Source organism: Roseovarius conchicola, from assembly GCF_041403425.1.
Classification (GTDB): Bacteria; Pseudomonadota; Alphaproteobacteria; order Rhodobacterales; family Rhodobacteraceae; genus Roseovarius; species Roseovarius conchicola.
In genome coordinates this window covers 447535-561882 of the sequence record NZ_JBGEHK010000001.1, presented here as the reverse complement: position 1 = coordinate 561882, position 114348 = coordinate 447535, and the positions used below count along the sequence as shown (strand labels likewise).

109 protein-coding genes and 2 tRNA genes (2 of these 111 cut by a window edge) are annotated in these 114348 nt (G+C 58.8%); 63 read left to right on the top strand and 48 right to left on the bottom strand.

What is annotated here, in order from left to right; genetic code table 11:
• The 4 genes from V6N02_RS02590 to V6N02_RS02575 all read left to right on the top strand — a co-directional run.
• A protein-coding gene (locus V6N02_RS02590; RefSeq protein ID WP_371223925.1) for a CmcJ/NvfI family oxidoreductase crosses the window boundary here: on the top strand, positions 1-86 show its 3' portion. Its footprint begins 697 nt before the window's first position; the window shows 86 of its 783 coding nt (coding positions 698-783); its start codon lies beyond the left edge, outside the window; its stop codon occupies positions 84-86.
• A gap of 1 nt (position 87) precedes the next feature.
• Positions 88-1089, top strand: a complete 1002-nt coding sequence (locus V6N02_RS02585; protein ID WP_371223924.1) for an LLM class oxidoreductase — start codon at positions 88-90, stop codon at positions 1087-1089.
• Positions 1086-1850 carry an SDR family NAD(P)-dependent oxidoreductase gene (locus V6N02_RS02580; RefSeq protein WP_371223923.1) on the top strand — a complete coding sequence of 255 codons (765 nt, stop codon included), beginning with the start codon at positions 1086-1088 and terminating at the stop codon, positions 1848-1850. Before V6N02_RS02585 ends, V6N02_RS02580 begins: the two co-directional genes overlap by 4 nt.
• Before the next feature lie 441 nt (positions 1851-2291).
• Positions 2292-3233: an aminoglycoside phosphotransferase family protein gene (locus V6N02_RS02575; protein ID WP_371223922.1), complete on the top strand. Its 942-nt coding sequence runs from the start codon at positions 2292-2294 to the stop codon at positions 3231-3233.
• A 48-nt stretch (positions 3234-3281) separates the two neighbouring features.
• Here the strand turns inward: V6N02_RS02575 and V6N02_RS02570 are convergent, their stop codons facing one another.
• The 7 genes from V6N02_RS02570 to V6N02_RS02540 all read right to left on the bottom strand — a co-directional run bounded on the left by V6N02_RS02570 (position 3282) and on the right by V6N02_RS02540 (position 14105).
• Complete coding sequence (locus V6N02_RS02570) at positions 3282-3848, bottom strand: DUF2478 domain-containing protein (RefSeq protein ID WP_371223921.1); 567 nt, start codon at positions 3846-3848, stop codon at positions 3282-3284.
• Between the two features lie 23 nt (positions 3849-3871).
• A complete protein-coding gene (locus tag V6N02_RS02565; protein ID WP_371223920.1) occupies positions 3872-6037 on the bottom strand; it encodes a HEAT repeat domain-containing protein in 2166 nt (721 codons plus the stop codon).
• A 95-nt stretch (positions 6038-6132) separates the two neighbouring features.
• Positions 6133-8808, bottom strand: coding sequence for an arsenate reductase (azurin) large subunit (locus V6N02_RS02560; RefSeq protein ID WP_371223919.1), 2676 nt, complete (start codon positions 8806-8808; stop codon positions 6133-6135).
• An 11-nt stretch (positions 8809-8819) separates the two neighbouring features.
• Positions 8820-9407, bottom strand: coding sequence for an arsenate reductase (azurin) small subunit (locus V6N02_RS02555; RefSeq protein ID WP_371223918.1), 588 nt, complete (start codon positions 9405-9407; stop codon positions 8820-8822).
• A gap of 16 nt (positions 9408-9423) precedes the next feature.
• On the bottom strand, positions 9424-10548 hold the full coding sequence (locus tag V6N02_RS02550; protein WP_371223917.1) for a cytochrome-c peroxidase: 1125 nt from the start codon (positions 10546-10548) through the stop codon (positions 9424-9426).
• 12 nt (positions 10549-10560) lie between these two features.
• The gene (locus V6N02_RS02545; RefSeq protein WP_371223916.1) at positions 10561-11634 is read right to left on the bottom strand and encodes a cytochrome-c peroxidase; all 1074 of its coding nucleotides are present in this window, start codon (positions 11632-11634) and stop codon (positions 10561-10563) included.
• Positions 11635-11873: 239 nt separating this feature from the next.
• Positions 11874-14105, bottom strand: coding sequence for a hybrid sensor histidine kinase/response regulator (locus V6N02_RS02540; protein WP_371223915.1), 2232 nt, complete (start codon positions 14103-14105; stop codon positions 11874-11876).
• Positions 14106-14190: 85 nt separating this feature from the next.
• Between V6N02_RS02540 and V6N02_RS02535 the strand changes: the two genes are divergently transcribed.
• Positions 14191-14901 carry a response regulator transcription factor gene (locus V6N02_RS02535; RefSeq protein WP_371223914.1) on the top strand — a complete coding sequence of 237 codons (711 nt, stop codon included), beginning with the start codon at positions 14191-14193 and terminating at the stop codon, positions 14899-14901.
• A 160-nt stretch (positions 14902-15061) separates the two neighbouring features.
• On the top strand, positions 15062-15514 hold the full coding sequence (locus V6N02_RS02530) for a hypothetical protein (RefSeq protein ID WP_371223913.1): 453 nt from the start codon (positions 15062-15064) through the stop codon (positions 15512-15514).
• Between the two features lie 74 nt (positions 15515-15588).
• Here the strand turns inward: V6N02_RS02530 and V6N02_RS02525 are convergent, their stop codons facing one another.
• The gene (locus V6N02_RS02525) at positions 15589-16959 is read right to left on the bottom strand and encodes a class II 3-deoxy-7-phosphoheptulonate synthase (protein WP_371223912.1); all 1371 of its coding nucleotides are present in this window, start codon (positions 16957-16959) and stop codon (positions 15589-15591) included.
• 169 nt (positions 16960-17128) lie between these two features.
• Here V6N02_RS02525 and V6N02_RS02520 point away from each other — a divergent pair, with 169 nt between their 5' ends.
• Complete coding sequence (locus tag V6N02_RS02520; RefSeq protein WP_371223911.1) at positions 17129-18130, top strand: GlxA family transcriptional regulator; 1002 nt, start codon at positions 17129-17131, stop codon at positions 18128-18130.
• A 4-nt stretch (positions 18131-18134) separates the two neighbouring features.
• Here the strand turns inward: V6N02_RS02520 and V6N02_RS02515 are convergent, their stop codons facing one another.
• Together V6N02_RS02515 and V6N02_RS02510 are read right to left on the bottom strand one after the other, a co-directional pair.
• Positions 18135-18554, bottom strand: a complete 420-nt coding sequence (locus V6N02_RS02515) for a hypothetical protein (protein ID WP_371223910.1) — start codon at positions 18552-18554, stop codon at positions 18135-18137.
• A gap of 71 nt (positions 18555-18625) precedes the next feature.
• A complete protein-coding gene (locus V6N02_RS02510; RefSeq protein WP_371223909.1) occupies positions 18626-19711 on the bottom strand; it encodes a PQQ-dependent sugar dehydrogenase in 1086 nt (361 codons plus the stop codon).
• A 130-nt stretch (positions 19712-19841) separates the two neighbouring features.
• On the opposite strand from V6N02_RS02510, the gene V6N02_RS02505 reads away from it, so the two are divergent.
• The 11 genes from V6N02_RS02505 (at position 19842) to eno (ending at position 29160) form a co-directional block, all read left to right on the top strand.
• The gene (locus V6N02_RS02505; protein WP_371223908.1) at positions 19842-21029 is read left to right on the top strand and encodes an ABC transporter substrate-binding protein; all 1188 of its coding nucleotides are present in this window, start codon (positions 19842-19844) and stop codon (positions 21027-21029) included.
• Positions 21030-21117: 88 nt separating this feature from the next.
• Entirely contained in the window at positions 21118-21900 is a 783-nt protein-coding gene (locus V6N02_RS02500) for an ABC transporter ATP-binding protein (RefSeq protein ID WP_371223907.1), read from the top strand.
• Positions 21897-22436 (top strand): hypothetical protein, encoded by a 540-nt coding sequence (locus V6N02_RS02495; protein ID WP_371223906.1) that lies wholly within the window; start codon positions 21897-21899, stop codon positions 22434-22436. The genes V6N02_RS02500 and V6N02_RS02495 overlap by 4 nt, the downstream gene beginning before the upstream one ends.
• A gap of 44 nt (positions 22437-22480) precedes the next feature.
• On the top strand, positions 22481-23194 hold the full coding sequence (locus tag V6N02_RS02490; protein ID WP_371223905.1) for an ABC transporter ATP-binding protein: 714 nt from the start codon (positions 22481-22483) through the stop codon (positions 23192-23194).
• Positions 23194-23622, top strand: coding sequence for a hypothetical protein (locus tag V6N02_RS02485; RefSeq protein ID WP_371223904.1), 429 nt, complete (start codon positions 23194-23196; stop codon positions 23620-23622). Before V6N02_RS02490 ends, V6N02_RS02485 begins: the two co-directional genes overlap by 1 nt.
• On the top strand, positions 23622-24632 hold the full coding sequence (locus V6N02_RS02480) for a branched-chain amino acid ABC transporter permease (protein WP_371223903.1): 1011 nt from the start codon (positions 23622-23624) through the stop codon (positions 24630-24632). The genes V6N02_RS02485 and V6N02_RS02480 overlap by 1 nt, the downstream gene beginning before the upstream one ends.
• Positions 24629-25933 carry a branched-chain amino acid ABC transporter permease gene (locus V6N02_RS02475; protein ID WP_371223902.1) on the top strand — a complete coding sequence of 435 codons (1305 nt, stop codon included), beginning with the start codon at positions 24629-24631 and terminating at the stop codon, positions 25931-25933. The genes V6N02_RS02480 and V6N02_RS02475 overlap by 4 nt, the downstream gene beginning before the upstream one ends.
• Before the next feature lie 55 nt (positions 25934-25988).
• The gene (locus tag V6N02_RS02470) at positions 25989-26453 is read left to right on the top strand and encodes a GNAT family N-acetyltransferase (RefSeq protein ID WP_371223901.1); all 465 of its coding nucleotides are present in this window, start codon (positions 25989-25991) and stop codon (positions 26451-26453) included.
• An 81-nt stretch (positions 26454-26534) separates the two neighbouring features.
• On the top strand, positions 26535-26948 hold the full coding sequence (locus V6N02_RS02465) for a Fur family transcriptional regulator (RefSeq protein WP_371223900.1): 414 nt from the start codon (positions 26535-26537) through the stop codon (positions 26946-26948).
• Positions 26949-27863: a DMT family transporter gene (locus tag V6N02_RS02460; RefSeq protein ID WP_371223899.1), complete on the top strand. Its 915-nt coding sequence runs from the start codon at positions 26949-26951 to the stop codon at positions 27861-27863.
• A 19-nt stretch (positions 27864-27882) separates the two neighbouring features.
• Positions 27883-29160, top strand: coding sequence for a phosphopyruvate hydratase (gene eno, locus V6N02_RS02455; RefSeq protein WP_371223898.1), 1278 nt, complete (start codon positions 27883-27885; stop codon positions 29158-29160).
• A gap of 336 nt (positions 29161-29496) precedes the next feature.
• Here eno and V6N02_RS02450 read toward each other — a convergent pair whose 3' ends face one another.
• Positions 29497-29772 (bottom strand): glycine zipper 2TM domain-containing protein, encoded by a 276-nt coding sequence (locus tag V6N02_RS02450; RefSeq protein ID WP_371223897.1) that lies wholly within the window; start codon positions 29770-29772, stop codon positions 29497-29499.
• A 203-nt stretch (positions 29773-29975) separates the two neighbouring features.
• Between V6N02_RS02450 and V6N02_RS02445 the strand changes: the two genes are divergently transcribed.
• Positions 29976-30404: a cupin domain-containing protein gene (locus V6N02_RS02445; protein ID WP_371223896.1), complete on the top strand. Its 429-nt coding sequence runs from the start codon at positions 29976-29978 to the stop codon at positions 30402-30404.
• Here V6N02_RS02445 and pgi read toward each other — a convergent pair.
• Genes pgi through zwf form a run of 3 tightly spaced genes read right to left on the bottom strand, consistent with a single transcriptional unit; the run spans position 30401 to position 34118 of the window.
• Positions 30401-31990, bottom strand: a complete 1590-nt coding sequence (pgi, locus tag V6N02_RS02440) for a glucose-6-phosphate isomerase (RefSeq protein ID WP_371223895.1) — start codon at positions 31988-31990, stop codon at positions 30401-30403. The genes V6N02_RS02445 and pgi overlap by 4 nt on opposite strands.
• 5 nt (positions 31991-31995) lie before the next feature.
• Positions 31996-32670, bottom strand: a complete 675-nt coding sequence (pgl, locus tag V6N02_RS02435; RefSeq protein ID WP_371223894.1) for a 6-phosphogluconolactonase — start codon at positions 32668-32670, stop codon at positions 31996-31998.
• Positions 32667-34118, bottom strand: a complete 1452-nt coding sequence (zwf, locus tag V6N02_RS02430) for a glucose-6-phosphate dehydrogenase (RefSeq protein ID WP_371223893.1) — start codon at positions 34116-34118, stop codon at positions 32667-32669. The genes pgl and zwf overlap by 4 nt, the downstream gene beginning before the upstream one ends.
• Before the next feature lie 144 nt (positions 34119-34262).
• Between zwf and V6N02_RS02425 the strand changes: the two genes are divergently transcribed.
• Positions 34263-35216: a radical SAM protein gene (locus V6N02_RS02425; RefSeq protein ID WP_371223892.1), complete on the top strand. Its 954-nt coding sequence runs from the start codon at positions 34263-34265 to the stop codon at positions 35214-35216.
• A 3-nt stretch (positions 35217-35219) separates the two neighbouring features.
• On the opposite strand, the gene rsgA is transcribed toward V6N02_RS02425, so the two are convergent.
• Positions 35220-36314 (bottom strand): ribosome small subunit-dependent GTPase A, encoded by a 1095-nt coding sequence (rsgA, locus tag V6N02_RS02420; RefSeq protein WP_371223891.1) that lies wholly within the window; start codon positions 36312-36314, stop codon positions 35220-35222.
• Between the two features lie 278 nt (positions 36315-36592).
• Here rsgA and V6N02_RS02415 point away from each other — a divergent pair, with 278 nt between their 5' ends.
• Both V6N02_RS02415 and V6N02_RS02410 read left to right on the top strand, forming a co-directional pair.
• On the top strand, positions 36593-37279 hold the full coding sequence (locus V6N02_RS02415; RefSeq protein WP_371223890.1) for a M48 family metallopeptidase: 687 nt from the start codon (positions 36593-36595) through the stop codon (positions 37277-37279).
• 176 nt (positions 37280-37455) lie between these two features.
• Entirely contained in the window at positions 37456-38505 is a 1050-nt protein-coding gene (locus V6N02_RS02410; RefSeq protein ID WP_371223889.1) for a cytochrome-c peroxidase, read from the top strand.
• A 48-nt stretch (positions 38506-38553) separates the two neighbouring features.
• Here V6N02_RS02410 and V6N02_RS02405 read toward each other — a convergent pair whose 3' ends face one another.
• The 6 genes from V6N02_RS02405 to V6N02_RS02380 all read right to left on the bottom strand — a co-directional run bounded on the left by V6N02_RS02405 (position 38554) and on the right by V6N02_RS02380 (position 44648).
• Positions 38554-39102 carry an RSP_2648 family PIN domain-containing protein gene (locus tag V6N02_RS02405; RefSeq protein WP_371223888.1) on the bottom strand — a complete coding sequence of 183 codons (549 nt, stop codon included), beginning with the start codon at positions 39100-39102 and terminating at the stop codon, positions 38554-38556.
• The gene (locus tag V6N02_RS02400) at positions 39099-40295 is read right to left on the bottom strand and encodes an RSP_2647 family RNA methyltransferase (protein WP_371223887.1); all 1197 of its coding nucleotides are present in this window, start codon (positions 40293-40295) and stop codon (positions 39099-39101) included. Before V6N02_RS02400 ends, V6N02_RS02405 begins: the two co-directional genes overlap by 4 nt.
• 60 nt (positions 40296-40355) lie before the next feature.
• Positions 40356-40991 carry a DUF6778 family protein gene (locus V6N02_RS02395; protein ID WP_371223886.1) on the bottom strand — a complete coding sequence of 212 codons (636 nt, stop codon included), beginning with the start codon at positions 40989-40991 and terminating at the stop codon, positions 40356-40358.
• 161 nt (positions 40992-41152) lie between these two features.
• On the bottom strand, positions 41153-41419 hold the full coding sequence (locus tag V6N02_RS02390) for a hypothetical protein (protein WP_371223885.1): 267 nt from the start codon (positions 41417-41419) through the stop codon (positions 41153-41155).
• A complete protein-coding gene (locus V6N02_RS02385; RefSeq protein WP_371223884.1) occupies positions 41409-44207 on the bottom strand; it encodes a [protein-PII] uridylyltransferase family protein in 2799 nt (932 codons plus the stop codon). The genes V6N02_RS02390 and V6N02_RS02385 overlap by 11 nt, the downstream gene beginning before the upstream one ends.
• 45 nt (positions 44208-44252) lie before the next feature.
• Positions 44253-44648: a DUF4440 domain-containing protein gene (locus V6N02_RS02380; protein WP_371223883.1), complete on the bottom strand. Its 396-nt coding sequence runs from the start codon at positions 44646-44648 to the stop codon at positions 44253-44255.
• A 141-nt stretch (positions 44649-44789) separates the two neighbouring features.
• Between V6N02_RS02380 and V6N02_RS02375 the strand changes: the two genes are divergently transcribed.
• The 4 genes from V6N02_RS02375 to V6N02_RS02360 all read left to right on the top strand — a co-directional run bounded on the left by V6N02_RS02375 (position 44790) and on the right by V6N02_RS02360 (position 47246).
• Positions 44790-45257 carry a YbaK/EbsC family protein gene (locus V6N02_RS02375; protein ID WP_371223882.1) on the top strand — a complete coding sequence of 156 codons (468 nt, stop codon included), beginning with the start codon at positions 44790-44792 and terminating at the stop codon, positions 45255-45257.
• Between the two features lie 118 nt (positions 45258-45375).
• Complete coding sequence (locus tag V6N02_RS02370; RefSeq protein ID WP_371223881.1) at positions 45376-45801, top strand: DUF2852 domain-containing protein; 426 nt, start codon at positions 45376-45378, stop codon at positions 45799-45801.
• 74 nt (positions 45802-45875) lie between these two features.
• Complete coding sequence (locus V6N02_RS02365; protein WP_371223880.1) at positions 45876-46325, top strand: RDD family protein; 450 nt, start codon at positions 45876-45878, stop codon at positions 46323-46325.
• A 90-nt stretch (positions 46326-46415) separates the two neighbouring features.
• The gene (locus V6N02_RS02360) at positions 46416-47246 is read left to right on the top strand and encodes an arginyltransferase (protein ID WP_371223879.1); all 831 of its coding nucleotides are present in this window, start codon (positions 46416-46418) and stop codon (positions 47244-47246) included.
• Positions 47247-47377: 131 nt separating this feature from the next.
• Here V6N02_RS02360 and V6N02_RS02355 read toward each other — a convergent pair whose 3' ends face one another.
• From V6N02_RS02355 to V6N02_RS02345, 3 genes are all read right to left on the bottom strand, one after another.
• Positions 47378-49732 (bottom strand): TRAP transporter large permease, encoded by a 2355-nt coding sequence (locus V6N02_RS02355; protein ID WP_371223878.1) that lies wholly within the window; start codon positions 49730-49732, stop codon positions 47378-47380.
• Positions 49732-50622: a TRAP transporter small permease subunit gene (locus tag V6N02_RS02350; RefSeq protein WP_371223877.1), complete on the bottom strand. Its 891-nt coding sequence runs from the start codon at positions 50620-50622 to the stop codon at positions 49732-49734. Before V6N02_RS02350 ends, V6N02_RS02355 begins: the two co-directional genes overlap by 1 nt.
• A 110-nt stretch (positions 50623-50732) precedes the next feature.
• A complete protein-coding gene (locus tag V6N02_RS02345) occupies positions 50733-51815 on the bottom strand; it encodes a TRAP transporter substrate-binding protein (RefSeq protein WP_371223876.1) in 1083 nt (360 codons plus the stop codon).
• 229 nt (positions 51816-52044) lie between these two features.
• Here V6N02_RS02345 and V6N02_RS02340 point away from each other — a divergent pair, with 229 nt between their 5' ends.
• On the top strand, positions 52045-53475 hold the full coding sequence (locus tag V6N02_RS02340) for a cache domain-containing protein (RefSeq protein WP_371223875.1): 1431 nt from the start codon (positions 52045-52047) through the stop codon (positions 53473-53475).
• Complete coding sequence (locus tag V6N02_RS02335; protein WP_371223874.1) at positions 53472-54116, top strand: response regulator transcription factor; 645 nt, start codon at positions 53472-53474, stop codon at positions 54114-54116. The genes V6N02_RS02340 and V6N02_RS02335 overlap by 4 nt, the downstream gene beginning before the upstream one ends.
• A 128-nt stretch (positions 54117-54244) precedes the next feature.
• On the opposite strand, the gene V6N02_RS02330 is transcribed toward V6N02_RS02335, so the two are convergent.
• The gene (locus tag V6N02_RS02330) at positions 54245-54589 is read right to left on the bottom strand and encodes a hypothetical protein (protein WP_371223873.1); all 345 of its coding nucleotides are present in this window, start codon (positions 54587-54589) and stop codon (positions 54245-54247) included.
• 150 nt (positions 54590-54739) lie between these two features.
• Between V6N02_RS02330 and V6N02_RS02325 the strand changes: the two genes are divergently transcribed.
• Positions 54740-55627: a Crp/Fnr family transcriptional regulator gene (locus V6N02_RS02325; protein WP_371223872.1), complete on the top strand. Its 888-nt coding sequence runs from the start codon at positions 54740-54742 to the stop codon at positions 55625-55627.
• Between the two features lie 29 nt (positions 55628-55656).
• Here V6N02_RS02325 and V6N02_RS02320 read toward each other — a convergent pair whose 3' ends face one another.
• Complete coding sequence (locus V6N02_RS02320; protein ID WP_371223871.1) at positions 55657-56055, bottom strand: bleomycin resistance protein; 399 nt, start codon at positions 56053-56055, stop codon at positions 55657-55659.
• Positions 56056-56096: 41 nt separating this feature from the next.
• On the bottom strand, positions 56097-57995 hold the full coding sequence (locus tag V6N02_RS02315; protein ID WP_371223870.1) for a PhoX family protein: 1899 nt from the start codon (positions 57993-57995) through the stop codon (positions 56097-56099).
• A gap of 345 nt (positions 57996-58340) precedes the next feature.
• Here V6N02_RS02315 and V6N02_RS02310 point away from each other — a divergent pair, with 345 nt between their 5' ends.
• Genes V6N02_RS02310 through ilvN form a run of 3 tightly spaced genes read left to right on the top strand, consistent with a single transcriptional unit; the run spans position 58341 to position 61170 of the window.
• Complete coding sequence (locus V6N02_RS02310) at positions 58341-60095, top strand: acetolactate synthase 3 large subunit (protein ID WP_371223869.1); 1755 nt, start codon at positions 58341-58343, stop codon at positions 60093-60095.
• A gap of 3 nt (positions 60096-60098) precedes the next feature.
• On the top strand, positions 60099-60572 hold the full coding sequence (locus V6N02_RS02305; protein WP_371223868.1) for a hypothetical protein: 474 nt from the start codon (positions 60099-60101) through the stop codon (positions 60570-60572).
• A gap of 40 nt (positions 60573-60612) precedes the next feature.
• A complete protein-coding gene (ilvN, locus tag V6N02_RS02300) occupies positions 60613-61170 on the top strand; it encodes an acetolactate synthase small subunit (RefSeq protein ID WP_371223867.1) in 558 nt (185 codons plus the stop codon).
• A 76-nt stretch (positions 61171-61246) separates the two neighbouring features.
• On the opposite strand, the gene V6N02_RS02295 is transcribed toward ilvN, so the two are convergent.
• Positions 61247-61663: a VOC family protein gene (locus tag V6N02_RS02295; RefSeq protein WP_371223866.1), complete on the bottom strand. Its 417-nt coding sequence runs from the start codon at positions 61661-61663 to the stop codon at positions 61247-61249.
• A 302-nt stretch (positions 61664-61965) separates the two neighbouring features.
• On the opposite strand from V6N02_RS02295, the gene V6N02_RS02290 reads away from it, so the two are divergent.
• From V6N02_RS02290 to V6N02_RS02280, 3 genes are all read left to right on the top strand, one after another.
• Positions 61966-63123 carry an aromatic ring-hydroxylating oxygenase subunit alpha gene (locus V6N02_RS02290; RefSeq protein WP_371223865.1) on the top strand — a complete coding sequence of 386 codons (1158 nt, stop codon included), beginning with the start codon at positions 61966-61968 and terminating at the stop codon, positions 63121-63123.
• Positions 63120-63335 carry a hypothetical protein gene (locus tag V6N02_RS02285; protein WP_371223864.1) on the top strand — a complete coding sequence of 72 codons (216 nt, stop codon included), beginning with the start codon at positions 63120-63122 and terminating at the stop codon, positions 63333-63335. The genes V6N02_RS02290 and V6N02_RS02285 overlap by 4 nt, the downstream gene beginning before the upstream one ends.
• A 117-nt stretch (positions 63336-63452) precedes the next feature.
• Positions 63453-64667 carry a hypothetical protein gene (locus V6N02_RS02280; RefSeq protein ID WP_371223863.1) on the top strand — a complete coding sequence of 405 codons (1215 nt, stop codon included), beginning with the start codon at positions 63453-63455 and terminating at the stop codon, positions 64665-64667.
• A gap of 6 nt (positions 64668-64673) precedes the next feature.
• Here the strand turns inward: V6N02_RS02280 and V6N02_RS02275 are convergent, their stop codons facing one another.
• Together V6N02_RS02275 and V6N02_RS02270 are read right to left on the bottom strand one after the other, a co-directional pair.
• The gene (locus tag V6N02_RS02275; protein ID WP_371223862.1) at positions 64674-65399 is read right to left on the bottom strand and encodes a maleate cis-trans isomerase family protein; all 726 of its coding nucleotides are present in this window, start codon (positions 65397-65399) and stop codon (positions 64674-64676) included.
• The gene (locus V6N02_RS02270) at positions 65399-66508 is read right to left on the bottom strand and encodes an anhydro-N-acetylmuramic acid kinase (RefSeq protein WP_371223861.1); all 1110 of its coding nucleotides are present in this window, start codon (positions 66506-66508) and stop codon (positions 65399-65401) included. The genes V6N02_RS02275 and V6N02_RS02270 overlap by 1 nt, the downstream gene beginning before the upstream one ends.
• A gap of 63 nt (positions 66509-66571) precedes the next feature.
• Between V6N02_RS02270 and tyrS the strand changes: the two genes are divergently transcribed.
• The 4 genes from tyrS (at position 66572) to V6N02_RS02250 (ending at position 69437) form a co-directional block, all read left to right on the top strand.
• Positions 66572-67825 carry a tyrosine--tRNA ligase gene (tyrS, locus tag V6N02_RS02265; RefSeq protein WP_371223860.1) on the top strand — a complete coding sequence of 418 codons (1254 nt, stop codon included), beginning with the start codon at positions 66572-66574 and terminating at the stop codon, positions 67823-67825.
• A 68-nt stretch (positions 67826-67893) separates the two neighbouring features.
• The gene (locus tag V6N02_RS02260; RefSeq protein ID WP_371223859.1) at positions 67894-68226 is read left to right on the top strand and encodes an ArsR/SmtB family transcription factor; all 333 of its coding nucleotides are present in this window, start codon (positions 67894-67896) and stop codon (positions 68224-68226) included.
• Positions 68227-68238: 12 nt separating this feature from the next.
• Positions 68239-68760, top strand: coding sequence for an arsenate reductase ArsC (locus V6N02_RS02255; protein ID WP_371223858.1), 522 nt, complete (start codon positions 68239-68241; stop codon positions 68758-68760).
• Positions 68757-69437, top strand: a complete 681-nt coding sequence (locus V6N02_RS02250) for an MIP/aquaporin family protein (RefSeq protein ID WP_371223857.1) — start codon at positions 68757-68759, stop codon at positions 69435-69437. The genes V6N02_RS02255 and V6N02_RS02250 overlap by 4 nt, the downstream gene beginning before the upstream one ends.
• Before the next feature lie 35 nt (positions 69438-69472).
• Here the strand turns inward: V6N02_RS02250 and aroB are convergent, their stop codons facing one another.
• Positions 69473-70588: a 3-dehydroquinate synthase gene (aroB, locus tag V6N02_RS02245; RefSeq protein WP_371223856.1), complete on the bottom strand. Its 1116-nt coding sequence runs from the start codon at positions 70586-70588 to the stop codon at positions 69473-69475.
• The gene (locus V6N02_RS02240) at positions 70588-71097 is read right to left on the bottom strand and encodes a shikimate kinase (protein ID WP_371224556.1); all 510 of its coding nucleotides are present in this window, start codon (positions 71095-71097) and stop codon (positions 70588-70590) included. Before V6N02_RS02240 ends, aroB begins: the two co-directional genes overlap by 1 nt.
• Positions 71098-71262: 165 nt before the next feature.
• Here V6N02_RS02240 and V6N02_RS02235 point away from each other — a divergent pair, with 165 nt between their 5' ends.
• The 3 genes from V6N02_RS02235 to V6N02_RS02225 are packed head-to-tail and all read left to right on the top strand — an operon-like array spanning position 71263 to position 73875.
• Positions 71263-71412 carry a hypothetical protein gene (locus tag V6N02_RS02235; RefSeq protein WP_371223855.1) on the top strand — a complete coding sequence of 50 codons (150 nt, stop codon included), beginning with the start codon at positions 71263-71265 and terminating at the stop codon, positions 71410-71412.
• On the top strand, positions 71399-72928 hold the full coding sequence (locus tag V6N02_RS02230; RefSeq protein ID WP_371223854.1) for a hypothetical protein: 1530 nt from the start codon (positions 71399-71401) through the stop codon (positions 72926-72928). The genes V6N02_RS02235 and V6N02_RS02230 overlap by 14 nt, the downstream gene beginning before the upstream one ends.
• Positions 72928-73875 carry a site-specific tyrosine recombinase XerD gene (locus V6N02_RS02225; RefSeq protein WP_371223853.1) on the top strand — a complete coding sequence of 316 codons (948 nt, stop codon included), beginning with the start codon at positions 72928-72930 and terminating at the stop codon, positions 73873-73875. The genes V6N02_RS02230 and V6N02_RS02225 overlap by 1 nt, the downstream gene beginning before the upstream one ends.
• On the opposite strand, the gene V6N02_RS02220 is transcribed toward V6N02_RS02225, so the two are convergent.
• On the bottom strand, positions 73824-74630 hold the full coding sequence (locus tag V6N02_RS02220) for a metallophosphoesterase family protein (RefSeq protein WP_371223852.1): 807 nt from the start codon (positions 74628-74630) through the stop codon (positions 73824-73826). The genes V6N02_RS02225 and V6N02_RS02220 overlap by 52 nt on opposite strands.
• A gap of 83 nt (positions 74631-74713) precedes the next feature.
• On the opposite strand from V6N02_RS02220, the gene V6N02_RS02215 reads away from it, so the two are divergent.
• Positions 74714-76021 carry an HlyC/CorC family transporter gene (locus V6N02_RS02215; RefSeq protein ID WP_371223851.1) on the top strand — a complete coding sequence of 436 codons (1308 nt, stop codon included), beginning with the start codon at positions 74714-74716 and terminating at the stop codon, positions 76019-76021.
• Positions 76022-76029: 8 nt separating this feature from the next.
• Here the strand turns inward: V6N02_RS02215 and V6N02_RS02210 are convergent, their stop codons facing one another.
• Together V6N02_RS02210 and V6N02_RS02205 are read right to left on the bottom strand one after the other, a co-directional pair.
• On the bottom strand, positions 76030-77415 hold the full coding sequence (locus tag V6N02_RS02210) for a DUF3179 domain-containing (seleno)protein (RefSeq protein ID WP_371223850.1): 1386 nt from the start codon (positions 77413-77415) through the stop codon (positions 76030-76032).
• Between the two features lie 224 nt (positions 77416-77639).
• Positions 77640-80069 carry a GcvT family protein gene (locus V6N02_RS02205; protein WP_371223849.1) on the bottom strand — a complete coding sequence of 810 codons (2430 nt, stop codon included), beginning with the start codon at positions 80067-80069 and terminating at the stop codon, positions 77640-77642.
• A 314-nt stretch (positions 80070-80383) separates the two neighbouring features.
• Between V6N02_RS02205 and V6N02_RS02200 the strand changes: the two genes are divergently transcribed.
• Both V6N02_RS02200 and V6N02_RS02195 read left to right on the top strand, forming a co-directional pair.
• On the top strand, positions 80384-82801 hold the full coding sequence (locus tag V6N02_RS02200; RefSeq protein WP_371223848.1) for a GcvT family protein: 2418 nt from the start codon (positions 80384-80386) through the stop codon (positions 82799-82801).
• A gap of 55 nt (positions 82802-82856) precedes the next feature.
• On the top strand, positions 82857-83456 hold the full coding sequence (locus V6N02_RS02195) for a nucleotidyltransferase family protein (protein ID WP_371223847.1): 600 nt from the start codon (positions 82857-82859) through the stop codon (positions 83454-83456).
• Here V6N02_RS02195 and V6N02_RS02190 read toward each other — a convergent pair.
• The 3 genes from V6N02_RS02190 to V6N02_RS02180 form a co-directional block, all read right to left on the bottom strand.
• Positions 83453-85234, bottom strand: coding sequence for a Hint domain-containing protein (locus V6N02_RS02190; RefSeq protein ID WP_371223846.1), 1782 nt, complete (start codon positions 85232-85234; stop codon positions 83453-83455). The two genes, V6N02_RS02195 and V6N02_RS02190, sit on opposite strands and share 4 nt — an antisense overlap.
• A 352-nt stretch (positions 85235-85586) precedes the next feature.
• Positions 85587-88559, bottom strand: a complete 2973-nt coding sequence (locus V6N02_RS02185; RefSeq protein ID WP_371223845.1) for a Hint domain-containing protein — start codon at positions 88557-88559, stop codon at positions 85587-85589.
• Positions 88560-89329: 770 nt separating this feature from the next.
• Positions 89330-89415: transfer RNA gene (locus V6N02_RS02180), tRNA-Leu, on the bottom strand.
• A 231-nt stretch (positions 89416-89646) separates the two neighbouring features.
• On the opposite strand from V6N02_RS02180, the gene V6N02_RS02175 reads away from it, so the two are divergent.
• From V6N02_RS02175 to V6N02_RS02160, 4 genes are all read left to right on the top strand, one after another.
• Positions 89647-90225: a YqaA family protein gene (locus V6N02_RS02175; RefSeq protein ID WP_371223844.1), complete on the top strand. Its 579-nt coding sequence runs from the start codon at positions 89647-89649 to the stop codon at positions 90223-90225.
• Positions 90222-90683 carry a disulfide bond formation protein B gene (locus V6N02_RS02170; protein ID WP_371223843.1) on the top strand — a complete coding sequence of 154 codons (462 nt, stop codon included), beginning with the start codon at positions 90222-90224 and terminating at the stop codon, positions 90681-90683. The genes V6N02_RS02175 and V6N02_RS02170 overlap by 4 nt, the downstream gene beginning before the upstream one ends.
• Positions 90684-90745: 62 nt before the next feature.
• A complete protein-coding gene (locus V6N02_RS02165; protein WP_371223842.1) occupies positions 90746-91774 on the top strand; it encodes an aromatic ring-hydroxylating oxygenase subunit alpha in 1029 nt (342 codons plus the stop codon).
• On the top strand, positions 91771-92295 hold the full coding sequence (locus tag V6N02_RS02160) for a DUF1569 domain-containing protein (RefSeq protein WP_371223841.1): 525 nt from the start codon (positions 91771-91773) through the stop codon (positions 92293-92295). Before V6N02_RS02165 ends, V6N02_RS02160 begins: the two co-directional genes overlap by 4 nt.
• A gap of 12 nt (positions 92296-92307) precedes the next feature.
• Here the strand turns inward: V6N02_RS02160 and V6N02_RS02155 are convergent, their stop codons facing one another.
• Positions 92308-92736, bottom strand: coding sequence for an Lrp/AsnC family transcriptional regulator (locus V6N02_RS02155; protein WP_371223840.1), 429 nt, complete (start codon positions 92734-92736; stop codon positions 92308-92310).
• A gap of 120 nt (positions 92737-92856) precedes the next feature.
• On the opposite strand from V6N02_RS02155, the gene rocF reads away from it, so the two are divergent.
• The 3 genes from rocF to V6N02_RS02140 are packed head-to-tail and all read left to right on the top strand — an operon-like array spanning position 92857 to position 95776.
• The gene (rocF, locus tag V6N02_RS02150) at positions 92857-93786 is read left to right on the top strand and encodes an arginase (RefSeq protein ID WP_371223839.1); all 930 of its coding nucleotides are present in this window, start codon (positions 92857-92859) and stop codon (positions 93784-93786) included.
• Positions 93783-94724: a citrulline utilization hydrolase CtlX gene (gene ctlX / locus V6N02_RS02145; protein ID WP_371223838.1), complete on the top strand. Its 942-nt coding sequence runs from the start codon at positions 93783-93785 to the stop codon at positions 94722-94724. The genes rocF and ctlX overlap by 4 nt, the downstream gene beginning before the upstream one ends.
• Complete coding sequence (locus V6N02_RS02140) at positions 94721-95776, top strand: ornithine cyclodeaminase (protein ID WP_371223837.1); 1056 nt, start codon at positions 94721-94723, stop codon at positions 95774-95776. The genes ctlX and V6N02_RS02140 overlap by 4 nt, the downstream gene beginning before the upstream one ends.
• Before the next feature lie 112 nt (positions 95777-95888).
• Here V6N02_RS02140 and V6N02_RS02135 read toward each other — a convergent pair whose 3' ends face one another.
• On the bottom strand, positions 95889-96143 hold the full coding sequence (locus V6N02_RS02135) for an EF-hand domain-containing protein (RefSeq protein WP_371223836.1): 255 nt from the start codon (positions 96141-96143) through the stop codon (positions 95889-95891).
• A 267-nt stretch (positions 96144-96410) separates the two neighbouring features.
• Between V6N02_RS02135 and V6N02_RS02130 the strand changes: the two genes are divergently transcribed.
• Genes V6N02_RS02130 through V6N02_RS02120 form a run of 3 tightly spaced genes read left to right on the top strand, consistent with a single transcriptional unit; the run spans position 96411 to position 98433 of the window.
• Positions 96411-96911, top strand: a complete 501-nt coding sequence (locus tag V6N02_RS02130; RefSeq protein WP_371223835.1) for an RNA polymerase sigma factor — start codon at positions 96411-96413, stop codon at positions 96909-96911.
• Between the two features lie 17 nt (positions 96912-96928).
• Positions 96929-97741: a cobalamin-binding protein gene (locus V6N02_RS02125; protein ID WP_371223834.1), complete on the top strand. Its 813-nt coding sequence runs from the start codon at positions 96929-96931 to the stop codon at positions 97739-97741.
• A gap of 35 nt (positions 97742-97776) precedes the next feature.
• Positions 97777-98433 carry an FkbM family methyltransferase gene (locus tag V6N02_RS02120; RefSeq protein ID WP_371223833.1) on the top strand — a complete coding sequence of 219 codons (657 nt, stop codon included), beginning with the start codon at positions 97777-97779 and terminating at the stop codon, positions 98431-98433.
• 290 nt (positions 98434-98723) lie between these two features.
• Here the strand turns inward: V6N02_RS02120 and V6N02_RS02115 are convergent, their stop codons facing one another.
• From V6N02_RS02115 to pdxH, 7 genes are all read right to left on the bottom strand, one after another.
• Positions 98724-99011, bottom strand: a complete 288-nt coding sequence (locus tag V6N02_RS02115; RefSeq protein WP_371223832.1) for a hypothetical protein — start codon at positions 99009-99011, stop codon at positions 98724-98726.
• Between the two features lie 3 nt (positions 99012-99014).
• A complete protein-coding gene (locus V6N02_RS02110; protein WP_371223831.1) occupies positions 99015-99443 on the bottom strand; it encodes a hypothetical protein in 429 nt (142 codons plus the stop codon).
• Positions 99444-99457: 14 nt separating this feature from the next.
• Positions 99458-103141 (bottom strand): vitamin B12-dependent ribonucleotide reductase, encoded by a 3684-nt coding sequence (locus tag V6N02_RS02105; protein ID WP_371223830.1) that lies wholly within the window; start codon positions 103139-103141, stop codon positions 99458-99460.
• Between the two features lie 584 nt (positions 103142-103725).
• Positions 103726-103802, bottom strand: a tRNA-Pro gene (locus V6N02_RS02100).
• Positions 103803-103852: 50 nt separating this feature from the next.
• Entirely contained in the window at positions 103853-104383 is a 531-nt protein-coding gene (locus V6N02_RS02095; RefSeq protein ID WP_371223829.1) for a DUF192 domain-containing protein, read from the bottom strand.
• Positions 104353-104886, bottom strand: coding sequence for a cold-shock protein (locus V6N02_RS02090; RefSeq protein WP_371223828.1), 534 nt, complete (start codon positions 104884-104886; stop codon positions 104353-104355). The genes V6N02_RS02095 and V6N02_RS02090 overlap by 31 nt, the downstream gene beginning before the upstream one ends.
• A gap of 122 nt (positions 104887-105008) precedes the next feature.
• Entirely contained in the window at positions 105009-105614 is a 606-nt protein-coding gene (gene pdxH, locus V6N02_RS02085) for a pyridoxamine 5'-phosphate oxidase (RefSeq protein ID WP_371223827.1), read from the bottom strand.
• A gap of 204 nt (positions 105615-105818) precedes the next feature.
• Between pdxH and fabI the strand changes: the two genes are divergently transcribed.
• The 8 genes from fabI (at position 105819) to V6N02_RS02045 (ending at position 113685) form a co-directional block, all read left to right on the top strand.
• Positions 105819-106625, top strand: a complete 807-nt coding sequence (gene fabI, locus V6N02_RS02080) for an enoyl-ACP reductase FabI (RefSeq protein ID WP_371223826.1) — start codon at positions 105819-105821, stop codon at positions 106623-106625.
• Between the two features lie 6 nt (positions 106626-106631).
• Entirely contained in the window at positions 106632-107237 is a 606-nt protein-coding gene (locus tag V6N02_RS02075) for a LysE family translocator (RefSeq protein WP_371223825.1), read from the top strand.
• Between the two features lie 11 nt (positions 107238-107248).
• Entirely contained in the window at positions 107249-107764 is a 516-nt protein-coding gene (gene gpt, locus V6N02_RS02070) for a xanthine phosphoribosyltransferase (RefSeq protein WP_371223824.1), read from the top strand.
• 22 nt (positions 107765-107786) lie between these two features.
• Positions 107787-108983, top strand: a complete 1197-nt coding sequence (locus V6N02_RS02065) for an aminotransferase (protein ID WP_371223823.1) — start codon at positions 107787-107789, stop codon at positions 108981-108983.
• A 44-nt stretch (positions 108984-109027) separates the two neighbouring features.
• Positions 109028-110872 carry a SurA N-terminal domain-containing protein gene (locus V6N02_RS02060; protein WP_371223822.1) on the top strand — a complete coding sequence of 615 codons (1845 nt, stop codon included), beginning with the start codon at positions 109028-109030 and terminating at the stop codon, positions 110870-110872.
• A gap of 12 nt (positions 110873-110884) precedes the next feature.
• Complete coding sequence (gene trpE, locus V6N02_RS02055; protein ID WP_371223821.1) at positions 110885-112396, top strand: anthranilate synthase component I; 1512 nt, start codon at positions 110885-110887, stop codon at positions 112394-112396.
• A gap of 101 nt (positions 112397-112497) precedes the next feature.
• The gene (locus tag V6N02_RS02050; protein WP_371223820.1) at positions 112498-113103 is read left to right on the top strand and encodes a rhodanese-like domain-containing protein; all 606 of its coding nucleotides are present in this window, start codon (positions 112498-112500) and stop codon (positions 113101-113103) included.
• A gap of 27 nt (positions 113104-113130) precedes the next feature.
• Positions 113131-113685 carry a pseudouridine synthase gene (locus V6N02_RS02045; protein WP_371223819.1) on the top strand — a complete coding sequence of 185 codons (555 nt, stop codon included), beginning with the start codon at positions 113131-113133 and terminating at the stop codon, positions 113683-113685.
• On the opposite strand, the gene V6N02_RS02040 is transcribed toward V6N02_RS02045, so the two are convergent.
• Positions 113682-114348 carry the 3' portion of a DUF1194 domain-containing protein gene (locus tag V6N02_RS02040; RefSeq protein WP_371223818.1) on the bottom strand. 92 nt of this gene lie beyond the right edge of the window, so 667 of the gene's 759 nt are visible here — the last part of the coding sequence; its start codon lies off the right edge, out of view; the stop codon is at positions 113682-113684. The genes V6N02_RS02045 and V6N02_RS02040 overlap by 4 nt on opposite strands.

The window sequence follows — 114348 nt, the reverse complement described above, 5'->3', positions numbered from 1 at the left end:
CGGCACTAGACATGATCGAAGACCCGGCGATCAACACAATACGCCAAAGCATCGAAAGCCGCACTTTGGTGCGTTATGGTGATTGAGATGGTAGACACGCAGGTTATGCCAGACGCAGCGACATCCATACCATTCCCCTCCCTGAACCGGGCCTACAACACCGTGTTCCGTCCGGGCGAACTGAGCGTTGGTCTGGTCGTCCCACTTGATGCTCATCACGGCAGCCCGGTGCCGGATATGGCCCGTCACATAGACCAGGCGTGTATGGCTGATGAGTTAGGTTTTGCCGCTTTGTGGCTTCGGGATGTGCCATTTAACGTGCCCACCTTCGGTGATGCGGGGCAGATGTTTGATCCGTTCGTATATCTAGGCCTTTTGTCAGGTGTGACACGTGATATCGCCCTTGGCGTGGCCAGCATAATCTTGCCCTTGCGCCATCCGGCCCATGTGGCCAAGGCAGCCGCCTCTGCTGATCAGTTGTCCGGTGGTCGTCTGTTGTTGGGCGTCGCATCCGGCGACCGGCCAGAGGAATACCCAGCTCTGGGAATGCGCTTTCCCGACAGAGGGGCAAGGTTCCGCGATAGTCTGGCCTATATTCGCGCCATGGCCGCCGAGTACCCGGCTCATTCCAGCCTTCATGGAACCCTTAGCGGGTCGATAGATATGTTGCCCAAGCCCGCAAGTGGGCGGCTGCCTATCCTTATCACGGGCGGCTCACAACAGAACCCGGAATGGGTCGCGACACATGGCGATGGCTGGATGACATATCCGCGGGACATCGCAACACAGACACAGGTGATCCAGGATTATCGTTCGCGTGCGGTAAAGGCTGGCGCAGATGTAAAGCCGGTCATGCAATCCCTCTATGTCGATCTCGTTGCAGAGAATGATGCGGGGCCGACACCAATCCATCTGGGGTTCCGCTCCGGCGTCGCGTTCCTGAAGACCTATCTAACGTCGTTACGTGACCATGGGATCAACCACGTCGCCCTGAACCTACGATTCAACCATGCCGATATCGAAGACACAATGAAGCACCTGGCCGACGAGGTGCTTTCAGAATTTCCAACAGAAAAGAGCATCCCATGACCAAAACCATTCTCATCACCGGATCAACTGATGGTATCGGACTCCTGACGGCTAAAACCCTCGCTGACATGGGGCATACTGTCATTCTTCATGGCCGGAGCGCGAACAAGCTTGCGTCGGCAGCGCAAGAACTCGAAGGCGATGTTGCCACCTGCCTGGCCGACCTGTCCTCACTAGAAGACACAGCGAAACTCGCTGAGGCGGTCACAGCCAACCACCACCGAATTGATGTGCTCATCAACAATGCCGGTGTCTACAAGGCGCCCAACCCGATCCTGCCAAACGGGCAGGATGTGCGGTTCGTGGTGAACACGCTGGCCCCGCACGTTGTTACCGAAGCGCTGCTGCCGATAATTCCAAGCGATGGTCGCATCATTAACCTGTCATCTGCTGCGCAAGCCCCCGTCGATCTTGCTGCCCTGGCCGGAGACAGGCACCTGGATGATATGGGCGCCTATGCGCAGAGCAAACGTGGCATTGCGCTTTGGTCGGCCCATATGGCGGCAACGCACCCAGACGGACCGATCTTCATTGCCGTCAATCCCGGTTCTCTGCTGGCGTCAAAAATGGTCAAAGAAGGCTTTGGGGTTGCTGGAAATGATCTGCAAATCGGGGCAGGCATCCTGCGCCGCCTCTCTTTGGATGACGATTTTGCCGACGCTTCTGGTCAGTACTGGGACAACGATGCAGGTGGCTTTGGTCATATTGATTTAGGACAAGCTAACGAAGTCTATAGCGCAATCGCATCGCTAACGAGGTGAGTGTCTGATTTTTTAGCTGAAGCAGATACTAAAAGTTCATTGTCGAATGTCTGGAAAGTCCGCATCTTACCAGTTCGTGCACGGCGCAGCTAACGGAAGGTTTGGGTCAGAAATGCTTGACGTTTGGGCCAATATTGCATGACGCGGCTCATTGATCAGATTCAGAAAAATCGCTACATCGAGTCAAAGGTTTGTGACGTTCCACACTTAAATTGGATGTCAGGCGGTTTTTGGGTCAGACTTCGTATCTGATACCACTCGGATGGCCAGCGTTGGCCCCAGGTTTCCAGAGCGCATGCAGCGCGCCTAAATTGACCGCCCTGGCGCTCGGCACTAATACTCGGCGCCATGCCTGTCCTGATCCCCAATAGCCCGCTTGAAATAACGCCGGCGTGGCTGACAAGGGCACTAGCGGCACAAGATGAATGCGCCGAACCAAGGGTGAGCAAAGTCGACGTTACGGCTGGCCCCAAATGGAACCTAGCGGATACCGCTTTTGTAAATGTCAGCTATGAAGATCCAACGACAGCTCTGCCCACGAAGCTCTTTGTGAAGATCAGGCAGGAACCCGACCCACTCTCCGCGATTTGCCCGGGCGAACAGAAATTCTACGAGACAGCGCAAGACAAAGACCTTCCGATTGCGCCTTGCCTGGCCTCTCTGAGTGACAAGGACAGCAGGGCAAGCTGCATCATACTTCAGGACCTGAGCAGAACGCATGAGGCGTCTCCGTGGCCATTGCCGCCCCCCGTCGCGCGTTGTGTTTTGGCTGTTCGGTCTCTGGCCAAGGTTCATGCCCATTGGGCACAGGCAGCGGATGATGAGCTGTATCAGCGCGAAACTCAGCTTGACGCTTTTGTCGCTGAAATGCTGCCGGGTTTTCTTACCGAAATGGGGGACCGGCTATCGGGGGATCGCGCCGCGCTTTTGGCGCGTGTCTGCAAGCGCATCCCGGAACTGAAGGCAACGCGTTACGAAAGCCCAAGGCCGGTTACGCGCATCCACGGTGATGCACATTTCTGGAACGTACTTTATCCGAAAGATGAAACGAAAGACGTGGCACGTCTGATCGACTGGGAAGACTGGCGCATCGATTTTGTGGGGCTGGATCTGGCATTGATGATCGCTATGCACTGGTATCCCCAACGTCGCGACCTGCACGAGGTGAGCCTGCTAAAGGAATACCTGCGCGCCTATAATGAATGCGACGTGGCGGAGATCTCATGGGAAGATTTCTGGCACGACTATCGACTCGGCCACATCTGCAACGCGCCAATCCCAGTTTTCCAGCACTCTGCCGGGAAAGATCATGCAAGCTGGTGGTCGCATCTGGAACGATGGTTCCTGGCATTTGAAGACCTGAATTGCAGTGAACTGCTTTGACAGATGGCCGTGCGATGCAAGCTTGGGTGTTCAATCTGCAAAAGCAAGTCAGCTGGCGCGCAGGGACACCTTTTGCGCCATGCCGGCATGGAAGGCCTCCCACACCTCGGCATAGTCGCTTCGCACACCGATGATGACCGGAATATCAAGGCTCAACGCGGTTTCAATCGCCCCGCGCATGCCTTTGCCTTCTGCCTCGGCGCGGCCAAAGCGATTGATGATCAACACATCCGGCCGCGACAACAAATCGATTTCCAACTGCCCGGCGACTTGCATCAGGGCGGACCAATCCAGGTGGCACCCCCGCGCTTGTGAACCTCGGTTTTCAGAAATCTGAACCCGCGCACCAGAGGCCAGATCAATCAAATGCATTTCACGGCAGTGACAATCACCCAAGGGCTCGCCCTTGATCTGCACATGACCGACCACTCGCCGTCCCTGCCCTCGCATTTGGGCAGCCAACGCAAGTAGCGCTTTATCATCCACGCCGTTCTGCCCCAAACGCACCTCGAACAAGCCCGCCTCTCCGGTGAAAAACGGTTCCGTGTCAAACCCTCCGGGCACCGTCAGAGAGGTGTGGTTGGGGGCTAGGGAATCTGGCAATCCATGGGTCATGGGACGGTCCTCCAACGCAGTCATCAGACCGCCGCAGCGTTATACGCCGGGGCTGCAGTACCCGCCAGAGCCTGCATCAAGATATAGGCAGTTCGTGGCGGCAAGTCGGGCGTCGCCAGTTCTTGTAGTGTCAGGGTCAGGATACTGTCCGAGCGGCAGCATGCGTCGGCCAGCGTGTCGATCTGCTCTTCCTGCGACAGGATACGGAACGCCTTGGCCTCAAGTGCCTCGTCTTCATGATCCATTATCTTATCCAGCGCCGCCTGACGCACCGGCATGGCTGCATCTCCCAACGCCACCAAGGCCTCGTCCGGGCTGGCGGCATGACGCACCGCTACGGCACGTACCAACGCATCGGTATCGTCAAGGCACGCTGATAAAGAGGCCGACGTCTCGGGATGCAGGGCCAGAGTATCTGCTGCTGTCGAACGGATGGATGGCATTTCATCCTGCAGACCCTGAACAGCGCGCAGGCACTGATCAGACGGCAGGTGACCTGCAGCGGCGCGATTGTAAAACGCACGCCATGCCGACAGGCGCAGAGGGTCGTTAGCCACGTTCAAGGCGGCGGTGACAGCCGTTTCAATCGCCTTGTCCGGAAGGTGACCGGCAATTCCAAAGGCAACGCGGCGCAGATCGTCGCCCACCTCGGAGGGGCCTTCCACCGCGCGACGATGGCGACGTTTCGCAGGGGTTTCTTCCGGGGTGTCCTCGGCAAGCTCCGTGTCGTCCGGCTCAAGCTTTTCTGCGGGTGGTGCGCCCAACATCTGGATCGAGGCAAGCGTGGATTGCGGAACGTCCTCGCCCGGTTCGGCCCCGGGGTCATCCTCGATGATCTCGCCATCGCGAGAAATCCGCAGATGCCCGCGCGGCGGCTGATCGACTTTGGACATGGCCAGATCGGGGCCGTCTTCTTCGGGATGCTCCACCAAGGCGCGGTCCGGTGACAGCAGCGTGCCGTCCATGGCCATGGCTAAAGCCTGAGTGGCGTCATCATCACCAGCCTCAGACAGAGCGGCGAGTTGGGTCAGCGCAACCGTGCGTAACTGCTGCGTTTCATTGCCCAACAGCCCAATCAGCGCCCCGGTTACCGGCAGGCCCGCCAGATCGCCGAGCGCAGTGACCGCCGCCAGACGCAGTTGCAAAGGGCGTTTATAATCCTGCGCCAGATCGGGCAGCATTGTCGCGGCCAGGTCGGGAGCCAGTCGCGGCAGCAGGCGCACGGCGGCGATGGCCAAAACTTCTTTGCCGTGGTGTGCCCAGGCGATGGCGTTGTCGACCAGAGAGGTCTGCTGTTCCCCTTCCAGCGGCAAGTCCTGATGAGCCAATGCCGTGGCCTGCACCGCCTCGTCGGGATCAGACAACGCCTTGAGCGCCAGATCGGGCTGCGCCGGGGCAAACCGGGTCAGCGCGTCACAACGGATAGTCGGATCCGGGTCACGCAAAGTAATTTCTTCGATGCGCGTGTCATCGGCAGCCAGCAGAGGCAGCGCCAGACGCCGAACATCTGACGAGTCATGCGTGATCATCACCTCGGCGTGGTCCATCAACAGGTCTGATTTCATATCCGCCAGCGCCTCGAGTGCACGCTTGCGGCCCAGGCCACTCTCGGTCTGCGCCACCGATAGCAACCAGATCGCCCCTTCACTGCCCATTTGCGCCAGCGCTGCAAAGGCTTCGGCATCAAGGGTTTGACCCTCTTCGTCATCGCGGGCGTCCAGAATGTCCTGAATGGCCTCTTCTGCGCGCATCTGGCCCAAGGCCTCGATCACGCCAAGCTGCACGTCCAGCCATTCATCCCACGGATCGCTGTCATCTTCCCACGCCACCTCATCTTCGGCGCGCGAGGCGACAAGTTTGCGGAAAATCGGGATCGAGGCGCGATCGTCAATCGCGGCAAGCGCCTTGATCGCAGCGTGTTTCACTTCGCGGACCGGATCGCCCAACAGCGACCGGCGGATTGTGTCGCCATCTTCAGGCTTTGCGCAATGCACCAGCGCGTCCATCGCATCGGTGCGGACATCGGGGTCCTCATCCAGCAGGCTGTCGAGCAAGGCAAGGCGAACGCGTTTATCACCGATCGCAACCGCCGCAGCGGCGCGCACGGCCCCGGTGCGCAGAACATCATTGCCGTTTTCAAGCTGGTTCAGCAGCAAGGGAACCGGATCGGGGCGATTGGCAAGGGGCATAGCGGAACTGTCATCCAACATCGGAGTAAGCCTGTGTTGTGAAAAATCTATAGGCTGCCCGGCCCTGTCGGGGGCCGGGCAAACAACCTGAAAGATCAGGCGATATCGCGGCGTGCGAAGGACATCGAGCGGAACTGGTGCTTGTAGGGGCTTTCACCCATCTTGCGCACCTTGCCGACACCCATCTTGTAGTTGTAGTTGCCGCTGATCCAGTCCACGACACGGCCCGCAAGAGCGTTCGCAGGCTGGGACGTATGCAGGAAGTCCATGTAACCAAGGTTTTCCTTCACCGCCGGCGTCACGATGGCCACAGCCGTGATCGACGCTTTGGTCAGCTCGATATGGCCGTTTTTCAGCAACGAAGCGAAGTCGAAATCGCTGCCTTCCACCCCGACAATCGTGTCGGTCTGAACCGGGATACGATCCGAATAGACCTGCACTAAATCGCCGGATTCGATGCCGTTGGCCTCGGCAAAGCTGGGATGGAGTTCGATCCAGTTTTCCGGCCAGCGCTGCACGATATAGGGCCGACGACGGTCGTCATAGCCCGATTGCCAGCGTTCGTTGATCCGGCCCGAGGTGATCCACAACTCGCCCTCGCGAGGCTTCATCCATTCCCAGTAGCTAGAGAACAGATCCCATGGCGCTTTCTGGATATTGCACTTGCCGGTCTGGCTGTTGAAGTGGGTCAACTTCTTGTTGAAGACGTTCTTGCCCACAGGCCCTTCTGCTGGCAATTCGCGGTTCACGTCATGCAGTCTTTTGGTGCCTTCCAACGTGCCATCGGCCTTCATCAGGACGGGACCCTGAATGCCGTTGGTGCCGAACTCGGCGAACTTCTCGTGCAGGGTCTTGCCTTCGCGCCTGGCGGCGACAAGCACCATGTTGAAGTCCTTGCGCGAGCCGCGCGAGTGCCGCGCGCCTTCTTCGATGACATCGTTGGAATTTTCCCAATCAAAGCCCTCAAAACCCATCTTCTTGGCCAGTTGCGCGATAATCCACCAATCCGGTTTCGCTTCACCCGGTGCATCGTAGAATTTGGGATAAAGCCGCAGACGGCGTTCACCATTGGCACGGGTGAAGGTGTCTTCACCCCAGCCCGAGGCCGGGAAGACGATATCTGCATACCGTGCCCCGATGGGATCGACCAGATAGATATCCTGGTTCCACACCACCATGCCGCCACTATCCGCCCGTTTTTTCAGCGTGTCGATAATGTCTTGTTTTTCAAAGCTCATCACCTGATGCGGGTTGCGGGTGGTCAGCTCGTCAAACTTAGCCTGCAGGGATTGACTGCCGCACATCGCCTGCACCCAGGTGGTGCCGATGACATGCGCCAGACGGGTGTGGCCGCTCATCAGATACCGGTCGGTATCCATTGCGCGACGGCGACGACCGGGCAGCTTTTCGGGCGATTTGTTGCGCGGATACCCTCCACCTCGCAAACCACCCCGCTGGTGCCCACCGGCCCGGCCAATCACCTGACCCGGACGTCCGCCCGCGCCAACCGTGATCCCCAGTGCCGAAATCGCCTGCGTGTTGCCGGTGTTGTTGGACCAGTAGAAACCCTTCTCGATCATGATCGAGGTTTTCGGGCGGCTGCCGTCGTCCTTGGGTTTGGCCATCCATTCGGCGGCCGTATAGATCTTCTGCACGTCGATCTGGGCGATCTCGGCGGCTTTTTCGGGCACCGCGTAATCCTGCGCCAGCAGCCATTCTTTCCAGTCGTCAAAGCCCTTGGTCTGGAACTTGCCCCAGGTCGTGCGCCACTGCCACGGGGTGTTCCGTGTGCCCTGACCAAAGCCGGACGAGCTTTCCCATTTGTTATTGACCCAGTTCTTGATCCACTCGTCATCCTGCCAGCCGTTTTCGACAATGACGCGCGCAATGGCCAGAACCACAGGCAGGTCGGTGCCGGGCTGGATGTCCAGCACGATGCCGCCATTCTTCTCCGCGAATGCTGTGCCCGCGGTGCGGCGGGGCAGAAGGAAGATCGTTTTCTGACCGTTCTGGATCGCCGGCATGATGTAGTCGGTGAACAGGATCGTCTTGGACTCATAGGGGTCGGTGCCGCACATCAGCAATGTATCAGCCGATCCCCAATCCTCGTAAGACGGGCCAAAGTTGTCAAAACCCGCATCCCGGAAACCGGGGGTCGAGGACACATCAGACGGCGTGTCGTGGAAGGTGAAGTTGGCCGTGCGCACATTACGCAACGCGTATTTGGTGATTGCGTAGGTGTTCTCCATATAGCCGTAAGAGAAGGTTTTGACGCCATAGGCATTGGTGCCGTGTTTCTTCAGCACGTGGTTGCCCACTTCGGCGGCGATGTCCATCGCAAAGTCCCAAGTCACCGGCATCAGTACGCCGAACATGCGCACCATCGGTGACTTCAGACGGTCCCGCGTCGGGGTCTGCGGGTTATAGACCTTCTGCGCCAGCGCCCCGCCACGAATGGACGAGTTGCCCGAGTAGTTCACGAAATCCGTGTCCTTGTCGGGGATGATAACCACATGGTGCGGTTCGCCATTATGCAGCACGATATTGTGCTGGTTGGGGGCGATCCAGGCGCCCAGCGGGCTAACCGGGAAATCTTCGCCAAAGGCATTCTGATCGGCCAGAGGGCCGCCATTGCGTCCACCGGCGACGGGCCAGCGATAGACTTTATACCCGCAGGCCACGATGCAGTAATCGCAGGCGGTCGAAATCACATCTGCATCTGGCGGAGGCAGCGGAACCGAGCTTTCGGGAACATAATATGGTGTAGACATGGGTGTGCTCCTTAGCCTTGCAGGTTGTCAAAACGGCCGTAGATCAGGCCAAACATGCCGACGGCGTAGATCTCGTCGCCATCCAGTTCCAACAGAACCTGCGGCAGCGATTGATAGGCCTGCCCCGAGATGAAAATCCCGTGCCGGGTCAGATCGAAGGTGGTCAGGTGCAGCGGGCATGGCCCTAGCGCCTTATCAGCGGCCTGATAGGTGCCTTGCAGCGGGCCTCCCTGGTGGGTGCAGGTGTAGTTGAACGCCACCACATCCTTGTCAGGACCAAGTCCGCCGCCGGCCTCCTTGCCCAATTTCACCAGAATGCTCTCGGCATAAGCGCCCTCATCCGGGTATTCGAAGTCGAAAGGCTCATCCACGGTCAGTTCGCTCAGTTTCGCGATCAGCTTGCGCGGATAGGTCGACACGACCGCCGGGGTCTGGGCCTCGGGCATGCCGGGGACACCGACCATCACCACCGTGGTGGCAATCCCGCTGGTCAGCAGGAACTGGCGCCGGTTGATCAGGCAATTGCGAGTGCCTGCTTGCTTGGCTTCGCCGTTTTCACCATTGATGGCTGCGGCGATTTTGGGATCAAGATCTTTCATATCTTGCGTCTCCTGTTCAATTGTTATCCGCAACGGGAAGAGGTTGCATTTCGGGCACGTCCGGCTCGTCTGGCAGGATCTCGTCACCGCTCAGGCTTTCCAGGAAGGCCACGATGTCGTCGATTTCCTCGTCGTTCAGACCCAAAGGCTGGATCAGCTCGGACTTGTTGGCCGAAAACTCGTTCTCGCCACCGCCTTCGTTGTAGAAAACCACCACGTCGCGCAGCGTCTCCAGCATGCCGTTGTGCATGTAAGGATAGGTGTACTTGGTGTAGCGCAGGCTGGGTGTGCGGAACTTGCCCTTGTCGGCCTTCTGCTTGGTGCGGAAGTAAAGCCCCGGATCGTCCTTGGTGGTGCGATACATCTCCTCGGTCGAGCCCTTGGCGAAGAGTTCAAACCGGAAGGTGATCTGGGCAATCGGATCGGTTTCCCACCCGTCGTAGGGCGGCACACCGGTGTTGTAATAGGCCTCGTCACTCAGCAGCGCACCGTTATGACACGCGGCGCAATTGGCCTTGCCAGTGAACAGCTCAAGCCCGCGCTTTTGCTGGTCGGTCAAAGCCGCGTCATCGCCATTCATGTAGTTGTCAAACGGCGTGTCGGTCTGCACCAGGGTGCGCTGATAGGCGGCGATGGCCATGTAGGCGTGACGCACCAGCGGCCAGTCATCGCCAAAGACTTCGCGGAAGGCTTCGCGATATTCCGGCACAAAGGCCAGGCGCGCTTCCATCATGTCGTCTTCACCGTTACCGGCGACCCCTCCGCGCGCGGCCGAGCGAGCCTGATGTTCAAGAGAGCCAGAGGCCCCTGCCCAGAACAGCTTGCCGTAGTAAGCCGAGTTGATGATGGTCTGGCTGTTGCGCCAGTGGGTCGTGCCGGGATATCCAAAGCTGATCTTGTCCTGCACGGCCCAACCGGCCGAGGGCGCATGACAGGCCGAACAGGGCATAGCGCCATTGCCCGACAAAAGCGGGTCAAAGAACAGTTTTTCACCCAGGGCGATCTTTTCCGGGGTCATCGGGTTGTCTGCCGGGATCGGCGGTTCGCCAAGTGCGGCAAGGTTGTCAGGCCGGTCCTCGGCCACTGCAGGCATGGCAACCAGGGTGGCCAGACTTACAGCGAATGCGGTCAAATGTTTCATAGTCCTGCCTCCTTAGTTTTGGACGTTTTTCCAGTCTTCGATCAGCTCATAGCCATAGTCGTCTTCACGCCAGACATACTGATCGACATCGAAACTCTCACCCGACATCGCCTCGAGATAGGCGACCAGGTCGGCCTTCTCGCTGGGCACAAGGCCAAGTGGTTCAAGACGGCTATCCTTCAGCGGATCATCCCCGCCCCCGGCGTCGTAGAAATCCACCACCTCTTCCAGTGTGGCAAAGGTGCCGTTGTGCATGTAAGGCGCGGTCCAGACCAACTCACGCAGAGTGGGTGTCAGGAATGTGCGCTTGGTTTCGGGCGTGTGGGTGCGGATGTAGGCGCCCAGATCTTCGCGCAGGTTCATGTAGTTTTCGACGCCCATGAACTTGGCATAGGTTACGAAGGCCGAATGGCGTGCCGGGTCTGCCCAGATATCAGGATTGCTGGGCACGCCGGTATTGTGCGGCTTGTCATCGGTATAGCGAGGACCGGAATGGCAGGCGGCGCAATTGGCCTTGCCTTCGAAGATGCCCTTGCCGCGCTCTGCTGCGGCCGACAACTCACCGGTATCCACCGGGGCACCGCGCGAGACGATGGTTTTCATGAAATCCATCAGCGCGTTGCGCGCGCCGCCATTGCCCGGCTCGGACATGCCGGCGGCGGCAAACATCTCGACATATTTCGGATCCTGCTTCAGCCGCTCCTGCATGATGCGCATATCCATGTTCATCAGGTAGGTTTCGGTGATCATCTCACGCGCGACATCATTGAGGTTGGTGCCCAAACGGCCATCATGCATCCAGGCATCGCGATACCCGACATTGGCCAGCGTGGGCACATTGCGGAAATGCGCGGCCCCCGAATAGGCCTGACTTAGTGCCTCACCATCGGTGAAGGCCATTTCGGGCGAATGGCAGGATGCACAGCTCAGCGAGGTATCCCCCGACAGGCGTCTGTCATAAAAAAGGCGTTTGCCCAGTTCGGCCCGCGCGGCATCAACATCCATCGGCGGAATCGGAACCGTGTCCTGCGCCATGGTTGCCGTGCCGGCGAGCAACGAACATATCAATGTTAGTTTTTTCAGCATATTGCGTCCCCTCAGGCCTTTCGGGCTGGCTGGGATCAGGTGTGCTATTTCACCTGATCGTTTGCATTGCAGAATGGAGGACCCAGACGGGCCCGCCATGAGAGAGATCAAGGCGCAACGCATAAATATCGGAGAAGCGACTCGCGCCTTGCGACAAGCTTACGACCTCATGCGCCCACATGTGTTGCGGGCAGACGTGCGTTTTGTGACTTATTGTGACGAAATGTGACGGACCCTGATCAAGGATGATCAGCCGGAACCTTTTGGTCAAACATAGTGCGAATTGTGCGTGCCAGCTTGGCCGGATCGACGGGTTTGTGCATCACTTTCGCGGGCAGCCCGTCGATTTTCAGGCCCGAGGGATTGTAGCCCGTGCAGACAATCACCGGCATATCCGGACGCAGTCGGCGCACCGCATTGACCAGTTCTTCCCCGCTCATTTCCGGCATCACCATATCCGAGATCAACAGATCGGGACGGTCGGGATGGTTACGGATATGCTCCAACGCCACCAGCGACGAGGTGAACGCCTCAACCCGATACCCCAGACGCAGCAACACGCGACGGAATGTTGTGGCGATCTCGGCCTCGTCATCGACCAGAACGATCCGCTCGCGACCGCGCGGCAAGGCGCTGTCCTCGGGCTGGGGCAATGGAACGGTGCTGTCCGCACCGGGAAGGCAAATGGTAAACCGCGCGCCCTGCCCCGGCGCGCTGTTTACATCAATCGTTCCACCCATTTCCTCGACCAGTCCGGCAACCACCGCAAGCCCCAACCCAGACCCTTTGCCAAGGGGCTTGGTGGTAAAGAAAGGGTCAAACAGATGCCGTTGAGTTTCGGCGCTCATCCCCGGGCCATTGTCCATCACTTCGAACAACACCCACCCCCCTGGTCGTGGCGACAGTGTCTCGGGCAGGCCCCCCGTCAAGCGATGAGCGCTGACAGTGATCACACCCCGGCCGCCGCCAATCGCCTCGATTGCATTGCGGCACAGGTTCATGACGATCTGATGCAGGTGGGTTTCATCGCCCAGCACCATCAGGTCTTGGGGCAATGGTTTATAGTTAAGCGTGATCGTCGGTGGCATAGCGGCGCGCAGCAGGCGCGACACCTCGGCAATGATCACACCAAGATCATTGGGTTGTGGCCGCCCCGGTTCGCGCCGCGCGAAAGTCAGCAGACCCCGGATCAGGCTTTGACCACGCCGTGCCGCGATATCGATCTGGTCAATCTCTGTGGCAATATCACTGTCCTCGGGCGCATCCATCGCTGCCAGATGGGCAGCGCCAACAATGGTCGTCAGGATATTGTTGAAATCATGCGCAATCCCGCCCGCCAACAAGCCGACCGCCTCAAGTTTCTGGGCGCGCGCCACATGTTCGCGGGCCTGACGTTTCTCGGTCACGTCCTCGCCGATGCCAATATAGTTCTGGATCGAGCCATCGGTGGCGATCAGCGGCAGGATCTTGGTCTCGGCCCAATAGCTGCTCCCATCCTTGCAGCGATTGCGGAACACCCCCTGCCAATCCTGCCCCTGATCCAGACGGGCACGGATCGCCTGATACTCTTCCTCCGGCGTATCGCCGGATTGCAGGAACCGCGGCGTGCGCCCGATCACCTCATCCCGGCTCCAGCCGGTGACTTTCTCGAACTGGCGGTTGGCATAGATAATTCGCGCATCGGTATTGGTCATGAAAATCGTGGCCGGGCTTTGCTCGACCGCCCGGGCCAGCTGTTCGTTGGATTGTTCAAGCTCTCGACGCTTGCGCAACTCGTTGGACAGTTGGAACAGCGCGCCACGCATGTCGCGTAGCAACAGGATCAGCATGAACCCAATCAGCAGCGAAGACATCACCAGCGCCGCAATCGACATGAACCCGATCCAAATTAACGCTTGCCCACGGCCAACGGCGGCCAACATGCGGTCGGTGCTGATTTGTCGGTTCACCGTCCAGATGCCTTCCAGATCGGCCAAGGCCTGAATGGCCAAATCATCCGATATGCGCACGGCTGCATCAGTACGCTCGATATCCCAGCCCTCCTCGGCAGCGCGAATGGCGACAGGCAGCATCAGGGCGTATTCTTCGATGGTGCGGCGCACGGCGATCAGCACGCGGCGTTCATCGGGCGCGATGTCAGCGGCCAGATATTCGTCGGTGGTGGCCCTGAACTGATCGATCTGATCGCGGGTGCGCTCAAGATATACCTCTTCACGGCGCAGCACATAGTTCTTGAAATTGTGGATAATGCCACCGTAGCCCAGATACCCTCGGATCGAGCTGATCCAGATCCCCCTGCGCCCCACGCTTTCGGAATAGTCCGCCCAGCTGGCTTCAATCTCGCGGAACTGGGCACGAGTCTGAACACCCAAAAACAACCCGAGCGACACCGTCAGAACCAGCAAAACAACTGATGCCAGGCCGATGCGTTGTGACCGTGAAACGGCATTTGCATTGACGGCCTCCGGCATAGGTTTAAACCTTTTTGTGGGTGCCCGTTGTGAAGGCGGGTAGAATTTGCAAGATAACAGCAAGTGGCAAGATGGGAAGACGGGGATGGAAAACCGCATTCTGGTTGTGGATGACGACGGGCAGTTAACGGCCTTTCTCCAGCGCTTCCTGAGCAAACACGGGTTCGACACCGATATCGCAGGAACAGCCGCCGAAGCGCGCGCGCTGCTGGCAAACAACACCTACAACCTCGTGGTGTTGGACCTGATTCTCCCTGACACGGACGGGCTTGAGATCGCTGGTGAGATCCGTCACGACTCGGGCACGCCCGTCATCATGCTGACCGCCCGCGACGAGCTTTATGATCGCATCGTGGGTCTTGAAGTGGGCGCCGACGACTACATCACCAAACCTTACGAGCCTCATGAGTTACTGGCCCGCATTCGATCGGTCCTGCGGCGCAGCAGCATCAACGAAACACAAGACAGCCCGGATGAACCACAAAGCATCCGTTTTGTCGGGCTTGAACTGAACCTTGCCCAAAGGCATCTGACCGACCTCGCCAGGAAGCAGATTGTGCCGTTGACCAGCACGGAATTCACCCTGCTGCACACGCTGGTCAAGAACGCTGGTTCGGTGCTTTCGCGTGAGATGATAATGGACGTGCTTTACGGCAATGCAGTCACGGTCACGGATCGCGCAATTGACGCTCACATCACGCGCCTGCGTCGCAAGATTGATCCCGAGGATCAAACCATTTCGCTGATCCGAGCAGTGCACGGCAAGGGCTATATCTTTGCTGCCGAACTGGACTGAGGCGAAGAAAGCAAGGCAGCGCGCTCCTGACAGACGTGACCTGCGCGCCACGGTTCACGATTGAATGACCTCTTTGGTCGCGTTTCGCCCCCCCTCGCCACAAAAAAACCAGAAATCATGCTCAGCACGGGGTAAAACAAGCCCGAGCAGGAGACCCGTCATGAAATTAACCAGCCTGATCTTGGCAGCCATGATCCCCGGCGCAGCAGTTGCTGGGCCAGACCGCCTGTCTATATTGCTGGGCAGCGAGCATTTTGGCGCAACCCGCGAATTTCAGGAGTTCAATCCCGGTGTGTTCCTGACATGGGAAGAACGGGTATTCGACTATTCCATTGGCGCTTTCTACAACAGCTACGAGGATGTCTCGGTCCTCGGCGCCGTCGGGTATGATTATGAAATCGCAAAAGAGTTCGAGGTCGGCGTTTTTGCAGGCGTGGCCTATTACCCCGGCGAGGGCGACCAGTTCAGTGCCTCGGTTGGCGATGTGATCCCGGTTGCGGGTGTGCAAACCCGCTATCGCAACGTGTTCGCCCAGTGGATCCCAGCGGATGGCGATTCAGTGGATTCCGTGCTGACCTTCGGGCTGACATTTGCGCTGAACCCGCAAAACTAAATCCCCAACAGACCCAACGAAAAACGCGGCGCCCGAAGGCACCGCGTTGATCAGTCTTTCCGGATGGATCGAACTTACCCGGCTTTCGCAGCCGAAGCCGCATTGCGCAAGTCAGATAGCTCTTCCGCCACCAGGAACGCCAGTTCCAGCGACTGGCTGGCATTGAGGCGTGGATCGCAGGCGGTGTGATAACGATCGCTGAGGTTCTCATCGCTGACTGCGCGCATCCCGCCGGTGCATTCGGTGACGTCCTGTCCCGTCATCTCGAAATGCACACCACCGGGAATGGTCCCCTCGGCGCGGTGGATCGCAAAGAACTCCTGTACTTCGCGCAGAACATTCTCAAAGGGCCGGGTTTTATACCCGCTGGCCGCCTTGATCGTGTTGCCATGCATCGGATCGCAGGACCAGACCACGTTAAAGCCCTCTTCCTCGACCGCGCGGATCAAACCGGGCAGATGGTCGCCCACTTTGCCTGCGCCAAAACGGTTTATCAGGGTGATGCGGCCCGCCTCATTCTCGGGGTTCAGTACCGAGACCAGCTTTTTCAGATCATCCGTGGTGATCGAAGGCCCACATTTGAAGCCAATCGGATTCTGCACGCCCTTCAGGAAATCCACATGCGCCCCGTCAGGCTGACGTGTCCGGTCGCCGATCCACAGGAAATGGCCCGAGCCCGCCAGCCATTTGCCGGACGTGCTGTCCAGACGCGTCAGCGCCTCTTCATATTCCAGCAACAGCGACTCGTGGCTGGTATAGAAATCCACCGATTGCAGCGAGGGCGCGCTGGCTCCATCGACACCGGCCGCTTTCATGAAATCCAGCGTGTCGGTGATCCGGTTGGCCATCTCACGATAGCGTTCGGCCTTTTCGGATTCGGTAAAGCCAAGCGTCCATTGGTGCACCTGATGCACATCCGCATAGCCCCCCGTTGAAAACGCGCGCAGCAAGTTCAGTGTTGCGGCTGCCTGCGTGTAGGCCTGCAACATCTTACCTGCATCCGGGATCCGCGCCTCGGCGGTGAAGGGCAGTTCATTGATGATATCGCCACGGTAGCTGGGCAGTTCCACACCATTGACCGTCTCGGTCGGCGCGCTGCGCGGCTTGGCAAATTGCCCGGCCATCCGGCCCACCTTGATCACCGGCACCTTGGCGCCATGCGTCAGCACCATCGCCATTTGCAGCATGACCTTGAACGTGTCGCGGATCGCATCCGCCGAAAACTGCTCAAAGCTTTCGGCGCAATCGCCACCTTGCAGCAAGAACGCCTCGCCGCGCGACGCCGCGCCCAACTGCGCCTTCAGGCGACGTGCTTCGCCCGCAAAGACCAGCGGCGGATAGTTCGACAGACGTGCCTCGACCTGGGCCAGAGCCTCCGGATCGGTATAATCCGGCATCTGAACCCGGGGCTTGCCGCGCCAGTCAGATTTTTGCCAATTGCTCATCGTCTTTCTCCGCTTTCAGAAAACTGAGGTTTGTCTATACTAAAGCCTTGTCCGGCTGACCATATATGATCTTGTGTATTTCACGCAATTGCAGGGCCCGCTCTTGCCAATTGCGATGTTTTCGTGAAACACCCGTTCAACCACCTCGCATGGCAGGGAGACGCGACCCATGCAGACCACCACAGATAAAGCACAGCCACAGGCGCAGGGCGCGCCGACCCGCTATGTTTTTGTGCTGCTGGATAACTTCACCCTGTTGTGTTTTTCGGCCGCGGTTGAAAGCCTGCGCATTGCCAACCGGATGGCGGGTGAACCCCTTTATGATTGGGTTCTGGCGGGTGAAGGCGGCACCACCGTAGCCTGTTCGGCTGGGGCCGAGTTTAACGTTGATATGGATCTCGAAGAGCTGCGCCGCGACGATGTTGTGATGATCTGCGGCGGCATCAATGTGCAAGCCGCCACCACCAAAAAGGTGCTCAATTGGCTGCGCCGAGAATCACGTCGGGGATTAAAAGTCGCCGGACTCTGTACGGCAGCGTACACAGTTGCCAAGGCCGGGCTGCTGGATGGCAAACGCGCCACGATCCACTGGGAAAATCACGACAGCTTCCTCGAAGAATTCGACGAGGTCGAACTGACCAAGTCAGTCTTCGTCGTGGATGGCAACCGGATGACCACCGCCGGCGGGACATCGTCGATTGACCTGATGCTCAAGCTGATTGCCGATGATCACGGCGAAAAGCTGGCCAATTCCGTGGCCGATCAGCTGATTTACTCCTCGATCCGCACCGACCAGGACACCCAGCGCCTGTCTGTCCCCACCCGCATTGGCGTGCGTCATCCCAAGCTGAGCCAGGTGATCCAGATGATGGAGGCCAATATCGAAGAGCCGATCAGCCCCTCGATCCTGGCCAAGGATGTGGGCATGTCGACGCGGCAGCTGGAACGGCTGTTCCGGCGCTATCTCAACCGTTCGCCCAAGCGGTACTATATGGAATTGCGTCTGCAAAAGGCGCGTAACCTTTTGATGCAGACGGATATGACCGTGATAAACGTGGCGCTGGCCTGTGGCTTTGCCTCGCCGTCGCATTTCTCGAAATGCTACCGCGCGCATTACAATACGACCCCGTATCGAGAACGCGGCGCGCAATCGACCCGCTTATCTGTCTGAAACGTCAGAAATTCTGGACGATATCGTCGAAATCCGTATTGAACTTGAAGTTGATAGACACGATTTCACTGCCGCGATCATGCATCAGGATGGCCACGTAGATATAGCTTAGGCCGCTCCAATAGGCGTAGAGTTCCCGCGCCCAGCCATTCCCCATGTCGTCGCGTTTCAACAAATCCACATGTCTGAAATCACCAGGAAATATCGTTCGAACCTTGACCTCAAGGCTCCGGAGCTGCTCATCGGTCATCTCATCCGACGCCCCGAACCTGCGCATGACCTGCTCCATTTCCCGCGCCATCATCAGGCTGTCCAATGTACTGCGCATCTCTTCATAGCTTTTGAAGACAGGCTGTTGATCAGACTGCGCTTGCAGCGGGACAAGAGTCAGCGTTGCAATGACTATCAGATATCTCAAATCCATCGCTGGCCCTCCTGCAAGACCTTAAATCAAAGGGTAGAACGGCCTATCATGTCACGGGTCGGATGTGAGCGCTAGGGAGCAAGCCGGTAAAGCGCGCCCTGCCCCACGGACAACACCCAGATCGATCCGTCAGGTGCTTCACGTACGTCCCGCACGCGTTCGGTGATCCGGCTGCTGAGCTGTTCGACCTCCTGCAACGGATCGCCCGACAATCGCGCGACATAGTCGAATTTCAGTGACCCGACAAAAATATCGCCGGCCCAGTCAGGCCACAGCTTGCCGGAATAAATCATCATGCCCGACGGGGCCATGGACGGATCCCAATAGAACTCCGGCTGCTCCATTCCGGGTTTGGACGTGCCTTCCCCGATTTTGAGGCCCGAGTAATGCCGTCCGTAGGATATCACCGGCCAGCCGTAATTGGCACCTTTACGAACCCGGTTGACCTCATCTCCGCCGCGGGCCCCATGTTCCGCCACCCAAAGAGTGCCATCGCCGTCCAGCGCCGCGCCTTGCGGGTTGCGATGCCCATAACTCCAGATTTCCGGCTGTGCGCCGTTCTGCCCGACAAAGGGGTTATCGGACGGCACGGATCCATCACGCGCAATCCTCAGAACTGAACCGTTTTCGCGGCTCAAATCCTGCGCCGAAGGACGATCACCCCGATCTCCGATGGTGAAATAGAGATAGCCATCGCGCCCCTCAACCAACCGTGACCCGAAATGCCGCCCACCGGATGATCCCGGTTCCATCTCGAAAATCACGATCCAGTTGGAAAGGCTACGTCCATCCGCACTGAGCTGCGCGCGCGCCACGGCGGTGCCCTCGCCATCTGGCTGTCGTTTGGCAAAGGTGAAATACACATCACGGCTGTCGCTGTGATCGCGTGGGACCAGAACATCCAGCAGACCACCCTGCCCACGGTCCGCCACGGGGGGCACACCACCCACTGTGAACCTTTGACCATCGCGCAGATACAAAAGCCGTCCGGCTTTTTCCGTGATCAACACCCCGCCCCCCGGCAGGAACCCAAAACCCCATGGCTGATCCAGACCATCGGCGACCACACTGACCTGCAGTTCTCCGGCACTGCTTTGAAGAGCATGCGCAAGGGGTGCGCTTAGAAATATCGGCAGGATCAGACAGATTAGTCGCATGATGGTCTCCTCTCTCCTGCATCAATATAGGGTTCGTGTCCAAAAATTCCGCTCGGAAAACCGGCTTTTCTTTTCCGGACCGGGCGCTTAATTTCGCCCGAGGACATTGATCCAAAAAGGGAGAATGACAATGAAACGACTTCTGATGGCAACCGCCACCGTCGCGCTGACTGCCGGGACCGCGATGGCCGATGGGCATGGCGTCAAGCTGGGCATCATCCTGGGCTTTACCGGCCCGATTGAATCGCTGACACCGCACATGGCCGATGGCGCCGAACTGGCGATGCGCGAAGTGACAGAAAGCGGCAAACTGCTGGACGGCAAGGCGGTCGAGCCGATCCGCGCCGACAGCACCTGTGTTGACGCCGGTGCCGCCAGTGCCGCCGCCGAACGTCTGATCACCTCCGACGGGGTCAAAGGCATCATGGGTGCGGACTGCTCGGGCGTGACCGGAGCGATCCTCAGCAACGTCGCCGTGGCCAATGGCATGGTGATGATTTCACCCTCGGCCACCTCGCCAGCGTTGTCGGATGCCGAAGATGACGGTCTGTTCTTCCGCACGGCCCCCTCGGATGCGCGCCAAGGCGTGGTGATGACCGATGTGCTGATGGAACAGGGAATCAAAGAAGTTGCAGTCACTTATACCAACAATGACTATGGCAAGGGTCTGGCCGATAGTTTTGCTGCAGCCTTCGAGGCCGCTGGTGGCACCATTACCATCAACGCCGCGCATGAGGACGGCAAGGCCGACTACACCGCTGAAGTGGCCGCACTGGCCTCGGCGGGTGGTGAACGTCTGGTTGTGGCAGGGTATGTCGATCAGGGCGGCAATGGCATTGTCCGCGCCGCCCTTGATTCTGGTGCGTTTGACAGCTTCCACTTCCCCGACGGGATGATAGGTGCCAAGCTGGAGGAAGATTTCGGCAGCGACATCGAAGGCTCAACCGGGCAGCTTCCGGGCACGGATAGTGCCGGTGCCGCCACCTTCACTGAAATGGTCGGCGATGCGTTTGATGTCACCTCGCCCTACACAGGTGAGAGCTATGACGCCGCTGCGCTGCTGATGCTGGCGATGCAGGCCGCAGGGTCGACCGAGCCGGGCGATTACAAGTCCAAGATCATGGATGTGGCCAACGCCCCGGGCGAAGAAATCTTCCCCGGTGAACTGGGCAAAGCCCTCGAGATCCTCGCCGAAGGTGGCGAGATCAATTACGAAGGCGCCACAGCCGTGGAACTGCTGGAAGGTGGCGACGCTGCCGGTGGGTACCGCGAGATCGTCTTTAAAGACGGCAAGATGGAAACCGTTGGCTATCGCTGATCCGTTTCTGATATGAACCTTGCACAGCCCGGACATTGCGCCGGGCTGTTGCACACTGACAGGGTCAAATGACCTCTGGGGGAACAGCATGATCGTCGTTGAGGACATGCACAAACATTTCGGTGGCTTTCACGCCGTGGATGGGGCCAGCCTGACCATCGAAGAAGGCTCAATCACCGGATTGATCGGACCTAATGGCGCCGGAAAAACAACTCTTTTCAATGTGATCGCTGGCGTTCTTAAACCAACCTCCGGCAAGGTTTTCATGCAAGGCGAGGATATCACCGGCTTGCCGCCGCACACGCTGTTTCATAAGGGCCTGCTGCGCACCTTCCAGATTGCCCATGAATTCGCCTCGATGAGCTGCCGCGAGAACCTGATGATGGTCCCCGGCGGCCAATCGGGTGAGACCCTGTGGAACACCTGGTTTGGGCGCAAGCGCATCGCCGATGAGGAGCGCGCGCTGGCGGCCAAGGCCGACGAGGTACTGGAATTCCTGACCATCGAACATCTGGCCGATCATAAGGCCGGACAGGTGTCAGGCGGGCAAAAGAAACTGCTGGAACTGGGCCGCACCATGATGGTGGATGCCCGCATTGTGTTTCTGGACGAGGTCGGAGCTGGGGTGAACCGCACTCTTCTGAACACGATCGGCGATGCGATCCTGCAACTGAACAAAGAGCGCGGGTACACCTTTGTGGTGATCGAACACGACATGGACTTCATCGGCCGCATCTGTGACCCGGTGATCTGTATGGCCGAGGGCCGTGTCTTGGCTGAAGGTACGCTGGCCGAAATAAAGGCCAACGAGCAGGTGATAGAGGCCTATCTGGGAACCGGGCTGAAGAACAAAGAGAAGGTGGGCGCGTGATCCCCGCGCGGCTGACATGGCTGTTTCTGATCGTCCTTGGTGTGACCGGGCCTGCAATTGCGCAGGACAGCGAGTATGACTCGTGTTTCCACCTCAATGATCACACCAGCTTCTGCGGAAAAGCCGTCGGTTGGAAACTACTGGAAACTCAAAGCGTGCCAAATGTGACCGGCTTTATCAATCAGACGTTTTTTCTGTCGATCACCCATCAGGAAGCACATGGACGCAGCCTATCGTCAGGGCTTTACAGCGAGGTGGCGGAAGGCTTGCTGCTCAATCTCGACAAACGCATGGATGTACCGGACGGCAGCCATGATGCACTGTTTGTCGATGTGATTGCCTATGAAAACATCGAAGGGCGCCGTATGGGCATTGTTTCTGAGTATGGCGGGGACCGCACCACGACGATGATCGACTTTCTTATATCTCCACGCCACCTCTGGGTTGTCCAGACCGGTCATGTCGGTCCGATTGAGATCGAGCGTCTGGCACGCGCTCACAGCCTTGCCATGAAGGAGGTTCGTCTTGCACCCTGACCTTTGCGATCCTCTCCCGATGGCCCTGGGCCAAGAGGTGCCCCATGGCTGAGCCTTTCCTGATCGGCGATACGATGACGGGTGGCTATGGCAAAGGCCCTGATATTCTGCACGAGTGTACGATTGCGGTGGATAAGGGCGAGATTGCCGTGATTGTTGGGCCTAACGGGGCCGGGAAATCCACCGCCATGCGCGCTGTGTTTGGTATGCTGGACGTCCGCCAGGGCGCTGTCCGGCTGGATGGGCAGGATATCATCGCTCTGTCGCCACAGGACCGCGTAACCAAGGGCATGGGGTTCGTGCCCCAGACCAACAACATCTTCACCTCGATGACGGTCGAGGAAAACCTTGAGATGGGCGCATTTATTCGCACCGACGACATCTCGCACACGATGGAGCAGGTTTATGCCCTGTTCCCGATCCTGCGGGACAAGCGATATCAGGCGGCGGGCGAACTGTCCGGCGGGCAACGCCAGCAGGTGGCCGTGGGTCGCGCTCTGATGACCCAACCCTCTGTTCTCATGCTGGATGAGCCCACCGCCGGGGTCAGCCCCATCGTCATGGACGAGCTGTTTGATCGCATCATCGAGGTGGCCCGCACTGGCATTTCCATCCTGATGGTCGAGCAGAACGCCCGACAAGCCCTTGAAATTGCAGACAAAGGATATGTTCTGGTACAGGGCCGCAACGCACATACCGGATCGGGCAAGGAGTTGCTGGCCGATCCCGACGTGCGCAAGAGTTTTCTGGGGGGATAATGGGCATTCTCAGAACCATTTTGGTGTTGAGTTTGACACTGTTGCCGGTCTGCGCTTGGGCCAGTTTTTACCAAGGCGGCTTTCCAGCTCGATGCACCGTTTATGCTGCATGTAATGATGAGGGCATATGTATTCCGATTCACCTGCCGCTTTTCGAGATGAAAATAGTGGAAGCCGGAGAAAACTACCTAATGATGTCCAAAAATGAAGACCTGCAAATCCGCACTGGTTACTTCGACGATATCGATAATGCCAAACAGTTTGTGTCTTCTGGGCAAGAAGTTAGTTTTCATCGGATAATCATCCCAAACCATGAAGTATCAGATGCCGTGGGCTTTGATTTACTGACTGTCCAACGCAGAGGCGGAACATTCGTGGTAGCCGACACCTTCATAAAAATCGTTTGCAGTGCAATCGGAGCGTATTAATGGATTTTCTTAACGCCATTGTCGCGCTTTCCAATTTCGTGCTGATTCCCGCCATGGCCTATGGCAGTCAACTGGCGCTGGGGGCGCTGGGGGTCACGCTGATCTACGGTATCTTAAGGTTCTCCAACTTTGCTCATGGCGACACGATGGCCTTTGGGGCGATGGCGACAATCCTGTTTACCTGGTGGTTCCAGTCCATGGGGATCAGCCTTGGCCCCCTTCCGACCGCCCTGCTGGCCCTGCCCTTTGGCATTGCCTGCACCGTGTTGCTGGTGTTGTTCACCGACCGCGCCGTCTATCGGTTTTATCGTGATCAAAAGGCCAAGCCGGTAATCCTTGTGATCGTCTCGATTGGGGTCATGTTCATCATGAACGGGCTTGTGCGGTTCATCATCGGCCCGGGCGATCAACGCTTTGCGGATGGAGAGCGCTTCATCGTTTCGGTCCGCACCTTCCGGGAAATGACCGGCCTGCGCGAGGGGCTGGCGATCAAGACCAGCCAAGGGATCACCGTGATAACGGCTGTGATTGTCGTCGCCTTGTTGTTCTGGTTCCTCAATCGGACCCGCACCGGAAAGTCCATGCGGGCCTATTCGGATAACGAGGATCTGGCGCTTCTTTCGGGCATCAACCCGGATCGTGTGGTAGTCGTGACCTGGCTGATCGTGGCCGCGCTCGCCACCGTGGCGGGCGTGCTTTATGGCCTCGACAAAAGCTTCAAACCTTTCACCTATTTCCAACTGCTGCTGCCGATCTTTGCCAGTGCCATTGTTGGCGGCCTTGGCAATCCGCTGGGAGCTATTGCAGGCGGGTTTGTCATCGCTTTTTCCGAGGTCACGATCACCTATGCATGGAAAAAGGTGCTGGTCTACCTGATGCCTGAGAGCCTTGAGCCCTCGGGCCTCGTTCAACTGCTCAGCACCGATTACAAATTCGCCGTCAGCTTTGTGATCCTGCTGATTGTATTGCTGTTCCGCCCGACGGGCCTGTTCCGGGGGAAAGCGGTATGAACCCTGTGCTGAAGAATACTGCGCTGTTTGCGCTGGTCGCTGCGCTGATCATCGCCACGGGCGTGATGCAAAGCTGGAATACGGCGTTGTTGATCCTGAACATGGGTCTGATTTCCGCGATCATGGCCCTTGGGGTGAACCTGCAATGGGGCTTTGCGGGTTTGTTCAATGTCGGCGTCATGGGCTTTGTCGCGCTCGGTGGGCTGGCCGCCGTGTTGGTTTCGATGCCTCCGACAACCGAGGCGTGGGCCGCAGGGGGCGCGCGTGTATTGGTCGGGCTGGCCTCGGGCGCGGCGGTGATCATCGCCGCAGGCTTTGCGCTGAAATCCCTGCCCAAGTCGCGGATGCGCACCCTCGTGGTGTTGGTCATCCTCGTGGGTGGTTTCTTTGCCTTCCGCTGGGTGTTTGATCCTGGCGTTCAGGCGGTTGAGGCCGTCAATCCCGCTGGCACCGGATATCTGGGCGGCATGGGCCTGCCGATCCTGTTGGCCTGGCCCGTAGGCGGATTGTTGGCCGCCGGGGCCGCGTGGATCATTGGTAAGGCCGCGCTTGGGCTGCGCAGCGATTATCTGGCTATCGCCACGCTGGGCATCGCCGAGATCATCCTGGCTGTGCTGAAAAACGAGGACTGGCTGGCGCGCGGTGTTAAGAACGTCAACGGCCTGCCGCGCCCGGTTCCTTATGAGGTTGATCTGCAAAATGATCCCGGGTTCGTCGAGCGGGTCGCAGGACTTGGTCTTGATCCCGTGACGGCCTCATCGCTGACGGTAAAGCTGGGGTACTCATTGCTGTTCGCCGCTGTATTGATCCTGATCCTCGCACTGGCGCAACTGGCGCTGAACAGCCCCTGGGGGCGGATGATGCGCGCCATTCGCGATAATGAAGTGGCAGCCGAGGCAATGGGCAAGGATGTAAAAACACGCCATCTGCAGATCTTCATCCTCGGCTCGGCGGTCTGCGGGATTGCAGGCGCGATGATGACCACGCTGGACGGTCAGTTGACGCCCACCTCCTACCAACCGCTGCGTTTTACCTTCCTGATCTGGGTGATGGTGATCGTCGGCGGATCGGGTAACAATCTGGGCGCCGTTCTGGGCGGCTTCCTGATCTGGTTTTTCTGGGTACAGGTTGAACCGATGGGTCTGTGGCTGATGCAGGTGATCACGACCCCTCTGGCCGATGGCAGCGCGCTTAAGCTGCATCTTCTGGACAGTGTGGCGCATATGCGGCTGCTGACCATGGGATTGATTCTGCTGCTGGTGCTGCGGTTCAGCCCGCGGGGATTGATCCCCGAGAGGTAGACACAAGCCAAAGCAGTCATTGCACGCCCTGTGTGGTTCGGGCCATGCTGGAAGAATGAGCCCTTCCGCGACAACCCAGATTGCGACCGAGAATGACCTTGAAAAGCTGCTAGAGCTTTACACCCATCTGTCGCCCGAAGAACCGCCCTGCGCATTAACTACCGCCCGCGCTTCCTTCGACACGTTCCTGCGATATCCCGGCAGCGCCATTGTGCTGGGCAAGATTGACGATATGCTTGTCTCTTCCTGTGCAGTCATCATTATTCCCAACCTCACCCGCGCAGGCACCCCCTATGCTCTGATTGAAAACGTCGTCACCCACGCCGGTTTTCGACGTCGGGGTCTCGCAAGAAAGGTACTCGAGGCCGCAACACAACGAGCGTGGGACCACGGCTGCTACAAGGTGATGCTTTTGGCCGGAGCACAGAGCAGTGGTGTACTGTCGTTTTACGAGAGTTGCGGCTTTGAACAGTCCAAGACCGGCTTTCAGAAACGACGCATCCCGGCACGCCCAGGCTGATTAAAGTATTGTCAAAAACGGTGGCATCCCTGCCCTATGTCCGCTATCCAATCGGCCCAGAGGAATACGAAAGTGGCCCCCATGCCCGACACCATCACAGATCGCTGCGAGGCCAAAGGCCTGCGCATGACCGGCCAGCGCCGCACGATTGCGAGCGTGCTGGAAGAGTCCGACGATCATCCGGATGTCGAACTGCTGCATACACGCGCCTCCGAGCGCGATCCCAACATCTCGATCGCAACTGTCTATCGCACCGTCAAACTGTTTGAAGAGGCTGGAATCCTCGATAAGCTGGAATTTGGTGATGGTCGCGCGCGATACGAGGATGCCGAGCGGGATCACCACGATCACCTGATCGACATGAATTCAGGCGAAGTGATCGAGTTTGTCGATGCCGAGATCGAAGCGCTGCAAGACAAGATCGCCGAAAAGCTGGGATATCGGCTGATCGGGCACCGGCTTGAGCTTTATGGCGTGCCCAAGAAGGGCGACTGATTGGACAATCTGCGCGGTATCCTGTTCATCCTTCTCGCGATGTTCGCCTTCACAGTCGAGGATGTGTTCATCAAGCAATTGTCGGGCACCATTGCGGTGGGGCAGATCCTACTGCTGATCGGGCTTGGCAGTACCGCGATCTTTGCAGTGGCCGCCCTGCTGCGGCGCAAGCGTCTGTTTGCACCCGAAGCCTGGCGCGGCCCGTTTATCTGGCGGATGCTGGCCGAGGCTTGCGCCGCCATGGCCTTTGCCACGTCCCTGTCGCTGGTCGATATCTCGGTCGTGGCGGCAGTGTTTCAGGCCACACCGTTGGCGATTACCTTAGGTGCAGCACTTTTTCTTGGCGAAGAGGTCGGCTGGCGCCGTTGGAGCGCCATTCTGGTTGGCTTCCTAGGTGTGTTGTTGATCATCCGGCCTGGTCTGGCCGGGTTTGAACCGGAGGCCCTATTGGTGGTCGTCGCCGTTCTGTTCGTCGCCGCACGCGATCTGATCACGCGGCGGATCGACGCGGCCGTAGACAGCACGGTGGTTTCGTTTCAGGCGTTTTCATCACTGGTTGTGGCCGGACCTCTGCTGCTGTTGGCCACCGGCGGGCAGATGCATCCGATGAGCAGCGGAGAGATCGCCATGATCATTGGCGCACTGACCTTTAGTGCCATTGGCTATTACGGCATTGTCGCTGGCATGCGCATCGGCGAGGCAGCGGTGGTTACGCCGTTCCGCTACACGCGCCTACTCTTTTCGATCATCGCTGGCGTGTTGGTGTTCAACGAACGCCCCGACGCGTTAACCTTGTTTGGGGCATGCCTGATCATCGCCACCGGGCTTTACACGGTCCTGCGCGAGCGCAAACTGGCCTGCGCACAGTTGCATTCAGCGCCCAAGCAGGTAAAGGAAAGCCCAACCAATCCCTAACGCCCGAAGGACGCCTCTCATGAGTACGATCATCGACATTCACGCCCGCGAAATCCTGGACAGCCGGGGGAACCCCACGGTCGAGGTCGATGTGATTCTGGAAGACGGCACAATAGGCCGTGCGGCGGTGCCGTCGGGGGCCTCTACCGGGGCTTACGAGGCAGTTGAGCGTCGCGATGGTGACAAGGCACGGTATATGGGCAAAGGCGTGCTGGAAGCTGTCGCAGCAGTGAATGGCGAGATTGCCGACACGCTGGTGGGTTTTGACGCAACCGAGCAGGTCGCCATTGACGCGACCATGATCGAGCTGGACGGCACCCCCAACAAGGCCCGCCTTGGGGCCAACGCAATCCTCGGTGTATCACTTGCCACAGCCAAGGCCGCTGCTGATTTCACCACACAACCCTTGTTTCGGTACGTCGGCGGCAGCTCAGCACGGGTGTTGCCCGTTCCTATGATGAACATCATCAATGGCGGCGAACACGCTGATAATCCTATTGATATTCAGGAATTCATGATCATGCCGGTCAGTGCGGGCAACATCCGGGATGCGGTGCGCATGGGAGCCGAGGTGTTCCACACGCTGAAAAAAGAACTGACCGCAGCGGGCCTGTCGACCGGCATCGGCGACGAAGGCGGCTTTGCCCCCAATATCGCTTCAACCCGCGAGGCGTTGGATTTTGTTCTTAAGTCGATTGAGAAGGCCGGGTACAAGCCGGGCGAAGAGATTTATCTGGCCCTCGACTGCGCGGCGACGGAGTACTTCAAGGACGGCAAGTATGTCTTCGCCGGAGAAGGGAAAACCCTGAGTTCAGACGAAAATGTCTCCTACCTGGAAGCGCTGGTGAACGACTACCCGATCATTTCGATCGAAGACGGCATGTCCGAGGATGACTGGGACGGCTGGATCGCCCTGACCGAGGCACTGGGCGACAAGGTACAGCTGGTGGGCGATGACCTGTTTGTCACCAACCCCGAGCGCCTAGCCGAGGGGATCAGCCGGAAAGCCGCCAACTCCATGTTGGTAAAAGTCAATCAAATCGGCAGCTTGACAGAAACTCTTACAGCAGTCGACATGGCGCATCGCGCACGGATGACCAACGTCATGTCACACCGTTCGGGCGAAACGGAAGACAGCACCATTGCCGATCTGGCGGTGGCCACCAATTGCGGACAGATCAAGACCGGCTCACTCGCGCGCTCGGACCGGTTGGCGAAATACAACCAATTGATCCGCATCGAAGAGGTGCTGGGTGACACGGCTATTTATGCGGGCAAATCGATCCTGCGGAAGTGACGCAAAGTCATTCCCCCGGATTTGACGCGCATCAATCGATGCAGACTTCTGTGACCTACTCTTCCCCCGGAAGCGATCCATTTCGGGTCGCGATATCCGGAGGATGGACATGTCAAGTTACTTCAGATTGTTGATGGTTGGTATCGCTGCGCTCTTTCTCGCGGCTTGCGCGCCGGACGGAACTTATCCCGTATCGGGCGAAGAGTGTACAGCCGAGGACCCAGTGAAGGATATCAGCGCTGCTGACTTTGACTGTGTACCAGCCGTCTGATCGCGCGCAGGCAGGCCGTCGAACCAGAAGTTCGGCGGCCTCTTCTTACTTAGTTTCATCGTACTTCACGGGCACGGTGCTTCATAATAGGTGCCGTCCCCGCGCGCATAGGCACAAACGGTTCGATTCTGATTTTGCGCCACAACCGTGCCTGCCGCAGCACCCGCAAGCGCCGAAATCAGGCGCCATTCACTATCGGCGCCAAGCGCCTCAGCCGTGAGCAAGCCAGCCGCCGCGCCTCCGGCCACACCCGCAACGGTGCGTTGTTCGCTGGTCAGGTTTTCGCAGCCCGCCATCGCCAGCGGCGCTGCACAAATCGTCGCCAATACCCAATGTCTCATGACACATCCTTTCCGATAAGGGTCAGATGGCAGAGTTAATCAGCCCCCCGCGCCAAGATGACCTGATTCTACAAAGAAGGCTCTGAAGCGGCGGGGACCTGCCCGTTCGAGGGGCTGTTGTCGGCCTCGTTCCGCCAAGATTTCAGCCTAGGCAAAGACTTGCCAAGATTGCACCTAGGCGCACCACATGGCACAACCCCGTCATGACGCAGACCGCCGATCAAATCATCTCCAAACTCGGGCTTCAGCCCCATCCCGAAGGCGGACACTACGTCGAAACATGGCGTGCCGAAGGACCGGGACGACCTGCCGGAACTGCGATTTGTTTTCTGCTCAAAGGCGCGGAAAACAATCATTGGCACAAGGTGGATGCCGCAGAGATCTGGCATTTCTATGCCGGTGACCCATTGGTGCTGTCACTTTCTGAAACCGATGAAGGTCCGGCGCAGGATCATCTCTTGGGTCCTGACCTGTCTGCCAATCAGTGTCCGCAAGTGATCGTGCCTGCTGGGCATTGGCAAAAGGCGCGTTGTACCGGGGATTGGACGCTTGTGGGCTGTACCGTGTCGCCCGGATTTCAGTTTGAAAGCTTTGTGTTGGCCGAACCGGGGTTCGACATCCCGCAGGCTTAATCACCGCGCGCGAAGGCCACCAATTGCCGGGTGGAGCCGTCTTTGTCTGCGCCGTCGATCTCACCGCTCAGAACTGGCTCCAACTCCACCGCCAGTTTCTTGCCAAGTTCCACGCCCCATTGATCGAACGAATTGATGCCCAGGATCACGCCTTCGACAAACACCCGATGCTCATAAAGCGCGATGATCTGGCCCAGCCGATAAGGCGTCAGTTGATCATAGATCAAGGTGGTCGAAGGTCGGTCGCCCGGGAACACTCGATGCGCAGCCTGACGTTCTAACTCCGGTCCTTCAAAGCCTTTTTCGGCCATCAATTCCCGCGCCTCGGCCAGCGAACGCCCGCGCATCAAGGCTTCGGATTGCGCCAGGCAATTGGCCACCAGAAGGCGGTGGTGATGCACCAGATCAGGTTCATGGCCCTTGGCTGCCACCATGAATTCGCAAGGAACCACCTGAGTGCCCTGATGGATCAACTGGTAAAATGCGTGTTGCCCGTTGGTGCCCGGCTCGCCCCAGACGACGGGGCCACTTGCCGTGACCGGTGCACCTTCCATCGTCACACCCTTGCCGTTGCTTTCCATTTCCAGCTGTTGAAAATATGCCGCCAGTCGCGAAAGACGCTGATCGTAAGGCAAGACCGCGCGGGTGCCGTGGCCGCAGACCTGATGATGCCACAGCCCCACCAACGCCAGCATCACCGGCATATTCCGGGCCAGATCAGCGGTGCGAAAATGCGTATCCATCGCCTCGCCTCCACTCAGGAAATCGCGGAACGCGCGCGGCCCGATGGCAATCATCAGGCTCAGGCCAATCGGCCCCCAGATCGAATAGCGCCCACCGACCCAATCCTCGAAGCCAAAAACCTGCTCGGGCGGAATACCGAACTTGCCCGTCTTATCTTCAGCGGTGGACAGGGCTACGAATTGCGCACCGGGATCACTGACCGATTTGGACATCCAGCCGCGTGCGGTTTCGGCATTGGTCGTGGTCTCGATCGTCGTAAAGCTTTTCGAGGCAACGATGATCAAGGTTGTCGCCGGATCAAGCCCCTGAAGCGTATCAGAAATATCTGCGCCATCGACATTTGAAACGAAATGACAGCGCGGTCCATCGTGATAGGGCGACAACGCCAGCGTCGCCATTTCGGGCCCAAGATGCGAGCCACCAATACCGATATTCAGCACATCAGTGATTGCCCCTCCCTGCCCTTTGATTTGACCGCTTCGAACACCCTCCGCAAACCTCTCCATCCTGCCGAGTGTGGCCAGCACATCAGGCATGACGTCTGCACCATCAACCATAACCGGGTCGCCCGACAGATTGCGCAGAGCCGTGTGCAAAACCGCGCGCCCCTCGGTTTCGTTGATGATCCCACCGGCAAACATGGCATCGCGCCGCTCGGCCACGCCCCGCGTTTTGGCCAAGGTCAGAAGCGCATCCCGTGCGGGTGCCGTCAGCCGGGTCTTGGAGTAATCGAATAGCATCCCGTCAAAGCGGATCGAAAAATTCTGCGCACGGGCACCATCGTCAAACATGGACAGGATATCCGGCTGCGCCTTGGCGAGGGCTTTCAGGTCCTCCCACATCGGAGTTATTCCGCCGCCCAATGCACGATTGCGTCATCCAATACCGCACGGACAGGTGCCTGATCTTCCGGAAGCCCGCGTGCGCGCTCCACGGCGGCGCGTTTGGCCGCCCCCGTGATCACGATATGCAGACTCATCGCTTCACGCAGCACCCGGGCGGAGAGGGTCACACGCGGCTCCGGCTCGCCGGGCGCGCGCATGGGTACCAGTACCGGCGCATGGCGATCCAGCGCCTCGCCCAGCTTGTCAGCCTTGGGAAAAAGCGATGCGGTATGCATGTCGCTACCCATCCCAAGCAAGCAGACCGAGACCGGCAGACTGGGAACAATGTTGGACTCCAACTCGGCCAGCACCTTCTCGGGTTCCTCGGCCTTGGCATAAAGCGGCAGATAGCGCGCCGCCGCGGCGCGGCCAACCAACAGGCGTTGCCGGATCAACTTGGTGTTCGAGCGCACATGCACCTCGGGCACCCAGCGTTCATCACTCAGCAACACATCGACCCGCGCCCAATCGAGATCGGCATCGCAAAGCGCATCGAAAACGGGGCCTGGCGTTGAGCCGCCCGGGACGACGAACAACACACGTTCTTCATGGTCGAGCGCCATCGTCAATTCGCCTGCCAACTTGTTGGCTACGTTGATTGCCAGCATCTCAGCGTCAGCATATTCGGTAAAGGTCATGCTTTGATCTCCCTCCAACTGCGGCCATCACGGTGGGTCAGCGCAAGCGCTTCATCCGGGCCGGAACTGCCCGTGGCATAGGCCAGGGGCGGATGGTTTTCGCCAAAACCCGCAATGATCGGATCGGTCCAGGCCCAGGCGGCTTCCACCTCGTCACCACGCATGAACAGGGTTTGATTGCCCCGGATCACATCCATGATCAGGCGCTCATAAGCATCGGGGAAATCGGCCTGATCCGGACCCAAAGCCTCGGCAAAGGTCATATCCAGTGGCACGTCGATCAGGCGCATACCGCCCGGTCCGGGTTCCTTGATGGTCACGCCCATCACGATCCCCTCATTGGGCTGCAGTTTGATGGTCAGGATGTTCGGATGCCGCCCGGCTTCTTCGCCAAAAATATTGTGGGGGGCCTCTTTGAATACCACGGCAATTTCGCTGGCACGTTCGCGCAACCGTTTGCCGGTCCGCAAGTAGAACGGCGTACCGGCCCACCGCCAATTGCTGATCTTAACCTTCAAAGCCACGAAGCTTTCGGTCGTGCTGTCACGGTTTTCCACCTGTTTGCGATAGCTGGCGCGCGTCTCCGTTGCCTCGTATTGGCCGCGTACGATCTGATCCGGCGTGATCGGATCAAGTGCGCGGATGACTTTCAGCTTTTCGTCGCGCACGGAATCGGGGTCGAATTTTGCCGGGGGTTCCATCGCGATCAGGCATAACAGCTGCATCAGGTGGTTCTGCACCATGTCGCGCATCGCGCCCGAGCGGTCGTAATACTCTCCACGCCCCTCTACCCCCACATCCTCGGCCACGGTAATCTGAATATGATCCACGTACTGGCTGTTCCAAAGCGGCTCGAATAACATGTTGCCAAACCGCACAGCCATCAGGTTCTGTACGGTTTCCTTGCCCAGGTAATGGTCGATCCGGTAAATCTGGCTTTCGTCGAAATGTTTCGCCAGCGCAGTGTTCAGGGCGCGCGCCGACTCCAGATCGCGGCCAAAGGGCTTTTCCACCACGATCCGACAACTGTCATCGGACATGCCATGTTTGTGCAGGCGTTTGGCCAGATCCCCAAACAAGCTGGGACCAACCGAGAAGTAAAACGCACAAACCCGGTCCGCATTGATCCGGCTTGCCAGTTTTTCCCACCCCGTGGTGCCCTTGGCATCTAACGTGATGTAGCTGATCATTTTCAGGAAAGACTTCAAATTGGCTGCATCGGCCTTTTCCGCGCCGCCGAATTCGGCAATCGCTTCGGTTACCATCTTCCGATACGCGGCCTCGTTCATCTCGTTGCGCGCGGCGCCAATCACCTGGCTGCCCTCACCCATCTGTCCCGCGCAGAACCGGCGAAACAGGGCTGGCAATATCTTGCGGCGGGCCAGATCGCCGGTACCGCCAATGATCACCAGATCAAAGGGTTCAACCGGAATGATACGCGAAACCATGGTCTTGCTCCTGCCCGTGAGGGACTAACAGACCGAGTCTATCACGCTGGTAGGCGTTCACAATGGCGTCAGCGTCCGGTGCGCGGGTTTTCTTATCGCGGGCAAGCCGTTAGGTCAGAGTTTAGGACCATAAAGGACGATCCGATGAAAGACGTTGCCGCAGAACAGGCCAATGCCGGCAAGTTTCAAAACCCTCATGTCACCGCCAAGGGTGAGACCCGCGCGACAGTGGCTCTCAGCCATCCGGAGACCTTGTGGTTCAACACCGGCACCCTGTGCAACATCACCTGCGCCAATTGCTATATCGAAAGTTCGCCCGAGAACGATCGGCTGGTCTATATCACCGCCGACGAAGTGCGCGACTACCTGGACCAGATTGATGAACGCCAGTGGCCGATCCATGAAATCGCCTTTACCGGCGGCGAGCCTTTCATGAATCCCCAAATGATCGAGATGGCCCGCGCAGCGCTGGAACGTGATTATGATGTCCTGATCCTGACCAACGCCATGCGTCCGATGATGCGCAAGCACGTGCAACAAGGGCTGTTGGAGCTGGTAGACACCTACGGCGACAAGCTGACCCTGCGCGTTTCCGTCGATCACTGGTCAGAAGTCCTGCATGACGAAGAGCGTGGCAAGGGCGCCTTTGCGCGAACCATGGAAGGTATGGAATGGCTGCGCGACGCCGGTATTCGCATGGCCGTCGCTGGCCGCACCGTCTGGGGCGAATCCGAGGCGGACGGGCGCGCAGGCTATGAGGCGCTTTACCAATCTTACAACTTTAAGATAGATGCGCATAATCCTGGAATGACGGTTCTTTTCCCGGAAATGGATGAGAGCGTCGAGGTGCCGGAAATCACCACCGCCTGTTGGGACATCCTGGGCAAATCGCCCGACGCGGTGATGTGTTCGTCCTCTCGCATGGTGGTCAAGCGCAAGGGCGCAGACAAGCCGGCCGTGCTGGCCTGTACGTTGCTGCCCTATGACCGTGAATTTGAACTTGGCACCACGCTGGAACAGGCCGAGCGGGACGTGCCGCTCAACCATCCGCATTGTGCCAAGTTTTGTGTGCTGGGCGGGGCATCCTGCTCGGCCTGACGTCTAGCCCTTCCCCCACTTGCGCTTGGCCTTCTGCTTGGTGACCTGTCGGACAATCTTGCCAAAGGCTTTGTCCTTACCTCTACGCTCAGCCAGCGTAGAGGAATTAAACGCATCCTCGGCCACCAGTTTGCGCCACCGGGCCAGCCGGACAGCGTCAATCTCTCCGTTCTCCAACGCCCCCAGAACAGCGCATCCCGGTTCGGTGTCGTGTTGGCAGTCGTTGAACTTGCAGTGCCCTGCGAGCGATTGAAGATCAGCGAACAGATCGCCGATGCCTGATGCCGCATCGGTCAATTGCAATTCGCGCATGCCCGGCGTGTCCAACACAAGACATCCCCCCGGCACAATATGCAACTGCCGCCGTGTCGTGGTGTGACGCCCCTTGGCATCATCCTCGCGAATGGATTGTGTTTCAATCTCCTGCGTTCCGGATAAAGCATTGGTCAGCGTCGATTTTCCGACCCCGGACGACCCCAGAAAAGCAACGGTCTTACCCGGTTTGCACCACTCGGCCAGCTTTGAACGCGGTTCTTCGCCCCGCGCATCCAGCGTCACGACGGGCACCAGCTCGGAAATGGCGCACGCCTGATCCACATAGTGTTGTGCATCGGCGCATAGATCGATCTTGGTCAACAGGATCACTGGCGCAATCTCGGCCTCGAACGCCAAGGCAATATAGCGCTCCAGACGCGCGACATTGAAATCGGCATTGCATGAGGTCACGATAAACGCCGTGTCGATATTGGCCGCGATCAGTTGGACCTGTCGGTCATGCCCCGGCGCACGGCGCTTGATCAGACTTTTGCGTTCCAGAACCTGGCTCGCGGACGGGGAATCGTTGTTCAAGAGAACCCAATCGCCTACGGTCACATCCGCCAATGGTGGCAGGGTTTCATCGATACCGTCACCCATCACGCGCAAGCCATTGCGATGCACCTCGACAACGCGCGCCGGAGGTGTGGTGGTTAAAGCCTCAACATCGGTTTGCTGGGCGAAATGGCTCTGCCATCCCAATATGTCGAGGGGCGAAAGGTGTCGTTCAGGGATACCATCCGTCATACTGGGTGGCATAAATTTGGAATAGTCGCGTGTCATCAGCGGATCGCTTTCATGTCATGACCGCAGGCAACGCCCGGGCCGAAAAGGGTCGGAAGTCGTTTGAAAGTGCAGATCAACAGACCCGCCAAACCGGGTTTGGCAGAGTTTCACCTGTTTTGAATATGCATCGGGAGGACGTGTGCCTCCCCACCTTACCGGGACATAAAAGCTCCATTTCAGAGGCTGACCATAGTAATCCTGCCGCGCCGCGTTTTCAACCCGCCCACCCTTGAATACGTCTTGCCGCCTTGCTGCCCCGGCCCCATATATTGCCTATGTTGAAAGTCGCCCCCATTCTGCTGGCCATCCTTTACGCGGTGGTCATGTATCGCTTCTCGGTCTGGCGCACCAAGCGCGAACTGGACGCCCAGTCGACCGAACTGGCCGATCCGATGCTGAAGGTGATGACCGACAAGCTGGCACGCGCCTTGGATATCCCGCGCGTGCGCGTGCATATCTACGAGATCGACCCGGTGAACGGCCTCGCCGCTCCGGATGGCCGCATCTTCATCACCCGCGGGTTTTATCGCAAGTTCCAGAATGGCGAAGTGACGGCGGATGAAATGGCCTCAGTCATCGCGCACGAGTTGGGCCATGTAGCCCTGGGGCATGCCCGTCGTCGGATGATTGATTTTTCGGGACAAAACGCCCTGCGCACGGCAATGATCATGCTGTTCAGCCGGTTTCTGCCCGGTGTGGGCGTGATGATCGCCAACGGTCTGGCCTCGCTTCTGGCCGCCCGCCTGTCGCGCGGGGACGAGTACGAGGCCGATGAATACGCCGCCGCCCTGCTGACCAGAGCGGGGATCGGCGTGGGGCCGCAGATATCCCTTTTTGAAAAGCTGGAGGCGTTGACGAAGTCCCGCGGAGGGGCCATGCCGGCCTGGCTGATGAGCCATCCCAAGACCGCCGAACGGATCGCCGCCATTCAAAAACTGGATGGCCGGTGGAGCAACACCTAGGCCCGCAGTCCTTGATCGAGGGCTGGCGAGTTCTGTTACCGCTACCTGCATAATAGTCTGAAATTAAATCTAAAAAAATTAGAACGATTCTACCTTAGAATTGATCTAAATCAGTGAGCCCGTGTTTTCATGCCATGTAGACTCCAGATGCGCGACGATCACATCTGGAGATCATAATGCCTCTCAAAACCTTCATCACACAAACTGCAATCCTTGCCCTCGCCGCAACCGGGGCCAACGCGGCAGAACTGCGCGAGCAGGCCAAGGAGCTCTTTCAGGCCCTGCCGTCTACCGTACCAGCGGTGGCCGATAACCCCATCACGCCGGAAAAAGTTGAACTGGGCAAAGGACTTTTCTTTGATCCGAGGATGTCAGCCTCGGGTGTCTTTTCCTGCAACTCCTGCCACAATCTGGCCACTGGCGGAGACGACAATCTTGAAACCTCGATTGGCCATGGTTGGCAACGCGGGCCGCGCAATGCGCCGACGGTTCTGAACTCAGTCTTCAACGAGGCACAGTTCTGGGACGGGCGGGCTGCCGATCTGGCAGAACAAGCCAAAGGCCCCGTACAAGCCGGCGTTGAAATGGCCAACACGCCGGACAACGTGCTGGCGACACTGAACTCGATGCCGCAATATGTGGATTGGTTTAAAGCCGCCTTTCCCGACGAAGAGGCCCCTGTCACCTTCGACAATTTCGCCAAGGCGATCGAGGCGTTCGAAGCCACGTTGATCACCCCTGCCCCCTTTGATGCATGGTTGAACGGGGATGACAATGCGATGTCCGACGACCAGCTGGCCGGGCTTGAAACCTTCATCGACATAGGCTGCGCCAGTTGCCACTCCGGGGTCAATATCGGCGGGCATGGGTATTATCCCTTTGGCCTGATCGAAAAACCGGGGGCCGATGTTCTGCCGGTTGGCGACAAGGGGCGCTTCGCCGTGACCGAGACGATCAGTGACGAGTACGTGTTCCGCGCCTCACCGCTGCGCAATATCGCGGTGACCGCCCCCTATTTCCATTCGGGCAAGGTTTGGGATCTCAAGGTGGCTGTGCAGATCATGGCCGAGTCGCAGCTGGGTGAGGAAATCAGCGATGCGCAAGCAGACCAGGTGGTTGCCTTTCTGGACAGTCTGACCGGCACCGTCCCCGAGGTGACCTATCCGATCCTGCCCGCTGAAACCGCGACCACACCGCGACCCACACAGGAGGTTTTGCCACAATAAACCCAAGTTCCGCGGGCCGCCAGGATACGCGGTCCGCGGATACCATCCCTAAAGGGATTGCGAAAGCGCCTTGCCCAATCGCGGCAGGCGCGCTTTTTTCATCAGGCTACGCATCTCCCACGCCTGACCAGACAAGCGATTGGCGTCTGCCAGAACATCCTCGGCAACCTTGGTCACCAGATCGGGTTGCGCCTCCCAAACCCCACGCAAGAACCCATCAGGATCAGTCCGGCTAAGACCCTCTTCTGCCAGGATATTGCGCGGAAAATCCTTGGCATTCAGCGTCAGGATCAGGTCGGCCGAGCCTGCAATCGCGGCGGCCAGAACATGCACATCTGCCGGATCCGGCAGCCAAAGCCGTGCCTCGAGCGACGGGGGCCAAGCGATTTCAGCCTCAGGCCAGCGGACAGACAAAAGCGCGGCCTCGGCCCCTGCCTCCGCCACGCCCTCGGGTCCCAGTTTTTGCGCCGCGCGTTGCCATTCTTCGATGATCCGCGCTGACCACAGCGGGGTAAACACCCCCTGCCCTGCCACGCCCAGAACCATCTGACGCATCACCGTTGGGTAAATCACGCAAGTGTCGATCAACACCTTCATAGGCGGAAAAACAGCGCCTTGAGGTAACCGCTTTCGGCCAGGTTGGGGTGCAAGGGATGATCGGGACCCGCCTGCCCTGTATGGATCAACTGGCTTGTACGCCCTGCCCGCCCGATGCCACGAATGCTCGCGCTGCGAAACTTGGCCAGATCGGCAGCGTGCGAGCAGGAACACAAGCCCAGATACCCACCATCTGCCACCAAAGGCGCGGCCAGACGCGCGACACGTTCATAGGCACGCAGACCAGCATCCAAAGCCTTTTTCGATGGGGCAAAGGCCGGGGGGTCGCAGATCACCAAATCGAACTGCGCCCCTTCTTCACCCAAGGCGGTCAGCACATCAAAAGCATCGCCTTTACGGGTGGAAAAACGGTCCTGCAAACCGCCCTGGCGTGCGCCCTCGCTTGCAAGGGTTAGTGCCGCGTCCGAGCCGTCCACCGCCAAAGCCTCGCGCGCGCCCCCGGCCAACGCGGCCAGCGCAAATCCCCCGACATGGCTGAACACGTCCAGCACGCGCGCGTCTTTTGCCAGCCCGGCGGCAAAGGCATGGTTGGGACGCTGGTCATAGAACAAGCCCGTTTTCTGACCGCCCGTCAGATCAGCCATATAGGTCGCACCGTTCATCGGCACAGGCAGCGGTGCCTCGGGCGCCTGCCCTGCCAAAACAGCGTTCTCGTCATCCAGACCTTCCAGGCCACGTGCGCGTCCACCTGCATTTTTCAACACGTGAGACACGCCCGTCACAGCCTGCAGGGCCGCGACCAATTCAGGCAATAACACATCGGCCCAAGCGGCGTTGGGTTGGATTACTGCTGTATCCCCGAACCGATCAATCACCACGCCGGGCAGCCCGTCGGCCTCGGCATGGACAAGGCGATAAAACGGGGTGTCGTAAAGCCGTGCACGCAAGGCGAGTGCACGTTCAAACCGCGCCTCAAACCATGCCTGATCAATCGTCGCGCCGATGTCCCGCTCCAGCACGCGGCCAAAGATGCGCGAAGCCGGATTGACACCAATCAGGGCCAGTGGCGTTCGGTAGGCATCCTCAAGCAATGCAATCGTACCGGGGTTCAGCGCCTTGGTGCGCCGGTCGGTGACGACCTCATTGTCATAGACCCAAGGCGCACCGTGGCGGATGGCGCGTACATTGGCTTTGGGTTTGAGGCGAACAATTGGAAAAGGGGACAGCGTCATGCCGTCCCCTTTAGAATGTTTGGCCTTGCCTTGAAAGTTCAAAGCGTATGGCGGGTCATCTCAGAGTTGATTGATCGCTCCGATCAATCCGTTGTTGGCCGCTTTGAACGACCCGGGTGCCAGCAGTTCTTGCTGGATCACCTCGGCGATACGGTCGGTGATGCGCACTTTCTGAGTGATGCCTGCACGCTCGGCCTCGATCGCCTTGGCCCCACCATAGGCCTTGAAGTCTGCCTTGATCAGGCGCGGCTCGGTATAGGCGATGCCGGTTTCAGGGTTCACCAGCCGCATCATGAACTGCACCGAGTGCACTCCGCCGACGGTGTAACGAGCTTTTTCGGTCAGCGCATGGAACCGTGTGACCTGAACTTCAACGCGCACCGGGACGGCCCCTTCGGTCATCCCGCTCAGCCCTTTGCGCAGACCGGCCTCAAAAATGGCCTCGACCTGGGCATGGCGGTCTCCGGCGGGGTCTTCGCGCCAGACGATGTCACCACTGGGATAATAGAGGTTTGCCTCGGACACTTTCAGCGATTGAGGCACCGCAACGCTGATGCCCTGCACGTTCAGCGACACTGGCGTGGGTTGGGCAGCCTGCGCTTCCAACGGCGCAGCACGGGTTGCGGTTTCGACCGTTGCGCAGGCCGACACAGAGGCGGTCAAAGCCACAGCGGCAAGAATACGGATCAGTTTCATATTATCCTCCTGGGGCTTTTTACCCCTCACATTTGAAGACAATTTGATCCTGAATTGAGGCGTATTTTGGACAATTCCGGTGCATTACCGTGATTGTTTCCAGTCAAGAAAAAGGCGTTTCCAAATCGGAAACACGGGGTAAACACCTGAAAAATTGGAATTTATCGCGGCCGAGACTTCCAGCCGCCCCGTCTTCGAGCGGGTTTTGAGGCCTCTAAACCCTGGGCTAACACACTGGTCATCGGATGATCGGGATTAGCAGGCCGATATTGCTCTAACAACGCGGCAATCCAGGCGCGGCTATCCTGCCCATCGGGCACCGACAAAGCCCAATCCAGAAAGATCGAGCGGCATTCGCCCTCGGTTATCCCGTCGATCCGATAGCTTTCACGGATAAGTCCCTTATGATCCATCGGGTCACGTTTCATCGCTCTTGTCCTTTGCGTACCCGGCCAGAGCCCGGTCGATCACCTCTGTGGCTGCTGCCGTCTTGCCTTCAAGGGCCATCAGCAAGCCGTCCATACTGTCCAGTCCGGTTTCGCGTTTGATCAAAGCCATACCAGCCTCGCCCAGCGTGTCGGGTTGAAGCGGCTTGTCACTCAGCAAGCGGGCCGATTGCGTCACTTGCCAGCAAAGCTCATAAGCGGCCTCAAGCACCTGCCTGTCTGCGTCATTCAATACCCCAATATCGACACAGGCGCGCAATCCCTGCCGCACATCGCCCTCCGCCGTGCCCGCAAGAAGATTGCCCGCCTGCGCGATCAACTCAAGGTCTTGCATGCGGCCTGATCCCAGCTTGGCATCCAGTGGTCCATCGGGGGATTTGGCAGCCGCAATTCGGGCCCGCATGGTTGCGACCTCGCCCAGAACCTCAGCCTTTTCGCGCGGGCCAGACAGAACATCGCGCCGGAAAGCTTCGACATCGGCACCCAACCCGGCATCACCCGCAATCACCCGCGCTCGGGTCAGTGCCAGATGTTCCCACACCCAGGCCTCGTTGCGTTGGTAATCGCGGAAACTGTCCCAGCTGGTGGCCACCGGCCCCTGATTGCCCGACGGGCGCAGGCGCATATCCACCTCGTAAAGACGTCCTTCGGCCATGGGGGCCGTCAGCGCGGTGATCATCGCCTGGGTCAGCCGCGCAAAATAAGGCCGCGCCGCCAAAGGCCGTTTCCCGTCGGAGCTTTCGATCCCTTCAGCGTCATAAACCACGATCAGGTCCAGATCAGATCCAGCATTCAATCGTTCAACCCCGAGAGAACCCATGCCCAGCACCACGGCCCCACGCCCCAGCGGGGGGCCGTGTTTCATCGCAAATTGGGCCACGACCACGGGCCAGACTGCGCCAATCACGGCCCCTGCCAGATCGGCATAGTGACGCCCAGCATCATCGGCACTGATCAGCCCGCGCAGATGGTGAACACCAACCCGGAAATGCCACTCTTTCTGCCAACGCCGGGCCATGTCCAGCTTGCGCTCATAATCCTCTTCGCCTGCCAGCTGTGCACCCAACTGTGCCTCAAGGGCGTCACGCCCGGGCCAGGGAGCAAAGAAATCCCCCGCAATCACGGCATCGAACACACCCGGGTTACGCGACAGATGCGCGGCCAGCGCAGGCGAGGTGCCCACGATATCAACCAGCAGGTCGATCAGTTGCGGATTGGCCTCGAACATCGAAAAAACCTGCACGCCCGCAGGCAGACCGGCCAGGAAGCCATCAAAGGCCAGCAACGCCTCGTGCGGATGCGCAGTGCCAGCCAGCCGTTGCAGCAGGTCCGGGCGCACGCGACGAAAAATCTCGCCCGCGCGCTGGGAGCGCAGGGCCGGATACCCGGGCCAGCGGGCGATCACCTCGGGATCAAGCCCCTCCTGTTGCTCATGTATCTTATCCGTGTCCTCGGGTGCAAAGAACCCTTCGATCAGATCATGGACTTCGCCAAGGCGGTCCCGCAAATCGCGCTCTAAAGCGGCGCGTTCCGTTCCCATGAAGGCCGCCAACCTATCAAACTCGGCATCGCTGGTCGGCAAAGTGTGCGTCTGGGCGTCGCGCAGCATTTGCAACCGGTGTTCGACCTCGCGGTGGAAACGGTAATGCGCCGTCAGGGTTTCTGCAGCCTCTTCGGGCACCCAGCCCTTCTCGGCTAGTGCCGCCAGCCCCTCGACCGTGCCGCGCAGGCGCAGGTCGGGATCGCGCCCGCCCGCGATGATCTGCCGGGTTTGGGTGAAAAACTCAATCTCGCGGATACCACCCTGCCCCAGCTTCATATTGTGACCTGGCAGCGTCAGTTGCCCACCAAGTCCCTTATGCTCACGAATGCGCAGCCGCATGTTATGAGCGTCTTCAATGGCCGCGAAATCCAGATGCTTGCGCCATACAAAAGGTCGGAGCACGTCCAGAAACCGCTGCCCGGCCACCAGATCGCCCGCCGCCGCGCGCGCTTTGATATAGGCCGCACGCTCCCAAGTACGCCCCAGGCTTTCGTAATAGGTTTCGGCCGCGGCCATGCCCATGCAGACCGGTGTCACCGATGGGTCGGGTCGCAAACGCAAATCGGTGCGGAATACATACCCCTCGGCGGTGCGATCACTCAGCAAGTTGCACATCCGGCGCGTCGCGCGCACGAAACAACTGCGCGCCTCGTGATAGTCATCCGGATCAAACTGCGTTTCGTCAAACAGGCAGATCAGGTCGATATCCGAGCTGTAATTCAACTCACCCGCGCCCATCTTACCCATGGCCAACGCCACCATGCCCCCCGCATTGACCAGATCGTCCTCAGTCTTGCCCGGCAGCTTGCCGCGTCTGATGTCATTGCTAAGGCCCGCCTTGATCGCCACATCGCAGGACAAATCTGCCAGCCGGGTCAAGGCACCTGTGACCTGCTCCAGCGTCCATACCCCGGCCAGATCGGCCAATCCGGTTAACAACGCAACGCGCCGTTTGGCCTGCCGCAAATCCGTGGCCAACTGATCCGGGGCACTCTCGGGCAGATCGGCAAAGACGCGCTCAACGGCCGCCTCCGGATACTCCAGCGCGCCGCCAAGCCACTCATGTTCCTTCTCGATCAGGGATTTCAGATAAGGGCTGCACCCAGCAGCCCCCTCGATCAGCTCGCCCATTTCCGTAGCCAGGTCAGGCATCAGCGCACGCGTCTCGCCTCCTTGCTCAGGATCATAGGCGAAAGGGACACGGGTGAGGCGCGCGGAGAAGCTCATGGTCGCGAAGATGCGGTGCATCGTCGGCGGCGTCAATGCGATGCGTCAGGGGACCGGATGATCGCTGACCGGTGTGTCCTGACTGAACAGATTGCGCCACTCCTGCCCCTCACGTCGCCAGAGTGAGCTGACATACATCGCCTCGGGCCCGGACTGGCCGGGACGCGTGTAGGTCGCCAGATAACTTAGCATCGCATGATCCGCGCCAACAGGCAGCACCCGCGCCTCGCTCAGCGTATAGGCAACCACGCTGGGGCCATCGCCAAGCTGGTCGGCATGATCATCGCGCCCGGCAAACCCCGAGGGGTAAACGCCAAGGAACTCGGGACACAGCAAGGCGCGATCCTGCGCGCGGTCGCCAGCTTTGAGGGCGTCCCAGACCGAGATTTCAAGGGCGAGAAGCTCGGGCAGCAGAGGATGGGAATCAGGATTGTGTATCATGAGGCATCTTTGTCCCCCAACGCCCTGCTGTCACGCGGCATTTGTATACAGGCCCGCACTCAAGGCCCGGTTTCCGGTGTTGCGCGCCTTTGTCGTCCTCCCTTATGAGGGTCCGGCAAATTCCAATCCAAGGGCCCGCCTATGTCGAAAAGCCTCAAACGTGTGATCGCCGCCCTGCACTCTGCCGGATCTGACAGCACCCCACAGGAGGTCGGACAGGCCACCACTGCGCAGATGGCCGCTGATCTGGTGGGCTGCGAGGTGGATCAGATCGCCAAGTCGATCATCTTTCGCGGGGAAGACAGCGGCGAGGCGCTTCTGTTTATCACCGCCGGGGGAAACCAAGTGGACGCGGATAAGGCCAGCGCCTTGGCGGGTCAGGCATTGGGCAAGGCCGATGCGGCACTGATCCGCGCGCAGACGGGGTTTGCCATTGGCGGCGTCTCGCCTATCGGGCACCTGACGGCACCGCGGGCGTTTTTCGACCCCCGATTGCTGGATTTTGACAAAATCTGGGCCGCTGCCGGCACGCCCCGGCATGTTTTCGCCATTTCTCCGCGTGACCTTCTGCATATTTCAGGTGCGCAACAGGCTGATTTCACGTCCTGATTTCGAATAATGTAAAAAACTTTCACATACCCTCTTGCAAGGGGCAACCCGATATACAATCTATGTAATGTGAAAGACATTCACATCACAGCAACCCCAGTATGAAAGGACACCCCTTATGACAAGTTTCGCCCAACCCGCTCCGGTCCAGCATTCGATGGGCTGGTTTGCCCGGGCCGAAGCCTGGCTGGATGAAAAAGGCAAAGGCGCATGGATCGTGGCCCTCGTGCTCAGCTTCATCATCTTCTGGCCCATTGGCCTTGCCCTTCTCGCCTATATGATCTGGAGCAAAAAAATGATCTGTACACGTCGCTCGTCGCATCGCAGCAAAGTGCACCTGTCCCGCAGCACCGGCAACACCGCCTTTGATGGCTACCGTGCCGAAACCCTGCGCCGCCTTGAAGAAGAACAGGAAAACTTTGAAGCCTTCCTGCAACGTCTGCGCGACGCCCGTGACAAGGCCGAGTTTGACCAGTTCATGGACGAACGTGCCAAAGCCAGCGCCAAATCTGACGCGGACGAAGACGCCCCTCAAACCGCGTAAGTCAAAGCGGCTTAAAACCATGATGCTCGGGGGTTTCGCCCCGGGCTTCACTTTCCTATATGAAGACCGGACCCATGAGCGACACCACCTGGCATATTCCCGACCCTGACACCCAGCCCGAGTTTTATGCGGATATCCCGCTAAAACGTTTGTTGGCATGGGTTGTCGATACCGTGCTGGTCATCATGATCTGCCTGATCATCGTGCCGTTCACCGCCTTTACCGGGCTTTTCTTTTTCCCGTTGCTGATGCTGATGGTGGGCTTTGCCTACCGTGTTCTGACGATCAGCCAGGGGTCGGCCACACCGGGCATGCGCCTGTTCGCGATTGAATTCCGCACTCTCAATGGCGAACGGTTCAGCGGAGCGATGGCCTTCATGCACACGTTGGTCTTTTCACTGTGCTGCGCCGCCCTGCCCGTACAACTGCTGTCAGCCTTCCTGATTGCCAGCACCGAAAGGTCACAGGGCCTACATGACTTCTTCCTTGGCACCGTCGCGCTGAACCGGCGCGCCCGCGCGTAAACCTGTTTTAACCGCCCCGGACAATCCCCCTTGGCGCACGCCGGGATCATTGTTATCGTTCCAGTCAGGGACAACTAAAATTTTCGGTATATGCGCCACACCCTACCAATCGCGCCCCAGTTTTACGTGACGGCTCCACAGCCCTGCCCTTACCTTGAGGGTCGGATGGAAAGAAAGCTGTTCACCGCCCTGCAGGGCGAAGGCGCGCAACGGTTGAATGACGGGCTGAGCAAGCAGGGCTTCCGTCGCTCGCAGAATGTGCTCTACCGCCCCTCCTGTGCTGATTGCGCCGCCTGTCTTTCGGCGCGGATCAACGTGGCCGAGTTTACGGCCTCCAAGGGCCAACGCCGCACCATGCGCCGCAACGAGGGGCTGGAACGTCGTGCCACCTCGCCTTGGGCAACCGAGGAACAGTACGAGCTGTTTCGCACCTATCTGGAAAGCCGTCACGCCAATGGTGGAATGGCCGATATGGATGCGTTTGAATTTGCCGCCATGGTCGAGGAAACGCCGATCCGCACCCGCGTGGTGGAATATAGCGACCGGGAAACCCGCGATCTGATCGCGGTATGCCTGACCGATATCCTCGATGACGGGATTTCGATGGTTTATTCCTTCTACAAGCCCGACCGCCCGCGCAATAGCTTGGGAACTTACATCATCCTTGATCACGTCGCCATCGCACGCGAGGCAGGGTTGCCTTACGTCTACCTTGGCTACTGGGTGCCGGGCAGCGACAAGATGGGCTATAAGGCGGCGTTTTCGGGGCTTGAGGTCTATTCCAACGGCAACTGGGAAAAGATGACCGATCCGTCTGACTATTCGTCACGCCTGCACCCGCTCAGCAATGATCCGATTGCAGAACAGGTCGCCGATATCGCCCTGCCCGATGGGGTACCATTGCGGCCCAAGGGCGGCTGACAACAGATCACCGGGCATTTCACTATCAAGGGTAACGCCTAAGCGCGGTCAGCAACGGAATGACGACCATCACCCCAATAAAAAGGGCCACCCAAGCTGGCGGCCCTTCTTTTTTTCTGTTGTCTTGATGATCAGTTCGGGATCAGGTTCGGCACAATCGTCACAATCGCCGGGAAGAACCACAGGATGGCCAGCCCTACCACCTGGATCAGTACGAAGGGTGCAACCCCGCGATAGATATGGCCCGTGGTCACCTCTTTTGGCGCGACCCCTCGCAAGTAGAACAACGCAAATCCGAACGGCGGTGTCAGAAACGAGGTTTGCAGGTTCACCGCGATCATGATCGTCACCCATTTGGGATCGAACGTACCGCCGTAGATCACTGGCCCAACGATCGGGATCACGATGTAGATGATCTCGAGGAAGTCCAGCACGAAGCCCAGCACGAACAGCACCAGCATCACGATCAGGAAGACTTTGAACTCATTATCAAAGCTTTTCAGGAACTGCTGGATGTAGTGCTCGCCCCCGAAACTGATCACCACCAGGTTCAACAATTGCGAGCCGATCAGGATGGTGAAGACCATCGAGGTCACCTTAGCCGTCTCGCGCACAACAGGCGTCAGGACGCCCCCGGTGAACAAAGTCCAACAGGCGAACAGCAGACCAAACAATGCGAACAGATAGGCCGATTTGGCGACGAAGAAGGCGACCCAGGTTTCAAAGGACACACCTTCGATATTCACACGCAGGTCGAAATTAACGCCCATCAGGATGGCGATGATGATCGCGAAGGTGGAAAGGATGATGATCCGGGGCGAACGCCCTTCGTCCCGCAGGCGACGATACGCGGCCAGCATGATGGCCCCGCCAGCCCCAAGGGCCGCGGCAGGCGTCGGGTTGGTGATCCCACCCAGGATCGAACCCAGCACCGCGACGATCAGAACCAGAGGCGGGAAGACAACGCGGATCAGTTCGTTCTGGGCCAGGCGCCCGGCAGCATGCGAACATCCATACAGCGCCATCGCCAGTGGAATGGCCAGAACAAGGATAGAGAGACCCGGACTCATCGCCGGACCAATCAGCAGGATATCCGCCAACAGCCCAAGCACAATGCCCAGCGCCCCGATCAACAGGGGTTTGGGCGTTGCCGAGGGCATAACTCCGCGCGCCACGGCCAGAATAAGGCCCAGCATCACGAAGATGATCGCCACACCGGTTCCGATCGGGGCCGCCCCTGCGATCCGGTCGGCCAGAGCCAGCTCAAGCTCTTCCTCGCTCAGCTCATAGCTTTGAACCACGCCTCCGGCATCATCAATCGCCTTTTGCTCGGCGACTGCAGCATCCCATTTCTCCTGTCCATGCAGGTCGATCATGGCGGCCTGGCAATCCTCGGACACCGTGGTGCGCAAGGATGCAGTGGCGCCCTGTTCCGAGAAGCTGTCGATCACAAGGTTCTGCGAGCCGATCACATTGACCTGCCCCAGCAGGATCGCCCCGGCAATCAGCGCAATTGGAACACCAAGGAACCATGTGAACGCCTCAGAGCGGGTCAGCGCCTCGGCATTTGTGCTGCCCATTTCCACGGCAGGTGCCTTGGACGGATTGAACAGCGCATAGCCAAAGGCATAAAGCGCATAAAGCAACGCGAGCAGAATCCCCGGCAGCAGTGCGGCCTGGAACAAGGTGCCCACCGACACAACCGCCGGTTCGCCTAGATAGGTCAGAGCATCCGAACAGCCCAGTTCCTGCGCGCGGTTTTCCTGCGCGACCGAATAGAGATCTCCGGCCAGCGTGCCCAACAGAACGATCACGATAGAGGGCGGAATGATCTGCCCCAACGTGCCCGACGCCGCGATCACACCAGTGGCGATCTCGGGGCTGTAATTGTTGCGCAACATGGTGGGCAGGCTGAGCAGGCCCATGGTCACCACGGTGGCCCCCACGATCCCGGTCGAAGCGGCAAGGAACGCGCCCACGACCACGACCGACACAGCCAGACCGCCGGGCAGCGGGCCGAAGACACGCGCCATGGTGGTCAGAAGGTCGTTGGCAATCTTGGAGCGTTCCAGCGTGATGCCCATCAGGACGAACATCAGAACCGCCAGAAGCGTTTCGATCGACTGGCCCGCCAGCACGCGTTCGTTGATCCTGTTGACTACGAAGCTGACGTTGCGGTCCAGCGCGGTTTCCCAACCTTGCGGGAAGACAGGTTCGCCTATTCGCGGCAGGTCAGGGTATCGGAAGATCGACACGACATCCGATCTGACCCCACTGGCCAGCAGCGCATTATAGGCCTCGGACGAGGTATCAATCGCCTGGTGGATCAACAGGCCCGCGCTGTCCAGCGCGGCGATGATCGCGAAAGAAATGACACCCGCTCCACCAATGGCAAAGGCCACCGGAAAGCCAGACAGAATCCCACCAAACAGGCAGAGGAAGACGATGATCAGGCCGATCTCGACGCCATCAAGTCCAAACAGCATCAGTGTGTCCCCTCATATGCTTCTTCACCTTCGCCAAGCGTATCCTTGTCGAGGTGTTTTTGTTCACTTCCCGGCCCTTCCTTCCACTCGAGATACGAGCGGTAGAAGAAGGCGATGGAGTGCAGGAACACCATGCCTGCAAAGGCCACCAGAAGGATTTTGAACAGGAAATATCCGTTGAACCCGTTCGGGCTGAACCCGATTGTCTCGACGTTCCAGCGCACGGCACGCGCCTTGAGCAGCAGACGATCAAGCGTGTCGCTGGCCGAGGGGTTCGGCGTGATCAGATGCCGCCACAGGAAGAACCAGCCATACATCCAGATCAGAACGGCTACCGGCATCATGAAGATCATGCTACCCACCATATCGATCACCTTCTTGGTGCGGAATTTCACGGCTGAGTAGATCAGGTCAACGCGTACATGCCCGCCCTGCACGAATGTGTAGGTGCAACACAGCGCAACGACGAGAGCATTATAAAACTTGAGTTCTTCGGCCCACCAACTGATGTCTTTTTGCAATGGAATCCCAAAGCCCAGAACGATGTCGGGGCGTGCGAAGATACGCTGGATGAACACAATGACAATCTGCTGGAGCACCATCAACAGCCCGGCCCATGCGAAGAACCGTCCGGTGGTGTTGGCAAACCCTTCCAGCACGCGCACACAGCCCCACATGAAGGCGTTGCGCCACAACCCGATGGCCGTGCAGATCAGGAAGATCGTGAAAACGACAAAGAAAAACTCGACCGAGCCGCCGTAGTAGACAAAGCGCATGATCGCTTCTTTGTCCGACCAGTCCAGCCACATCTGCGGATGGCTGATCGCGTAAAAGAAGTTGTAAATGGCCAGTCCGATATTCTGGAAGAACCAGAGAATTGCGTCCAGCATGTGTGTGTCCCCCACACCATGGTTAGCAGATACTTGAGTGCATCCATCACGTCGTATGGCAGGCCCCGATGGATGCCGGAGCCCGCCTTAGTTCTCGCTTATTCAGGGGCTTAGCCCAGAACGCGGTCGCGTTGGTTGCGGTAAGCGCTGATCGACTGGGTCAGCCAGCCCGAGGAGGCTTTCATCGACTCTACATAATCGTCGTAGATCTCCTTGAAGAGCTCATCGCCCATGAACTCGTCATAGACCTGCTGGCTGGCACCGCCCATCGCATCCCAGACCGAGTCAGGGAATTCGAGAACCTGAACACCACCGGCTTTCAGACGCTCAAGGGCCGCACCGTTGTTCATCAGGAACTGGCTGAGGTTCCACACGTTGGCGTGGCCCGCGGCGATCTCGATGATCGACTGGTGGGTCGGCGACAACTCGTTGAACACGTCCAGGTTGGTCACAAGGCTCAGGCCCGCGGCCGGCTCGTGGAAGCCCGCAGTGTAGTAGAACTTGGTGATTTCCTGGAAACCGGCCTTTTCATCCGCCCAGGGGCCAATCCACTCGGTGCCGTCAATCGCACCCGAGGCCAGCGCCTGATAAACTTCCGCACCCGGAAGGTTCTGGATCGATGCACCCATGTAGCCAAGGGCTTTGCCGCCCAGACCAGGCATCCGGAATTTCAGGCCGTTGAAATCTTCGGGGCCCTTGATCTCTTTGGAGAACCAACCACCCGCCTGGGTGCCTGTGTTACCAGCAAGGAAAGACTTCAGACCAAAGATCTCACCCAGCTTGTGGTGCATCGCCATGCCATTGCCATGGTAGTACCAGTTGTTCAGCTCGGTCGCGGTCATCCCGAAAGGCACACCCGTGAAGAACGCAAATCCAGGATGTTGGTTGACGAAATAGTAGTCAGCCGCGTGATACATGTCGGCCTGACCGGCGGTCACAGCGTCAAACACTTCAAACGCGCCCACCAGTTCGCCAGCCGCTTTGACATCGATGGTCAGCGAGCCGTCAGACATGGCGTTGATGTTGTCAGCACATTTCTGTGCAGCGTCAAACACGCCGGCAAGACCACGGCCCCACGATGTTACCATCGTCAGCGTGCGCTTGCCTTGGGCATATGCCGGAGCAGCCAGAGCTGTTGCAGCGGCGGCCGAGCCGCCCAAAGCGGAATTCTTCAGAAAAGAACGACGATCCATATGGTATTTCCTCCCATGACAGTGAAGCGCCTGAGACAGCAGAGGTCTCCGGGCGCGGATCGTTGCAAGTGCTGTCACCCTAGCGCGGCCCTATCGGCAATGGAATACCGAGTACTGCGTAGAAAACCCGCGACAGGTAAAGTTTTCTGACCACTTTTTAGGCGGAGCCACCACCGTTAGCGCCCAAAGCTCTGGGATTCGCCTCTGATTCGCCGTAACGATTCGGGCTATGACCCGCCTGATAGACAAGATTGACCTAAATTACGGTCAAAAACTCTTCCTGCTGGCCACCCTGCCCTTTCTGGTTGCAGCGGTGGTGATCTCGGTATTGGTCACCCTGCAATCCCGGCAATTGGCAGAACGCGAAATTCGCACACTCGAAGACCAGCTGATCGCGGCCAAACGGGACGAACTGAAAAACTACCTGTCGATCGCACGCACCGCCTTTATCGCCACCTATGGCCGTGCCGCCCCCGATGACGAGGCCGCGATGCTGCATGTCACCCAGACGCTTTCGGGGATGCTTTATGGTCAGGACGGGTATTTCTTTGTTTACGATTACGACGGCAACAATCTGGTCAGCCCGCGTCACACCAATCTGATCGGGCGCAACTGGACCGGGGCGGTTGACCCCTCGGGCACGCCGATCACCGACGAGTTGATCCGTCTGGCCCGCTCGGGTGGCGGGTATCATTCTTATGACTGGATCAAACCCAGCACCGGAGAAACGGCGCGTATGGTGGCTTATGTGATCGGATTGCAGGATTGGCGGTGGGCCGTAGGCACCGGCGTTTTCATTGATGATGTGGTGGCCACGGTCGCCGCCTCGCGCGCCGAGGTCGAGGCCCGCGCGCAGCGTACCTTTCTGTATATCGGGGCGATCACGCTGGCCGCCCTCCTTTTGGTGTTCACCTCGGGCCTGTTCATCAACATTCGCGAACGCCGTCTGGCCGATGCTAAGCTCAAAAAGCTGACCCAACGCGTGTTTGATGCCCAGGAAGAAGAACGCGGGCGCGTGGCGCGCGAATTACATGATGGGATCAGTCAGATTCTCGTTGGCGTGCGATATGCGCTGGACACCGCCCGCCGCCGCCTCTCGGCCGGGGATGATCGCGCCAGTGCTAATCTTGATACGGGCATTGAACATCTGTCGGGTGCTATTCAGGAGGTGCGCCGCATCTCCCGTGATCTGCGCCCTGGCGTGCTGGATGATCTGGGCCTTGGTCCCGCGATCAAGGCATTGGCAGATGATTTCGGACAGCGCACCGGCATCAAGACCGAATTCAACACCGTGGTCTTTCGCAACCGGCTGGATGACGAGGCCAAGATTGCGCTTTACCGCGTCGCGCAAGAGGCTCTGACCAATATCGAACGCCATTCCGGTGCCGACAGTGTGCAGATCGACGTACGTGGCCATAAACGCGGCGCCACCCTGCGGATCAGCGATAACGGCGCCGGGATCGAGGCCACGAATACGCCCAGCACCCCGTCTTCCGGTCTGGGCCTGCGCAACATGCAGGAACGGATCGAACAGCTTGAAGGCACGCTGCGCATCTTGTCGTCCAAGACCGGCACGGTGATCGAGGCCAGCGTCCCCCTGACCCATATGTTGCCACCGCAAAACACCTCCAAGCCACCGGAAACCAAGGCCAGCGCATGACCCAAACTATTCGCATCGCCATCGTGGATGACCACCCAATGGTCGCCGAGGGCATTCAGTCGATCCTGGAAAGCTATGACGATGTCGAGGTGATCTCGACCCTCTCGGATGGGCGTGAGATCATTGATCAGGTCGAGACACTCAACCCGGACGTGATCCTGCTGGATCTCAACATGCCCGGCATCGGCGGACTCAGCACCACCGAGATACTTCTGGAACAGCGCCCCGAGACACGCATCCTGATCCTCTCCATGCATGACAGTCCCGAATATATTTCCTCCGCGCTCAGCCACGGCGCATTGGGGTATGTTTTGAAGGACGTACCGACCGATGAGATCAAAAAAGCCATCGACGCGATCATGGCGGGTGAGCGGTACCTGTGCACCGGTGCCAAAGGGGCATTGGTGCCGTCGGATACGGGGGAACGGCAGCAACTGACCAATCGTGAACAAACGATCCTGCTGCAACTGGCGCAGGGCAAATCCAATCGCGATGTGGCCGAGGCGCTGGAGATTTCGGTGCGCACGGTCGAAACCCATCGCAAGAACATCAAGCGCAAGCTGGGGATTTCATCAACAGCTGGGCTGACCCGCTACGCCATGGAACATGGTGTGTTGCAGGGGACGGGTGCAAAACTCTGACCCCGGCATCCAAACTTCCGCCTATCTGGCGAAAGGCCCGCATTGAGCGCGAAATACATGATGCTGCGCATTGTGCGTATGGCCGGATCTGACATCGCTGATTTGGGAGACTTCAGGATACGCGCCCTTCAGCATTGAAGATCAAAGGCGATGCGAATGGGTTGCGCTCCGCCAACATATGCGTCCAGTTCCTTACGCGGACCCGGTGCAACGTAACAGCCGGTTAACACTTCAGCGGCTTGGCCCGCGCGGGATACCATCGCTTGCTGTCCGTCAAAATCAGAGGGATTCTTTGCGTTCAAAGTGACGATCGCAACGTCGTCCGTTCTTGCAACTGTCGCGGTGATGCCATCGACAACCGTCGTCGGAGCCAGATTTTCAGCGTCCGCCATACAGCCTGCGACGAACATTCCGGCGCATGTCAATAATGCTGCACCTTTCAGGTATCTCGACCTCTGTTGTGAAAGTCCCATAAAAGCCACCCTCTGTGCGCATAACATTCCGTCAATAAGCCAGACCAACCAAAACGATAACACCCGGTTGGAAAGTTCTCTGGAAGAAATCAGGCCATCCGTCAAATCGCAAGGCCGAATTCTTTTCAGCACTCCAGCCCGAATATCAGAATGCGCGCAAACGAAAGCTTTCCTCCCATACAAAAACACACCGCCTCAACCAAAACTGATGCGCATCCAGCCAGCTTTCCAAACTGCATGATTTTTCAGCATCGAGATTCTTTTTTGCACTTTGATCTATCTCAAACTCACCATTTGAATTGCGTCCTAATGTCGCTGCTAGGGAATAGGAAAGATCATAATATGCGCAAAGCGACATCTGCCGACACGGCCGGGAACATCTTGTTCGAAAAACTATCTGAGGAGGTCCGGCAATGCTTGTTGTCAAAGGCATATGTGCGCGACTTCCGGCGTGGATCGGTTATCAGCTTTCAGGGAGATGAGACAGACGCACTTAAGCTGGTGGTGCACGGATGGGTCAAACTGTTCCGTCTCGCTCCAAACGGCGATGAGGCGATTTTACAAACACTGAGCCAGGGAAAAAGCTTTGACGAGATGGCCGCTTTGGAAACCGGCAAATGCGCATCTTCGGCGGAAACCCTCAGCCATTGCAGGATCATGTTCATTGACTTGTCTGCGATTTGCTCCTGCCGAAATGCCCGCGCCGAACTCAGCAGTGCCGTTTTGATCGCGACATCCGAACACCTCAAAGAGATGTCCGATCAGGTCGAGCAGCTAAAGGTAAAAACCGCCCCGCAACGGCTGTCGAGTTTTCTGATGGAGCATCTGGGCATCGCAAGTACCGACGGCGAAATTGAACTGCCATATGAAAAGGCGGTCTTGGCGGGAAAGCTGGGCATGAAGCCGGAAAGCCTTTCACGCGCATTTAACCGCTTGAAAAAGATCGGTGTGCACTGTGAGCGGAACGTGGTGCGGATCAGTGACATCTCAAGGCTTGAAGCCTATTCAGGGAACAACCCGGCCGAGGTCTGGGCCTGACCCCGACACCCCTCCCGACCAGACAGCCCTCAGATCGCCTGCCCGAAAAACACCAGCGTGCAGTCCTCGTCGATTACATGGAACTCACGCTGCCCATAAGGCTGATCAAACGGCGCCCGCACCCGGCCGTCCGGCAATGTATCCAACGCGGGCTTCAGGCTTTCATAGAGCGCATCAATCCCCGTCACGTCGATATAGAAGGATCCCTCCCGTTCAGGGTGGGACAGATCGACATGGTCTGAGACCTCTACCAGCCGCACCGCCACGTCGTCGCGGCGCAGGAACGCGTAATTCTCGGCCTGAAAGCTGAGCGAAAATCCTAATACATCACGATAAAAACCGATCTGGCGGAATAAATCCGTGCAGGGCACGAAGGGCGTAATCTGGGTCAGGCGCATAACCGGGGTCTCCAAATTCAACGCGCGCACCGTAACATAGGTGCGCGCATCTTTTCCATCTCGCGGACCGGTCAGCCGATTGGCGCGCCGTCTTTCCGCGTGACTACAATGATGGATGATCGCGGCAACATCCCTTCCCCATCAGGGAACGGCGCATCGGGGTGCTGAATACCGACAAACATCGCGCGCCCGTCGGGCGACCAGCACAGGCCGGTTACCTCGGATCCTTTCGGTCCGGTCAGGAAACGTGCAATCTCGCCCGTCACAGGGTCACCGACCAGCATCTGGTTGTTGCCCATACCGGCGAACTCTTCTTCGTTGCTGTCATTGCCGTCGGTCTGGATCCAGACCAGCCCGTTACTGTCGAACGCCATCCCGTCGGGCGAGTTGAACATGTTACCCGCCGTGACGTTCTCAGACCCGCCATAGATGTTGTCATAAACCTCGGGGTTGCCGGCCATCACGTAGAGATCCCAGTCAAAGGTATCGGCGGCGTGATCGTCATTATGCGGCCGCCAGCGCACGATCTGACCGTATTTGTTGGTCTCGCGCGGATTGGGGCCGTTCACCGGCGTCTCGTCGCCCCCGGCATTGGGCTTTACACCTCGGTTCTTATTGTTGGTCAGGCAGCAATACGCCTCAACCGCGTGGGGGTTGGAGGCGATCCATTCGGGCCGGTCCATCGTGGTCGCCCCAACGGCGGAGCCCGCCTTACGTGCGAAAATCAGAATCTCTGCAATGCTGGCCATGCCGGTGGTTTCAGGTGTCAGGGCAAGCCACTCGCCCGTGCCATCATCACTGAACTTGGCCACATAAAGCGTGCCATCATCCAACAGCCCCTCGGTCGACCCACCGGGTGTATAGGTGCCATTCGAGACGAAGCGATACAAGAACTCGCCCCGCTCATCATCGCCCATATAGACCACCACACGGCCATCGGGCGCCAAAACCAACTCGGCATTCTCGTGTTTGAAACGCCCCAGTCCGGTGTGCTTCACCGGCGTGCTGCCGGGATCGGCCGGGTCAATTTCAACCACCCAGCCGGCGCGATGCGGCTCATTGGGGTTTTGCAAGGTGTCGAAACGCGCATCCCACTTATGATAGTCATAGCCCCAACCATCGGCCCCGATACCATAGCGCGCATAGCCCTCATCCAGCTGGACGGGCTTTTGATCTTCCGAGGCCTCGGTCGAGCCAAAATAGCCATTAAAGTTCTCTTCGCAGGTTAAGTAGGTTCCCCAAGGGGTTTTGCCCGACCCGCAATTGTTGAACGTGCCCAGGCTTTGGGTGCCCGTGGGGTCCGCATCCGTTTTCAACAGATCATGGCCTGCGGCGGGCCCAACAATCCGCATCGGCGACAGATGGGTGATCCGACGATTAAAGGGACTGTCGACCACAACTTCCCAACCAGACTCGCCTTGGGTGACTTCCATCACCGCAACCCCTTGCAGGTTCTGCAACTTAACCACGTCTTCTGCGCTGGTGGGCACACCGTCCTCGGACGCATGGGGCAGGTTTACCTTGCGGTTGGTGTATTCATGGTTCACCGCGATCACATGAGCGTCGCCGACCATGAACATTTCCATCCCATCCGTGTTTTCGCCAAAAACGCGGTCCGCATCCTTTAGTGCACCGCCAACAGCATTGTCGAACTCGGCTGCATCCGAAAACAGCGGATCCCCCCAGCGTATCAGCGTTCGCCATGCGTAGTCTTCAGGCACATGCACGGTGCCGTCGGTCTGAATGCCAATCGGGGTGAAGGCGAAGCGCGAGGGCGCCATCGCCTTGGCCGCTCCGGGCATCACCCCCATCGCGGCCGCGCCCGAGCCAAAAGCAACCAGCCTACTTAGGAAGCCACGGCGCGACAACGCGGCCTCGACCACGCGGTCAAACTCACACTCTTCGGGACGGGGATTGTTGATCTCATCCCAGTCGTCGGCAGAAATCTCATTCAGATCATAGTCGCGCATATCGCATTTCCTGGCTGGCAGCTAAGGTGATTCCTTGCGCGGATCGTGCCGGTGCAATGTAACAGCCATACGTCAAAGCACACCCAATTCAGCGCAACAAATGCAAAGATTCACCCCCACCGACGACATTTTTCTCACGAACCCTGTTGACGGCCTTTCCTACCTCTCCTAATGTCTCGCGCACGCAGCATGAAGGAGCGCCAAGGTGGCCACCCTAGTCGTAATTGTAGGAAAATGGCGCATGGGCCGGTAACGGCAACCATAATGGTCCCCCATGCGCCCCCGAAACATCGGGGGCTTTTTTATGCGCGTGAGATGGAATGATGTCATGAACGGAGCAAAGATATGACACGTCAAATGACCGGAGCGAAAATGGTGGTTCAGGCCTTGAAGGATCAGGGTGTGGACGTCGTATTCGGATATCCCGGGGGCGCTGTGCTACCGATTTATGACGAGATATTTCAGCAAAACGATATTCGCCACATCCTTGTGCGTCACGAACAGGGTGCCGTGCATGCAGCCGAAGGCTATGCCCGCTCGACCGGCAAGCCGGGTGTGGTTCTGGTAACATCCGGCCCCGGGGCCACCAATGCGGTGACAGGGCTGACCGATGCGTTGATGGACAGCATCCCGATTGTTGTTCTCACCGGCCAGGTGCCGACCTTCATGATCGGCTCGGACGCCTTTCAGGAGGCCGACACTGTTGGCATCACCCGCCCCTGCACCAAACATAACTGGCTGGTGTCGGACACAAGCAAGCTGGCCGATACGATCCATCAGGCCTTTCATGTCGCCACGTCTGGCCGCCCCGGCCCGGTGCTTGTCGATATCCCGAAGGATGTGCAATTTGCATCTGCGGGATACACACCGCCCGCCAAGGCGTCGGTCAGCCATTACCAACCTCAGTTGAAGGGTGACAAAGAGGCAATCACCGAATTGGTCGAGGCGTTGGAAACCGCCGCCCGTCCGCTGTTTTACACCGGCGGCGGCGTGATCAATTCCGGCCCCGCCGCCAGCCAACTGTTGCGCGAATGGGTTGAGGCCACCGGCGTGCCCATCACCTCGACGTTGATGGGCCTTGGCGCCTATCCGGCCAATGGCGAGAAATGGATCGGCATGCTCGGCATGCACGGGCTGTATGAGGCCAATATGGCGATGCATGACTGCGACCTGATGATCAATATCGGCGCGCGGTTTGACGACCGGATCACCGGGCGGCTGGATGCGTTTTCGCCCGGATCGAAGAAAACACATATCGACATCGACCCCTCGTCCATCAACAAGGTGATCAAGACCGACATTCCGATTGTCGGCGACATCGCCCATGTGTTGGAAGACGCGTTGAAAATCTGGAAGGCGCGGGGCCGCAAGGTCAACCGCGACGGTATCGCGAAATGGTGGAAACAAATCGAGGAATGGCGCGCGGTTGAATGTCTGAGCTTCGAGCAGAAGGGCAAGATCATCAAGCCACAGCACGCGCTGGCCCGGCTTGAGGCGCTGACCAAGGATCATGACCGTTACATCTGCACCGAAGTGGGCCAGCATCAGATGTGGGCGGCGCAATATCTGGGCTTTAACGATCCCAACCGCTGGATGACCTCTGGTGGCCTTGGCACCATGGGCTATGGCTTCCCGGCTTCCATCGGCGTTCAGATGGCGCACCCCGATGCATTGGTCATTAACGTTGCAGGCGAAGCGTCATGGCTCATGAACATGCAGGAAATGGGTACCGCGGTGCAATTCCGCCTGCCGGTGAAGCAGTTCATCCTGAACAACGAACGCCTTGGCATGGTCCGCCAGTGGCAGGAACTTCTGCATGGCGAACGCTACTCGCAAAGCTGGTCCGAGGCGCTGCCGGATTTCGTCAAACTGGCCGAAGCATTTGGCGCCAAGGGCATTATCTGTTCTGACCCCGATGATCTGGACGATGCGATCATGGAGATGATCAACCACGACGGACCGGTGATCTTTGATTGCCTCGTGGAGAAGCACGAAAACTGCTTCCCCATGATCCCATCGGGCGAACCGCACAACAAAATGCTGCTGGGCGAAGCGTCAACCAAAGACGCCATCGGTTCCAAAGGTGCGGTGATGGTTTAGATTATGGAACTCGACTTGGAAGAGAAACATAGTCGCCTGCGAGAGGAATATCTGCGCATAATGGAAAAGCGCAGATATTACTTTCTAGGTGCCTGCGGCGCTGTTCTTTTGTTCTCCCTAACAAGCATAAGCGCCGATGGTGACAACCTTGCATTTCCCATTTTACTTGGATCTATCTTCCTTCTCGGTCTGAGCGCCGTTCTTGGCATCTTCGCAATCGAGAGCAACCGCAAGGAAACCGAATGGGCTCTATGGGGCGCGCTCCTTGCACAAGCCGATCCTGAAAACTACACGAATGCCGGTAGTGACATTGGGTTTAACAAGGCGATCACGCCCCACTATCGTAGAACTCTAAGACTAGATTTTTGCCAAAGATGGTCTTTAATGGCGGGTCTTGTTGTATTGGCGGCGTGGAAGATCGCCTCTTGCAAGACCTGTATCGCGCAAACCTTCTCTCTCGTGAACGGCCTAAGCTAACGTACCCGCGTGCTCGATCCGTCGAATAAAGGAACCTGACATGTCCGCTCTAAAAATCAAAAAAGGTGCCAACAAGCATTCCGCCTACAACCTGCGCCCGACCTTTTCGGACGTGGTCGAAAGCCACACGCTGGCCGTCATCGTTGACAACGAGCCGGGCGTTCTGGCGCGCGTGATCGGGCTATTTGCCGGACGCGGATATAACATCGACAGCCTGACCGTGGCCGAGGTAGACCATCAGGGGCATTTCAGCCGCATCACCATCGTCACCACGGGCACGCCGCAGGTGATCGAACAGATCAAGGCGCAGCTGGGCCGGATCGTGGTGGTGCACGAGGTGCATGACCTGACCGTCGAGGGTCGCGCGGTGGAACGCGAACTGGCGTTGCTGAAAGTCGAGGGCGAAGACGAGAAACGGGTCGAGGCGCTGCGTCTGGCTGATATTTTCCGCGCCAATGTGGTCGACAGCACGCTGGACAGTTTCGTGTTCGAGATCACTGGCACGCCCGAGAAAGTCGATGCCTTTGCAGATCTGATGCGGCCACTGGGCCTGATCGACATGGCCCGCACAGGTGTGGCTGCCCTGCCCCGGGGTTGAGTTCGGACAGGAAAGACCATTTAGAGCCCATTATTCCGATCTTCCGCGATGCGGCGAAAGGCTTTTGCCACCCGTGTTACCCGTCTCGTCCCGGTTCGTCCGGATCGCTGGAGAAAAGCGCGATCTTGTTGCCTTGCGGGTCGCGCAGATAGCCAACATAAAAATGAGGGCCATACGAGGCACGAAAACCCGGCTTGCCCTCGTCGGAACCTCCTGCAGACAGCGCGGCGGCGTGTAGGTCACGAACCTGTTTTTGATTGCGCGCTTCGAATGCAACCATGGAACCGTTGCCAGCCGAGGCCGGAAGTCCATCGAAGGTTGGTTTGACGTAAAACTCAGGCAGAACAGGAGATTGCCCCGGTTCTATAGGCAATGCGAAACTCAGGCCCGCAGGACCCTCCTCCAGTTCGTAACCAAGCGCTGGCAGGAACGCGGAATAGAACTGTTTCGCACGCGCGATGTCATCGGCACCGACTGTGAGATAGGCAATCATGCTTCGTGTTTCTTTCCGAAAGTTCAATTGCTCAAACGAGATTGCTGCATCTTTTTAAGCCGACACACAACTCGGCACAACAGATCGGCGCCTTGTTAATCCCGAAATCCGAGATTGGTGCAATTGCGGCGAAAGCGCGCTTTGTTCCTCAGAGAGGGCATGCAGATCACGCCCCCCCCCGCGCAGCACACCATTACAGCCCACAAAATCGTCGCTAACAGAAAAACTCCGTCGCGATCTGGCGCGTCGACTTGTCGGAATCTCCGCTAGACTCGGGGGAAATCTGCCAGGAGACCCTCGCCATGACCACCGTCACCGATCTCAGCAACGTGCGCGCCAGCGTTGACAAGGCCAATGGCCTGCCCAATGCCCATTACATCGACAAGGATGTTTTCGAAGAAGAGAAACACGCGCTGCTGTTCTCGCAATGGGCTGGTTTGGCCGTGGCTGCTGACGTGCCGGAACCGGGCGATGCCAAGCCTATCGAATTTCTTGGCATGCCCCTGTTGCTGCTGCGCGACAAGGATGGCGATGTGCGGGTGTTTCAGAACATCTGTCGCCACCGCGGCATGATCCTTGTGGAAGAACCTAAAAAGATCGAAGGCGCCATTCGTTGCCCCTATCACTCGTGGTGTTACTCCACCAAGGGCAAGCTGGTCTCGACACCGCATGTGGGCGGGCCGGGGCATAACACCCATGCCAGCATTGTGCGCAGCGAGTTGGGCCTGAACGAGATCCGTTCGCATATCTGGCGGGATGTGGTCTGGATCAATGTCTCGGGCGACGCGCCTGCATTTGAGGATGTGCATGCCGAACTGCTCACCCGTTGGGCCGATTTCGAAAAGCCGCTCTATCACGGCGGCGAAGACAGCAAGTTCACGCTGGAGGTGGATACCAACTGGAAGCTGGCGGTCGAAAACTACTGCGAAAGTTATCACCTGCCCTGGGTGCATCCGGGTCTGAACAGCTATTCGCGGCTGGAAGATCATTACCACATCGAACGCCCCCAGCACTACTCGGGCCAGGGCACCATGGTCTATCGCCAGCTTCAGGATGAAGCCGGTAACACCTTCCCGGATTTCGACGGCGTGGGCGAGAAATGGGGTGAGCAAGCGGAATACATCGCCGTCTATCCCAATGTTCTGCTGGGCGCACAGCGCGACCATGCCTTCACCATCGTACTGGAACCCAAAAGCACCGAAAAAACCACCGAGCATGTACATCTCTATTATGCCGCGCCTGAAACCGATGACGGGTTGCGCGCAAAGAATGCGGCAATGTGGAAAGAGGTGTTTGAGGAAGACATCTTTGTGGTGGAAGGCATGCAAAAGGGCCGCCATGCGGTGCATTTCGATGGCGGGCGGTTCTCGCCTGTGATGGATAGCCCGACCCATTGCTTTCACGACTGGGTTGCCGGCAAGGTCGATACTCACCGGGCTCAGGCCAAAGCCGCTGAATGAGCAATGATCTGGACGCACGGATGATCGCCGCCCATGAGGCAGGCGATCCTGATGCATTGATCCGACTGTACACGCAGGCAGCCGATGAGGCCAACGCACTGGACGCCGCCTGCTTTTACCTGACCCATGCCTATATCTTTGCGCTTGAGGCCGGTGCCCCCGAGGCACCTGCCTTACATGCCCGCCTCAAGGCTCACGGGCGCGAGGCGTAAAACGCTCCGAAAGCCGTGAGGGCAAGATTTCGCCACTCCCGCGCGACTTTCCGCCAAAACTGGGTATAGCGCGATCTCCATGCTACCTCTTAGGGTGTTTAACCCGAGGTATTCTAAATGAGATTTTACACGACCAAGATCACGGCCCCCGACGCTAATGCCTACATGATAGCCCACCACGCCGCATTACTGGCAAAGTACCCGGCCACGGATACGAACAGTTTCGCGGCCCTGCCCGGCCCCGTGGACGTGCCGCTTGTGCCTCAAGACGCCCTCCCTGCCGCCAATGCCGCACAGGATGATCAATTGAATGAACTGCGTCAATGCGCGGAGTCCGAGATCACCGAGGCCGCTCCCCTTGTCCCCGGCGAGGTGGTGGAAGAGACATCTTTCACCCTCTTGGCCGAGGCGTTTGGCGATCACCCCAAAGGCACCGGTGTTCTGGTCCGGCGCACCAACATGTCCGAAACCTGTTTTCTCTTTCCCGATGTTCAGGTCCTGCCCTCTGGTCTGCGTGTGATGCCACGCCCCATTAACGTGACCGGCGAAGTGCCCGAAGCCCCTTTGATGGTGGCCGAGGCGATCGCCTCAAAGGCCGCGACGATGTTGTTGCAAAAGCTGGGCGCGGCGATCCTGGCCGAGCTGTTTCCCGACAACGCCGTGCCGCCCTATTTCGATCAGGTCTATGCCGAGCTGCGCAAAATCGTGAAAGACGAACTGACCAAGGTCGAGATCGAAAAAAAACACGGCGAATTCAAAGCCGCAATCCTGTGGATGAACACGCATTACGCGAAATACAAAGGCGATAAACCCAGCCCCCAATTGCTGTCCGAACTGGCCGGATGGTCATCGGACATGTATAAATCCGTCGGCATCATGCGTGAACCGCGCTTTGCCAAGACCGGCTTTTCAACCTTCCTGCTGGGGGCCACGACCCATCTGTGCATGCTGCAGGAACTGGCCAATGAAGGATATGGGCAGGACAGCCTTGGCGACGCTCCGCTCAACGTGGCACAGACCTATGCCGCGCATATCGACACGATTTATCCCAAACTGAAAAAGGCCCGTGGAAAGAAGGTGGTCAAAGGTGAAAAAGAAAAATGCGAGACCGGCGGCCGCCCCATTCAAACGGTTTGCTGGTATTACTACATCTGGACCGACAAGGTGACCGGCGGCAGCAAATATTTTGAGATCGGCAAGCCGAAAGAGGACGCCGAGAAAGAACGGAATAAATCCCGCACGCAACACGTGAAGAAGGTTCAGAAAGCCCTCAGGGACAGGCTGGACAATCCCCCCGCTATTTCAAAAAGCTGGAAGAAACTGGATGTCTAGCTTTCCTTACAGCTGAAACAGACGCCCCGGTCCCCAGCCTTTGGCGTCGGCCCCGGCCTGGCGCAGCAGATCCCAGATCAGCGCCAGGTTTGAACTGATCACCGGCACGCCCAACTCGGCCTCGGCGGCCTCAATAATGCCAAAGCTGCGCAGGTTGGTACAGCTGGCAAACACCGCCTCGACACCCGGGGGCTGGGCGGCCTGTTTGATCGCCGCCAGGGTGGACGGTTGCGAGATACGGGCCACGTTGCGATCATCCTGTTCCCCAAAGCTAACCTCATGCAGGGTCTCGATCCCTTCGTTCGCCAGATAGTCACGCATCGGCCCGGCCACTTGCGCGGTATAGGGCGTGACAAGGCCGATCTTGCTGGCCCCCAAGGCGTTCAACGCGGCTACAACCGCGCTGATCGGGTTGGTCACCGGCACACCGGGCTGCACCGTGCCAATCTGACGGGCCACCGCATCAGGCCCCATCATCACCGAGGCCGAGGTACAGCCATAGGCAATGGCATCCAGCCCCTCGGGCAACAGTTCGGCCGAGGCCGGCATCAACGCCTCCATCGCCTTCAGGCTGTCCGGCGTCACCTGTGGGTGAGAGTAAATCCGACTGTGCAGCAAGCGGGCCTGTTGCCCCTCCAGAACCGAACGCGCTTCGTCCTCAAGTGTCTCATCCGTGCTCAACACGACCATCCCAAGCCGCGGGGCTGTGATTTTGTCCAATATATACTCCATCATGCCGCTCCTCGTGTTTCCGGTGTGCTGAGAATGCCGCCTGACACCCCTGCCCGCACCCCTGTGGTGCCCGGGGCCGAAGTGGGCAAGCCACGCATCACGCGCACGGCCAGATGGGCAAAGGCCTGCGCCTCAAGCATGTCGCCATCCAGACCCACAGCCTCGACGGGTTCGACCGCGCAATCAAGGGCGGCACGCAACATCTCCATTAGAACCGGGTTATTGCGACCGCCTCCGGTGATCAGAAGTTGCGAAGGGGGCACGGGGCAATACTCCATCGCCTGCAAGACAGCTGCGGCTGACATGCCAGTCAGGGTCGCAGCGGCGTCAGCATCGCTCAATTCCCGCACCAGCCCGATCATGTCTTTGAAAGCGTCCCGATCCAGCGATTTGGGCGGCATACGGCGAAAATAGGGTTCGTCCAGAAACAGCTCCAAAGCGCCTTGCGTCACTTCGCCCTGCCGCGCCAAAGCGCCGTCACGATCATAAGGCATACCGCGCCGCGCCATCATCAGATCATTGATCGGCGCATTGGCAGGCCCGGTGTCGAAGGCCAGCAATGCGCCCTGCTCATCTGGCCGTTCCTTCGACGGATCGACCCAAGTCAGGTTGCCCACCCCGCCGAGGTTGAGAAAGCCAAGCGGTGCCTCCGCCCCGATCCACTTGGCACAAGCAAAATGGAAAAACGGGGCCAGCGGCGCGCCCTGCCCGCCCAGTTCCATATCGGCGCTGCGGAAATCCCAGACCACGGGCACGCCCAACGCCTCGGCCAGTGCGGCCCCATCACCAATCTGATAAGTGCCCCGCCCGCCGGGTTCATGTGCCAGGGTCTGACCATGGAAGCCGATTAGATCGGCGCCCCCAAACCGTTCAAGCGCATCAATATGGGCACCCTGCACCACGTCGAACGCAGCTCTGACATCCTCGCCCGGCCATTTGCCAAGGGCGGCGCGCAGCACGGATTGCTCGGCCTCGCCATAGGCCTGATAAGCGCTGTCTCCAAACTCGAATATCCGCTCGCCATCGGTGCGCAGCATGGCCACATCGACCCCGTCCAGCGACGTTCCGGACATCGCGCCAAGCGCCCAGATCGGGTCAGCCCGCAACATGGCCTTTTCCTTCTGCAATTCCCTGCATATACATGCCGCGCAAACGCCATCGGGACAAGCATTATGACCTACCACCCCAAATCGGACTTCATGAACGTGATGATGACGCGCGGCTTTCTGGCCGATTGCACCGATTACCAGGGGCTGGACGAGGCGCTGACCAAAGGCGTGGTGCCTGCCTATATCGGCTTTGATGCCACGGCCAAATCGCTGCATGTGGGCAGCCTGATCCAGATCATGATGCTGCGCTGGCTGCAAAAGACCGGCCACAAGCCGATCACCCTGATGGGCGGCGGCACGACCAAGGTGGGCGACCCCAGCTTTCGCGCAGATGAGCGCCCCTTGCTGGACGATGCCGCCATTCAGGCCAATATCGACGGCATTCAGCAGGTCTTTGCCGCCTATATCGACTATTCCGACAGCCCGACCGGCGCGATGATGATCAACAATGCCGAATGGCTGGATCAGTTGAATTACATCGAATTTCTGCGCGACATCGGTCGGCATTTCTCGGTCAACCGGATGTTGTCGTTTGAGTCGGTGAAATCACGACTGGACCGCGAACAATCGCTGTCCTTCCTCGAATTCAACTACATGATCCTGCAGGCCTACGATTTCCTCGAACTGAACCGCCGGTATGGCTGCCTGTTGCAGCTGGGTGGGTCGGATCAATGGGGCAATATCGTCAACGGGATCGACCTGACCCGCCGGGTGCTGGATCACGAGATTTACGGGCTGACCTCGCCCTTGCTCACCACGTCGGACGGCAAGAAGATGGGCAAATCGGCCGATGGCGCGATCTGGCTGAACGCCGATATGTGCGCGCCCTACACGTTCTGGCAATTCTGGCGCAACACGACGGATGCGGATGTGGGTCGTTTCCTCAAGCTTTACACCGAGTTGCAACTGGGCGAGTGCGAACGGCTTGGAGCATTGGCAGGGTCCGAGATCAATGACGCCAAGATCATTCTCGCCAACGAGGTCACCACCCTGTTGCACGGCGCTGATGCCGCCGCCGCCGCCGAGGCCACGGCGCGGGAAGTGTTTGAAAAAGGCGGTGTGGGAGATGACCTGCCCACCGTAGAGCTAAGTGCGGATGATCTGGGCGATGGCATTTCGGTTGTACAGCTAATCGTAAAATCCGGGCTGGCCAAGTCGGGCAAAGAGGCCAAACGCCTGATCGCAGAGAATGGTGCTCGTCTGGATGATGCGCCACTGACCGATGCAGGTTTGATGATTGATGCTGGCGCGCTGGCCTCACCCATCAAACTGTCGGCGGGCAAGAAGCGTCATGCGCTGGTCAAACTGACAGCCTGAGAAACTGTCACGGAAGTTTCATAAAACTTCCGTTGCAGCTCGATCCAGATATCAATACTTCTCGATATATGGATAAACCAAACGCCCTCACCGCCTTCGCGGCCCTGTCTCAAGATACAAGGCTGGATGCCTTTCGCCTTCTTATCCGGGCAGGCGAAAATGGTATGGCCGCGGGTGATATCGCAACGGCCCTGAAAGCGCGTCAAAACACAATGTCCACCAATCTGTCGGTGCTTCACTCTGCCGGGTTGATCCGCAGCAAGCGGCAAGGGCGTTCGATCCGCTACTACGCTGATTTAAAAGGCATTCGTGGATTGCTGAGCTTTCTCATGGAAGATTGCTGTGGCGGGCAACCCGACAAGTGCCAACCCCTTATCCGCGACCTTGCCAACACCTGCTGAAGGAGCCACCTCATGGCCGACGACTTCAAAAACGTTCTGTTCCTCTGTACCGGGAATTCGGCCCGCTCCCTTTTGGCCGAGGCAATCATCCAGCGCGAATCCATGGGCCGGTTCCGCGGCTTTTCTGCCGGGTCGCAACCCGCCGGCAAACCACATCCCGAGGCGATTGCCCTGCTCCAGCGGCTAAATCACGACACCAGCAATCTGCGCTCGAAAAGCTGGGACGAATTCGCTGGTCCCGACGCGCCCAAGATGGACTTTGTCTTTACCGTCTGTGACAGCGCCGCGAACGAACCCTGCCCGATCTGGCCCGGGCAGCCGATCAGCGCCCATTGGGGCTTGCCCGACCCGGCCGCTGTCACCAGCAGCCCCACCGACACCGCACTGGCTTTTGCCGATACCTACCGGATTCTGCGCAATCGCATTTCGATTTTCGTCAGCCTACCCCACGCAACGCTGGACCGCCTGAGCCTGCAAAAATCTCTGGACGATATAAGCCTGGCAACTGACCAAGAGGACACGATAGACGCATGAGTTTCGACCTTCCCCGCCGCCTGACCGCCGAGGCGCTTGGCACCGCATTGCTGGTTTGCACTGTCGTCGGCTCAGGCATCATGGCCGATCAGCTGTCCGATGATGTTGCCGTTTCCCTGCTGGGCAACACCATTCCAACGGGCGCAATCCTCGTGGTGCTGATCACCATGTTCGGGCCAATTTCCGGCGCGCATTTCAACCCTGCGGTCACTTTTGCCTTCTTGTTGCGCCGCGAGATTTCGGGCGGCGACGCAGGCGCTTACGTGATCGCGCAAATCATTGGCGGGATCGCCGGGTCGATCGTCGCTCATGGCATGTTTGCCCTTGATCTGGTGCAGATATCCACCACCATCCGCACCGGTGGCGCGCAATGGTTTGCCGAAGTGGTTGCCACTTTCGGCCTTGTCGGCACCATCCTCGCTGGTATCCGTTTCCGCGCCGAGGCGGTGCCGTGGCTGGTCGGGCTTTACATCACCGCCGCTTATTGGTTCACCGCCTCAACCTCGTTCGCCAACCCTGCCGTCGCCATTGGCCGCGCGTTTTCCGACACTTTCGCGGGGATTCGGCCCATAGACCTGCCCGGTTTCATCACCGCCGAACTGATTGGGGCGGCGACCGCCGTGGCGCTGTTTGGATGGCTTCTGGCTCCACAGTGCGACCGGCAACCGGCCCGGTGACCTGGTGAAGCAGCCCGGTGCCAGTGCCCCGTTCGTTATCCCGTGCGACCGGCCAAGGCCTCGTTCAAAACCGAAAGAACCGCCTCTCGCGGCACGTCGGCAGTCACAAAGGCCTTGCCAATGCCACGCGCAAGGATGAACCGCAGCTGACCGTCGACCACTTTCTTGTCCTGCCCCATCAGGTCCAACAAGCCTTGCGCATCCGGTAAATCCCCTTCGATATCAGCGATATCAACCTTCATCTTCATGTCGCGAAGATGCGCACGCACCCGGCTTGGATCTTCCTGTGAACACAAGCCAATGCGCGCCGACAGCTCAAACGCCAGGGCGCAGCCGATGGCCACACCCTCACCATGCAGCAAGCGGTCGGAGTAACCCGTGGCCGCCTCGAGCGCATGACAGAAGGTGTGCCCAAGGTTCAGCAATGCACGGTCGCCCTGTTCGGTCTCATCCCGCACCACGATATCGGCTTTCATCTGAACCGAACGTTTGACGGCGGCGATCCGGGCATCCATATCACCGCTGGCAGCGCGTGGGGCATTCCCTTCAAGCCATTGAAAGAATTCATGATCACCCAGAAGCCCGTATTTCACGACCTCACCATACCCGGCCAGATAATTGCGTTCGCTAAGCGTACCAAGTACGTCGGTATCAGCCAGCACCAAAGTCGGTTGGTGAAACGCCCCGATCAGGTTCTTGCCTTGCGGGGCGTTGATCCCTGTTTTGCCTCCCACGGAACTGTCAACCTGCGCCAAAAGACTGGTCGGGATCTGGACAAAACGCACCCCGCGCCGCAACACCGCGGCGGCAAAACCCACGAGGTCACCAATCACGCCGCCACCAAAGGCGATGACCACGTCATTGCGTTCGACCTTCTGCTCCAGAAGCCATTCGACCGTGCGTTCAAAATGCGGCCAGGATTTTGTGGACTCTCCGGCAGGAAGCGTCAGGCTTTCACTTGAAATTCCGTTCTCTTTCAAACCATTGCACAGCGTTTCTAAATGCAGATTCCCTACATTTTCATCGGTGATGATCGCCACTTTGGGCCGTTTCAGAAACGGTGCGATCAGCGCACCGGATTTCGCCAGCAAGCCTGGCCCGATCAGCACATCATAGGCGCGCGCACCCAGATCGACATGTACCTTTTCCATTAGACAGTTTTCTCCAACACATCCGGACGTTTCGACAGCGCTGCCAACACTTTATCCGCCATAGTCTCGATCGAGTAGGACGGCCGCGAGGGAACATTTAAATCGGCCAAAGCATAGATCGGCACCCGCGCCTCATAGATTTCTTTCAGTGTCTCGTAAGGGTTGGCTGTCTTCAGCAAGGGCCTGGTATCTTTGTGTTTTACGCGATTCCAAAGCAGGTTCAGGTCGGCATTCAACCAAACCGACACCCCCTTTTGCGACATCAGCTTGCGATTGCGCTCGGCCAGGAACGCCCCGCCGCCGGTCGACAGAACACCGCTCGCGCCCTCCAGCAAGCGGTCAATCACCTCGGTTTCCCGATCACGAAAAAACGCCTCGCCATCGCGTTCAAAAATTTCGGCAATGCTCATCGCGGCGGCTTTTTCAATCTCGGCATCGGAGTCCAGAAACGGCACGCCCAACCGCGCCGCCAGTGCCTTGCCGACCGCCGTCTTACCAGCCCCCATCATGCCCACCAGCACGATGGTTTTCTTGACTGTCCAGCCTTCTGATTTCGCCACGCTTCGGCGCTCCACTGCCAAATACTCTGAATTTTCCCTGAATGACGTGATCTTGCTGAAAAGGCCAGTTATAAGTTCGGAAGAAAAACTAAAACAAGACCGAGCAGGCCAAATATGCTACGACTGATCAAGTGGTTGTTTTACCTAGCGGTTCTGGGGTTCCTGGCGCTTGTGTGTTATGCCTATATTGGTCCGTTTCTGGGGGCTGATTTTTCTCCGGAAACGCGTGAGATTCGTCAGGAAATCATTCTTGAGACGAATTAGTGCCCTTTTGTTGACCGCGTTTTGGGTGTCCGCCGCTGACGCACAGCAACCGTTGTCGGCGATTGACTGGCTGGACAAACAGAATTCGGTTCCCCTGGCCCAGCCCCGTCTGGCGCCGTCTGAGGAACCCCCGGTCACCACGACCGCTGATATCCCCGGCGTCAAGGTGACGCCCTTGGGCGAAGCACAACCCGATTCCGTGGGGCTGTTGCCCACCACGACCACAGGCCTGCCCCGCAGCATGTGGCGCGCCAGTGCGGCCCGTGATGTGATTGCCCATCTGGCGCGCGCCGACCCCGACTCCCTACCCGCCGTTCAGGCGTTGATCTACACGCTGCTCCTGGCCGAGGCGGATGCGCCTACAGCCCTTAATGGCAACGCTGAATTCCTCAAGGCGCGGGTTCATACACTGGTGCGATTTGGCGCGGTTGATCCGGCACGCGCCCTGCTTGAGCGGGCCGGGCCCACCCGCAAGGGGTTGTTTGATCTGTGGCTGAACCTGTCCTTGCTGACGGGGGACGAAGACAAGGCCTGCAACCTGCTAAGGGACGAACCAGGCCTTAGTCCGGACTATGCCGCGCGTATCTTCTGTACCGCGCGCGCTGGCGATTGGAGCACCGCCGCACTGACCTACGACACCGCCGTCGCGATAGGCACGCTTGACGGTCAGGTCGCCACTTTGCTGGCAGAGTTTCTGGACCCCGAGATGATTGACAACGGCCCGCAATTGGCCCCGCCATCCGAGCCGACGCCACTGGTGTTCCGTCTGTACGAGGCCAACGGCGCGCCCCTGCCGACCATTCGTCTGCCACGCGCCTTCGCCATGGCCGATCTGCGCGGCACCTCGGGCTGGCGCTCGGAACTGGAGGCGGCCGAGCGTTTGGCGCGCACTGGTGCGTTGCCCGCAACCCGCCTGCTGGGCCTTTACACCGATCGTAGCCCCGCCGCCTCGGGTGGAATCTGGGATCGGGTGCGTGCCTTTCAAAGCTTTGACAAGGCGCTATTCTCCCGTGATCCGCAAAAGGTCGCCGACGCTCTCCCTGAGGCCTGGACCACCGCGAAGGAACGCGGGTTGGCCGTCCCCTTTGCCCAGCTTTTCGCCGATGGCTTGATGGAGCTGGACATGCCAGAGGACACCAAGCCACTGGTCTACCGGATTGCTCTTCTGTCTCCCGATTACGAGATCGCACCAACCCGTTATCCCCCCAAGTCCGGCTTTGAAACCCTGCTGGCCGGGCTAGCCCGGGGTGAGCCGGACGGCACATTGGCCACAACTCCGTTGGAGACAGCAATTGTCGACGGATTTAGCTCCACAGCCGCCTCCGACCCGCACGCCCCCCTGCTTGAAGAAGGCAAGCTGGGCGAGGCAATCCTGCTGGCCGCGATCCAATTGGGCGAAGGCCGCGTGGGGCGCGAACGCGATGTGCGCGAAGGCATCGCCACTCTGCGCGCAGTGGGTTTAGAAGACACAGCCCGACGCGCAGCCTTGCAACTGCTTATTCTGGTGCAGCGCTGATGAGCTGGCTAGGGGCCTTTCTTGAAGCGCAGGCGGCCGAGCTTGGGGCCGCTGAGAACACATTGTCCGCCTATCGGCGTGATCTGGAAGACTTTCTCGGCTGGCTTGCTGATCAGGGCGGTGCCGCCGACATAGCCGATCAGCCCCAGATCGAGGCCTACCTCGTAAACTGTGACCTTCAAGGTTTGGCCAAATCCACCCGGGCGCGCCGCCTGTCGGCGATCAAGCAGTTCTATCGCTTCGGGTTCGAGGAAAAGCTGCGCGAGGACAACCCGGCTATCCGCATCCGAGGCCCCGGGCGCGATCAGCGCCTGCCCAAAACGTTGAGCGAGGCCGAAGTGGATGCCCTGTTGAATGCCGCCCGCCATTCGGCGCGCAGCGAGCAGGATCGCTGCCGCAACACCTGTCTGATGGAACTGCTCTATGCCACCGGCATGCGGGTCAGCGAACTGGTGTCACTTCCGGCCTCAGCGGCGCGTGGTGACCCGCGCATGTTGTTGATCAAGGGTAAGGGCGGGAAGGAACGCATGGTGCCACTGTCACCCCCTGCCCGCGAGGCGCTTGGTATCTGGTTGAATCTACGCGATGCGGCAGAAGAACAAGCCAAGGCCAAGGGCAAGCCTGCCTCACCCTTTCTGTTTCCCTCCCGCGGCAAGACCGGGCATCTGACCCGGCACCGTTTCTATATGCTGATCAAGGAGTTGGCCGTGTTCGGCGGGATAAGCCCGGATAAGGTGACCCCGCACCGGCTGCGTCATGCCTTTGCTACCCATCTGTTGGCCAACGGGGCCGATCTGCGGGCGATCCAGACCTTGCTGGGCCATGCAGATGTGGCCACGACCGAGATTTACACCCATGTGCTGGAAGAACGCCTGCGCGACTTGGTGATGGATCATCACCCCCTGGCGCGCAACGCTTCGGGCAAGACATCCTCTGACGGCCAGTAGCCAGTTACAAGCGCACGGTCATACCCCTGTCTCAGCCCCACGGCCTGCATTGCCGCCTGTGCTGCGTCTTTATCATAAGACAGCGTATGGATCGTTACCTCGTCATCATGCAGCACCACATAGCGTGTGTCTGGAGTACCATCGTGGGATGGCATGCCAACAACACCGGCATTAACCCACCGGATGTTTTCAATATCCCGCTGAAATGGCGACCCGGAATGCCCGGCGAAAACGCATGAGGTTTGCGGGACAACCTTTTGTATTTCTGATATTTCCTCATTGAACACGGTATGAGCATCGCTGGGCCAGACAAACCGGCTGACATCGCGCACGCCCCCGTGGATCACCGCCATCTGTTGCCCCTGATGGCTGAACCGGATCAGATCGGGCAGTTCTGCCATCCACTGCCTGTCTTCGTCCCCAACAGTGGCGCTGGCATGGGCATACCACCCGGCCGACAGCAGATCGCAGGTGGTGCCGACCTCAAACCCGCAACCGCAATTGTCCTCGTAGGCTGCCAACTGTTTTTCACAATTGCCCGCCACGACGGCACAGCCAAAGCTGCGGATGGCGTCAATCGTTTCAACAGGTTGACCGCAATAGGCCACGACATCTCCGGTACAGATCACGTTAGAAGGCGCAATGCCCTGCTTTGCGGCCTTATCCAACACCGCCTGAGTGGCCTGAAGGTTCGAGTAAGGGCCACCGAAGATCAGGACAGGGCCATCCAATACCCCAAGATCACACTGCTTCATTCCGCCTCATCCTTTGCGCACAGGCCTTGATTGCAGGGCCGCCGCACCCCATAACCCTGTTGATTAGAAGGATCAAAGCACCGATGGAAGCCACCTCACTGACACTTGATACCGCGTTCTGGATCACCTCCGGCGCCATTCTGGGGCTGCTGGTGTTGTCCGGGTATTTCTCGGGCAGTGAAACAGCGCTGACCGCCGCATCGCGCGGCAAGCTGCGTGCGCGCGCCGACAAGGGATCGCGCGGCGCGCAAAAGGCATTGGAAATCACTGAAGATAATGAACGGCTTATTGGCTCGGTCCTGTTAGGCAACAACCTGGTCAACATCCTCGCCACCTCGCTGGCGACGGCGATGTTCACGCGTCTCTTCGGGGAAAGCGGCGTGGCACTGGCGACGTTTGTGATGACCATGCTGGTGCTGATTTTTGCCGAGGTGCTGCCCAAGACCTATGCAATCACCAATGCCGAGAAGGCCGCCTCGATGACGGCGCCGATCATCACCTATGTGATCAAGGCCTTCTCGCCCATCGTCTCGGCCGTGCGCCTTCTGGTGCGGGGCGTGTTGCGGGTGTTTGGTGTCAAAACCGATCCCGACAGCCACATCCTGGCGGTGCGCGAGGAAATCGCCGGGGCGCTTTATCTGGGGCATTCCGAGGGTGTCGTGGAAAAAGAAGATCGCGACCGCATCCTGGGTGCGCTGGACCTGGGCGACCGGGCGGTGGAAGAGATCATGTTGCATCGCAGTCAGATCGAGATGATTGATGCGGCGGATGATCCCGAAAACATTCTGGATCAGTGTCTGCAAAGCAATCACACCCGCCTGCCCGTATTTCGCGATGATCCCGAAAACATCATCGGCGTGGTCCATGCCAAAGACCTGCTGCGGGCCATGCACAAGCTGATCACCAAGGAAGGTGTGTCCGTTGAGGCGCTGCAATCCTTCGACATCTGCGATGTGGCGATGAAGCCTTATTTCGTGCCTGAAACCACAACGCTGGACGATCAGATGCGCCAATTTCTACGGATGCGCAGCCACTTTGCACTGGTCATCGACGAGTATGGCAGCCTGCAGGGGCTGATCACTCTGGAAGACATCCTTGAAGAGATCGTTGGTGAGATCACAGATGAATTTGATATCGACGAAGACATTGAAATCCGCAAAAGCGAGGACAATCAATTCCTTGTCGAAGGCTCGATGACGATCCGCGATCTCAATCGCGCCACCGATTGGAGCCTGCCCGACGAAGAGGCAAATACCGTCGCAGGGCTGGTGATTCACGAGGCCCAGATCATTCCAAAAGTCGGACAGGTTTTCAGCTTCCACGGTTTCCGGTTTGAGGTGATGGCGCGGGCGGATAACCGCATCACGCAGCTAAAAATCCGCAAGCTCTGAGGCAGGGATTATGGCCTCCAAAGTGCGGTTTCCGGATGGAATTGCGACCATGCAAACCAGAATGCCTGATGGCTGCCAAGATCGGACCCATCCGCGCCAACCGCTTTGATCCCTCCCGCCTCCAGCTCAAGGCGCACGTTCTCATAAGCAATCTCTTTGCCGTCTTTCAACGCCAACAAGGCCGTGCTGCGTTGAAAGGCAACCGGCGTGCCTGTCTCGGTGATAACGCCAATAATGTCCTCCTGCACCGGCAGACGCGGATCAACATCACCAATCGGGAAAATCGGCCCGTTTGCATCCCGGCCATTGCGGAAATCAAAGTCGCGCCCAAGGGCCAGCGCCTCGATTAGAACGGTCGTCTCGGGGTGCTGGGTTTTCCATGTGCCCCAATCGGTGGTGATGACGGTGGCCTGTTCCAGTTTCAAACCTTTTTCGGCCAGGGGACCGGTAACGGCATGGCCTAGGAATGTGTCGAACACAGAATTGGTTGTCAGGTCATACATCACCTTGTTCGAGCGGATCAACAGCCCGGATGTGCGCAGGATCGGGCGTTCAACATCCTCGGGCAGCCTGTCTGTGAAATAGGCCTGCGCGGCCCCGCATAAAGTGCAATAGGGAATACCCAGATCACGCCCGCCCAACGTGTCATTGACCATCTCGCGCACTTCCATGATCTGGCGTGGATAGGCGCGGGTTTCGCCATTCACCTCGACCCCGAAAACTATATCGTCGTCGTCCAGCCAGGTGGCTTCTTCTGCGCTGCTGACCTCGGGGTTATCGGCCGCAGGAATGCAATTACAGGGCACATCCGTCGTGTCATAGGCACGATTGTCAATCGGCACCCCACCCCAGGACACCAGGCGCCAGTCGATGTCACCCTCGATAAACAGCGGCTCCCAATCCGGCCCGAAATGCGTAAATATGGCCCGTTTCGCATTCAGATATCCGGGGTAAGGCGGAATATCCCAGGCGATCAGGTGATCAGTGATCTCGCCCCAGCGATGGGGCGTTTGCAGCTCTTTCTGCATCAGCGTGGCAGCCGCATTGGCCAACGCGTCATCGAATTCGCTACGCCAGGTAAAGCGCATCATGTCACTGATAATCCAGGCCAGGCGAACATCTTTCGACTGGGCGATTTCGTTCAGAGCAATTTCCTGATCTCGCCCCCAGATGGACTGTTCCAGACTGTCGACAAAGACAACATCCACGGCGGCCAGCAGCGCATCGGACAACGGGCCTTCCGGTATCGCGGGCGGTTGGCCGAATTGCTCGGTCACGTAATCGGGCAGCGCATCTACCCCCTGAGCACGGACAGCCTGTGCGCCAAAAGGAGAAGCCCAAAACAATACGGCAACAAGGAAAAGCCGGAAGGAGTGGCCAATTGCTGGTGTCATGGTGGGGCCTTTCGCGTCGCAGTGTCGGTCTTGGGTACGCCAATCGACACTTTCGCATGCGTTGGGACGTCAGGGCGAAAGTGCCGATTGGCCCCGGCGGACGAGGTCGCGCCGGGGGAACGCCTTCAGGCTGAGACAAAAATGGCGGCTTCACCAATCACGATTGATCATCAACGGGTGATCAACGCGCTCTGTGAGCTTTGCGGATGGCCAAGGCCCTCTGGTCAGGCCCGCAGCCGTTCTCCCTTAGGATCAAACGGCGGTTCATGCAGAATCGTGGCTTTGTGCGGTTGACCCAACACCATCACCTCGACCTCATCCCCCGGTTCCGCTGTGCCGTATTTCACATAGCCCAGCGCCAGACTCATCCCAACGGAATAGCCATAAGTGCCCGAGGTGACGCGGCCGATCCCCTCACCATTGCGGAAGATTGGCTCTCCGCCGGTGGCATCGGCATTCGAGGCGGTAACGGCGGCTTCATCAATATGCATCAACACGAGAATCTCGCGCGGATCTTCGGCCATGGCCTTGGCGGTGGCGTCTTTGTGCAGGAAGTCTTTCTGCATCTTGCACAGCGGCTGAAAACCCACCTCGTGCGGGAAGTATTCGGGGCTGTATTCGCGGGACCACGAGCCGTAGCCCTTTTCTACCCGCATCGACATCAGCGCGCGCGCGCCGACTGGGCCCGCATCGAACTCCTTGCCGACCTCAAGAAGTGCTGAGTAGAGCTTCTCCTGATCCTCGGTCTTGCAATGCAACTCCCAGCCCAGATCGCCGGTAAAGCTGACCCTCAGGGCGAGGCAATGAACACCCGCCAGATCAATCATCGCCGAGCGCATGAAGGGCATATCCTCGGTGGCCAATGAATGGTTCGTCAGGCGTTGCAGCATTTCGCGGCTTTTCGGCCCCGCCACGTTAAAGCCGCACATCGCTTCCGTATGAGTTTCGAAGGTGGTGCCTTCGGGCAATGGTACCATGTCGAAGAAGCGTTTGTGATAGCGTTCTGCCATCCCCGAGCTTACGATCCAGAACTCACCCTCACCCACACGCGTGACGGTGGCATCGCCGGCGATCCCGCCGCGCACCCCGATCAGCGGTGTCAGGCAGGACCGGCCCACGGATTTGGGCATGTTGTTGGCGAAGACTGAATTCAGCCAGTCTTCGGCCCCCGGCCCTTTGACGTGGTACTTCGCGAAGTTCGAGATATCGATGATCCCTGCCCGCTCGCGCAGCATCTTGCATTCTTCGCCGACCGGCTCCCACCAATTCTGACGGGTAAAGCCGTTGGTGTCCTTCGTGCCCGGTTCTTTGGCAAACCATTGCGGGTGTTCCCAGCCATAGTTCAGGCCAAATACCGCGCCCATGTCCTTCTGCATCTGATAGATGGGCCGCGTGCGCAGGGGCCGTCCGGCCTCACGCTCCTCATTGGGATAATGGATCGCAAAGCGGTGCGCATAGACATCCGCCACCTTGGCTTTGACGAACTCTTTGTCGTTTGCCCACAGGCCAAAGCGGGCGATGTCCCAAGGGAACATATCGTATTCCATTTCGCCCTCAATGATCCACTGTGCCACCATCAGACCCATGCCCGCGGATTGCGAGAAACCGGGGATGATGCCACCGCACATAAAGTAATTCTTCAATTCGGGCACAGGTCCAAGGATCACGTTGCTGTCCGGCGACCATATCATCGGGCCGTTGATCACCCGCTTGATCCCCGCCTCGGCGGCGGCGGGCACACGGTCCATCGCACGCATGACGTTGTCCATGATCCGGTCAAGATCATCGGCAAACAGGTCATGGGCGAAATCCAGAGGCGTGCCGTTCTCGGCCCAGAATTTCATGTCCTTCTCATAGGCCCCGATCAGCAGGCCCTTGCCTTCCTGACGCAGGTAATACTCGCCATCGCGGTCCGCGACGGAAGGCAGACGACGGTCCATCCCTTCGATATCGGCCATGGTTTCGGTCACGAAATACTGGTGCTCGGTCGGTTGCAGCGGCACCTCGATCCCGGCAAGGGCCGCCACTTCGCGCCCCCAGAGGCCAGCGGCATTGATTACCCAATCGGTCTGGATGTTGCCATTGGGTGTCTCGACTGTCCACGAGCCATCCGGGTTTTGCGTGGTACCCGTGACAGGGGTAAAGCGATGAATTTCCGCGCCACGCTGGCGTGCCCCCACGGCATAGGCATTGGTCACGCCCGACGGGTCCACGTTACCACCGTTGCTTTCCCACATGATGCAGCGGATGCCATCGTAGTTGACCAGAGGGTGCTTTTCCTCGGCTTCCTCGCGGCTGATCTCGACAAAATCCATGCCGTAAAGCTTGGCTTTGGCGGCCTGCAATTTCAGCTGATGTTCCCGCGCCTCGGTTTGCGCCAAGTAGAGCGAGCCGGGCTGGAACACACCACAAGATTGGCCGGTTTCGGCCTCAAGCTCGTTATAAAGGTTCATCGTATAGTGCTGAATGCGGCTGATATTGGCGCTGTCATGAAGCCCGTGGATGTTGGCCGCGGCGTGCCAGGTGCTGCCCGATGTCAGCTCGTTTCGCTCCAGTAGGACGACATCTCTCCATCCCAATTTGGTGAGGTGGTACAAGATCGAGCAGCCGATAACGCCGCCGCCGATCACAACGGCCTGTGCATGGGTTTTCATATGTGGTCTTCCCGGTTGGTTATCCTGCCCAAGCTAGCCGGTTGCCCGGCATCTGAGCGATGTCTTTGCGACAGGATATGTCGGGGAATGCTAAATCAGAACGCAGATTTGCGACATCAAAGCGCGGTTTCGCGCAAGGTGCAGGGTGACGATGGCCGTTGGATCAATGATTGGCCAAACTCCGCGGCCCGTGAATCCGACTGTCGCGCACCACGTTCACACAATCATCGTTTGCGACACAGCTTGTCGCTTACATGATAGAGCCTCTGACAATCCCGCCAGACAACCGAGATATCATCAAAGGAGACACCCCCATGAAAACCACCACCCGTGTGGCCGTGATTGGCGGCGGCGTTGTCGGCGCATCGGTTCTGTATCACCTGACCAAGCTAGGCTGGTCCGATGTCATGCTGATTGAACGCTCCGAATTGACATCGGGGTCCACCTGGCACGCGGCGGGGGGCTTTCATACGCTGAATGGTGATACCAATATGGCCGCCCTTCAGGGCTATACGATTAAACTCTATAAAGAACTGGAAGAGATCACCGGTATGTCCTGCGGCCTTCACCATGTGGGTGGGGTCACGCTGGCCGACAATCAGGACCGGATGGATATGCTGTTGGCCGAACGTGCAAAGCATCGCTACATGGGGCTGGAAACCCAGATTGTCGGCCCGGAAGAAATCAAAAAGATTGCGCCTGTCACCAATACCGATGGCATTATCGGCGCGCTTTATGATCCCCTTGATGGCCACCTTGATCCGTCGGGCACCACCCATGCCTACGCCAAGGCCGCGCGACTGGGTGGTGCAACAATCGAAACCCATTGCAAAGTGATCGAGACCACCCCCCGCCCCGATGGTACTTGGGATGTCGTCACCGACAAGGGGACAGTTCATGCCGAGCACGTCGTCAACGCTGCCGGCCTCTGGGCACGCGAGGTGGGCGCGATGGCCGGCGTCTACGTGCCGATCTACCCGATGGAGCATCAATACCTCGTCACCGAGGAAATCCCCGAGATTGCCGAGATCGTGGCCAGCGGCGGCGAACATCCCCACGTGATGGACCCCGCCGGGGAAAGCTATCTCCGTCAGGAAGGCAAAGGCCTGTGCATCGGGTTCTATGAACAACCCTGCCGCGCCTGGGCGGTGGATGGCACCCCTTGGGAATTTGGGCATGAACTCCTTCCCGACGATTTCGACAAGATCGAAGACAGCATCGATTTCGCCTATCGCCGCTTCCCGGCTTTGGAAAAAGCTGGCGTCAAATCTGTCATCCACGGTCCCTTCACTTTTGCACCTGACGGCAACCCGCTGGTCGGCCCGGTGCCGGGCCTACGCAACTATTGGTCGGCCTGCGGTGTGATGGCGGGGTTCAGCCAGGGCGGCGGCGTCGGCCTGATGCTGGCGCAATGGATGGTTGAGGGCGAGTGCGAGCGCGATGTGACGGCGATGGACGTCGCCCGCTATGGCGACTGGATCACGCCGGGCTATACGCTGCCCAAGGTGATAGAGAACTACCAGAAACGCTTCAGCGTCGCCTATCCCAACGAAGAACTGCCTGCTGCCCGCCCTTTTCGCCAGACGCCGATGTACGACATCTTTGACGAGATGGGCGCGGTCTGGGGACATCAGTTTGGCCTTGAGGTGGTCAACTATTTCGCGACCGGCGACGAACCACGATATGAAACCCCGTCCTTCCGCCGCTCGAACGCATGGGAGGCCACCAAGCGCGAGGTTGAGGCCGTGCGTGGCGGGGTTGGCATCAACGAGGTGCACAACTTTGGCAAATACCTGGTCACGGGTGCAAAAGCGCGCGATTGGCTGGACCGGATCATGGCCGGGCGCATCCCTCAGCCGGGACGGATTTCCCTTACCCCGATGCTGAGCGAAAAAGGCCGTCTGATTGGGGACTTCACCGTCTCCTGCCTCAATGACGAGACGTTCCAATTGACCGCCTCTTACGGCGCACAGGCCTATCATATGCGCTGGTTCCAGAGGAACGAGGCCAAGGATGTGCGGGTTGAGAACATCAGCGACCGCCTGAACGGGTTCCAGATTGCCGGGCCAAAGGCGCGTGACGTGCTTATCGCCTGCACCCGCGACAACGTTGCCGACATGAAATTCATGGATATCCGCCCCGCCACGATCGGCATGGTCGACTGTCTGGTGCAGCGGGTCAGCTATACCGGCGACCTGGGATACGAGATTTACTGCGATCCGATGGCGCAACGCGCGCTGTGGTCTTCCCTGTGGCAGGCCGGGCAAGAGCACGGCATGCACCCCTTCGGCATGCGCGCGATGATGTCGCTCAGGCTGGACCGCTTCTTTGGTTCGTGGCTAAACGAGTTTTCACCCGATTACACCCCGGGCGAAACCGGCATGGATCGCTTTATCAGCTTCAAGAAAAACACCGATTTCATTGGGCGTGCAGCGGCCGAAAAAGAGCGCGCCGAGGGCTCGGCCCGGCAATTGGTCAGCTTCGAGGTTGCGGCCAAGGATGCCGATCCGCATGGATATGAGCCGGTCTGGATCGACGGCAGCGTGCAGGGTTTTGTGACCTCCGGGGGCTATTCGCACCACACGGGCAAGTCGATTGCACTGGCCCTGATCCCGCGTGAACGGGCTAAAGAGGGTTTGCAGGCCGAGATCGAGATTCTGGGTGAGATGTGCTCGGCCACGTTGATCACTGCACCGCTGTTTGATCCCGACGGCACCCGGATGCGCGGCTGAGAAAATTCGTACGAATTTTCTTGGGCACCGCGCCGAGTGGGGTCATGATTGAGCGATGAAAGACGTTATGATCCTGATCCCGGCGGCGGGTAGGTCTTCGCGGATGCGCGGCGGTGACAAACTGCTGGAGAAGGTCGACGGCACCGCGCAATTGGCGCGTGTGGTTGAGGCCGCACTCGACACCGGTCAGCGAGTGGTGGTGTGCCTTCCCCCCACAGGCGGTGAGCGTGATATGGTGCTGGCACCGCTGCTATGTGAGCGTTTGTACATCCTGCGAGTCCCCGACCCAACCGAGGGGATGGGGGCCACGCTTCGGCACGCGGCCGAGCATGCGCTGGCCGGGACTGTTCCCAGCGGAGTGATGATCCTTCCTGCAGACATGCCCGACCTTAAAACGGATGACTTACAGACAGTTACAGGCCACTTCTCAGGTGATCCGGTGCGTGCTTGCGCCGAGGATGGAAGACCCGGACATCCGGTGATCCTGCCCGCGCGGACGCTGAAAGCAATGGCGCAGTTGCGCGGTGATCATGGCGCGCGCATGTTGCTGGAGGGGGAAGAGGTGACGCGCGTGCCCTTGAAAGGACAGCGCGCGCTCACCGATTTAGACACGCCGGAAGACTGGGGAAAGTGGCGTGCCCGATCAGTCCGCTAGGCGGCCAGTTCCTCGATCAGAAGGCGTGCCTCATACGCCCGCAAAGCCAAACGGGCTGTCTCAAACGGCGCACTTGGTGCGTCCGCCACCTCCCGCAGCTCCGGGAACAGCGCCAGGATTTCATCCCGTGCCGCCTGATCCAATGCGCTGAGCGCGATATCACCGGGCTGGAAGCTTTCTGACCACGCCCCGTTTGCCAGCACGACCTCGTGCCGCTCGCAGAGGAAATGCACGTAGGACACCCCCGTGCCAAAGGCGCGTTTCACACCGTCAAGACCGATCAGATGCTTGGCCGGCACCAGCACTTCACGTTCACCGAACATCAGTTCGGCGCGGTCCGAGGTCAGAAGCATGCGGTGATTAGGGCTGACCTTCATATCCTGCTGCGGCAGACCATTGCCCAACGCGCCCTCCCGGATCAGCACCGGTGCCAAATCCGGCGTGGCACCAAGCACCTTGGCGCTGAGGTCCTTGCGTCCGGCCCAGGCAACCTGCTGAATTCCGTTGTCGCGTGTGAAAACGCTATCCCCTTCGCGCAAGCTCTCCACTGGCTTGGACCCGCTCGGTGTGGCAATTTGGGTCCCCGGCGTGAAACAGATCACCCGCTCAATCTCCGAGAATGTCGCGGTGTGCGTCACATTCCCGGACGCATCAAGATATTCGATGAAACCCGATTCCGGCCCGGTAAACGTCTTGCGGGCGTCGATGCCTGACAGGTCGATCACATCGATGTCTGACCCATCCGGGTCTTCCCCGCCGACAATCTCGTGATTGCCAGCCTCGGTTACGACAAACAGGTCCGACTGCAACCCACCTGACAGCTCGTCATCGCCATCATCAGCGGTGATAGTATCCTCGCCTGTGCCGCCATCGATCGTGTCAGTGCCCGCACCGCCAATCAGTACGTCATTGCCGCCCTGCCCAAGGATTTCATCACGGCCAGCGCCCCCCTCAATCGTGTCATCACCTTCCTCAAACGGGGTCACAACAGGGTCGTCAATCAGGTCGCCGCTAAAGCTGAACCCGGATTGAGTGCTGCGGGTTTCCAGCGTGAACTCAATGAATTCGCGGTTTTCAAATTCAGCCGAGAACCATGCATCCTGATCGGACGGGCTGTTTTGTTCGGTGCCTGCCGCGGTAACGGTGCCACCTGATTGCGTGATATTGACCGACGTGTCGGCGGCCGTTGAAAACGATGTAAACGAGCCTGAATCGATGGTCACCGATTCCTGATCACCTGGGCTGTTGCGATCAAGGTCATTCACCGTCGCGGTCGAGTTGATGGCCACGGGATCACCGGTGGCTGTCTCGAAAAATTCCAGCCGGAACGTCGCGGTTTCGCCACCATCAGCCCTGCTGCTACCACTGCCACTGTTGAGTAGGATTTCAAATCCCGGACCGCCCGAGATATCAACGTTCAGGCCCGGATCACTGACATCGACCACAACAAGGCGCGCTGACACCGCCGTGCCGTCGTCCAACGTGGCGACATTGTCATAGATCACACTATCGCCAACACCGGCATTATTGTTGCCGCTGGATGTCTCGGTGCCCGGTCGGATGTTTCCAAAGGCCAAAACGATGGGGGTCGCATCCTGCCCCAATTCCGTGCCCTCGCCCGCATCGCCGAACAGGACATCGTTACCGTCTCCACCCAGAATGCTGTCATCAGCCCCTTCACCAGAGATGCGGTCGTCGCCATCCATCCCTTCGATGAAATCGTCTTCATTGGTTCCCTGAATCGTATCAGGGTCGTTCGTTCCCGGGATGTCCGCCATGGCAGTGGCCTCCTATCACACTGGGGCCTTTGACGGGTGATATCTCTCCGGATCACACGCGCGCCCCCACACACGAAAAATGGGATACACAATCTTCGCGGGAAACTCAGGGGGAATAAATCGTATGCCTCACCAGAAATGATGTGACAGGGCTGCAGTTGGCAGCTTTGCGCCGCTCAATCTGGAAGAGTTGGCAAATTGAGGCCGATCAAAGCGGTTTTTATCTGCACCGGAACGCAAAACACCCCCGGCCCAAAGGCCGGGGGTGAGATCATCGAAACCGGTACAGCCCCCGTAACCAGCTTCGGTTTGCCGGACCGCTAGGCGATCCGACAGGCTGCATTCGAACAGACTACTTAACCAGCAATTTGGCTTCGTGCTTTTTCAGTGACCGGCGCGCGGCCTGGTAGGAGTTCAGCCCACCTTCTTCGCGCAACTCGGGGAAGAGCGTGTAAATCTCATCCCGTTGTTCAAGGCCCATGCCGTCCATGACCTGCTCACCAGGCTGGAAGCTTTCGGTCCAGCTGCCGTTGGACAGGACAACCTCGTGCTGATCGAACATGAAGTGGACATAGGTGGTCGACGAGCTGTCGACGACATCCACACCCTCAAGACCGGTCAGGTGCTTGGCCGCGGCCAGAACCTCACGCTCTTCAAAGTAGAGGGCTGCACGATCCGAGTTCATCAGGATACGGTGTTGCGGGCTGACCAAGAGGTCACGCTCTGGCAGACCTTGGCCCAAGCTACCGGCCCGGATCAGAACAGGCTGCATATGCGGTGCATTCAGCAGTTCTTGGCCGGTCATGGTGCGTTTGCCGACCCAGCGGATCTCCTGCAGACCATTGTCGCGGGTGATGATGCGGTCGCCGACCTGCAGGTCTTCGACACGGCGCTCACCACGCGGCGTTGCGATCACAGTCCCCGGCGTGAAGCAGGGGATCAGGTTCTCGATCTCGAGGAATTCCAGCGTGCCGGTGACATTGCCGTCGGTATCCAGGAAATTCACCGTCCCCGAGGTTGAATCACCGTCCGCATCCACGGTTTCACCAACAATCTCGAATGGCCCCAGACCGCGCAGGTCCAGCGTGTCAAAGTCGCCACCGCCGGTATCGCCAGTACCGCCATCAACGGTATCGCCTGCGCCCACATCCAGGAACACGTCGGCATCGGCACGACCTTGCAGGTCATCCGCGCCTTCGCCACCGGAAATGGTGTCGTTGCCGTTACCACCCTGAACGGTGTCGTTGCCCTGACCACCAATCAGCACGTCATCGCCATCCTGGCCGCGGATCGAGTCATCATCCACGCCACCGTCAATCGTATCGTTGCCGATACCTCCCAGCAGCGTGTCATCATCGTCTTCGCCAAAGATCACGTCGTTGCCGGCACCACCGATAATGCTGTCCTGACCGTTTTCAGGCACAGGATCGGTTGCATCCGGCTCTTCCCCAAGAGTGCCGGGGATCGGATCGGTGCCAAAGCCGCCATAGATCGTGTCATCGCCCTGGCCACCGCGCAGAGTGTCAGATCCGTGGCTGCCGATGATGAGGTCATCACCGTCTTGTCCGACGACACTGTCATCGTCGATACCGGCGTTGATGGTGTCATTGCCAGCACCCCCCATAACGAAGTCGGCATCGTCGCCTGTCATGATGATATCGTTGCCGTCCCCGCCATCGACCGTGTCGCGGTTGTCTTCGGTGTTCGGATCGCTCAGCGCGGGAAGCCCCGTGGCCGGGTCAATCAGAAGCGGGTTGGGCAGGTTGGGATCGTCGCCAACGTAATCCGAGAACAGGTCGTCGCCCGCGATGATCGTGTCATCGCCTGCACCGCCATCGATACTATCCGAACCCTGACCACCAATGATGCTGTCATTGCCAGCGCCACCATCAATCACGTCATCATCGATACCGGTGTCGATCACGTCATTGCCTGTGCCACCCAGCACGGTGTCAGAATCATCGCCGGTGTTGGTGATGGTGTCATCACCCGCGCCACCGTCGACGAAGTCGCGGTCGTTGTCGGGATCAGGATCGACGGGCACGCCAACAAAGGTTTCTGCATCAATTGCATCATCTTCGCCGCTGTCGGTTTGGATCACATCGTTGCCATCGCCGCCAAAGACCGTGTCGTTGCCTTCGCCGCCATCGATGGTGTCATCACCATCTTCGCCGCGGATGATGTCGTTGCCCTCTTCGCCATCGATGCTGTCATCGCCATCGCCGCCAAAAATGTCGTCGTCGCCGTCGCCGGAGATCACGGTGTCATTGCCACCGCCCGCCAGGACGATATCGTCATTCTCACCCTCACCCGGCAGAATCTGATCGTTTGCGTCAATCATGTCACCTTCGGGATCACCGGTGTACATATCATCGATCAGGTTAGGATCGTCGTCACCTTCGACCAGACCATCAGGTTCACCAACAGTAATAGTAACCGTGGCGGTATCTGTGCCGCCATTGCCGTCCGATACGTCATAGGTGAAGGTATCGGTGCCAAGGAAGGTCGGATCATTGGGCGTATAGGTGATGGTCCCGTCCGGGTTCACCACGGTTGTGCCATTAGCGCCATCAGACGCCCCGGTCACTTCCAGCGTATCGCCATCGGGGTCTGTGTCGTTGTCCAGAACAGCGACGGTAACTTCACCACCCACCAGCGGATTTGAGCCTGCATCATCAACCGCATCAGGGTCTTCATTGTCCACAACCGCCGGGGTGGTCGAGAACTCAACATCGGTCAGCCAGATATTCTGCTCGGCGTCACCGCAATTGTCATAGTCAATCTCGATCCGGGTGATCGGGCCTGCGATCTCAACCAGAAGCGACGTATCCGGATTGGTCGGTTCGGTGACGGCAGGGTTGGAATCATTGCCCGTGGCCGTCCCGCCTGACACCAGAATATCAGCGCCCGGGGTCAGCGTGACCGGCACCAGGTTTCCATCGGCATCATAGGCGCGGATCGTCACGATATCCTGATAGTTCTCACCGCCTTGCCCCAGGTCCAGATCATTGATGCGGAAGGAGACATCGGTGACCGCATCACCGAACTCGTCAGTGCCGGTTGCTGCAAAGCTGATCGTCGATGTCGAGGTATCGTCGATACCGCCTTCACCGCCCGCACCGAACAGCTTGAGTCCTTCGGTGTTGTCAAAGCTTTCGCCCGGCGCCACGAACTGTGGGAATTCGAAGTTACGTGCGGCGGCACCTTCGTCCTCGACGTTGAAATCAAATGTAACCGCAACTCCACCCGTATCGACGGTGGTTCCCGATACAACATCCACACCATTGGAGCCGAATGTCGACCAATCCAGAGTTCTTACAGGCATTCCGTGACCCTTTCGTCTTCCCCAAGCCGGCCCCTAGCCGACAACAGCACCACGCAACGCGCAGCACGAGCAACAATTCACAACTTTTGCCAAAGAGGATGCTCGAAACGGGACGCTCCCGACAAACGGGAACGCCATCCGGGACAGGACAGCAGATCAAAGGACACCCCTAGCACCCCCTGATCCGAACCGCCTTGCACTCTCTTTTAGAAAGGCAAAATCAGCCGTTCGGCCGCCCCCGGCCATTTCGATACCCCCCAGTGGGCACATCTAGTTCTACAAGCCGGTTTGCAATCTAAGGAAGTGAAAACTGTCGAGAGTCCCGGGCGAACCGGGCGTCAGCGCCTCTGACGTTGCGTCAATTCCGCCTGCTAGAACGTGTTCTGTGGATAACTGTTTCCATTTTTAAGACGGTTCTGAATCAAGGTTTGGCTAACAAAACAAACAAGAGAATCGGTCTTCTCGAATTCTTGCAAACAACCGATGCGGGAAAGTCGTTTCCAAACTGGAAACAGTTGAACTGCGGCGAAACTGTGGCAACTAGAAGGCAAACATAGTTAACAAGTCCTGAAAAAAGCGTAATCAATTCGATGAAAACACCCTCAAAATCCGTCAGATGGAAACAAAGCCCCTATTTGTGACCGAATCGTGGCGATTCGATGCCGATGAAGATTCTTGGCAGGCCTTGTCATGCCCCAGTCAAAATAGCGGAAACGTCCCGACCATGGAGAACCGGCCGTCAGGACGGTCTTACAGGGTGCGAAAGGTATTGGTACCCAAGGCCGGACTCGAACCGGCACGTCCGTTAGGACGGGGGATTTTGAATCCCCTGCGTCTACCATTCCGCCACTTGGGCACAAAACATGCTCTAGCGAAGGGTCGCGGCGGCGTCCAGACCCACCCGTCGGTTTTTTGACCTTTACCGGATCACCAGACTGCCGGGGTCGGGCTTTCTTGCAACGCCCCCGATGATCCCTGACCGGCTGCTGCCTGCGACAGCCACCAGCGCCTGCCTCCCTTGGCAACCCTTGACCCCATCGACACCGCGTGGTCTGACGACCCAAACCGCACGTAAGGCCCCTGCCCCATGCTTCGACGCCTCTATGATTGGACCATCAGAATGGCCGACCACCCCAAAGCCCTTTGGGTGTTGGCGGTTGTGTCTTTTGTCGAAAGCTCGGTCTTTCCCATCCCACCAGATGTGCTCATGATTCCGATGATCCTGGCCCGTCCCAGCCGTGCTTGGCTGATTGCGCTTGTGGCTCTCGTTTCATCCGTCCTGGGCGGCCTTCTGGGCTATGCAATCGGCGCATTGGCCTATGAGCAGCTTGGCCAGCCCATCCTCGAGGCCCTGGGCAAAGGCAGCGCAATGGAGGCTTTCAACGATCGCTTCAACGATTTCGGCTTCTGGGCGGTGCTGACAGCGGGCATCACACCCTTTCCTTATAAGGTGATCACCATCATGTCGGGCTGGACCGGGATGCCGCTGGCCACCTTCATTGCCACCTCGATCCTTGCGCGCGGGTTGCGGTTTTTCATCGTCGCCGGGCTGCTGTGGAAATACGGCACGCCGATCCGCGACTTCATTGAACGGCGTCTGGGTCTGGTCACGATCCTGTTTGTGGTGTTGCTGTTTGGCGGGTTCTATCTGATAAAATTCCTATGACTCTGAACCGGCATTTCTTAATCGTTCTGGCAGCAGGCGGCTCGGCGGCGATGCTGCTGGCGGCATTTGCCTTCCAGCATCTCGGCGACATGGCCCCGTGCAAGCTGTGCCTGTGGCAACGGTGGCCGCATGGCGCCGCGATTGTTCTGGGGGTCTTTGCGTTGGCCGTGCCGGGGCGGTTGTTCCCACTGCTCGGCATGCTTGCCGCTCTGACCACGGCCGCGATCGCCGCGTATCACACCGGTGTCGAACGCGGCTGGTGGGAGGGTCCTGCCTCCTGCTCGTCTGGGGATATCAGCAACCTCACCCCGCAGGAGTTGATGGATCAGATCATGGCCGCCCCTCTGGTGCGCTGTGATGAAGTCCCGTGGGAGATGTTCGGCCTCTCCATGGCCAGCTGGAACGGCATCGCAGCCCTTGGCTTTGCACTGATCTGGCTCATGGCCTCACGCGCCTGAACGGGTTGACGGGACAAAGCCCCGCGCCCTAGCGTTTGGGTAGCCAAAGCGAAAGCCATCCCATGCGCAATCTTGATCCGCTGCACTATACCTGCCCTGATATTCACAAATCGGATGTCACGAATATCTTTGCCAGCACATGGCAGATGATTGGAGCCGCCGCGCGACTGGCCAAGCGCGGGGATTACATTGCCACCGAAATCGCCGGTCAAAAGATCTTTGTCGTCCGCGCCAAGGACGGCTTGCGCGCCTTTCGCAATGTCTGTCGCCATCGTGGTGCGCGTCTGTTGCCCGAGGGCACAGGGCGTTGCAGCACCATCCGCTGCCCCTATCATCAATGGGTCTGGGGCGAGGACGGATCACTGCTCAATGTGCCGTGGTGGGGCGAGGATGCCGATTTCGATCTGTCCGAATGGTCCCTTGATACAGTTGAATTCGAAATCTGGCGCGGATTGTTGTTCGTCACAATTGCGCCAAAGCAAACGTTGATTGAGCAACTGGGCGACGCCATCGCCGAGTTGACCGATGAGCCGCTCGAAGATTTTCACTGGGTGCATGAAGAACGGCTGGTCTTTGATGCCAACTGGAAGATTTATACCGACAACTTTGTCGAGGGCTATCACATCCCCGGAATCCACCCCCAGTTTCATGCCGCCATCGAGTTTGAGCAATTCGAAACTTTGGCACTGCAGAACATGGTACGCATGTCGGCACCACCTAAGGAGGGGCTGTTCTATCGCGGCAAGTGGCTGTGGATGTGGCCCAACTGGACATTGTCCCTGTTTGACGGTGGCATGAACACCTCGCGCATAAACCCGATTGATCACCGCCACACCGAACTGATCTACAACTTCTACTTTGCCGATACGTCTGAGGAAACGCGCGCGGCACGGGAAAAGACGATTTCCGACAATCTGGCCGTCGTCCGCGAGGATTTCGAAATCTGTCTGGAAACTCAGAAGAATTATGAAAGCGGCGGATACCGCCCCGGACCCCTGTCGCCGCGCCACGAGCAAGGCGTGGCCTATTTTCAGAAGAGACTGGTCGAGTATCAGACCCAGGAAACGCCCAGCAGTCAGGAAACCGCATGAAACGTCGTTCAGTTATCAAAGGTCTGGCTGCCGGAACCGCCCTGACGCTTGGCGGTGGGCTGGTTTACATCTCGCGCCCGGCCGATCACCCCGAGCTGGCCCTGGACCGCGCGCTGGACCGGTTGCATGGGTTACGTGCGGATGCCATCGAAACAGACAGTGCGTGGGACGTGGCGCGCACGTTCAACCACCTTGCCCAAAGCATCGAGTTTTCCATGACCGGCTATCCCGAACTGAAGTCTGGGTTGTTTCGCCACACGGTGGGGCGCGTCGCCTACAACGTGTTCCAGACCCGCGGTGAGATGAGCCACAACCGGGCAGAAGTGATACCCGGCGAGGTGATAGAGACTTCGGACCCCGAGACCGCCCGCCAACGCCTGATCACCAGCTTGATGGCTTTTCAAGCCTTTGATGCTGATCTGCGGCCCCATTTCGCTTATGGAAGCCTACCCAAAGACGCTTATGCCAAGGCCCATGTCATGCATATCAATGATCATCTGGCCGAGTTCAGAGTGATCTGACGCCTCTGCAGGTTAGCGTCCGGATTTTCGGGTGCTCAAAAGCAGGCTGGTCTCGGACGATGCCACGCCATCAAACTTGCGGATCTGCGCAAGGGTCGCATCCAGATGCTCCAGCGTATCCGTGCCCAGCTCGACGATCACATCCCAGCGGCCATTGGTCGTATGCACTTTGCGCACCGAGCTCAGACCGCTCAGCTGACGCAGGATCCGGTCCATCCCCCGCCCTTCGATCCCCAGCATCATCAGGCCACGCACCGGATCATGCGCCGTATCGCCTTTTAACACGACGGTAAAACCGACGATCTCGCCCGCGCGACGCAACCGTTCGATCCGGCCCCGCACGGTGGTACGCGACACGCCCATTTCCAGCGCCAGATCGGATAGTGACGCACGCGCATCATGGCGCAATGCAGAGATCAGTTTGCGATCCGTTTCGTCCATTTTGACTAACCTTACATGCCATTTCGGCTAAACTACCCTCGATTAGTGCAAATTGATCGCTGTAATTCAACCCGATTCGGAGAAATCTTGCCGTCAAACGCTATTCCTGATGAGGCATGTATGACCCCGAAACCTGTAATCCTGATTGGTGCGCCCGTTGATAGTGGTAAGGCACGACGCGGCTGCGTGATGGGCCCTGATGCATATCGCGTCGCAGGCATTGCCGAGGCGCTGAAGGATCTCGGCCACGAGGTGCGCGACATGGGCAATCTGGCCCCTGCCCCGGCCACAGCACCCGAAAGTCTGCCGGATCATCTGGTGCGCCCGTCCGAAACGATTGGATGGACTCGATCATTAAGCGAGGCTGCTGAGACCGCGCTGGACCAGGGCCTTCCGATCTTCCTGGGGGGCGATCACAGCCTCTCGCTCGGCTCGGTCATGGGCGCGGCTTGCCATGCGGCCCGCACAAATCGCCCTCAATTCGTGCTGTGGCTAGACGCCCATAGCGATTATCACACCCCCCAAACCACCACATCCGGCAACCTGCACGGCACGCCGCTGGCCTATGCCGCCGGACGCGATGGGTTTGACGGCTTTCCAAAGGTCACAGCGCCCATCCCCGAAGAGCAGATCTGCATCATCGGGTTGCGCTCGGTCGATCATCCTGAACGCGAAACCCTGCAAAACTCGTCCATACGCTATCACGATATGCGTCAGATTGATGAGACCGGCATTGCCAAACCGCTGGCTGATTTCCTCGCCATGGTTGAGCAGGCCAATGGTGCGCTGCATGTCTCGCTGGACGTCGATTTCCTCGACCCCTCCTTTGCCCCGGCAGTCGGCACCACCGTGCCCGGCGGAACCAGCTTCCGCGAGGCGCATCTGGTGATGGAGATGATCAGCGACAGCGGATTGATGACTTCGCTTGATCTGGTCGAATTGAACCCGTTTCTGGATGAGCGCGGACGCACGGCCCAGGTGATGGTCGATCTGGCGGCTTCCGCCCTCGGGCGGCGCGTCTTCTCCCGCCCCACACGGGCCTTCTCATGAATGTTCAGGCCCCATCGGATGTGGTGATGATCCGGCCAAACCGGTTTCGCCCCAATCCCGAAACAGCGGGCGATAACAGCTTTCAATCCCTGCCCATGGCCAGCGCCAAGGACATCGCCATCCGCGCACAGGATGAGCTTGACACCGCCGTTGCGAAAATGCGCGGTGCGGGCATCACGGTGCACGTGTTTCAGGACGAAAGCGACGACACCCCCGATTCTGTTTTTCCGAACAATTGGTTCTCCACCCATCACGGTGGCCATGTGGCGATCTATCCGATGTTTGCCGAAAACCGCCGCCGCGAGCGGCGCATGGATGTGATCGACATGCTCAAACGCGACTACCGCGTACAGGAAGTCACCGATTACTCCGGGTTGGAACCCGATGGTCTGGCGCTTGAGGGCACAGGGGCCATGGTTCTGGATCACATTGGTCGTCTCGCCTTTGTCGCACGCTCAAACCGGGCCGACCCCATCCTTCTGGAGCGCTTCTGCACCCGGTTCGGGTATGAACCGATTGTCTTTGATGCAGCGGATCAGGCGGGCGTGCCGGTATATCACACCAATGTCTTGATGGCCGTCGGAACGCAGTTTGCCATGGTCGGCCTGGACATGGTGCAGGACCGTGAGCGGCGACAAACCATTCAGGATCGACTGGCCGAGCCGGGGCGTGCGGTGATCGCACTGACCCATGACCAGATAACCGACTTCGCTGGCAACGCTATTGAACTGGCCGGAACGGACGGCATGGTGCTGGTGCTATCATCCCGCGCACTAGCAGCTTTGACCCATGATCAGATTTCGCAATTGGAACAGTGGGCACAGCTGCTGCCACTGGACCTTCCCATGATCGAAAGCGCCGGTGGTTCGGCCCGCTGCATGATTGCCGGGCTGCACCTTGCCCGCCGCGCATCTTTTACGAACGAGGTATCCGCATGACCAAACTGCTTCCTTCTGACAAGGCCCTCGTGCCTTTCGTGTCGGTCGACAACATGATGCGGCTGATCCACCATGTTGGTGTCGAGTCCATGCTAATGGGCCTTGCCGAATATATCGAGGCCGATTTCAAACGTTGGGAACTGTTTGACAAGACGCCACGCGTAGCCAGCCATTCGGCCGAGGGCGTGATCGAACTTATGCCGACATCCGATGGCGAAGTGTACGGGTTTAAATACGTTAACGGCCACCCCAAGAACACCAAGGAAGGGCTTCAGACCGTGACCGCGTTTGGTCTGCTGGCGGATGTGGGCACGGGCTATCCTGTCCTGCTGAGCGAGATGACCATGCTGACAGCCATGCGCACCGCGGCGACCTCGGGCCTTGTGGCCAGATATCTCGCCCCCAAGGGCGCAGATACGATGGCGATGATCGGCAACGGCGCGCAATCCGAGTTTCAAAGCCTCGCGATGAAGGCGATCTGTGGCATCAAGACGGTGCGCCTTTACGATACCGACCCCGCCGCCACCGCCAAGGCCGCGCATAATCTGGAAGGGCTAGGGTTGAACGTGGTGTCTTGCCCGACGCCTGAAGACTCTATGGAAGGGGCGCAGATCATCACCACCTGCACCGCTGACAAACAACTGGCCACGATCCTGACCGACAACATGATCGGCAGCGGCGTCCATATCAACGCTATCGGCGGGGATTGCCCCGGCAAAACCGAACTGGCCGCCGGTGTGCTTGAGCGCAGTGATATCTTCGTTGAATACCCGCCTCAGACCCGCATTGAAGGCGAAATTCAGCAGATGCCCGAGGATCATCCAGTGACCGAGATGTGGCAAGTCATGAATGGCACGGCCCCGGGGCGCACCAGCGCCAATCAGATTACGCTGTTTGACTCCGTCGGCTTTGCGATCGAGGATTTCAGTGCCCTACGCTTTGTGCGTGACCGGATTGAGGGCACGGATTTTCACTTCGATCTTGATCTGCTGGCCGATCCCGATGATCCGCGCGACCTGTTTGGGATGCTGAACCGGGCCAAACCGGCCTGATATATGTTTGCAACCGGGCAAAGCCTTCCAACAGAGTAACCGTGAAAAAACAAAGCCCCCGGGCCTCTTGGGTACTGGGGAACGAGAAGTAAGCCCGGGGGAACCGACGGTTTTATCCGTCAGTCGCGACCGGGATCAGCCCCTGCTCTTGCCCGGCCACCATCTCGTCATCGTCCAATGCGCCATCGTCGTTCGTATCCACGGCGGCAAAGGCCTGTGTGGTGACATCCGGGAATACCGCGCGCACCTCGTCAATTGTCATCAAGCCGTCGCCATTGGCATCAACCTCGACGACCGAGTCGCCCATCGCGATGGCCGCTGAGGCCACAACACCTGCCCCAAGCATGAGTGCGATGAATTTGGTCATATGTCGTCTCCTTGGACATGAAATTTCGTAGCTCCGGCACTTGGCTGCCTCATCAATCCAGACGCGAAAACCGGCGGTTCCGTCCACTCTTTCGTGCTGCGCACACATGACACGCAACACCTTGCTGAGCGCGGGCCAATCAACAGGCAGAAGCCCGCCCAAAAAGGCCCTCCACGTGCAATCGGCGGAATTCGCCCATTTGAAAACGAGCGCGCCCCGCGCCAGAGTAAGGTCATCAGCCCCATCCCACTTGATGGAGTGACCCCGATGACGACCCCCTGCCTGCCCGAGGCGCTCGATGCGCTGAGGCCCGATCTGCTGCGCATTGCGCGCCACCTGACCGGCAGTGCCGATCAGGCTCAGGATCTTTGCCAGGATGTGCTGCTCAGCCTCTGGATTCGAATTTGCGACGATGAAGACATCGACAACCTGCGGGCCTATGCCATGACCAGCCTGCGTAACCGGTATCGCCAGATCCTGCGCCGCCGTGTGACCAAAACCGAGCTGGCCGAGGATATGTTGATCGAACAACCTCAGGCTTTTGCCCAACTTGCCTTGCATGAACTGGACGACGCCATCACCAGATTGCCTCGCGAACAAGCCCGCCTGATCCGCATGGTGGCCGCCGGCGAAACCAGCCCTGTCGATCTGGCCCGGCTGACCGGCTGGCCCAAGAACACCGTGATGTCACGCCTGGCCCGCGCCCGTGCCCAGTTGCGCGGCGAGATGGGGCTGAAAGCCCACACCCCGGTTTCAGCCTTGATCTGACCCCCGTGCCAGGTAGGGTGCGCCCATCACCCGTCTGCCGGAGGTTCCGCACGCATGGCTTTCCGCCCTGGCGCATCGCGTTTCTCACCAAAGAAACGGCCGAGACGCTTTATCTGCTGGGTCAACAGGATCGCATCGTCGGCGTCACCGGCTATGCCGTGCGCCCCAAAGGCGTGCGTCAGGAAAAACCCCGGGTTGGTGCTTTCACCTCGGCGGATGTTCCCAAGATCATGGCGCTCGATCCTGATCTGGTGCTGACTTTCTCGGACTTGCAGGCCGACATCGCCGCCGAGTTGATCCGACATGGCATTGCTGTGGTGGCCTATAACCAGCGCAGCGTGGCCGGTATTCTGGCCATGATCCGGTCTTTGGGTGCCTTGACCGGCGCGCCCGAGGCCGGTGAGGCGCTGGCCGCCGGGTATGAAGCGCGCCTGACCGAGGTCGAAACAAACGCTATGGGCCGTGCCAAGCCCTTGGTTTACTTTGAAGAATGGGACGACCCTATCATTTCCGGGATCGCTTGGGTTTCGGAGCTGATCGAGATCGCCGGTGGCAAAGAAGCCTTTCCCGAACTTCCCCCGCATCAGGCCGCCAAGGACCGGATTCTGCGACCAGATCAGGTGATCGCGCGCAAACCCGAAGTGATCATCGCCAGTTGGTGCGGCAAGAAGGTGCGCCCCGAAAAGATCGCGGCCCGCACCGGTTGGGAAGTGATCCCGGCGGTACGCGACGGGCGTATCCATGAAATCAAATCACCTCTAATCCTGCAACCGGGTCCCGCAGCGCTGACGGATGGTCTGGATGCGATTGTCGCGGCTCTGCACGGCTGATACGGTGCGCCTCAACAGATGAGGCGGAGGGCGCAATGGCATCCCTGAAGAAATGGCTGGACCGGCGGCGCAACCCGTGGCGCGGCGCGCATTACGACGCAATGAAAGCATGGAAGCGCGAAAACGCTGCTGCCCGACTTTATGATTATACGGCCCTGCCCTCTGGCGGGGTGGTGTTCGACATGGGCGGTTTCAAGGGAGAATGGGCCGATATGGTACTGGACCAACAGCCCGACGCTGTGATCCACCTCTTTGAACCCCATCCTCGCTTCGCCGATGAGTTGCGCGCCAAGTTCGACGCCGATGAACGTGTCACCGTCTATCCCGTTGCCCTGGGCAGTGCGGATGGTGAGATGCTGATCTCGGATGCGGGGGATGCCTCGTCGTCGGTTGCCGACAATGGCGAAGGCGCGCCCGCCGAGGTGATCGCCGTCAGCCGTTTTTTTGCCGACCGCGACATCCCCCGGATCGACCTGATGAAGGTGAATATCGAAGGCGGCGAGTATGATCTGCTGCCCGCACTGGTCAGTGCCGGGGTGATCGGGCGCATAGACCGGCTGCAGGTGCAATTCCATCTGTTTGAAGAGGCCCTAATGGCCGAGCGTGACAGCATCCGCGCCATGCTGGAAAAAACGCATGAGTGCGTCTGGTGCTACCCGTTCGTTTGGGAAGAATGGCGGTTGAAGACGTAAAACGGCGAAAAATAAAAGCGGGGGGCACCATGGCCCCCCGATCAAGTTTCGCCGTTCAGGCTCACTTATTTAGTACCGCCCGGTTTTTGCCTGCGGCCTGAACGTCGTCAGGGGCGAGCGCACCCGCCCCGTGTAAGGATGGACAAGGACTAATCGTCCGCCCCCATCCTGTCTTCCGGCCCCGTGCCTTCGCACGTTGAACCTTATTCTCGGCGGGGGCGGGCCATCGCCTGGGGGCCGTGGCCCCATCCCCCTACTCGCCCCCACCCGGGGACAAGATTTCTGTTACGTCAGGCCACGCGCCGACCTTCCGGCACCGGCCCATCGGTGACAAATTCGGCCACGCATTCCGGGAACCGCACCTTCGAGAAGAGGATTTTGAACACATCTCCTTCCTCGGTGGTCACCGTGGCGTAATCGGCCGCGTTCATCACCACACCGGCCAGCGTCGAGGGCACCTCGACATAGCCTGCGCCATGTTTCATCCCATTGGTTTCAACAACATCCACCGTCAGCGTTAAAGGCTCGCTGACCACCCCGTCACATTCGATCACTGCGGTATATGTCATCGTTGGCATGGCTTAACTCACCGCAAGAGATAGGATAGCTACAGCAAGCGAAGCCCATTCTACGAACCCTTGCTCGGCCAAGAACCTACCAAGCCAAGTTTCCTTTAGAACTTCAACCGCTTCATTCTGAGACTTAGCTAGTTGCACTTCGCGCGCCGCGACTTCGAAACCAGCCCTCAGCCTTTCGTCTCTTCTTAGCAAGTCGACCAGCTCTGCATTCCCCACACGAATGTCGCTCAGCTCTAGCTTTTCGATGTTCTGTCCGACAAACGCCTGGCCGTCTCCAATGTAATTTAATCCTCTGACGTTCGCCTTGCCCATATTTCTAAAATCTAAGCCTACGTCAGCACCCGCTATACTCACATTCGTAACTTTGGCGCGACCAATCCCATCTAATCGAATAGCAGCTTCGGCGAATGGCGTTTTGCGTTTGTCAGACATTCTACTCGCCCTCATCAGCTGCACCCACTCGTTGCGCCGCAGGTGTTGCACTTCATGCAGGTGCCGTTGCGCACCAGCGTGTAGTTGCCACAATCCCCGCAGGCCTCGCCTTCGTAGCCTTGCATCTTGGCCTTGGTGCGCGCGTCCATTGAGATGTTGCCCGAGGCCACCGCCGTTGTGGTTGTCGTGGTGGCCGCAACGGTGGCCGTTGCGGTTTCCGGCACCAGCGTTTCCAGCGCACTGACCGGATCGACCGCCCCGTTCAGGGCCGTGCCCCCTGCCGACTGACCGCCATTCAGAACCATCAGTTCCTGGGGCATCCGCTTGCGCAGATAACCTGTCGAGCTGATCTGTTTCAGCACGGCCAGAGAATTGTTGGCCGCCGCATCCGACATTTCCGAGATGTTGGAGACACCTTCCTCTTCGCCGCGGCCCAGATCATCAAAGCTGGCGCCTTCGGGTTTCACATGCGCAAGGTCCGTGCGATCCAGATAGCTGACCGCCAATTCGCGGAAGATGTAGTCGAGGATCGAGGTGGCGTTCTTGATCGAGTCATTGCCTTGCACCATGCCCGCAGGCTCAAACTTGGTGAAGGTGAAGGCGTCGACGAATTCTTCCAGCGGCACACCATATTGCAGGCCGACCGATACGGCGATGGCGAAGTTGTTCATCATCGCCCGGAAGCCGGCCCCTTCCTTGTGCATATCAATGAAGATTTCACCAAGGCTGCCATCGGTATATTCACCGGTGCGCAGGTACACTTTGTGCCCGCCCACGACCGCCTTCTGGGTATAACCCTTGCGGCGCTCCGGCATTTTCTCGCGATGCGATTTCACCACTTCCTTGACGATGACCTTCTCGACGATCTTCTCGGCCAGCACGGCGGCTTTTTCCTGCGGTGTGCCGGTTTCCAGCACCTCTGCGGCATCGTCATCATCCTCGACAAGGGCGGCGGCCAGAGGTTGCGACAGTTTCGAGCCGTCGCGGTACAGCGCGTTGGCCTTCACACCCATTTGCCAGCTGCGCTCATACGCTTCTTGGCAATCGGTGATCGTCGCATCGTTGGGCATGTTGATCGTCTTGGAAATCGCGCCCGAGATGAACGATTGAGCGGCGGCCATCATGTCGATATGGCTGTTGACCGACAGGAAGCGTTTGCCTTTCTTCCCACACGGGTTGGCGCAATCGAAGATGTGGTAGTGCTCTTCCTTCAGATGCGGCGCCCCTTCCAGGGTCATGGTGCCGCAAACATGGTCATTGGCGGCATCAATGTCGGCCTTGGAATAGCCCAGGCTTGCCAGCAGATCGAAAGTCGGGTCGTTCAGCTTCTCGGCCGGGATACCCAGCACGTTGTTGCAGAACTCCTCGCCCAGCGTCCACTGGTTAAAGACAAAGCGGATATCAAAGGCACTGCCCAGAGCGGCGTCAATCTTGGCCAGCTCGTTGGGGCCAAAGCCGTGGCCGGTCAGCGAGGTATGGTTGACGCCCGGCGCATTGCCGATGGTGCCGTGGCCGACAGCGTAAGACACGATCTCTTCGATCTGTGCAGACCCGTAGCCCAGCATCTCAAGCGCGGCAGGCACGGATTGGTTGATGATCTTGAAGTATCCGCCCCCGGCCAGTTTCTTGAACTTGACCAGTGCAAAGTCCGGTTCGATCCCGGTCGTGTCGCAATCCATGACCAGACCGATGGTGCCGGTGGGCGCGATCACGGTGGATTGGGCGTTGCGGTACCCGTGGGCCTCGCCCAGCTTCAGCGCCTCGTCCCAGCTTGCCATGGCCAGATCGACCAAACGGCTGTCGGGGCAATTGGCCAAATCCAGCGGCACTGGCTTGATCTCAAGACCTTCATAGCCCTCGGTCGCACCGTAAGCTGCATTGCGGTGATTGCGAATGACGCGCAGCATATGCTCTTTGTTGCGCTTGTAGCCTGCGAACGGCCCCAGCTCACCCGCCATTTCGGCGGAGGTTGCATAGGACACACCAGTCATGATCGCAGTCAGGGCACCACACAGGGCGCGCCCTTCGTCACTGTCATAGCCATAACCCATGTTCATCAGCAGCCCGCCGATATTGGCATAGCCCAGACCCAGAGTGCGGAACTCGTAAGACAGCTGCGCAATCTCTTTGCTGGGGAACTGCGCCATCATCACGCTGATCTCCAGCGTGACGGTCCAAAGGCGCGTCGCGTGCATATAGCTTTCCGCGTCAAACTGCCCGTCGCTGTAGAATTGCAGCAGGTTCATCGAGGCCAGGTTGCAGGCCGTATCATCGAGGAACATGTATTCAGAACAAGGGTTTGAACCGCGAATCTCACCGTCTTGCGGGCAGGTGTGCCAGGCGTTGACCGTGTCGTGATACTGGATGCCGGGATCGGCGCAAGCCCAGGCCGCGTGGCCCACATCTTCCCACAGATCGCGGGCTTTGATGGTCTTGGAAACCGAGCCATCGGTCCGGTTGATCAGCGCCCAGTCCTCATCGTTCTTCACAGCTTTAAGGAATGCGTCGGTGACCCGAATCGAGTTGTTCGAGTTTTGGCCCGACACAGACGCATAGGCTTCGCTGTCCCAATCGGTGTCATAGGTCGGAAACTCGATGCTGTCATAGCCCTGCTTGGCGTAATCCAGCACGCGCTTGACGTAGGTTTCCGGGATCTGCACTTGTTTAGCCGACCGGATCGCTGATTTCAGCTGTTCGTTCTTCTTGGGATCAACGCTGTCCTCGCTGCTCCCATCCCATGCGCGGATTGCAGCGAAGATTTCATTCAGCTTGGCTTCGTGCATTTTGGAGCCGGCGACGATGCTGGCCACCTTCTGCTCTTCCTTGACCTTCCAGTTGATGAACTCCTGGATATCGGGGTGATCAGCATCGCAGATCACCATCTTGGCCGCGCGGCGTGTGGTGCCGCCCGACTTGATCGCACCCGCTGCCCGATCGCCGATCTTCAGGAAGCCCATCAGGCCGGAGGACTTGCCCCCGCCTGACAGCGGCTCGTCCGCGGCACGCAGGGAGGAAAAATTCGTGCCTGTGCCCGAACCGTATTTGAACAAGCGCGCCTCGCGCACCCACAGATCCATAATGCCGCCATCGCCCACCAGATCATCCGCCACGGACTGGATAAAGCAGGCATGAGGCTGCGGATGCTCGTAGGCAGACGTGGATTTGGTCAGCTTCTTGGTGGCGTGATCGACATAGAAATGGCCTTGTCCAGGTCCATCGATGCCATAGGCCCAATGCAGGCCGGTGTTAAACCATTGCGGGCTGTTGGGCGCAGCCATCTGCTTGGCCAGCATAAATCGCATTTCGTCGAAATAGGACTGCGCGTCTTCTTCGGTGGTGAAGTAGCCGCCTTTCCAGCCCCAATAGGTCCAGGCCCCAGCCAAACGGTCGAACACTTGCTTCGATGAGGTCTCGCCGCCCTTCTCGACATCATCGCCATCCGGGGCCGAGCGCCACAGGAATTCGGGCACGCCTTCTTCTTTGATCTTTTTCAGCTTTTGGGGAACACCGGCTTTGCGGAAATACTTCTGGGCAATTACATCGCTGGCGACTTGGCTCCAGGCGGCGGGCACTTCCACATTGTCCAGACGGAACACCACGGTGCCATCGGGATTACGAATCTCCGAACTGGTGGTGATGAAATCCAGCTCTGCGTATGCGTCTTGCCCTGCCTTGGTAAATTTTCTCTCGATTTGCATCTTATCGCTGCCCCTAAATTTCCAGCATGTAACATTTCGGTCCGGAAATACCGGACACAGGTTCCCTCGTTGCGGCAGACAACATCTCTCCGAAACGCGCCAGACAGTCCGACGCGGACAAAAGCAAACCGACCAGCGGTTTCACTGCCGGTCGCCCGGCCAAATTTGTACTTTAGGGTTTCAGCCCCTGCCATTCCGACCTGCCACTATATGTTGTGGCTTAGCGACCGGTTCACACAACCTGACGTATCGCCCCCTATTTGGTCAACGACTTTTTTAAACTTTTTTTTGGAAAAATCTGTTGACCCGGAAGCCGTTTCCGGCTCGGTCACATTCGCGTGATTCACAACAGGCCACCAACCTCAGTCAGCGACATGAACAACGAGTGGGGGAAACACTTTGTATTCGGCAGGCTTAGCAACAAAAGCTGGCGCAATCTCTTAAATGGGCCATACTGCGACGGCCCGTTATCTTAACCATCGTTAACGATTCAGAGTAGGGTGAGGTTATCTTTCCCGCGTGTCCTGAACCGCACACCCGGAAGGGGGGTAATGCATCACAGGATTGGGCAAACAGGAAAGAAATGGTCGGGGCGGCAGGATTCGAACCTACGACCCCCTGTACCCAAAACAGGTGCGCTACCAGACTGCGCCACGCCCCGGACCGTGCACCCCTCCTACTTGTGATTCTCAGGATTGAAAAGCCCCGGTCTCAGGAATCGTCACCCGATGCGTTTTCAGTGCTGTCACAGGGCCACACTGCGACGGCCGCATCAAAGGCGGGATGGCGCAACTGGGTGCCCGCCGCAATGCCCATCTGGCGCGCCAGCCCGCCGTTGATCTCAAGCACCGCGAGAATGTTATCACCGCCAAAGATCGGGCGTTCATCCAACGGGACCGCCTCGTGGTGAACGTGGGTGACGGTGCCCGTCTTGTCCATAAAGATCATGTCCAGCGGGATCAGCGTGTTCTTCATCCAGAACCCGGCCAGGCGCGGTCGTGGGTAGACAAACAGCATGCCGGCCGATCGGGCCATGCTTTCGCGCCCCATCAGGCCTTGTGCGCGTTCTTCATCGTCATCGGCCAGTTCAACCGTGAACCGCGCCTGCCCCCAGTCGCCGCGCAGATGCACCTGATCCTCGCGACACTCAGAGGCCAGCGCCGAACCAGATGTCAGCGCCAGACCGAGCGTCGCAATAAGACCAGAAAGCGTTAACCGGAGAATTTTACCGCCGTTTCCCATCCACACACCTCGGTGGCCATACGGCCGCGTTTACCATCAATCACCCGGATGGCCAGCGCCTCGCCGGGTTGCAGATCGGCCAAGCCCGAGCGGCGCAGCACCTCGATATGCACAAACACATCTTCGTCGCTTCCAAAGGTATTGGCAAACCCAAAACCCTTACCCTTGTCGAACCATTTCACCCGTGCGGGTTCCAGTGGTGCGGCCCGGATCACTTCCGGGTCGATATCATCGAAATCCGCCAACCCGGCGGTGATGGCATCCTTGGGCGGATGGATGGCATGCACCTCGATCGCCTGCGAACCGCGATCGGTATCCTGCACGTCAATTTCCACATCCGCATTATCCGCAACCGAGCTTTGCCCGAAATTACGCAACACGTTTGCATGCAATAAGATGTCAGGACCGCCTTCATCAGCGATTACGAATCCGAATCCCTTGACCGGATCAAACCATTTTACGCGACCCTTTACTCTGCGCGTCTCAGCCACTTCTCTTGTCACGTCGTCCTACCTGTAAGTCTCATCCCCAAGACTGGCCTCTCACTCTTGCTCCCATAAATAGGCACGTGCAAGTGTAAAATTCATATAACATTCAATTATTTGCATTTTACGTAACGCGAATTTTACGGGTTTAACCGCTCAATAGCCCATGGGTTTTTGGGGGTTTCACGCCTCCAGACGAACCTGTCATGCAAACGAAACGCCCCATCTGCCCATAACTCAATCTCAACCGGATGGATTCTAAAACCTCCCCAAAAGGATGGTCTGGGCGGATTTATGCCATGTTTGGCCGAAACCTTGGCCACTTCGGCCATCAGGTGCGCGCGCGAACTCAGTGGTTCCGACTGGCGCGATGCCCAGGCACCAAGCCTGCTCTTGAGAGAACGGGAGGCATAATAGGCATCGGCCTGTGGCCCCTCCACGCGCTCAACGGTGCCGCGCACACGCACCTGACGGCGAAGGGATTTCCAGTGCATCACCAAAGCTGCCTTGCCAGATGCCGCCAGTTCCTGTCCCTTAGCGCTGCCGTAATTGGTGTAAAACACAAAGCCATCATCCTCGACCTCTTTCAGCAAGACCATGCGCACATTAGGCAAGCCATCGCTGTCCACCGTCGCCAGTGCCATCGCGTTGGGATCATTCAACTCGCTGTCTTCGGCTTCGCCCATCCAGCGGCGCACGATGTCAAACGGGTTGTCTCCTTCAAAAAGTCCATCACGTTCTGACATGAGATCCCTCCACTGGTCTGACTTTCATATAAAAGAGCGGCCTGCCCGCCGCCCTGACTTTTGTCATGTAACCGCTTTCACGCGCCCGTCCAATATTTGATCAAAAAAGGTCAAAGCCACATGCCCCCGCGCCCGCCCCCTTGATGCAACAGGGGTGATCGCCTAAAGGATCATAAGCAAATATGAATGGGGCAGGAACAAAATATGTCGAACCAACTGATGGCAGGCAAGCGTGGGCTGATCATGGGCCTGGCCAATGACAAGTCGATCGCCTGGGGCATTGCCAAGGCCTGTGCCGATGCGGGCGCGGAACTGGCCTTTTCCTACATGGGCGATGCGTTCAAGAAACGCGTGTCCCCCCTTGCCGAACAGTTGGGCGTCGAGGTTCTGATTGATTGCGATGTGGGCGACCCGGGCTCGATTGATGCCGCTTTTGCCGAGATCGAAGCCAAGTGGGGCAAGATTGACTTTCTGGTTCATGCCATCGGCTTTTCCGACAAGAACGAGCTGCGGGGCCGGTATGTCGATACCAGCCGCGACAATTTCCTGATGACGATGGATATCTCGGTCTATTCCTTCACTGCCGTGGCGCAGCGTGCCGAGAAAATCATGAATGACGGCGGCTCGATGCTGACCCTGACCTATTACGGCGCGGAGCAGGTCATGCCGCACTATAATGTGATGGGCGTGGCCAAGGCCGCCCTGGAGGCTTCGGTGAAATACATGGCCGAAGATCTGGGCAAGGACGGCATTCGCGTCAATTCGATATCGGCCGGGCCGATCAAGACGCTGGCCGCAAGCGGTATCGGCGATTTCCGCTATATCCTGAAATGGAACGAATACAACTCGCCCCTGCGCCGCAACGTGACCATCGACGATGTGGGCAAATCCGCGCTTTATCTGCTCAGCGATCTGGGCAGCGGTGTCACCGGCGAGAACCTGCATGTGGACGCTGGCTATCACATCGTGGGTATGAAAGCGGTCGACGCGCCGGATATCGACAAGACGTAACCCGCGATGGAGCTTGCCCACCTGATCGCCTTTAATCTTGCCCTTCTGGCTGCGATTGCAAGCCCCGGACCGTCTCTGCTTTTTCTGATCAAGACCACGCTTGGTCATGGTCGCTATGCCGGTTTGGCGGCGGCGGCGGGTCTGGCGGTGATGGCGGCGTGCTGGACGCTTGCCGCATTGTTGGGTCTCGACGGGATATTCACCCTTTTCCCCTGGGCCTACGTTATACTCAAGACGTTGGGCGCGGCCTATCTGATTTACATTGCCATACAGACCTGGCGTCATGCCCATCGCCCCGTGGCGGCGTCAGACTCTCCTGCCACCCGGCGCATGTTCTTCTCAGGACTGCTTATCAACCTCGGCAACCCGAAATCCGTCTTCTTCTCGGCCGCCGTGCTCGTCGTGATCTTTCCGGCCGATCTGAGCGGTGCCGAGAAAGCCATCATCTTTGCCAATCACCTGGCTGTGGAGCTGATCCTACAACCTATGTTGGCCGTCATGCTTTCAACCGCCATAATCAGCCGCCGGTATCTGGCCTTCAAGCCCGTGCTGGACCGGATCACCGCCGCAATACTGGGCGCACTAGGCCTGCGCCTTTTGCTCAGCCGATAGAGGATCATCCAATGACCGACCGCCTGCCCCATGAAAAAGGTTTCCATGTCAGCTGGGATCAGCTGCACCGCGATGCGCGCGCACTTGCCTGGAGATTGGATGGCAAGGGTCCGAATGATGGTGCCTGGAAAGCCGTGGTCGCGATCACCCGCGGCGGCATGGCCCCGGCAATGATTGTCGCGCGCGAGCTCGACATCCGCATGGTTGATACGATCTCGGTCAAATCCTACCACTCGGGTGGCGGCAAGGCAGATCAACGGCGCGACGCCGAAGTGCTGAAAAGCCCCGATATGGATTTGGTGGGTGATGGCGAGGGCGTCCTGATCGTCGATGACCTGGTAGATACCGGCAAAACGCTGGAAGTCGTGCGCGACCTGATGCCCAAGGCCCATGTGGCAACAGTCTATGCCAAGCCGATGGGCCGTGAGCAGGTCCATACCTTTATCACCGAGGTCAGCCAGGACACCTGGATTTTCTTCCCCTGGGACATGGCGCTGCAATATGTGGAACCCTACCGGGGCACCTGAGCCTCGATTTCCGGAGACCACGATGAGCCGCACTCAAAACACATTTGCCCCGCCCGTGATGGAGGCCCGCCGCTGGCTGGACGGCATCACCTTTCCACCCGAACGCCCGCTGATCAATGTCAGCCAGGCCGCCCCGGTCGACCCTCCGCCCGAACCCCTGCGCAAGGTGATCTCCGAGATCGCCCTGACCAACCCCGAGGCGCATCTTTATGGCCCGGTCATGGGCCTGCCCGCCTTGCGCACAGAGGTGGCCGCTCAATGGAGCGTGGCCTATGGCGGCAAGATCGAAGCAGGGAATGTCGCCATTACCTCGGGGTGTAATCAGGCGTTTTGCGCGTCGATTGCCGCGCTGGCCGGCGAAGGCGACGAAATCATCCTGCCCACGCCATGGTATTTCAATCACAAAATGTGGCTGGATATGAATGGATTGCGCACCGTTCCTCTTGCGGCGGGTGCCGGGCTATTGCCCGACCCGGAAGAGGCTGCCAGCCTGATCACGGATCGCACCCGCGCGATTGTACTGGTCACACCCAATAATCCCGGCGGCGTGGAATATCCCGCCAATCTGGTGCGCGCTTTTTACGATCTGGCCCAATCCAAGGGAATCGCCCTGATCGTCGACGAAACCTACCGTGATTTCGATGCGCGCAGCGGCGCCCCCCATGATCTGTTTGGCGATCCCGATTGGGACAGCACGCTGATCCAGCTTTATTCCTTCTCCAAGGCATACCGGCTGACCGGTCATCGGGTGGGCGCGATGGTGGCCAGCCCCACACGGCTGACCGAAGCGGAAAAGTTCCTCGATACGGTCACGATCTGCCCCAACCAACTGGGCCAGCACGCCGCTCTTTGGGGCATGCAGAACCTGTCGCAATGGCTGGCCGGTGAACGCGACGAAATCCTCGACCGACGCGCCGCGATCACCGAACAGGCCCCACGGCTGATCGCGAAAGGCTGGCAATTACTGGGATGCGGTGCGTATTTTGCCTATCTGCGCCACCCGTTTGCGCAACCCTCGAACCAATTGGCTGAAGCAATGGTGCGCGAGGCCGGTGTACTGGCCCTGCCCGGCACCATGTTTCGCCCCGTTAATGACCCCTCGGGCGCGGCCGAATTGCGTCTGGCCTTTGCCAATGTGAACCGGGCCCAGATCACAACGCTGTTTGATCGCCTCGAAGGGCTTGGCTGGCCCCTTGCCCCGGGCCAAGACAGCGCGTAGACAGTCCCAAACCAACGCGCTGACCCCCATTCGGAGGCCTTTTCATGGCTGGCAAGTCTACCATCTCCAAAACCGCTGTCTGGATTTTGATGGGCCTTTTGATTCTGGGCCTTGGCGGCTTTGGCGTGACCAATCTGAGTGGTAATGTGCGCAGCGTTGGCAGTGTCGGTGAAACCCAGATTGACGTACGCGACTATGCCCGCGCCCTGCGCAATGAAATCAACGCCGAGGCCAGCGCCCGGCAAGCCCCGGTGAGTTTCTTCATGGCCCAGGATCTGGGGCTGGATGACCGTGTTCTGAGCCAATTGATTTCAACCGCCGCCCTGGAGGAGGAAACCCGGTTGATGGGCGTGTCTATCGGCGACGAAAGCCTGCGTGATCAGATTCTGGAAATCCCTGCCTTTCGCGGGTTGGACGGCGAATTTGATCGCGAGGCCTATCGCCAGACCCTGCAGCAATCCAACATGAACGAAGCCGAGTTTGAGCAAGATATGCGCGCCGAGGCCGCGCGCACCTTGTTGCAGGGCGCAGTCCTGGCCGGTGTAAACGTTCCGGATTCATACACGGACACGATGATGCGCTTCATCGGCGAACGGCGCACCATCACCTTCGCGACGCTGGATCGCGATGCCCTGACAACCGGCCTTCCGGTCGCGGACGAGGCCGATCTGGTCGCCTATCATGAGGCCAACCTGCCCGATTTCACCACTCCCGAGGTTAAGCAGATCACTTACGTGTGGCTGACCCCGGAGATGATCATTGACACGGTCGAGGTGGATGAGGCTAGCCTGCGCGAAGCCTACGAAGACCAGGAGGATGAATACAATCAGCCCGAGCGCCGTCTGGTGGAACGCCTCGGCTTTGCCGATGTTCTGGCGGCCGATACCGCTCTGGCGCAGCTGGAGGCCGGCGAAATCACGTTTGAGGCGCTGATCGAAGCGCGCGGCCTGAGCCTGACCGATGCCGATATGGGCGATGTCAGCATTACTGATCTGGGCGAAGCTGGCCCGAGCGTGTTTGCCGCAGAAGCTGGCGACGTCGTTGGCCCGCTCAGCACCCCGATTGGCCCCGCGCTGTTTCGTGTGAACGGCATTCTGGAAGCGCAGAATGTCACCTTCGAAGAGGCCGAACCGCAACTGCGTGATGAACTGGCCGGGGATCGCGCCCGTCGCGCGCTGGATGCGGAAATTGACGGCATTGCCGATCTGCTGGCCGGTGGTGCCACGCTTGAGGACGTGGCCAAGGAAACCGATCTGGTAATGGGCACAATCGACTGGCACCCCGGCATGACCGACGGCATCGCCGCGTATGACGCCTTCCGGGCCGCCGCCGAGGCAATCACCGAGGATGATTTCCCCGATATCGAAAAGCTGGATGATGACGGCCTCTTTGCGCTGCGTCTTGAGCAGATCATCGCGCCCGAGGTGCAACCGCTTGACACCGTACGCGCCGAGGTCGAAGCGGGCTGGCGCGAACAGGCGATCGCCGACGCCCTGCGCGCCCAGATCGAACCGCAGCTGGCCGGACTTAACGCAGGCGGTGATTTCGCCGAAGCCGGTCTTGAGCAGCCCACCACGCTTGAAGTCACCCGCAGCACGTTTCAACCCGACGCGCCGCCCGAATTTATCGACACGGTGTTTGGCCTGGAAGACAACGCGGTCGAGATTCTTGATGGTGAAGGCCGCATTTTCGTAATGCGTCTGGACAGCGTTGCACCGCCCGACTTGCAGAACGAAGACATGGTGCGCCTGCGCCGCGCGCTCAGTGAAGACGCAGCCTCTTCGCTGGCGCAGGATATGTTCATCCTACTGGCCAGCGACATTCGCACCCGTCTTGGTGTCGAACTGGATCAACCGGCTTTGAATGCCGTGCATTCCAATTTCCAATAAGGGATCGACGCGGTGGATCTGACCCCCTCATTTGACGCGTTTGCCAAAGGCTATGAGGCCGGGCAGAACCAGGTGGTTTTTGCCCGACTGGCCGCCGATCTGGACACACCCGTTTCGCTGATGCTGAAACTGACCGGGGCGGCCAAGGATGCTTTCGTGCTGGAATCGGTGACCGGTGGCGAAGTGCGCGGGCGTTATTCGATCATCGGGATGAAGCCCGATCTGGTCTGGCAATGCCACGGCACCTCGAGCCGCATCAACCGCACTGCGCGGTTTGACGAGGACAGTTTTGAAGATCAGGCGGGTGATCCGCTGGACAATCTGCGCGCGCTGATTGGCGAATGCAGGATGGACCTGCCCGACGGGCTGCCTGCGGCCTCGGCCGGGCTGTTTGGCTATCTGGGTTATGACATGATCCGCCTGGTCGAGCACCTGCCCGATGTAAACCCCGACCCGCTGGGCCTGCCCGACGCACTCATGCTGCGCCCTTCGGTCGTGGCAGTGCTGGACGGTGTCAAAGGCGAAGTGACGGTGGTGGCCCCGGCCTGGGTCTCCAGCGGGCAATCTGCCAAGGCTGCCTATGCGCAGGCAGCGGAACGGGTGATGGACGCAGTGCGCGATCTGGAACGCGCCCTGCCCCAGCAGGCCCGCGATCTGGGCGAGGCTGCCGAGGCTGCTCCGCCCGTGTCGAACTTCACGCGTGAAGGCTACAAGGCCGCCGTTGAAACCGCCAAGGAATACATCAAGGCAGGCGATATCTTTCAGGTGGTGCCCTCGCAACGCTGGACGCAAGAGTTCCGCCAGCCGCCCTTCGCGCTTTATCGCAGTCTGCGGCGGACCAACCCGTCGCCCTTCATGTTCTATTTCAATTTCGGCGGCTTCCAAGTGATCGGGGCCAGCCCCGAGATTCTGGTGCGGGTCTTTGGCGATGAGGTGACGATCCGTCCCATCGCAGGCACCCGGCCCCGTGGTGCAACGCCCGAAGAAGACCGCGCGCACGAGGCCAGCCTTATGGCCGACACCAAGGAACTGGCCGAGCACCTGATGCTGTTGGATCTGGGCCGCAATGATGTGGGCCGCGTGGCCAAGATCGGCACTGTACGCCCTACCGAAGAATTCATCATCGAGCGCTATAGCCATGTGATGCATATCGTCAGCAACGTGGTGGGAGAGCTGGCTAAGGATCAGGACGCGCTCTCGGCGCTTCTGGCCGGGTTGCCCGCTGGCACGGTGTCGGGGGCACCGAAAGTGCGCGCGATGGAGATCATTGACGAGCTGGAGCCGGAAAAGCGCGGTGTCTATGGCGGTGGAGTCGGATATTTCAGCGCCAATGGCGATATGGATGTCTGCATCGCGCTGCGCACCGCCGTGGTGCAGGATGAAAAGCTTTATATTCAAGCCGGCGGCGGCGTGGTCTATGACAGCGACCCCGAGGCGGAGTATATGGAAACCGTCCACAAATCCAACGCGATCCGCCGGGCTGCCGCCGATGCGGCGCGCTTTCAGGGCAGCGACAACAGCTGATCCAGCGTGGCGTTTTTGACTCAAGTCAAAGATCAGCAGGAATTTCAACTTTAGAGATAACACATTCACGTTAATGAATGTAATTCTCAAGGAGAACCGCCATGCCTGCCCTGTTCCGCCTGATGGCCGCCCCCGCCCTCGCCCTTAGCCTTGTCCTCAGCCTGCCCGCCTCGGGTGTGGCCGAGCCTGTGATTGCCAGCAGTGTCGCTGCCGACACGTTGCCGAAAGGCAAGCAAACCAAGGCTGCACTTTACATCACCGCCGCCGAGGCGGCCGAGGTGGTGGCCGCGCGCAAGGATGTGTTGCTGATTGATGTGCGCACGCCGGAAGAAACCATGTTTGTGGGCCATCCGACAGCGGCGGATGTGAACATCCCCTTTGCCCTGCTGGCCCCTGATCACAGTTTCGATGCCAAGAAGGGCCGCTACCAGATGAAACCGAACCCGCTTTTCGCTGAGGCCATGCAAAGCTATCTCGATACGCAGGACGCCAGCGCCGTGCTGATTATCTGCCGCTCGGGCGGGCGCAGCGCGCGGGCGGTTGATGCGCTGATCGAGGCCGGAGTCACGCTGCCGCTTTACTCGGTTATAGACGGGTTTGAAGGCGACAAGGACAAAGCGGGCCAGCGCACCGTGAACGGCTGGAAAAACGCAGGCGCCCCATGGACCACCAAGATCACCGCGGGCTTCCTGCAAGGGGTGGACTAAACCCCGCTGCCTGTTGCATCAGGGGCCATGACACGACTGATCCTGTTCAACAAACCCCATGGCGTGCTGTCGCAATTCACCGACAAGGGCAGCGCCGGGTCGCCGCGCCCGACGCTGTCCGCCTTCATCGACCTGCCAGGTGTTTATCCCGCCGGGCGGCTGGACCGGGACAGCGAAGGGCTTCTGGTACTTACCGACAACGGCAAGCTGCAAGCGCGCATCGCCGATCCAAAGCACAAGCTGGAAAAGACCTATCTGGTTCAGGTTGAGGGTGAGCCGGAGAAGGCGGCCCTGGCCGCTTTGCGCGCTGGCGTGACCCTGAAAGACGGGCCAACCCGACCTGCCAAAGTCTCTCGCATCGATCCGCCTGACCTGTGGGAACGCGACCCACCCGTGCGCTATCGCAAATACGTGCCTGATTGCTGGCTGGAAATCACCATCTCCGAGGGGCGCAACCGGCAAGTGCGGCGCATGACAGCCCATGTGGGCCATCCCACGTTGCGACTGGTGCGTTGGCGCGTGGGAGAGTGGACACTGGACGGCATTGCACAGGGCACGTGGCAGGATGCGCCAGCCCGCTAATTGGCCCGCGCCGCCAACAGGCGCACGGCCCGTGGCGCCGGGTCACGTCGCACGAAAGAGGGCATCAACTCGCGCAGTAACTTGCGCTTCATCGCCTCGGCATAGTTGTCAAACCCGATGATCGTTTCCACGAACGAGGACGGGCCAACAATCACCCGCTCCTGAAAATACCGCGCCAGCTGCCCCACATGGACTTCGCCGAACGCCACATTCGGTTCATTCGTACCGATCACCAGCGCATTCACCACAATCCCGGCCTCGTCCATTTGGGCGCGTACCAATTCAGGCAGGATACCGTTGTTGTTGGCACCATCGCCCGAGATATCCAGCGTCCAGTTGGTACAATGCTCCCGCGTGGCGAACATATCGCGCGCATAAAGCATCGCCGCCCCCAGCCCGGTGCGCCCTGAACGCATGCTCGGCTGGCTCTCACGCAGGGTGGTGGCGATCCGGCGCAGGGTTTGACGGCTGTCGATGATTGTCCAATCGACCAAAAGCTTCTGATCAAACTGCCCACTCCACTCAAACACGGCCAGTTCCAGTCGATCCTGGCCAGAACCCAAAAGGGCCACCACCACCTCGTCATCCAGCAAAGCACGGGCCAGCCCTTCGCGTTGCAGGGTGAAATCAATCGGATTGACAGATAGCGACACATCAAGACCC

Coding starts and splice junctions, on each gene's coding strand:
- eno (WP_371223898.1), top strand. CDS start 27,883: ATGAGTACGATCATCGACATTCACGCCCGCGAAATCCTGGACAGCCGG.
- V6N02_RS02545 (WP_371223916.1), bottom strand. CDS start 11,634: ATGCTGAAAAAACTAACATTGATATGTTCGTTGCTCGCCGGCACGGCA.
- V6N02_RS02295 (WP_371223866.1), bottom strand. CDS start 61,663: ATGATTGCCTATCTCACAGTCGGTGCCGATGACATCGCGCGTGCGAAA.
- V6N02_RS02405 (WP_371223888.1), bottom strand. CDS start 39,102: ATGAAGGTGTTGATCGACACTTGCGTGATTTACCCAACGGTGATGCGT.
- V6N02_RS02490 (WP_371223905.1), top strand. CDS start 22,481: ATGGCTGAGCCTTTCCTGATCGGCGATACGATGACGGGTGGCTATGGC.
- V6N02_RS02205 (WP_371223849.1), bottom strand. CDS start 80,069: ATGAAAACCCATGCACAGGCCGTTGTGATCGGCGGCGGCGTTATCGGC.
- pdxH (WP_371223827.1), bottom strand. CDS start 105,614: ATGTCAGAACGTGATGGACTTTTTGAAGGAGACAACCCGTTTGACATC.
- V6N02_RS02175 (WP_371223844.1), top strand. CDS start 89,647: ATGCTTCGACGCCTCTATGATTGGACCATCAGAATGGCCGACCACCCC.
- V6N02_RS02475 (WP_371223902.1), top strand. CDS start 24,629: ATGAACCCTGTGCTGAAGAATACTGCGCTGTTTGCGCTGGTCGCTGCG.
- V6N02_RS02485 (WP_371223904.1), top strand. CDS start 23,194: ATGGGCATTCTCAGAACCATTTTGGTGTTGAGTTTGACACTGTTGCCG.
- V6N02_RS02525 (WP_371223912.1), bottom strand. CDS start 16,959: ATGAGCAATTGGCAAAAATCTGACTGGCGCGGCAAGCCCCGGGTTCAG.
- V6N02_RS02130 (WP_371223835.1), top strand. CDS start 96,411: ATGACGACCCCCTGCCTGCCCGAGGCGCTCGATGCGCTGAGGCCCGAT.
- rocF (WP_371223839.1), top strand. CDS start 92,857: ATGACCCCGAAACCTGTAATCCTGATTGGTGCGCCCGTTGATAGTGGT.
- V6N02_RS02240 (WP_371224556.1), bottom strand. CDS start 71,097: ATGATGGGGGCTGGTAAGACGGCGGTCGGCAAGGCACTGGCGGCGCGG.
- V6N02_RS02325 (WP_371223872.1), top strand. CDS start 54,740: ATGCGCGCAAACGAAAGCTTTCCTCCCATACAAAAACACACCGCCTCA.
- V6N02_RS02160 (WP_371223841.1), top strand. CDS start 91,771: ATGAAACGTCGTTCAGTTATCAAAGGTCTGGCTGCCGGAACCGCCCTG.
- V6N02_RS02390 (WP_371223885.1), bottom strand. CDS start 41,419: ATGAAACGTGACCCGATGGATCATAAGGGACTTATCCGTGAAAGCTAT.
- V6N02_RS02120 (WP_371223833.1), top strand. CDS start 97,777: ATGGCATCCCTGAAGAAATGGCTGGACCGGCGGCGCAACCCGTGGCGC.
- rsgA (WP_371223891.1), bottom strand. CDS start 36,314: ATGACACGCGACTATTCCAAATTTATGCCACCCAGTATGACGGATGGT.
- V6N02_RS02470 (WP_371223901.1), top strand. CDS start 25,989: ATGAGCCCTTCCGCGACAACCCAGATTGCGACCGAGAATGACCTTGAA.
- V6N02_RS02565 (WP_371223920.1), bottom strand. CDS start 6,037: ATGCCCCTTGCCAATCGCCCCGATCCGGTTCCCTTGCTGCTGAACCAG.
- V6N02_RS02415 (WP_371223890.1), top strand. CDS start 36,593: ATGTTGAAAGTCGCCCCCATTCTGCTGGCCATCCTTTACGCGGTGGTC.
- zwf (WP_371223893.1), bottom strand. CDS start 34,118: ATGGTTTCGCGTATCATTCCGGTTGAACCCTTTGATCTGGTGATCATT.
- V6N02_RS02065 (WP_371223823.1), top strand. CDS start 107,787: ATGAGCCGCACTCAAAACACATTTGCCCCGCCCGTGATGGAGGCCCGC.
- V6N02_RS02110 (WP_371223831.1), bottom strand. CDS start 99,443: ATGTCTGACAAACGCAAAACGCCATTCGCCGAAGCTGCTATTCGATTA.
- aroB (WP_371223856.1), bottom strand. CDS start 70,588: ATGGAAAAGGTACATGTCGATCTGGGTGCGCGCGCCTATGATGTGCTG.
- V6N02_RS02135 (WP_371223836.1), bottom strand. CDS start 96,143: ATGACCAAATTCATCGCACTCATGCTTGGGGCAGGTGTTGTGGCCTCA.
- V6N02_RS02050 (WP_371223820.1), top strand. CDS start 112,498: ATGCCTGCCCTGTTCCGCCTGATGGCCGCCCCCGCCCTCGCCCTTAGC.
- V6N02_RS02380 (WP_371223883.1), bottom strand. CDS start 44,648: ATGATACACAATCCTGATTCCCATCCTCTGCTGCCCGAGCTTCTCGCC.
- V6N02_RS02115 (WP_371223832.1), bottom strand. CDS start 99,011: ATGCCAACGATGACATATACCGCAGTGATCGAATGTGACGGGGTGGTC.
- V6N02_RS02355 (WP_371223878.1), bottom strand. CDS start 49,732: ATGCTGTTTGGACTTGATGGCGTCGAGATCGGCCTGATCATCGTCTTC.
- V6N02_RS02505 (WP_371223908.1), top strand. CDS start 19,842: ATGAAACGACTTCTGATGGCAACCGCCACCGTCGCGCTGACTGCCGGG.
- V6N02_RS02375 (WP_371223882.1), top strand. CDS start 44,790: ATGTCGAAAAGCCTCAAACGTGTGATCGCCGCCCTGCACTCTGCCGGA.
- V6N02_RS02310 (WP_371223869.1), top strand. CDS start 58,341: ATGACACGTCAAATGACCGGAGCGAAAATGGTGGTTCAGGCCTTGAAG.
- V6N02_RS02385 (WP_371223884.1), bottom strand. CDS start 44,207: ATGAGCTTCTCCGCGCGCCTCACCCGTGTCCCTTTCGCCTATGATCCT.
- V6N02_RS02445 (WP_371223896.1), top strand. CDS start 29,976: ATGACGCAGACCGCCGATCAAATCATCTCCAAACTCGGGCTTCAGCCC.
- V6N02_RS02280 (WP_371223863.1), top strand. CDS start 63,453: ATGAGATTTTACACGACCAAGATCACGGCCCCCGACGCTAATGCCTAC.
- V6N02_RS02350 (WP_371223877.1), bottom strand. CDS start 50,622: ATGCTGGACGCAATTCTCTGGTTCTTCCAGAATATCGGACTGGCCATT.
- V6N02_RS02095 (WP_371223829.1), bottom strand. CDS start 104,383: ATGGGAAACGGCGGTAAAATTCTCCGGTTAACGCTTTCTGGTCTTATT.
- V6N02_RS02515 (WP_371223910.1), bottom strand. CDS start 18,554: ATGGATTTGAGATATCTGATAGTCATTGCAACGCTGACTCTTGTCCCG.
- V6N02_RS02275 (WP_371223862.1), bottom strand. CDS start 65,399: ATGGAGTATATATTGGACAAAATCACAGCCCCGCGGCTTGGGATGGTC.
- V6N02_RS02060 (WP_371223822.1), top strand. CDS start 109,028: ATGGCTGGCAAGTCTACCATCTCCAAAACCGCTGTCTGGATTTTGATG.
- V6N02_RS02465 (WP_371223900.1), top strand. CDS start 26,535: ATGCCCGACACCATCACAGATCGCTGCGAGGCCAAAGGCCTGCGCATG.
- V6N02_RS02395 (WP_371223886.1), bottom strand. CDS start 40,991: ATGAAACTGATCCGTATTCTTGCCGCTGTGGCTTTGACCGCCTCTGTG.
- fabI (WP_371223826.1), top strand. CDS start 105,819: ATGTCGAACCAACTGATGGCAGGCAAGCGTGGGCTGATCATGGGCCTG.
- V6N02_RS02170 (WP_371223843.1), top strand. CDS start 90,222: ATGACTCTGAACCGGCATTTCTTAATCGTTCTGGCAGCAGGCGGCTCG.
- V6N02_RS02210 (WP_371223850.1), bottom strand. CDS start 77,415: ATGACACCAGCAATTGGCCACTCCTTCCGGCTTTTCCTTGTTGCCGTA.
- V6N02_RS02535 (WP_371223914.1), top strand. CDS start 14,191: ATGGAAAACCGCATTCTGGTTGTGGATGACGACGGGCAGTTAACGGCC.
- ctlX (WP_371223838.1), top strand. CDS start 93,783: ATGAATGTTCAGGCCCCATCGGATGTGGTGATGATCCGGCCAAACCGG.
- V6N02_RS02290 (WP_371223865.1), top strand. CDS start 61,966: ATGACCACCGTCACCGATCTCAGCAACGTGCGCGCCAGCGTTGACAAG.
- pgi (WP_371223895.1), bottom strand. CDS start 31,990: ATGTGGGAGGACCTGAAAGCCCTCGCCAAGGCGCAGCCGGATATCCTG.
- V6N02_RS02580 (WP_371223923.1), top strand. CDS start 1,086: ATGACCAAAACCATTCTCATCACCGGATCAACTGATGGTATCGGACTC.
- ilvN (WP_371223867.1), top strand. CDS start 60,613: ATGTCCGCTCTAAAAATCAAAAAAGGTGCCAACAAGCATTCCGCCTAC.
- V6N02_RS02250 (WP_371223857.1), top strand. CDS start 68,757: ATGAGTTTCGACCTTCCCCGCCGCCTGACCGCCGAGGCGCTTGGCACC.
- V6N02_RS02200 (WP_371223848.1), top strand. CDS start 80,384: ATGAAAACCACCACCCGTGTGGCCGTGATTGGCGGCGGCGTTGTCGGC.
- V6N02_RS02335 (WP_371223874.1), top strand. CDS start 53,472: ATGACCCAAACTATTCGCATCGCCATCGTGGATGACCACCCAATGGTC.
- tyrS (WP_371223860.1), top strand. CDS start 66,572: ATGACCTACCACCCCAAATCGGACTTCATGAACGTGATGATGACGCGC.
- pgl (WP_371223894.1), bottom strand. CDS start 32,670: ATGACCTTTACCGAATATGCTGACGCTGAGATGCTGGCAATCAACGTA.
- V6N02_RS02520 (WP_371223911.1), top strand. CDS start 17,129: ATGCAGACCACCACAGATAAAGCACAGCCACAGGCGCAGGGCGCGCCG.
- V6N02_RS02330 (WP_371223873.1), bottom strand. CDS start 54,589: ATGGGACTTTCACAACAGAGGTCGAGATACCTGAAAGGTGCAGCATTA.
- V6N02_RS02500 (WP_371223907.1), top strand. CDS start 21,118: ATGATCGTCGTTGAGGACATGCACAAACATTTCGGTGGCTTTCACGCC.
- V6N02_RS02400 (WP_371223887.1), bottom strand. CDS start 40,295: ATGACGCTGTCCCCTTTTCCAATTGTTCGCCTCAAACCCAAAGCCAAT.
- V6N02_RS02215 (WP_371223851.1), top strand. CDS start 74,714: ATGGAAGCCACCTCACTGACACTTGATACCGCGTTCTGGATCACCTCC.
- V6N02_RS02105 (WP_371223830.1), bottom strand. CDS start 103,141: ATGCAAATCGAGAGAAAATTTACCAAGGCAGGGCAAGACGCATACGCA.
- V6N02_RS02140 (WP_371223837.1), top strand. CDS start 94,721: ATGACCAAACTGCTTCCTTCTGACAAGGCCCTCGTGCCTTTCGTGTCG.
- V6N02_RS02045 (WP_371223819.1), top strand. CDS start 113,131: ATGACACGACTGATCCTGTTCAACAAACCCCATGGCGTGCTGTCGCAA.
- V6N02_RS02155 (WP_371223840.1), bottom strand. CDS start 92,736: ATGGACGAAACGGATCGCAAACTGATCTCTGCATTGCGCCATGATGCG.
- V6N02_RS02370 (WP_371223881.1), top strand. CDS start 45,376: ATGACAAGTTTCGCCCAACCCGCTCCGGTCCAGCATTCGATGGGCTGG.
- V6N02_RS02365 (WP_371223880.1), top strand. CDS start 45,876: ATGAGCGACACCACCTGGCATATTCCCGACCCTGACACCCAGCCCGAG.
- V6N02_RS02190 (WP_371223846.1), bottom strand. CDS start 85,234: ATGGCGGACATCCCGGGAACGAACGACCCTGATACGATTCAGGGAACC.
- V6N02_RS02305 (WP_371223868.1), top strand. CDS start 60,099: ATGGAACTCGACTTGGAAGAGAAACATAGTCGCCTGCGAGAGGAATAT.
- V6N02_RS02220 (WP_371223852.1), bottom strand. CDS start 74,630: ATGAAGCAGTGTGATCTTGGGGTATTGGATGGCCCTGTCCTGATCTTC.
- V6N02_RS02075 (WP_371223825.1), top strand. CDS start 106,632: ATGGAGCTTGCCCACCTGATCGCCTTTAATCTTGCCCTTCTGGCTGCG.
- V6N02_RS02185 (WP_371223845.1), bottom strand. CDS start 88,559: ATGCCTGTAAGAACTCTGGATTGGTCGACATTCGGCTCCAATGGTGTG.
- V6N02_RS02345 (WP_371223876.1), bottom strand. CDS start 51,815: ATGGATCGTCGTTCTTTTCTGAAGAATTCCGCTTTGGGCGGCTCGGCC.
- V6N02_RS02360 (WP_371223879.1), top strand. CDS start 46,416: ATGCGCCACACCCTACCAATCGCGCCCCAGTTTTACGTGACGGCTCCA.
- V6N02_RS02570 (WP_371223921.1), bottom strand. CDS start 3,848: ATGACCCATGGATTGCCAGATTCCCTAGCCCCCAACCACACCTCTCTG.
- V6N02_RS02260 (WP_371223859.1), top strand. CDS start 67,894: ATGGATAAACCAAACGCCCTCACCGCCTTCGCGGCCCTGTCTCAAGAT.
- V6N02_RS02560 (WP_371223919.1), bottom strand. CDS start 8,808: ATGTCTACACCATATTATGTTCCCGAAAGCTCGGTTCCGCTGCCTCCG.
- V6N02_RS02315 (WP_371223870.1), bottom strand. CDS start 57,995: ATGCGCGACTATGATCTGAATGAGATTTCTGCCGACGACTGGGATGAG.
- V6N02_RS02480 (WP_371223903.1), top strand. CDS start 23,622: ATGGATTTTCTTAACGCCATTGTCGCGCTTTCCAATTTCGTGCTGATT.
- V6N02_RS02450 (WP_371223897.1), bottom strand. CDS start 29,772: ATGAGACATTGGGTATTGGCGACGATTTGTGCAGCGCCGCTGGCGATG.
- V6N02_RS02585 (WP_371223924.1), top strand. CDS start 88: ATGGTAGACACGCAGGTTATGCCAGACGCAGCGACATCCATACCATTC.
- V6N02_RS02165 (WP_371223842.1), top strand. CDS start 90,746: ATGCGCAATCTTGATCCGCTGCACTATACCTGCCCTGATATTCACAAA.
- V6N02_RS02425 (WP_371223892.1), top strand. CDS start 34,263: ATGAAAGACGTTGCCGCAGAACAGGCCAATGCCGGCAAGTTTCAAAAC.
- gpt (WP_371223824.1), top strand. CDS start 107,249: ATGACCGACCGCCTGCCCCATGAAAAAGGTTTCCATGTCAGCTGGGAT.
- V6N02_RS02410 (WP_371223889.1), top strand. CDS start 37,456: ATGCCTCTCAAAACCTTCATCACACAAACTGCAATCCTTGCCCTCGCC.
- V6N02_RS02195 (WP_371223847.1), top strand. CDS start 82,857: ATGAAAGACGTTATGATCCTGATCCCGGCGGCGGGTAGGTCTTCGCGG.
- V6N02_RS02225 (WP_371223853.1), top strand. CDS start 72,928: ATGAGCTGGCTAGGGGCCTTTCTTGAAGCGCAGGCGGCCGAGCTTGGG.
- V6N02_RS02285 (WP_371223864.1), top strand. CDS start 63,120: ATGAGCAATGATCTGGACGCACGGATGATCGCCGCCCATGAGGCAGGC.
- V6N02_RS02555 (WP_371223918.1), bottom strand. CDS start 9,407: ATGAAAGATCTTGATCCCAAAATCGCCGCAGCCATCAATGGTGAAAAC.
- V6N02_RS02340 (WP_371223875.1), top strand. CDS start 52,045: ATGACCCGCCTGATAGACAAGATTGACCTAAATTACGGTCAAAAACTC.
- V6N02_RS02270 (WP_371223861.1), bottom strand. CDS start 66,508: ATGTTGCGGGCTGACCCGATCTGGGCGCTTGGCGCGATGTCCGGAACG.
- V6N02_RS02235 (WP_371223855.1), top strand. CDS start 71,263: ATGCTACGACTGATCAAGTGGTTGTTTTACCTAGCGGTTCTGGGGTTC.
- V6N02_RS02550 (WP_371223917.1), bottom strand. CDS start 10,548: ATGAAACATTTGACCGCATTCGCTGTAAGTCTGGCCACCCTGGTTGCC.
- V6N02_RS02540 (WP_371223915.1), bottom strand. CDS start 14,105: ATGCCGGAGGCCGTCAATGCAAATGCCGTTTCACGGTCACAACGCATC.
- V6N02_RS02255 (WP_371223858.1), top strand. CDS start 68,239: ATGGCCGACGACTTCAAAAACGTTCTGTTCCTCTGTACCGGGAATTCG.
- V6N02_RS02530 (WP_371223913.1), top strand. CDS start 15,062: ATGAAATTAACCAGCCTGATCTTGGCAGCCATGATCCCCGGCGCAGCA.
- V6N02_RS02510 (WP_371223909.1), bottom strand. CDS start 19,711: ATGCGACTAATCTGTCTGATCCTGCCGATATTTCTAAGCGCACCCCTT.